Below are 103371 nucleotides of genomic sequence, written 5' to 3'. Positions count from 1 at the left end.
AGTACTCGTGCAGAAGTAAGCGTATGCCCCGGTCTGACCGCCCTAGGCGGTCTGACCGGTTGTCGTTGGACCGAAATCGTTGTTGCTTCAACCGGTCAGACCGCCTAGGGCGGTCAGACCGGCAGGCTCGACTCGAATACGGTTATTTTTGCATAAGCACTTAATGGTTAAGTGTCATGCTGAGCGAAGTCGAAGCATCTCTACCGCTGTAGTAAATGAATACTTACGCGGTAGAGATGCTTCGACTTCGCTCAGCATGACGTTCTTTTTTCTTCCTGCTGGCATGCCGGTGAAACGTGAAAGCACTTTATTACTCGGCCTGTATGGCCTGCTGGTGGTGGGCCTGCCGCTGGCGGGCCTGGGCTACGCGCTGCTGGGCAGCCTGGGGCTGGCCGGGCCGTTGGCGGCTGGTTTTACCGGGCGCTATTGGCGGGCGCTGGGCTCCGATTCGGGCCTGCCCTACGCGGCGCTGTACAGCGTCTGGTGCGCGGTGGCCTCGGTGAGTATTTCGGTCGCGCTGGCGCTGCTGCTGGTGCTACGGGCTCAGCCCACGCTGCGGCGGCCGGCCTTTTCCAGCCTGTTGTACGTGCCCTTGCTGATGCCGGCGCTGGTTGTCGGTTTCTACTTGTTTCAGCTACTGAGCCGGGCCGGCTGGCTCTCGCGCATCAGCTTTCAGCTGGGGCTGACGAGTAACCTGGCGGCTTTCCCCGAGCTGGTGCAGGACGGGGCCGGCGTGGGCATCATTTTGGCGCACGTGCTGCTGTCTTTTCCGTTCCTGACCTTGCTGTTCCAGGCCATCTACCAGGAAACCCGGCTTGATGAATACCGGCAGCTCACCCTCACGCTCGGGGCCAGCGTGGGGCAGTTTCGGCGGCGGGTGGCGGTGCCGCTCCTGTTGCGCCGGGCCGCACCCACGCTGCTGCTCAGCTTCATAGCCACGCTCGGTGCCTACGACATTCCGCTGCTGCTGGGCCGGCCCTACCCGCAAATGCTTAGCGTGTACATTACTACCCGCCTCCAGCGGTTCGACCTGGCCGACCTGCCGGCGGCCTACCTGGCCGGCTTCCTCGTGGCGGGCGGGCTGCTGGGACTGATAGCGCTTTTGCTGCGCCTCACCCGCCAGGTCCGGCTGCTGTAGGGCGCTCTTCATCATTCTTTTCCATGCGTTCGAAGCTCCTCACCTTTGCGCTAATAGTACTCTTCGCGCTGCCTTTCGGGTTGCTGGGGTTGCTGGCGGTGGGCCAGGATTGGCGCTTTCCGGCGGTGCTGCCCCCCGGCTACTCGCTGGATACGCTGCGCAGCCTGGTGGCCGCCGATAACGACCTGCTGGCCGGGCTGGGCCGCAGCCTGCTGCTGGCGGGCACGGTGGCGGTGGTGGCCACGGCCGGCGGCTTCGGGCTGGCGCGGGCCATCACGCGCAGCCGGTGGTCGGCACGCTGGGAAGCGGCCAGCTACCTGCCCTACGCCCTGCCGCCGGTGCTGCTGGCCGTTCTCATTCAGCCATTTATCATCCGGCTGCACTTGTCGGGGTCGGTGGGCGGGGTGCTGGTGGGACTGCTGCTGGTGGCGCTGCCGTTTGCCACGCTGCTGCTACGCAGCTTTTGGAGCCGGCAGGCCACTGAGTTTGAGCACCTGGCCCGCACGCTGGGCTGCACGCCGCGCCAGGCATTGCGCCAAGTGCTGCTGCCGCTGGCCTGGCCGCTGCTGCGCACCACCTTCTTTCAGACTTTTCTACTGGCCTGGTTCGATTTTGGGCTGACCAATGTGTTAAGTGTGGGCAAAGTCCGCACCCTCACGGTACAGGTATTCACGTATGTAGGCGAAGCCAACGCGCCGCTGGCGGCCATGGCGTCGCTACTGTTGCTGCTGCCCCCGGCCCTGCTGCTGCTGGTCAATAAATCTGCCCTGCTGCGAAAGCCGTAGCTATTTAGTGATTAATGGTGAATGGTTAGTGGTTAGTGGTTAGTGGTTAATACTTTGCTCTTCAATTCACAGCTAACCATTCACCATTTATCATTCATCATTTATCACTAACCATTTACCACTAACCGCTCACCATTAATCATTAATCCTCCGTGCTACACGCCCTGCTTATTTCCAACGGCCTCGTCGGGCTCGAGAAATACTACGTTTCGAATGAGCTGGTGCAGTATACCACCTGCCTCATCACCCGGGATTTCAACCCCGACCTGACGCCCTACGACCTGCTGGTGGTGCCCAACGGCTCCGACCACGTGGCGATGCTCAAAATCAAGGACAAGGTGCGCGACTTCCTGGCGGCGGGCAAAGCCCTGATGTGCTGCGACGGCTTTTTCACTGCCTGGGTGCCCGGCAACCACTGGGTGATGGACAACGCGCACCGCACCCAGGACGTGCGCTACACCGCCGGCCCCGACCGCCACGGCCTGCTCCAAAACCTCCACCTCGACGAGCTGAACTTCTCGCACGGCATGACCGGTTGGTGGGCCTGCGGCTATATTCAGGCCGCGCCCGGGGCGGAGGTGCTGCTGGCCGACACCTGGCAGCGCCCCATCGTGGTGCTCGACGAGGTGAGCACCAACGGCCGCATGCTGCTCACGGCCAGCGGCCCGCTGGCCGACGTGACTTACGCCGGCCGTTCCGAAAACGCCTTGGTAACCTTATACCGCAATTTCTTGCAACTGATTTCCACCTCAACCGTTCCCGCTCATGGCTAAGATTGGCTTGCTTTTCAACGGCGTGTGGTCGCACTACGCCATGGCCACGGCCCCCAAATACCGCGACTTATACCGCCTGCTCTACGTGCACGACCTGGATGCCGCCGCCGTGCGGGACCTGGAGGCCCTGGCCATTCCCTTTCAGTCGAACCAAGCCGTGCTGACCGAAAAGCGGGACATTATCTACGATTTTCTGCGGGCCGGTAAGAAGGTGTTTGTCGAGGGCGACTCATCCACGGCTTGGCTCGATGCGCGGTGGGAAGACCGGCCCGTGAACAACTACTGGTGGGTGACGGACCCCACCAAGCCGCCCGTGTCGGATACCAACTACGACCACCCGGTGTACCAGGGCCTCACGCCGCGCCAGGCCTGCTGGCACACCCACGGCGTGTATACCCGCGTGCCCGAATCGGCCGAAATCATCCAGACCAACGCCGAGGGCGACGTTATTACCTGGCAGACCCACCAGTACGGCGGCACCCTGCTGGCCACCACCCTCGACCCCATCGTGGAGCACGGCGTGCAGCAAATCACCCACCTCGATAATTACGTGGACCGCCTCACCGAATGGCTCGGCGGCGAACGGCCGGTGGCCGACCGCATGACCATCAATGCAGCCGCGTACGGCGAGGGGGCCCGCGTATGAGCCCGCTGCTGACCGTGGCCAACCTGACCAAGCAGTTCGGCACGCAGCCGGTGCTGCGCGACATCGCCTTTGAATTGGAGGAGGGCGAGGTGCTGGCCGTGCTGGGCCGCTCGGGCTGCGGCAAAACCACGCTACTCAAAATCCTGGCCGGCCTGGAAGCGCCCGACACCGGCACCCTGGCCCTGCATGGCCAGGACCTGCGCCCGGTGCCGCCCAACGAGCGCCAGATGGTGTACCTCTACCAGGAGCCGCTGCTGTTTCCGCACCTCACCGTGTTCGAGAACGTGGCTTTTGGCCTGCGCATCCGCAAGGCGGCCAGGGCCGAAATCGACCAGCAGGTAACGGAACTGCTCGATGAGCTGGACCTGCGCGGCCACGCCCAAAAGGCCCCGCACCAGCTCTCGGGCGGGCAGCGCCAGCGAGTGTCGTTTGGGCGGGCCCTCATTATTCGGCCCCGCGTGCTGCTGCTCGATGAGCCCTTCGGCAACCTCGACGCCCAAACCCGCGCCGACATGCAGCAGCTGTTTCTGCGCGTGAGCCGGCAGCACCACATCACCTCCCTTTTTGTTACCCACGACAGCCGCGAGGCCCTCACCGTAGGCACCCGCTTCGCTTATTTGGACCAGGGCCAGCTCACCAGCTTTGGCGCGGTGGCCGAGTTTATCGACGACCCGCGCACCAGCATCCGGTCGGAGCTGGCGTTTTGGGAGAATATTCAGCAAAATGCAGCTTCGGCCTGTTAGAACATCAAATAGAACGACCAAAAAGAACGTCATGCTGAGCTTGTCGAAGCATCTTTACCTCAATAGTAACCCAATCGCAAGGATTAGTTACGCGGTAGAGATGCTTCGACAAGCTCAGCATGACCGTCAGGTATATACCACATATGAAAACCGATTTCAACCACTGCGAGTCTGTCTACTGGGTGTTCACCCAGCTGTGCAACGACAAATGCGACCACTGCTACAATAGCTCCGGCCCGCAGGGCACCCGCATCAGTGCCCAGGACTGCCTGCGCATCGTGCGCAACCTGCCCGACCAAGTCGACCGGCTTATCCTCTCCGGCGGCGAGCCCGTGGCCGACCGCGCCAAGCTGTATCTGATTCTGGATGCCGTTCAGGAAAAATACCAGGGCCGCACCCAGGTCATGCTGCAAACCAACGGCGACCTGCTGACGGCCGAAATCCTGGATTTGCTCATCGCCAAGGGCGTGACGCGCTTCGACATTGCCAGCATCGACCGCTACCACAAAATGGCGGGCTCCCGCCTCATGACCCTGGCCGACCTGTTCGAAAGCCGGGGTGTGAACGGCGACGACCACGACCCACTCATCGAAAAAGACCATTATCTGGCCGAAAACCGGCTGAGCTGGGGCTACTGGGGTGCCACCGAGGATATGTGGCTGGGCGGCAACTGGGCCCGCGGCCGGGCCCTGGAAAAAGACATCTGGCTCAAAGACCCGAACCACAACTTTTGCGCCATCCTCTCCGGGGCCAGGGGCTTTTTGGGCGGCACCGAGCTGCCCCAGGAAATCAGCATCCAACTCTGGAAAATCAACCCCTGCTGTCCCGGCACCAAATTCCCCCTCGGCGATGCCCGCACCGAAAAAGTGGCCGATGTGCTGCTGCGGGCCTCAAAATCTGAAATCATGCAGCGCCTCAACCAGGGCGACCCGTGGAAAATGGGCGAGTCCATCGGCGTGACGGAAGCGCACGCCCGCGCCCGCACCGAGGACCTGCAAAATATCTGCCGCTGGTGCGATGAGTTCTTTGAGCAGCACCACGAAGCGAGTGGGCTGATTCCGCCCGCAATCCTGCCATTGCCAGTGCTCTAGAGCCGTTTCGCAGTCTTTGTAAAGAGTTAAAAGTTGAGAGTTAAAAGTTAAAAATCATGCTAAGTAGTTAAGGATGAATAATCGACACGAATTTGAACGTCATGCTGAGCGCAGCCGAAGCATCTCGCGTGTAGCAGTAAACCAATCGATTGAATTACTACCACACGCGAGATGCTTCGACTTCGCTCAGCATGACGTGCTTTTTTTAGTGACGATTATTTAGGCACTACTACTTACCTGCGTTTTAACTTTTAACTCCTTACACTAACCTGAAATTTGCTGCAATGGCTCGCGTCAGCTCAAAAACAAGCTGCTATCCCGTTCAGGCAGAGCATTCTGCCTGACGTCCTTAAATATCCCTAAACCAAATTCAAGCGCGACCTACAACTGCACGGCGGCCGCAAACGCCGGAATTTCCGCCAGCCGCTCATTGGTCCGGGTCGCAAAATCGACGCGCCAGCAGTAATGCACCAAGCCGTTCGTTATCAGCAGCAGCGGCGCGCCGATGGTTTGGTTGTAGGTGGTGGCCTGCCGGGCCACGGCCGCATCGATGGCTACGGAGGGCGCTTTGCACTCCACCAGCAGCAGGGGCTGGCCGTCGGGGTTGAGAGCCAGCAGGTCGGTGCGCTTCTGGCGCTGGTTGTAGCGCAGGCCGCGCTCCAGGGCCAGCAGGCCGCGCGGGTAGCCCAGGTTATTAATCAGGTAATGCACGACGTGCTGACGCACCCACTCTTCGGGCGTGAGCACGACGTGCTTACGCCGCAGCCCGTCCCAGATGAGGGGCTGATTCGTGGCCGATTGCGTAAGTTTGGCCTCGAAAGGCGGCAGGTCCAGAGCTTGCATCACCTCCAAAGGTACCTTTTTCAATGAGTGAGTGGGTGACTGAGCGAATGAGTGAATGATGATTGCATCGTTTGGCTCCAGAACTCATTCACCCATTCGCTCATTCACCCATTTACTCATTGCCAAATGAAGACCAAAGAAGAAATTGTAAATAACTGGCTGCCACGCTATACCGGTGTGCCGCTGGACGAGTTCGGGCAGTACATCCTGCTCACCAATTTCAGCAACTACGTGTACATGTTTGCCGAGCAGTTCGACTGCGAGGTGCGCGGCAAAGACAAGCCCATGCAGACGGCCACAGCCAACGGCATCACCATCATCAACTTCGGCATGGGCTCGCCGATGGCGGCCACGGTCATGGATTTGCTCTCGGCCGTCAAGCCCAAGGCGGCCCTGTTTCTGGGCAAGTGCGGCGGCCTGAAAAAGACCAAGCTCGGTGATTTGGTGCTGCCCATCGCGGCCATTCGCGGCGACGGTACCTCGGACGATTACCTGCCCAAGGAAATTCCGGCCCTGCCCTCCTTCCGGTTGCAGCGCGCCGTGAGCAGCATGATTAAGAAGCACGAGATGGACTACTACACCGGCACCGTGTACACCACCAACCGCCGCGTGTGGGAGCACGACCAGGAGTTCAAGGACTACCTGCGCCGGGTGCGCGCCCTGGCCGTCGACATGGAAACGGCCACCATCTTCGTGGTCGGCTTCATGAACGACATTCCCCACGGCGCCCTGCTGCTGGTGAGCGACAACCCGATGACGCCCGAAGGCGTGAAAACGTCGGAATCGGACTCGAAAGTAACCACCGATTTCGTGAAGCGCCACCTGCAAATCGGCATCGAGTCGCTGCAGGAGCTGCAAAATTCGGGCGAGTCGGTGAAGCACATGCGCTTCGAGTAAGGACCGCAGATTGACGCAGATTTGATAGATTTCGCAGATTTAATTGAACGTCATGCCCATCTGGCGTCCGCGAAGCCGAAGCATCTCGCGTGCCAGTTGTCATGCTGACGAAGGAAGCATCTTATCACCGCTGAACGAATCGTTGGGGCGTGACAAGGTCCTTCGCAAGCTCAGGATGACAGCTGGCGCGGTAGAGATGCTTCGACTTTGCGGACGCCAGATGGGCATGACGTTCTTTTTTACCATAAGCCTGTTTTCAGAACCCTCTTTTTTGATTCAATGGTGTATTTTACAAATGCTTTTGCCCGCCAGCTCACTGCGCCAATCCTGGCGCTTGGCTTGCTGGCCGGCTGCCAGGCCAAGCGCGAAGCCGTGGACCTGCTGGTAACCAACGCTACCGTTTACACCGTTGATTCGACCTTCGCCAAGGCGGAATCCTTTGCCGTGAAAGATGGCAAATTCGTGGCCGTGGGCTCCGCCACTGACCTCAAGGCCAAGTATGAGGCCAAGCAGGAGGTGGATGCCGGGGGCAAATTTATTTACCCGGGATTTTACGACGCGCACTGCCACTTCTACCGCTACGCCCTGGCCCTGCCCAGCGCCGATTTGGTGGGCACCACTTCCTGGAAAGAAGTCATTCAGCGGCTCCAGGAAAACCGCCGGAAGTACCCGCAGGCCGCCTGGCTCACCGGCCGCGGCTGGGACCAGAACGACTGGTCCAGCAAGCAGTTCCCCACCAAAGACACGCTCGACCAGCTGTTTCCCGACGTGCCGGTGTTCCTCATCCGCGTGGATGGCCACGCCGCGCTCGTGAATCAGAAGGCACTCGATTTGGCTTGCGTTACGGCGAGCACGCCCATCAGCGGCGGCACCATCACGCGCGACGCGCGGGGCCGCCTCACCGGCCTGCTCGTGGACAATGCCACCCGCCTGGTGAGCAGCAAAATCGCCGACCCCACGCCCGCCGAAGCTACTCCTCTGCTGATGCAGGCCCAGCAAAACTGCCTGGCCGTGGGCCTCACCAGCCTCGCCGATGCCGGCCTCGACCGCGCCGACATCGACTACATGGCCGCCTTGCAGCAGCAGGGCCAGCTTCGGCTGCGCCTCAATGTCATGATTAACCCAACGGCCGCCAACCGCGCCTTCTACCTGAAGAATGGCCCGATTCTGACCGACCAGCTCACCGTCAGCTCCTTCAAAGTGTATGCCGATGGCGCGCTGGGTTCGCGCGGGGCCTGCCTGGTGCAGCCGTATGCCGACCGCCCCAAAGAAACCGGCTTTCTGCTTTCGACCGAGAAGGAATACCGCGCCCTGGCTAAAGAGCTGGCCGCCTCGAAATTCCAGATGAACACCCACGCCATCGGCGACTCGGCCAATCGCATCATCCTCAACATCTACGGCGAGGCACTGCAGGGCCAGAAGGACCGCCGCTGGCGCATCGAGCACGCCCAGGTCGTTACGCCGGCCGATATGCCCAAGTTCGGGCAGTTCGGCATCGTGCCTTCGGTGCAGCCCACCCACGCCACGTCGGATATGTACTGGGCCGGCGAGCGGCTGGGCGCGGCCCGCGTCAAAACGGCCTACGCCTACGCCGAGCTGCTGAGGCAGTACGGCCAGCTGGCGCTGGGCTCCGACTTCCCGGTGGAGGACATCAACCCGCTATTCGGCTTCCATTCGGCCGTGGCCCGGCAGGATGCCAAGAATTACCCCGCTCCCGGCTTCCAGATGGAAAACGCCATCAGCCGCCCCGATGCCCTGCGCGGCATGACCACCTGGGCCGCCCACGCCGGCTTCGAGGAAAAGCGCAAGGGCCAGATTAAGCCCGGCATGCTGGCCGATTTCGTGGTGCTCGACACCGATTTGCTGACCGCGCCCAAAGAGCAGCTGCGCGGTGCCAAAGTGCTGCAAACCTGGATTGGCGGGCAGTCTGTATTCTCCCGGAAATAGCCAGACCATAACGCAGAACGCCCGGCTGAGGATTGCTCAGCCGGGCGTTCTGCGTTTAGAAAAACTCTGACAGTTAGGGCTGCGGGGCCTCGTCGGCCGAGCCACCGTAGATGGCGGGCACGGGAATATCGAGCAGACGCAGGTACACCGAAAGTTGGCCGCGGTGGTGAATCAGGTGGTTGAGCACCATCACGCGGGCTACCATGATGCGGGGCATGGCCATGATGGTTTGCTCGCCGCGGCGCATGCTCCACATTTCCCAGAAAGTGGCATCGTCGACGTCGGCCAGGGCCCGGCGCAGGTTTTCGCCATTGATATCGAAGCGGCGCAGCACTTCGTCGATGTGGGTGGGCGACGGGGGCATCGGCACGGTGGCCATGTCGGTTTCGGTGCCTTGCAGGCTGATTTGAAGGAAGCTTACCAAGTTGGCCATGTGCGAGGCCAGGGTGCCGAGCTTCATACTTTTGGGGTGAGGCTGCCAGTCGAACTTGTCGGTGGGCACGCGCTCGAGCAGGCGGCGGGTAAGGGCCAGCTCGCGCTGGGCTTCCTGGGCCAGCGCAGCCTGTGGGGTGAGGCGGGTGGGGGCAGCTGTAGTGGGTTCGCTCATGAGAAAGAGTAAAAGAATAGTAAAGTGGAGAGTAGCCGCAGGCCATCCACCGAACCGGACTGACGGATACCGGCCCGGTTTACTTTACCGTAGAAGGCGTGCTGGTGATGGCCGATGCGGCGGGCGGGCCGGGCAGCGCGGCCGGAACCACGTCCTCGCGCAGCTTGCGGCCGCGCAGTTTCAGCAGGAAATACAGCCCCAGAATGAAGAACACAATCAGCGACAGAATGCTGTTGCGCATCGAGCCTGTGACCTGGGCGATAACGCCGAACACGGCCGTCCCAATCACAATACTTAACTTTTCTGTCACATCGAAAAAGCTGAAGAACGCGGCCGAGTTGGGCGTGTTTTCGGGAATAATCTTGGAATAGGTGCTGCGCGAAAGGCTCTGTACCGCGCCCATGGTGAGGCCGATTACGGCCGCCAGCGCGTAAAAGCTCCAGCCGGCCTGCACGAAGTAGCCGGCGATGCAAATCAGCATCCAGATGAACACCGCCCAGCTCAGCGCCCGCGTGTTGCCGATGCGCTCCGAGAGCTTGGCGAACAGGTAAGCGCCCAGAATGCCCACAATTTGCAGCAGCAAAATGGTGATGATGAGGGCAGTGCTTTCCAGCTTCAACACCTTGTCGCCGAAGATGGTGGCCACGTACATCACCGTTTGCACACCCATGTTGTAGGTGAAATATGCCAGTAGAAAGCGCTTGAGGTTGGGCAGGCCCTCAAGCTGGTCCCACACCTTGCCCAGCTCGCGGAAACCGTTGAGTACCCAGCCATCGTTGTTGGTGGGGGCATCGGCGGGGCGTCCGGCATCGGCGGGCAGCGTGAAAAACGGAATCTGGGCAAAGCCCACCCACCAGATGCCCGTGAGCAGAAAACTGAACCGCGTGGCCTCCCCCGTCGTCATGCCGAACAGGGCCACGCCCTTCGGCCCACCCATGATTTCGGGGCCCTGAATAATGGCCAGGCAGATAACCAGCAACAGCACTGAGCCGATGTAGCCCATCGAGAAGCCCCGCGCCGAGAGCGAGTCAAACTTCTCCTCGCTGCTGATTTCGGGCAGGTAGGAATTGTAGAAAACGATGCTGCCGCTGAAGCCCACCGTGGCCGCGATGAAAATAAACGTGGACATGGTGAGCGTGTCCTTGGTGAAGAAATACAGCCCCGCGCAGCTGGCGGCCCCGATGTAGCAGAAGATTTGCAGAAACAGCTTCTTGCGGCCCGAATAGTCGGCCAGCGACGTCAGAAACGGGCTCACCAGCGCAATGATGAGGAAGGCGGCAGAAATAGCGTAGGTCAGCAGCGACGAGCCCGGCACCTGAAACCCGAGAAAATCCACCATATCGGTGGGGTTGATGTCCTTGGTGACGCTGCCCCAGTAAATCGGGAAGATGCTGCTCGTAATCACCAGCGGGTACACCGAGTTGGCCCAGTCGTAGAACGTCCAGCCGGTGGTGATGCGCTTGTTGTCTTTTTCCACGGCCCCGGCGGCGGGTGGAAGCGTCGAAGATGGGGTCATAAGGAGCGGTATGAGGGCTGAATGGTTGTGCCGGGCAAGGTAACGGGATTTTAGGGTTCAGGTTGGGTTAGCGGCAGGGGCAGCGCCTCGGTTAGGCAGTTCAGTCGAAATGCACCATCCCCTCAAGCTGCGTAATTCAAGTATTTTGGTTCTCTTAACGACCCTCCCGTACCTTAGCGGAGTGAAACTTTCTATTTCTTTCCGCCTATGACCCGATTATTGCTGGCCCTTACGGCCGCCACTCTTGCTACATTGCCCGCCGCTGCCCAAACGGGTATTGCCACCATCGACAGCCCCGCTGCTTACCGCCAGGCCGGCCTGCGCGGCCCCGAACACGCCCGCCTGGTGCGGGAACTGCTGCGCTACGAGCTGCGCAACATGCGCAGCCTGGTTATCCCCCAGATAGCGCTGCGCCCCGAAAACTACAGCTTCATTCTCACCAACCGCGCCACCGTGGCCGAAGTAATTGGTGGCGCTTACACCGTGACGTATTACAACGCGCAGGGTCAGGCGCTGGACACCACTACCAGCCGGTTTGGTGGCATGGCCCCGGGGGCCAGCCGCAACCAGACCGTCTCTTTTGCCCGCCCGGCCAATGCCGTACGCGCCGAGCTGACCGTGACGGAAGTGACGGCGGAATAACCGCGTTTGCGCAGGTAGTGGCCAATAAAAAAGCCCGTTTCCAGGCTGGAAACGGGCTTTTCGTTGAGGGGATGGGATTCGAACCCACGATAACCTTTTGGGCTATACACACTTTCCAGGCGTGCTCCTTCGACCACTCGGACACCCCTCAAGGATGGTGGTTGATGGGGCAAAGATAGAGCGAAAATGAGTTAAGAGTTAAGAGTTAGGAGTTAAAAGTTGTCGTTCTGTCAACTCTGAACTCTTAACTCCTAACTCCTAACTCATTTTCACGGTGTTATCTCGCCGCGCAGGTCCTGGCTCAGCAGCTCGCGGGTGCGGGCCTCCCCCAGCCCGAGGCCCAGCACAAACATGAGCTTGGTCACGGCCGCTTCGGTCGTGATGTCGTCGCCGCCCACAATGCCCAATTCAGTGAAGTGGGCGCTGGTTTCGTACTTGCCCTGCACCACGCGGCCTTCTTCGCACTGGCTCACGTTGAGGAGCCACACGCCGCGCTGGCGGGCCTCGGCCAGGCAGTCGAGGAACCAAGGGGCGGTGGGCGCGTTGCCCGAGCCGTAGGTTTCGAGCACGCAGCCCCTCAGGCCCGGAATACCCAGAATAGCGCTGACCACGGCCGGCGTGATGCCAGGAAACAGGCGCAGCACGGCCACGCCGGTTTCGAGGTGGGTGTGCACTTTCAGGTGGGCGCCGGGCAGCAGGCGGATACTTCTATCGGCATATTCCAGGCTGATGCCGGCGCGGGCCAGCGGCGGGTAGTTCTCACTTTTGAAGGCGGCGAACTGCTGGCTTTCCACCTTCTTGGCGCGGGTGCCCCGAATGAGGACGTCGTTGAAAAAAACGCACACTTCGGGTACCCGCACGGTGTGGGCGCGGGGGTGGCGCGCCGCCGCGATTTCGAGGGCCGTGACGAGGTTGCGCTGGGCATCGGAGCGGCTGGCCCCCACCGGCACCTGCGCCCCGGTGAACACCACCGGCTTGCCCAGGTGCTCCAACACGTAGCTCAGGGCCGCCGCCGAGTAGGCCATGGTATCGGTGCCGTGCAGCACCACAAACCCATCGAAATCAGCGTAGTGCTGCCCGATTAGCTGGGCCAGGTACAGCCAGTCGGCGGGGGTCACGTTGCTGCTGTCGATGGGGGCCGGCAGACTCAGCAGCTCCAGCCGGAAAGGCAGGCGGGCCAGCTCGGGCATCTTGCGGTCGAGGCGGCCAAACTGCATGGGCACCAGCCCGCCGCCGCGGCTCACGGCCATACCCACCGTGCCACCGGTGTAGATAATGAGCAGCCGCGGGGCCGCTGTATTGGTGGGGTCGGCGCGGGTGGGTAGGGGCAGCAAGGGCAGGTCGAGGTCGGGCATTGGGTGGGATTGCGGGGGAGTGGGGAGCGGGAGCGGGCGCAAGGTAGCCCGGCTTTTTTTCGCTGAACAAGCAGCCCCCGGCTCCGGCCCCCCGTATTGCCTGCTAGCATTTCATTCCTTCTATGACTCCGACTGACTCCTCCCCCGCCAAACCCGTTGCCGACGTCATTCTCATCGGGGCCGGCATCATGAGCGCCACGCTCGGCGTGCTGCTCAAGGCGCTGGACCCCAATCTCACCATTGCCGGCTACGAGCGCCTCGACGCCGTGGCCGCCGAAAGCTCCGACGCCTGGAACAACGCCGGCACCGGCCACTCGGCCTTCTGCGAGCTGAACTATACGCCCGAGCGGCCCGATGGCTCGATTGACATTTCCAAAGCCGACAAGATTGCCGAGCAGTTTGAGCTCAGCAAGCAATTCTGGGCTTCGCTGGTGCAGGAAGGCCAGCTGCCCGACCCTACGGCCTTCATCCACACCATTCCGCACATGAGCTTCGTGTGGGGCGCGGCCAACGTGGAGTACCTGCGCAAGCGCCACGCCGCGCTGCTGCATTCGCCGCTGTTTCAAGGCATGGAGCTCAGCACCGACCCGGCCCGGATTGCGCAGTGGATTCCGCTGGTGATGGCCGGACGCGACCCCGCCGAGCCCGTAGCCGCCACCTACATGCCCATTGGCACCGATGTGAACTTCGGCAACCTGACCCGCGCCCTGTTCGACCAGCTAAAGACGCAACCGGACGTTCAGTTTCAGCTGGGCCAGGAGGTGGAGGATTTCCGGCAGAAAGAGGACGGCATCTGGCGGCTGAAAGTGAAAGACCTGGCCTCGGACGAAACCCGCATTGTGCGCGGCCGCTTCGTGTTTATCGGGGCCGGCGGCGGGTCGCTGCCGCTGCTCGAGAAGTCCGGTATTCCGGAAGCTAATGGTTTTGGCGGTTTCCCGGTGAGCGGGCAGTGGCTTAAGTGCCAGAACCCGGCCGTGATTGCCCGGCACGAGGCCAAGGTGTACGGCAAGCCCGCCGTGGGCTCGCCGCCCATGTCGATGCCCCACCTCGACACCCGCCAGATAAACGGCCGCAAAGAGCTGCTGTTTGGCCCCTACGCGGGCTTCAGCACCAAGTTTCTGAAGCAGGGCTCGTACACCGACTTGTTCAAATCAATCGAGCTGGGCAACATCCGGCCACTGCTCTACGCCGGGGCCCGCAACCTGGGCCTGACGCGCTACCTCATCGGGCAGGTGCTACAATCGCCGCAGCAGCGCACCGCCGCCCTGCGCGAGTATTACCCCGAAGCCAACCCCGCCGACTGGCAGCTCGAAGTGGCCGGCCAGCGCGTGCAGGTCATCAAGAAGGACAAGAAGCAGGGCGGCGTACTGGAGTTTGGCACCGAGATGGTGACGGCCGCCGATGGCTCCATTACCGCGCTGCTGGGCGCCTCGCCGGGGGCCAGCACGGCCGTGGCCATCATGCTCGATTTGGTGCAGAAGTGCTTTCCCGCCCGCGCCGCCTCGCCCGAGTGGCAGGCCCGCCTGCGGGAGCTGGTACCCTCTTTCGGCCAGCGCCTGGCCGATAATCCGGCCCTGACAACGGCCGTGCGCGAGCGCAGCCGCCAAACCCTGAAGCTGGATGCCTGAGTGCATTTAGCCTTGCAGGTTGCTGTAGCCGCTATTTAACGAAAATTTTCGCACTGATAATCAGTTGATTCTTTGATTATACTGTAATTGATTGCACACAATTAAACATTGTGAAATTAATTACAGTTTGTGATTCCGATACCAGTCAACAACCTTTAATTTCAAACCCGATGAGCATTGAACGCTTGTACACGGCTAAGGCCAAAACTTCCGGTGGCCGCGACGGCCGCGCCGTTTCTTCCGATAACGTTATCGACCTGCCCCTGAGCACGCCCAAGGAAATGGGCGGCCCCGGCAAAGCCGAAAGCACCAACCCCGAGCAGCTCTTTGCCGCCGGCTATTCAGCCTGCTTCGATGGCGCGCTGAACCTGGTGGCCCGCTTGAGCAAAACCCCTATTACGGACAGCACGGTGGAAGCCGACGTGAGCTTTGGCAAAGACGGCGAGCACTACGGCATCGAAGTGGACCTGCGCGTGAACATTCCGAACCTCGACCAGCAGCAGGCCGAAGAGCTGGTGGCCAAAGCCCACCAGGTGTGCCCCTACTCGCGGGCTACGCGCGGCAATATTGAAGTGAACTTCAGCACGACGACCAACGCCTAAGCCCGGCCCTGGCTTGTCGTCAGGCGCAGTTTATCAGCCCAAAACGTCCGCTGGCTTCCGGTGGGGTTTTGGGCTGATTTATTTTGTGCATTGTTCCCAAAATAAGCCCGGCACTACGGCTGCTTACCTGTTAACTTGCGGGCTTATTCGCCATTATTCCTAACGCTAATTTCGCCGCGCTGATGATTACACTAGAACCCTTCACCGCCGCCGATTTTACGCAGCTCATGGAATGGGTTGACGATGAGCGGCTCATGAAAGAGTGGAGCGGCTCGATGTTTTCGTACCCGCTCACCGAGGCCGGGCTGACGTGGTACGTGGAAGGCTCCAACGACCTCAACGACCCGAACGTATTTATTTACAAGGCTGTCGATTCCAAAACCGGGGTTACCGTGGGCCATATTTCGCTGGGCGGCATCAGCCAGCGCGACCGGGCCGGGCGCATCACGCGGGTGCTGGTGGGCAACACCACCGAGCGTCGGCGCGGCATCTGCCAGGGCATGGTGAAGGCCCTGCTCCGCATTGGGTTCGAGGATTTGAAGCTGCACCGCATCAGCCTGGGCGTGTACGATTTCAACCATCCGGCCATCAACTGCTACCTCAAATGCGGGTTCCAGCAGGAGGGCGTGATGCGCGACGTGGTGCGGCACGGCGACGGCTACTGGACGCTCATCGAAATGGGTATTCTGGAGGACGAATGGCGGGCGCTGCACCCCGCCACGCCCGCCGCATAACGGTCTCCGCCGGTGTATATTGGCCTTCCATTCTACATCGTTGCTATGCGTTATCCCTCCTTCTTCCGTGCATTCCTCCTGCTGGCGCTACTCCTCATCGGAGCCTGGGCGCAGGCCCAGACCGCCGCCATTGGCCAGGAAGGCGCCGCCGGCGTCTCCAATCTGCGCGACCTGGCAATGGGAGCGCCCGCCGTTTTGCCCCACGGCAGCGGCGAAGGCACGGTGGGCTCGCCCTACGCCGATGCGCGCTGGCTGCCGGCCCAGCTTCGCCTGACCAACAACCTGCCCCTGGCCCCGATTCCCCTCAAATACGACGTGCTGGACCGCCGTCTGCTGATGCGCTCCTCGGCGCGGGCCACCGATTCGCTGCAGCTCGACGATGCGCGGGTGGCCAGCTTCGTGCTGATGGAGCCAGCCTCGGGCCTGGGCCCGGCCCGGCCGCGCCAGTTCCGCCGCTTCGCGGAAGCGCCCCTGGCCCGCGAGCGCCCCGACTACGTGGAGGTGCTGCACGCCGGCCGCTACACCCTGCTCAAGCACTACGCCAAAACCCTGAGGACGGCGAGCCAACCGGGGGCTTACAGCACCAGCCCAACCCCCGATGTGATTGAGGACCACCCGGCCTACTACCTGCGCACGCCCGAGGCCGCGCTGTTGCCGGTCAAGCTCACCCTCAAGGCGTTGCAGGCGGCAGCCCCGGCCCTGGCCGGGCCCCTGAAAACGGCTGCCCGCGCCCCCAAAACCGAGGCCGACTGGGTGGCCGTGCTACACGCAGTGGACCCCGAACCCGCGAAATAGGAACGGTCAAAAACCGGCTCGCTCCAGCAGTCCTAGCTCAGAAACCGGGTTGCCGTGAGCTGCTCGCTCATTTCCCACAGCTCCCGGGCATGCGGAAGCGTGTTAAAGTCGTGCTGCACCGGCTCAGGTTTTTTCTTGGCAAAATAGCCGCCGCTGGTGCTGGCCACTTCGGGCGCGGAAGCCAGGAAAATGCTGGTTTCGGCCCCTTTCTCCACCGAAATCAGGAAGGGGCGGGCCAGCTGAGTGAGCTTGCTGAGCCAGCCGCCGGCGCTGGCGCCGAAGTTGCTGGCCACCGCCCCGGGGTGCACGGCATTGGTCGTGACATTGGCAATGCCTTGGGCGCGCAGCCGGCGGGCCAGCTCCTGGGTAAACATAATGTTGTAGAGCTTGGTGTTGCCGTACACGCGCATGGCGCTGTAGTCACGCTTCGATTGAAAATCGGCCAGCCGGGGCCTGGCAAATAGGTACGCCGCCGAAGCCAGGTTGACGATGCGGGCTGCCGGACTGGCCCGCAGCTGCTCAAACAGCAGCGCCGTGAGCAGGAACGGGCCGAGGTGATTGGTGGCCACGCCCATTTCGTTGCCATCGACGGACATCTGGCGCTCAGACCCAAAAATGAGGCCGGCGTTGTTCACCAGCACATCGAGGCGGGCGTGACGGGTGGCAAACTCGGCGGCGGCCCGGCGTACCTGGCTCAAATCGGCGAGGTCGGCGAGCAGGATTTCGACCCGGTCGTGGCCGGCGGTGGCGCGGATTTCGCGCTGGGTAGCTTCCGCTTTTTCGGCGTTGCGGGCCAGCAGCACGACGTGCGCGCCCATTTTGGCCAGCTCGGTGGCCGTTACTTTGCCAATGCCGGACGTGGCACCGGTGACGAGGACAACTTGGTTCTGAAGGTCGGGCATGAGTGCGTAGCGAATAGTTTGTAGCTGCGTAAACGTAACCACCGGGCAAATGCTTGGTTTTGGCGGTTGTATTATGAGTTGGCAACCAAAACAGTCATGCTTCATCTGGCGTCCGCGTAGCCGAAGCATCTCTACCGCAGAAGTAATCAATGCTACCACAACGAAGCGGTAGAGATGCTTCGGCTGCGCTCAGCATGACGTGCTTTATACCGTTCGCCTCCTTCCTATTTCCTTCTGCTGCCTCCTCTTCTCCTTCTCCCCTGCCTATGAAAGCGCTTTTGCTCATCGATATTCAGAATGACTTTCTGCCCGGCGGCCGGCTGGCCGTGCCCGATGGCGACGCCATTATCCCGCTGGTGAATGCACTTCAGCCGCTGTTTGACCTGGTGGTAGCCACTCAGGACTGGCACCCCGTGGGCCACCAGAGCTTTGCCAGCAGCCACGCGGGCCGGACGTCGTTTGAGCAGATTGACCTGCATGGCTTGCCCCAGGTGCTGTGGCCCGACCACTGCACCCAGGCCAGCCCCGGGGCCGAGCTGGCCCCAGCCCTGCGCACCGCGCGCGTGGAAGCCATTTTCCGCAAAGGCACCAACCCCGAAATCGATAGCTACAGCGCGTTTTTCGATAATGGCCACCGCAAAAGCACCGGCCTGGCCGACTACCTGCGCGGCCGGCAGATAACCGAGGTGTACCTGGCGGGCCTGGCCGGCGACTACTGCGTGTACTACTCCGCGCTGGATGCGCTGGCGGCCGGCTTCACCACCTTCGTCATCACCGATGCCACCCGGGCCATCAGCGCCGGGGGGTTTGCGGCGGCCCTGTCCGACCTGGAAGCCAAAGGGGTTCACCTGCTGGCGAGCCCCTCGTTACTTGGCACCGAATTCAGCGCCTGATTAGAGCGCAGCGGCTACGGCTTTCACGCTCACGCGGCGGCGGTAATCAGTGTTGAAATAAGCATATTTGATTTTGCCGTTTTGGCCCACAATGTAGGTGGCGGGCACGGGCAGCACGGCGGCATCGGCCCCGTTAGCGGCCAGCAAATCCACCCCGAACCCCTTGTATTTGGTCACCACATCGGGCTGCACGGTGAAGGCCGTACGGTAGGCCTTCATAATGGCGAAGTCCTTGTCGTGCACAATGGGGAAGGTGGCCTTGGTCTTGGTCACGGTTTTGCCCACATTCTCCTGGGTTTCGGGCGATACCACTACTACCTGCGCGCCCTTGGCCGTGAGCAGCTGCAGCGAGTCCTGCAGCTGGCTGAGCTGCTTGTTGCAGAACGGGCACCACTGCCCCCGGTAGAAATACAGCACCACCGGCCCTTTTTTCAGCAGCTGCTTGAGGTCGACTTGGCGGCCTGCCGCATCCTTGGCCCGGAACATGGGCGCCGTTTCGCCAACGGCCAGGGCCGTGGCCGTGAGGGCCGTGGCCGTGAGGGCCGGCGGGGAGGTTTGGGCGTGCGATGATGGGGCAACGGCCACCAGCAGGTAGCCAAGGATGGCAGCACTTAATACGTTTTTCATAATTAGGGAAATGGGTTGTTGAACCGCCGGGGCTGACGCACCCACGGGCTGGCCCTTACAATCAGAATTGATAAAACTGGGCTAAACAATGCCGCAATCACCTTCGGCCTAGCTTTGAGCCATAAGAAAACTCGTTCTTCTTCTCCTCCCCTTCGCGTTGCTGGGGCTGGGGCTGGGGCTGGGCAGCTGCCAAAGCACGCCCCCCGCTGACAGGGAAGCACCGGCCGCCGCGCCCAAACCGGCTGAGCCGCAGCTGGCCATCCGCACCGACGCCGACGCCCGGGCCGCCGTCGCCCGCTTCATTTTAACGCAGCCCGACCCCACCCGTTACGTAGTGGACTCGGCCCGCGTGAACGATAACGGCGACACCTGGCAGGTGCTGGTTCCCCGCACCGACTGGGCCCGACGCAGGCCCAACCGCGCCCGCTTTGAGGTAAGCAAAGCCACCGGCTTCGTGCGAAATGGGCCCGTGAAATAGGTATTGCCTGGCTTACAGTCGCTTGGTGAGCAACAGGCCGGAGTACGCGTAACCGTTCACGTTCTGGCCCTGCATGGGCATCAGCGACACGCCCCGGCCGGCAGTTTTCTTGTGCAGCTGAGGCACCACAATGCCCATGGTAGCGCCGATGGCATACCCGACGATGTTATCGGAGAGGAAGTGCTTGCCGGCCTCCATGCGGTAGTAGCCCACGGCGGCGGGCAGCAAAGCCGCTGCTCCCCAGATGAATGGCTCGGCCGACGAGCCGGGGTTGAAGTCATGCAAGACCTTGGCCACGAAGAAAGTAGCCGTTGCGGTATGCGCCGTGTGGCCCGCAAAGAAGGAGTTGGTGGCAATCTTGCCGGAGCGCCCATTGCCGCCCTCGGTGCCGTAGAGGTAGGGCCGGTAGCGGTACACATTGCCCACCGTGGTGGTAAAAAGGGCATCGGTGGCCAGCATGGTTTCCAGATAGAGGGCCGCTACCTGGCCGTACCGGCTGCGAATGGCCGGATTCAGGGCCAGCAGGCCGGGGGCTATAACCAGGGTGGGGTAGCACAGCAGGTCGCTGACGGTCTGGGCCGTTTCGCTGTATTTACCCGCAGTGGAACGGTCGAATTTCGGTACGTCGTTTTTGTTGAGCGCCGCCAGCTCGGTGTCGCTGAGGCCGCTTTTTTGCTGCACCCGGTACAAGCCGAAGGCGCTCATCGCCCCCAGGCCCAGGGTGATGGGGCCGTCAACGGCGAAGCGGGTGTGATACGGCGAAGGAGCCTGCTGCGCGATTGCCGACGGGCCCGACGTCAGGAGCAATGACCCTGACAGCGCGAGAGAGAAAATTAATTTCATGAAGAGATAAAGGGTGCTATTTGCGGCTGAAACGGAGGCGATGGAACCAGGGTTTGGGCGGGACGGGCGGGGACGGGCAGCGGCGGCGGCGCGCCTACTTAGTTATTTAGAGCCGTTTCGTAGTCTTTGTAAAGAGTTAAAAGGTGAGAGTTAAATGTTAAAAATCATGCTGCCTGCGCTTTAACTCTTAACTCTCACCTTTTAACTCCTTACACCAACCTGAAATTTGCTGTAGTGTGGCCCGTGCCCGGCCACTGCGTAGCCCGGCCGCCTATACTACATTAGAATATTGACATTCAAAGCCTTGGCACCAGCTAGTAGCCCGGCCCTACGATTTCGGCACTAACACTGGGTGCCACGACCCGCGTATGCTCCGGTCTGACCGCCCAGGGCGGTCAGACCGGTTGTTGTTGGACCGAAATCGTTGTTGCTTCAACCGGTCAGACCGCCTAGGGCGGTCAGACCAGCAGGCCCGACTCGAATACGGTTATTTTTGCACAAGTACTTAACTGCTGTTACGCGCGCCAGCCCCGTTGGTGCATAACAGCAGTACTTAACCAGCGCTTTGTTGAAGTTTTCAAAGCTAGCGTCGAGTTTGCAATTAAATATTAAGTATATTTAATATTAAATATCTTTGACCGACTCATTATCGTCTACTGAAGCCAACTACCGGGTTTGTGCTGCCGCGCTCATAGTGGGATGTCGCGAGGTTTACCAGTTCACAACTTATTTATTTATAGTCATGGAAAGAATGACGGTTGCCATCATTGGGGCCGGGCCGGCCGGGCTGGCCGCGGCCAAGTCCCTGCTTGAGGACGGGCAAACTCCGGTTGTTATCGAGCAAAGTAGCGGCATTGGGGGGCAGTGGAACCAGGGCGCGGCGCACAGCGGCATCTGGCCCGAAATGCACGCCAACTCCTGTCACGTCGAGATGTCGTTTTCGGATTTTGACTATCCGGCCGGCACCCAAATGTTTCCGACCAACCAGGAGGTGCTGGCCTACCTCACGGCCTACGTGCAGCACTTTGGCCTGGAGCCCTACCTGCGCCTGAACACCCGCGTGGAGCAAATCAGCCGCGGGCCCGCGAAGGGCTACACCGTGGTGACCAGCGATGCGGCCGGGGAGCGGCACACGGAAGCGTTTTCGCACGTCATCGTGGCCTCGGGGCGCTACAACAAGCCTCGTTTCCCAAATACGCCGGGGCTCGACCAGTATGAGGGCAAGGTGATGCATTCATTTGCCTACCGGGGCCGCCAGGACTTTCGCGGCAAGCGGGTGCTGGTGGTGGGCAACAGCATCAGCGGCCTCGAAATTGCCAGCGACCTGGCCCGCAATGCCGACACGACCGTGATTTCATCGTGCCGCAAGCCGCGCTACATCATCCGCAAGATGCTCAAGGGCATGCCCGTGGAGCAGTCGGTGTTCACGCGCTTCGCGGCTTATATCAATCAGGCCCTGCCGCCCGCGCAGGCCGCGGCGGGCCTGAAGCAATTCATCCTGGAAAGTTTCGGCAACCCGGCCGACTTTGGCGGCCTGCGCCCGGCCGACGACCTGCTGGAAGCCGGCGTGGCCCAGTGCCAGGACTACCTCGACGACCTGGCCATTGGCCACATCCGGGCCGTGCCCGGCGTGCGCAACTTCACTACGGACGGGGCCGTGCTCACCGACGGCCAGCGGGTGCCCGCCGACTGCCTTATCCTGGCCACGGGCTACGACCTGAACCTACCCTTCCTGAGCGAGGACATTCGGCAGGCCGTGCACGCCGACCGCCAGCATCTTGATTTGCACCACTTCACCTTTAACCCGGCGCTCCCCAATTTTGCCTTCATGGGCCTGTTTGTCCAGGTGGGCTCCTATTTCCCCACTGTGGAGCTGCAGGCCCGCTGGATTGCGGACTGCTGGAGCGGCAACCACGCCCTGCCCTCGCTGGCCGAAATGCGCCGGGGGCTCGATGAGTACGAGGAATTCAAGCAGTGCCGGGAGGAAACCACGAGCCAGGAAACGCTGGAAATGTTCTCGCACGACCTCGACGTGTCGCCCAGCCTCGACAAGTACCCCGACCTGGCGCGGGAGCTGTTTTTTGGCCTGCTGGCCCCGGCGCAGTTCCGCATTGAGGGCCATGGCAGCCAGCCCGATGCGCTGGCCCGCTTCGTGGCCGCCAGCCGCTGCTACAACGGTGGGCAGCCCACCCCGCTCAACGAGCGGCAGCTGGGCGGCTTGCAGATGCTGGCCCGCGCCCTGCCCAGGAATAAGCAGCTGCAGGGCATCGTGCATAAGCTGCAATTGGAGATAATGGCTTAGCTATTACGCGACTGTGCTGGCCCGGCACCGGGCCCGGCCGTGGTGGTCCGCTACCGTAGCGCGTCCTGGCGCATCCAGCCGGTAGTCGTCACTTTTTCCCAGTTGGTGAAGGTGACGTACACGGCAGCCCCACGCGCTTCGAGGAGCCGCACCTTATCACCGCGCTGGCAGAAGGCCTTGCGGGGCGTTGCGAGGTCGGCGGAATTATAGAAGTATGACCGGGCTACCTGCACCACCGCCGTTTGGGGGCTGCTGCCCTCGGCTTTGGTCGGTTCGCGGGTGTTGGCCACTGCTTCACCCGTTTCATACGCAGAAGGCTCAGGCGAGGCCGCAGCACGAGTTGACTGGGGCGGCCGGGAACTGCGAGCGGGGTTGGCGGCGGGGCGGCCGGCCAGTTTGCCAAGGCCCTGCACCTTCAGCCAGCCCGTGCTGGCAACCCCGTTTGGTTGCCTGAACCCGGCTTTCACGAAGCCATTGGTTTCTCCTTCGCCGTAAAACGTGTCGCCCCGCCGCAGGTACCGGCCATTGGGCGTTGCGAACTCGGGTTTATCGAAAAAATACGCCGTTTCTACCACTACCCGGTACCGCTGGCCCTTTCCCGGCAGCACTTCGGCCGGTACTGCGTCAGCCTCAGCGCTCGCAGTGGAGGCAACCGTGGCCGGAGCCTCTTTGGTGGCGGATAGGTCCAGCCGTAGCTCGGCGTTTTCGCGCCGGGATTGGTCTTCGGAGCACGAGGCCAGCGCCGCCATCCCAAACACCAGCCCACCGGCGAGAACCCAAGACACCCGGCTGGCCGGGCCGCCTTTTCCCCAAATACGGCGGCCGTACCTGCCTGCCTTTGAAACCGCAGAAACAGGCCAGCATTGTTTCGCTTCATTTTGCTCACTCATCGCCTTTTTGGCCATTGGACCAGTTTACTTGTTGGATTCGCACTGCATACGCATTTCCAGCAACGACTGACAATCCTTTCCGGTCAGCTAAATCCGGCCATCCGAGTGAAAACAGACGGAACGTTCCGGGAAGCGCGCAATCATTGGCGGCGAATGTATCGCCACACCAAGGCTGGCCACGGGTTACGCTGCTTCAACAGCGGGAATGGCTGAAAAGCACCAACAGGGCGTTTCAGACGTTTCGCAACCTGGCAACTTCCTGTTTCAGCAGCGGCAGGTGGCGCAGCATATTACCCCAGACCATTTCATCAAAAAAGGAGCCGTAGCCGTGAATGATGCGGTTGCCGGTGGCAATACATCTGGCACGTAACGCAAGCTGCCCATGCCAAGGTCCGTGATACGGGCGCTCCCAGTAGCTACTTCCGTTTCTCAGGAAGCAGCTACTGGGAGCGGCCGACAGGCGGGCGGGGGGGGCACTCAGGGCAGCGGCGCGGCCTCGTGCGGATTGAGAACCGCCAGGCCGGTCAGGGACTGGAAGTCGCGCCCGTTGCGGGTCAGAAGCGGGATGCCGTGGGCGAGGGCTGTAGCGGCGATGATGGCATCGGGCAGCTTGATGCGGTGCTGTTGGCGCAGGCGGATGGTTTGCTGGATGACTGTTTCGTCGAGCGGTAATTCGGTACAGCTACTAATGATTTGGCGCAATGCGGCTTCTTCCGCCGGATTTCCGGGCCGAACAAGCAACTCGATGCGGTTAATGACCGATAGATAGCCGTGCCCATTGTCCACCTGCTGTATCAGCCATTGGGAGCTGAGAGCTGGCAGACGACCATTTTGAAAGTCGATAAAGACATTGGTGTCGATTAAAAATCCCGTTCCCATTCGTTGCGCATCTGAGTTGTTTCGGTTCGCATCCGCTGGGCCGTTTCATCTGACAACGAGCCAACAAGCCCCGCAATGGATGGCTTGCGCACCGGGGCAGGTGGGGTTAGGATACCTACAATCTGCACAGTGGGCTGCTGGCGAAGCACCTTTAAAGCTGCTTCATCGGGCACTTCTACTAGAACAAGCATCATGGCGTTTTTTTATTACCACCCTAAGATACGTGCGCAACAGCGGTGCACACCGAAATAGTCCATTCCGTTGCCGACGCGGCGCAAGCTACTTCCGTTTCTCAGGAAGCAGCTGCCGGGAGCGGCCGACAGGCGGGCAGGGGTAGCCAAATACCAAGGCTTGTAGCTGCCCGGCAGCGGCTGGGACTACCTCATTGAGCACAAAAAAACGCCATACCTTGCGTAGCCGGGGCATTTCGCGGGCTTCAGCTAGTCCAATCAAGTGGATTACCTGGGCCCACGAGATGCTTCGACGGCGCTCGGCATGACGTTTTGGTTAGCCGGTTATTCGGCAGCCGGCTACTTTAGCTTGATGCCTTGCGCGGCCATTGCCTGTTCCTGCTTGGCGTGGTTGGCCAGGTACTCGGCGTGCTGGGCCTCGGTGCGCGTGGTGCCGAGGCCGGCGAAGTGCTCGCGCAGCTTGTCGGCGGGCAGGTCGGCCCCGTACGAGGGGGTGCCGGGCTGCTGCCGCCACGACTCGTGCAGGCTGCCGTCGTCCACGGCGTCGAAGCCCAGCTCCTCAACCAGGGCCATTACTTTCTGCTTGGCGGCGGCATCGTTGCCGGCCACGGGCAGGGAGATGCGGCCGGGGGTGCCGGCGGGCTGCCCCTTGTTTTCGAGGTGGTCGGCGTAGATGTTGTTGAACACCTTCACCACCGGGCGGCCCAGGTGCTGCTGCACCCATTCGCTTTCGGTGAGGTCGCCGGTTTCCAGCTCCGGCATGTGGCCGTCGCGCAGCATCGGGTAGTAGTTGCTCGTATCGATGACGGGCACATCAGCGGCCACGTCCGCGAACAGGTCTTTGGGCAGGTCGGGGATGTTTTTCAGCGGGATGGTGACCACGATGATTTCGCCGTGGCGGGCCGCTTCCCGGGCCGTAACGGGCGTAGCGCCGGTTTTCCGGGCCACGTCCTTCAGCGTTTCGGGGCCGCGGGAGTTGGCGATGCGAACCGAGTGGCCGAGGCTGGTGAGCCGCACGGCGAGGGCACTGCCGATGTGGCCGGCCCCGATGATTCCAATGTTCATACTGCGTAGATTCAGGGTTTGCGCGGCGGCGATGCGCTGCCACAGCTAGTTAAACGGATGCGGCGGCGAGTTGCTTTATTCCGAAGGGAATTTGCCTGGGCCGGTGCTAATTGAAGCACCAAAAAAGGAACATCATTCCTCGGATGCGCTCGGCATAACGTTCCTTTTACTTACTCTACCCTACTCCAACCCCATACTGTTCGAAGCAAAGTCAGCCTGGAATTGCTGTCAATCTTGTGTTTTTTTACATCCTAGGGCGTTTATTTTCGCGCAAAAAGATATATCCCCATAAAAATTAGCGGAAACAACGACAAAAACATCACAGTATTCCATGGATGCGGAATATGTTCGGCAAAACTTATTACGCCAAACAGCCAACCGCAGACCATTAGCACGCTCCCTCCTACTCGTTCCCAATTCTTGTTACTCATGTGACAGCCCTGGAATCTTCGCCCCGCGCTCGCGGGCCACGTCCTGGGCCAGCTCATACCCCGCGTCGGCGTGGCGGAAGATGCCCAGGCCGGGGTCGGTAGTCAACACCCGCTTTAATCGTTCGGCTTTTTCGGGGGTGCCGGTGGCTACTATCACCATGCCCGAGTGGGTGGAGTTGCCAATGCCCACGCCGCCGCCGTTGTGCAGGCTCACCCAGTCGGCCCCGCTGGCGCAGTTGGCCAGGGCGTTGAGCAGGGGCCAGTCGGCCACGGCGTCGGAACCGTCCTTCATGCCTTCGGTTTCGCGGTTGGGCGAGGCCACCGAGCCGCAGTCGAGGTGGTCGCGGCCAATGACGATGGGGGCCGAGACTTCGCCCCGCGCCACGAGGTCGTTGATGACAAGACCGAACTTCTCGCGCTCGCCGTAGCCCAGCCAGCAAACCCGCGCCGGCAGGCCGATAAAGGGGACTTTGGCCTGGGCCTTTTCAATCCAGCGGGCCAGCAGCTTATTCTCGGGGAAGGTTTCGAGCAGGGCGCGGTCGATGCGCAGAATGTCCTGCGGGTCGCCGCTGAGGGCGGCCCAGCGGAAGGGCCCTTTGCCCTCGCAAAACAGCGGCCGGATATAAGCAGGCACAAAGCCGGGATAGAGAAAATGGCCAGCTTCGTCGCGCACGGTCAGGCCGCCTTTTTCGGCCTGGCCGCGCAGGTTGTTGCCGTAGTCTACGGCGATGGTGCCGCGCTGCTGCATCTCCAGAATGGCTTCCACATGCCTCACGATGGAAGCCAGGGCCTGCCGTTTGAATTCCTCAGGGTTGGCTTCGCGCAGGGCCAGCACTTCGGTGATATCGCCTTCGGGCAGGTAGTCCATCAGGTCGTGGGCCGAGGTTTGGTCGGTCACGATGTCGGCCTGAAAGCCGCGCTCCAACAGCTGGGGCAGCACGGTGGCGGCGTTGCCAGTGAGGCCCACGGCCCAGGGCTTGCCCTCGGCTTTGGCTTGCTCGCAGAGTTCCAGGGCGTGGGCGAGGTCGCGGGCCTGCTCGTCGATGTAGCCTTCGCGCATCTTCTGCTTCACCCGCTCGTCAATCGGCTCGATGACGAGGCACACGCCGTCGTTCATGGTCACGGCCAGGGGCTGGGCCCCGCTCATGCCGCCCAGGCCAGCCGTGACGGTGATGGTACCGCACAAAGTACCGCCAAAATGCTGGTCGGCCATGGCGGCAAACGTCTCATACGTGCCCTGCAAAATCCCCTGGGTGGCGATGTAAATCCAGGAGCCGGCCGTCATCTGGCCGTACATCATCAGGCCCATTCGGTCGAGCTCGTCGAAGTATTCCTGGGTGCTCCAGGCGGGCACGAGGTTCGAGTTGGCGATGAGCACGCGGGGCGCGTGGGCCCAGGTTTTGAGCACGCCCACGGCCTTGCCGCTCTGCACGAGCATGGTTTCATCGGGCTCCAGCTCCTTGAGCGTACGCACGATAACCTGGTATTCCTTCCAGTTGCGGGCGGCGCGGCCGGCCCCGCCGTACACGATTAGCTCGTCGTACACCAGGCTCACGGCGGGGTCGAGGTTGTTTTCCAGCATCCGCAGGGCGGCTTCGGCTTCCCAGGTTTTGCAGCGCAGGGTGCTACCGTGGGCGGCCTTCACAGTTTCCTCGGGCTTGAACTCGTAGAACATCGGGCGCTTGCCATCGTGCCGGGGCGCGGCGGGCTGCGCAATGGAATTGGCTTCGAGGTTGAGTTCCGGCGTGGCGGTTTCGGTGGGTACTGGCGAGGGCATAGCAATTGGGTGGGTTTGGGTGGACGGGCAAGTTAGGAAAAGGCCGGAGAAAGGCCACGGCAAAACCGCGAGATACTACCCGCCTGGTAGTGCCCGCCCCCGGTCCGACAGTTGGCAATTTCTTCACGCGGCTACTGCGGCGGCGGCACTCGCAACCGCACTGCAGGCCAGCACACTGGCCCAACAAGCCCGGCCTTTTGTGAATCACTCCATCCCGTCAGTTCTCCCGCTGGCGGTCAGCGGCCTGGTGCTGTTTCTCACCGCCGTGAACCAGCTGTCGTGGGCGCTTCGGCACGTAGCCGGCTAGCGAATGAAGGGCATCCTGGACCGCTTCACTGAGGCCATTCCCCTGGCTATTCTCACCGGTACGGTGGTCACCACGCTGCTCGATTCCTCGTCGTCGATGGTCAGCAGACAGAAAGAGCGGGGTTAAATCAGCGGTAGTAGCGTCTATTTCGATTGGAACAACCCATCTCGCCACTGTTGCTCCGCGCCGAAGGTTACGCCACGCAGGCAGCTGGTCCTACCGGACGTATTTATCTCCGCTTTTTCACCAGCGGCAGGTTGTAGTTCACATTCAGCCGGAAGCCGTGGTTGAATTCGAACACCGGCAGGCCCGTAAGTGGCTCGGGGTCGGCGTGCTGCGTGATTTGGTTGAGGTAGAGCACGGATACCTGAAAGTCGTTGGTGAACTGATAGCCCACGCCGCCCGCCACCCGGTTCTGGTTGAACACGTTGCTGCCCACCCGGCGGCCGAAGCTCAGAAACACCTCGTCGAAGCCCGTCAGGTACCACTCCCGGTTGTCGAGCCGCTGGCCCTGCAACGGCAGCGTGGCGCTGAGCTGGTAGCGGATGCGGTTTTGGTATGCCCAGGCCCGCACCGCCCGGCCCTGACCTTCGGCCAGCTGGCCCTGCCAGCGCTGCTCCAGCCGCACGCGGTGCTCCAGGGTCAGGCAGCGGCCCAGCGTGTCGCTCAGCTGCACGTCCTGATAGAGGCGGTGTTCGGGAAAGGGCACGCCCGTGTCGGCCGTGGGGTAGTCGCCGTAGGGGTGCGTAATCAGCGAAGTGTAGCCGCCGCCCACGCGCACCCTCGGAGCCAGCTGAAACGCGCCGCCCAGCCGGGCCAGGGACTGCTGCGCCTCGCGAATGAAGTACACCCGGCGCCACTGGTACTCGGTGTGCAGCGTCCAGCGGCGGCCCAGGCGGTGGTCGCCTTCGTACACGTACCAGCCTATTTGGTTGGTATCGCGCACCCGCGCCGCCTGGCCGGCAGCGGCCCGCACGCTTCCCCAAACCAAACCAGCCGTAAGCAAAAACGTAGACTGCCGCATGCCCGGTAAGACGGCCGCTGTCAGCCAGGGGTTGTAACTTTCTACGCTGTGCACCGCCTATGCGGCTACGGGCGGCTTCATTTTCAGCAACATACCTCAACCCCGAGTCGCCCTCTTTCCTCTCCAAGCTCATGACTACCGACTATCAACCCATCGACTGCCATTTCTACGACGAGCTGGAAGCCGCCGCTACCCAGCGCCGCCGGGTAGACCTGCAATATTTCAACGACCTGCGCCAGCTCTGCCTGGGCTCGGGCGTGATTAAGACGTTCTTCATCCGCGACAAGGTGGAGTTTATGCAGCTGAAGTCGGGCGAGGAAATCCGGCTCGACCACATCATCCGGCTCGATGACAAGGCCGCTCCGGCCTACGCCGATTACCCGGATTTCAGCTCCGGCTGCTGAGCCGCTACCGGCCCGGTGCTGGCTGAGAAGCACCGCGCGGCGGGCTGATACTTCAGGAAGGCGAACCAAAAAATTGCGGGTTGACCTACGGGTCAGAAGTATGACTAAAATCACCAAACCGGCTGATACTCATCACTACGCCCGATTGGGTAGCATGCTAATTTTACAGTATCAGCTTTTTTAGGGCCGAAGCGGCTTCGTCACCCAGCCCTCCCGATGCCCATGAGCACGCCGACCTTTTGGTCTTTGCGGCTGGTGCTGGCCCTGGCGGCCCTTTCCCGGCACTGGTTGCGGTCGTCGTCAGCGCCGTCTACGGCTGCCGCCCCGCCGGCTTGCCCCTGGCGCTTCGGCCTGTCAACTCCGCATTTGTTACCGCGCTATGCTAGTTCGTGCCCTTTCTCTACTCGAAACCCCGGCGCAGCGCCGGCAGTTCGCCAGCCTCTTCACCGCCCAGATTGCCGCCGATGACGTGCTCGGGCCCGCATTTGCGGTCAGCCGGATAGCCTCCCGCCACGCCACGGCCACCGAGCAGGCCTGGTGGGAACAGGCCCTGACCGGCACCTGCTACTTCGGCCAGCCGCCCCACCGGAAACGCCTGCCAACTACCGTCGCCTCCCATTTTGAGCGCTGGTGTGCGCTCCTGAGGCACACCTTCAGCGAATACTTCAAGGGCTCGGGGGCGGCCGAGGCCCAGGGCCATGTGCTGAACCGCGCCGCCATGCTGGCGCACTGGCAGCTGGCCCGGCCCCGCCGGCCCGCCCGCCCGCACCGCGACGGGGCGGAGCTGCTGATGGCGGCCTAACGGGCCGCAAGCGGGCGCGGTGCCTGCCTCGCCCTTGGTTCTCACCAATCTCTATTTCTATGAAACAGCAAACCAGGCCGCGCGCGGAATCCACGCTTTTACGGGTCACGCCAGGTACCGACGGCGACGACTTTCGCTTCAGTCCGCTATATCCGCTGCGGCCGTTGCAGGCCCCGGCGTTTCTACTGCCCAAAGAATATTACCCGCTCGATGATACGGTGACGGAAGCAGCCGGACTGGCCCGCAACAGCGAAGCGACCGACCTGTACGCCGGCTCCTATTAAGGCTATTCACTGCGCTTGTAAGTAGGTCGTGGAAATTAGTTTGACTTATCAGCACGTCATGCTGAGCCCGTCGAAGCATCTCTACCGCTTCGCTGAACGGCCCTGATGAAGCGGTAGAGATGCTTCGACTACGCGGACGCCAGATAGGCATGACGTTCTTTTTTATTGCAAAGTAATTTACCCGACCTACTTATCGCTCACTAGCTGTTTTATCGCCATGACTGCTGCCATCGTTGTGCTCACCGATTTCTTCTCCGTTTCCAACCGGGCGCTGTCGTATGCGGCAGCGCTGGCGGTGCCGCTGGAGGCCCACTTAGTGCTGCTGCACGTGCGCCACGATGGCCTGCTGGCCCCCCACGAGTACGGCCACCGGCACGCCGGCCGCAACCTGCGCGCCACCCAGCAGGCCCTGCAATCGCTGGCCGAAAGCCAGCCCGTGCCCACCCAAATCGAAATTTCCGAGTCGTTTCTGCCCGATGCCGTGGCCGAGGCCGTGCGCCACCACCAGCCTATGCTGCTGGTGCTGGGCCGGCCCGGCACGGCCACCGCACCCGCCGAGGTGGTGAGCAGCGCGGCCATGGACCTGCTGCGCCAGGCCCCCTACCCCCTGCTGATAGTGCCCACCGTGGGCTGGGATGCCGTTGCACCGCGCCGGCTGGTGCTGGCTGTCGACGGCGAGCCATTTGCCCTGTGCGACAACCATTTGATTGTACTGCGAATGCTCGAAAAACTGAACGGCCAGCTGGAAGTGGTGCACGTAACCGACAAGCGTAGCGCCAAGCACGGGGCCGCGCACATCCTCTACACGGTGCAGGCCGGAGGGCTGGCCGACCATCTTTCGCCCGACCAGGTCAGCATTGTGCATGGCTTGCAGCCCGTGGCGGGTATTCTGCAGGCAGCCACCGATTTCGATGCCGACCTGATAGTGCTGGTGGCCCGGCGGCACAACCTGCTCAGCAGCCTGTTTCACCGGAGCGTGACGGCCCAGCTGCTGAGCGACAGCCCGGTACCGGTGCTGCTGCTGCCGTCGCTGGATTAGGCCTACCGGCCTTCGCGCCAGCCTTTTCATCCCACTTGCCCGCTCCCAATGTCTGCCGCCCAACTCTCCCTCGCCATGGATACTCCGGTAACTTCCTTCCAACCCGCCACTGCCCCGCACAATGAGCAGGCCGGGCTGGTTCTCATCGTGCTCACGAGCTTCTTCCCGGAAACCCGCCGGGCCCTGCAATTTGTGGGAGAGCTGGCCGAGCGGCTTAAGGCGCGCCTGGTGCTGCTGCACATCGACCAGCTAGCCCTGGTTGATGACAATCTGCACCTGGCCAAGCCCGCGGCCGCCACCCGGGAAATGCGCCAGGCCCTGCAGGTACTGGCCGCTAACCTGCCCGTGCCCGCCGCCATCGAGCTAACGGATGACCTGCTGCCCCGCGTGATTGATAACCTGACCAAGCGCTACGGACCCGCGCTGTTTGTGCTGGGCCGGCCAGCCGCCGAGCGGGCCGACTTTGCCATGGGCGCGGCCGTGCTCGATGTGCTGCGCCACGCCCGCCTGCCCCTGCTGCTGGTGCCCGAAACCTACGACGGCCCCACCGTGCCCGGGCACCTGGCTGTGGCCGCCGACGACGAGCCCTTTGCCCTGGCCCCGGGGGCGGCCCCGGCCCGACGGCTGCTGCACCAGCTGGCTCCGGCCCGGCTCACGGTCGTCACCGTGTCGCCGATGCAGGACGACGCGGCCTGCGCCGCCGCCCTGCACCAGGTGCGGGCCAGCGGCCTGCTCCACACCAAGGCCACCCACCTGGGCGTGGAAGGCTTTTATGACACCCAGGCCGATGAAGGCACGCTGCAAGCCATCGACACCCTGCAAGCCGACTGGCTGGTGGTGCTGGCCCGGCAGCATAGCGTACTGGGCTCGATGTTTCATCGCAGCATCACCCACCGCCTGCTGCTGCGCAGCCCCGTGCCCGTGCTGGCCGTGCCCGCTACCGACGGGGAACAGGATTACTGAGCACCGCGGCCGCTCCGTTCAAGGGCGGCACGGGCTTCTTTTTTCTGCTGCCGCCGGAAGTGCCCGCGCAGCAGAAAATTGTGCTTCAGCGCTTCCATGTTTTGGCTGAAGCCGCGGGTGCCCTCGTTCACGTTTTGCATGCTCTGGCGCATATCCCGGCTGAAGGCCGTGTCGGCCAGCAAGGTATTGAGGGGGCCTTTTTCGGTTCGCAGCTTCTGCTTGAGGGTGCTGATAGTGGCCGCCAACGTATCGGAAGTGCCCGCCAGCTGGCGGGCGGCGTGGCCCAGCCGGCCGCCAAACGCGGTATCGGTGAAGAGGTAGCCGGCCGGGCCCCGGCCGCGCCGCACCCCATGCGTGAGGGCCAGCACATCGGTGGAGGCGGCATCGAGCTTGGCGGTGGCCTCCTCCACGTTGCGCAGGCTGTGGCGCACGTTGATGGGCAGCTGCTCGTCATTCAGCAGCTTCCAGACCGAGGCGCTGTGGTTGAGCTTGCCCGTGATTTCGCGCAGGTTGAGGGTGATGCCCACCAGGTTTTTGTTGGATACATCGAGCGTGCCCAGAATGGCATCGATGCCCACCGGCACCTTCGTGCGCAGCACATCGCCGGCCACCACGGCCGGAGCCGGGCCGGGGGCGGCCACCAGGTTGATGATGGTGTTGCCGACCAGGCCATCGGTGCCAATGGTGGCCACGGCATTTTTGCGCACGAAGGGCTGCACGTCGCGGTTCAGGTTCATGGCCACGCGCACGGTGGTGTCGTTCAGAATCTGGATTTTGCGCACCGTGCCCACCGGAATGCCGCCCAGGCGCACGTTGTTGCCGGTGAGCAGGCCCGATACATTCCGAAAATCAGCCTGCACCACCAGGCTGTGGCTGAACAGGTTTTGCTGCCGGCCCAGCAAAAACAGCGTGACAAGCAAAAAAGCCACGCCCACCAACACAAACAGGCCCAGGCGAACGTGGTTACTGGCAGGGCGTTGCGGCATGGCTTTTAGGGTTAAGTAGTTAGTAATGAGAAGAGTAGCGGGGCTCAGGCAAAAAATTCGTGAATCCGGGGGTCGTCGCGGCTTTGCAGCTCGGCATACGTGCCCGATGCGTAGCAGCGCCCGTCCACGAGCAGGGCCACGCGGTTGGCGGTGAGGCGCACGCAGTTCATATCGTGCGAAATGATGAGGGCCGTAGTGCCGTATTTCCGCTGCACTTCCCGGATGAGGTGGTCGATTTCGCGGGCCGTCACGGGGTCGAGGCCCGTGGTGGGCTCGTCGTAAAGAATGATATCGGGCCGCAGAATGAGCGTGCGGGCCAGCGCGATGCGCTTGCGCATGCCGCCCGAAAGCTCGGCCGGCATCATGGCGGCGGTGTGGCCCAGGCCCACGTCTTCCAGGGCCTGGCGCACCAGTTCGTCTTCCTGGCTGCGGGGGTGGTCGAGCCAGTGGCGGCGCAGCGGAAACAGCAGGTTCTCGCGCACCGTCATCGAATCGTAGAGCGCGTTGCTCTGGAACAGGAAGCCCACCCGGGCCCGCAGCCGGTCCATGGCTTCGTGGTCGAGGGTGGCCACATCCTGGCCCAGCACCGTGATGGTGCCGGCATCGGGCTGCAACAAGCCGATGATGCACTTGACCAGCACCGATTTACCCGAGCCCGACTTGCCCAGCACCACCACGTTTTCGCCCTTGCGCAGGGCCAGTGAGAAATCCTGCAGCACGCGGTTTTCGCCAAACGACTTGCTCACGTGCGCCATCTCCAGCACTACTTCGGCGGTGGGCGCGGCGGCCGGCGGCGGGGCGGGCTGGGGGGCACTGATGGGGGCGGCGGGGCTCATGAGCAGGCAGGTTAGTTGAGGCCCAGCAGGCCGGTAACTTGCACGGCCAGCAGGTCGAGCACGAAAATCAGAAGCGACGACACCACCACGGCCGAGTTGGCGGCCTGCCCCACGCCCTCGGTGCCTTTGTTGGAGTAATACCCTTTGTAGCAGCCGATTATTCCCACGGCAAAGCCAAAAAAGAAGGTCTTGATAACCGCCGGCAGCACGTCGCCAAAAGTCAGGTTAGAAAAAATATTATTGAGAAACAGCGCCAGCGTGGTCACGCCTTTCAGGTTGATGCCGACGTAGGAGGCGTACAGGCCAATGACATCGGCCAGGATGGTGAGCACCGGCAGCATGAGCGTGGTGGCCAGCACCCGCGTCACCACCAGGTACTTAAACGGGTTGGTGCCCGATACTTCCATGGCGTCAATCTGCTCGGTCACGCGCATCGAGCCCAGCTCGGCCCCGATGCTGGAACCTATTTTGCCCGCGAAAATCAGCCCCGTGATAATGGGCCCCATCTCCCGGATGATGGTGAGCCCCACCATGGTCGGAATCCAGGACTCGGCCCCAAACTGGGCCATGGTGGGCCGGCTTTGCAGCGTGAGCACCATGCCCATGATGAACCCCGTGATGCCCACCATCGGCAGCGACTGGTAACCCACCACGTAGCACTGGTGCAACAGTTCGGCCACCTCGTAGCGCGGCCGGAACCCCTCGCGGAAAAACCGCCCGGCAAAGTGAGCCATGGCCCCGGTTTCGTCAAGGAGCGAGTTTTCGAGCATGGCTGGCGCGGTGAGTGAAGTGGGCAAGGGCGGCCCGGCGGGGCCCCGGATTCGGGGGCTAGTCCTGCGGGCCGTAGCGCACGCGCAGCTGGTTATCCACGGCGTGGGCCCCGCCTTCGAAAGCAAACAGGGCGGCGTGCTGGCGGTCCTGGGGCGTGTGCACGGTGCCGGTGAGCGTGGCGCGGCCATTGGCAACCTGCACCTCGATATCCTGCCCACTCAGGGCCGGCGACCAGTACAGCAGCTGCTGAATAGTGCGGGTGAGGGCGTCGCTGCCGGGCATTTTGCCGGCGGCCGGCTCGGCGTGGCTCACGTAGCAGGCAAAGTAGTCGCCGCCCGTGGTGGCGTACCAGGTGGGCACCACCAGGCGGTTCTCCACGGCAATAACCCCGTTCACGCCCGCGGCCACATCCTCGGCCTGCAGCTTATCAAACTGCGAATCGACGGTGCCGTACAGGCTGGCTTTGCCGTTGTGCACCACCACCTCCATCGCGTAGCGCTGCAGGTAGGGGTCGCGCAGCAGGGCGGCCAGCATGTGGCGCTGAATGTCGTGGTCGGCCACGTTGTGGCGGGGGCGCACGCGCAGGTAGTTGTCTACCAGCCACACGCCTACCACCCCCAGGGCATCCTGCTCGGCGGTGCGCTGGGCCTTGAGGTTGCTCACGGTGCCGCGCAGCAGCACGCGGCCGTCCCGCACTTCCACCTCGGGGGTGCCGGCCCGCACCCGCGGGTCGTAGCGGAAGCAGTCCCGGATGGCTTTCAGAATGTCCTCGTCGGAACGGGGCCGGTATTTATCGCCGCGCAGCTCGTGGCTGAGTGCGCCGGGCACCACCAGCAGCTCATCGGCCAGCACCCGGCCGGCTCCCGCCCGCCAGGCGGCGGCAATGGTCTGGCCGCGGGCGGCGGCGCTGCCCACCACCCCGCTCAGCACCGCGCCTCCGTTGGGCTGGGCCGTCACCTGCACCTGGGCCCCGTCGATGCGGATGTCCCAGTCAATCATTTCCTGGATGGCGGCTACCAGCTCGGCTTCCGACTTGCTGCCGGGCGGCTCGCGCTCTACGTGGCACACTACCAAGTGGTCGGCCACGCCGCGCACGCCGCGCACGCTCTTCGCCACGCGCAGAATCAGTTGTTTTTCAGACCACGACGGCACCTCGCCCAGCAGCAGCACTTCCCCATCGCGGGCGGTGCAGCCAATGGTGTACTCGCAGGCCACGGCATCCTGCAACAGGGCTTCTTCCACGTCGCGGCGCAGGGTGGCATCGGGCAGGTCGATGGCCCGCACCCCGATTTGGTTGATGACCCCACGTACCCCGCGCACGGCCTTGGCTATTTCCTCGGCCCGCTCGCGGGCCAGCAGGTTATCGGAGTAGCCGCTGAGCATGACGATGCCCTGGGTGGCCGCCACGTCGATGAGGTGGGCGGTCACGCCTTTTTTGGTGGCAAAAAGCCGCTCCACCGCCGTCATGATGTCGTGGTCAGCCAGCTCTTCTTCTTCCGTACTCGAAGTTATTTCCAGCGTTTTCATAGCAATAAGCATCAGCAACCGGACCTTGGCGGCCACCCAGCGGGCATCCCCGTCAGGGTAGTAAAATTGGCCAATTACCCTGCTTTCAGGAATGACTATTGACAAGAATCAGGATGATTTTTATCAGCCCCCCGCGGCATTACTTCCCTCAACATCACACCACAACAAAAGCCTCTGCTGAGGCAGCAGAGGCTTTTTGTGATTTCAGTGACCGTGCAACCCAAAGCAGTTTCTTATTTGTCGAATAAAATTAAAAACCTGACTGTCAAATTTTTGATTATTCATTTTTAATTCTGCAAAAAAACGCTGCACTGACCCTGAAACCGCGCTAGTTGCGGCCCTGGGTCACGCTGATACCGCCGTTGGTGGTCACGGCCCGCACCGGGGCACCGCCCTGGCCCAGGCTGGTTTCTACTTCGCGGTGCAGCATGCCCGTTTTGGTCACGGGCAGGTCGGTATGGATGCTGCCAATGTCGGTGCTGGTGAAAAACCGGGCCGAATAGTCCTGGGGCAGCTTCCAGCGAATGCCGCCGTTAGTGGTTTTCACATCGAGGCCCTTGCCGCTCCACTGCCGGCCCGCGAGGTCGATGGTCAGCCCGCCGTTCACCGTCTGGCCACTCACCTGCCCGCCCAGGTTGGCCAGCGTCACGCCGCCATTCACGGCCTGGAAGCGAATATCCGACTGCACGTTATCGAGGCTGATTCCGCCGTTCACGGTGTTCAGGACCAGGGCCGTTTGGCGGGGCACGAAGATTTCATAGCTCACGCTCCAGTCGCGCTCGTTGGCCGGGTCGGTGGCCCGCAGGGTATTGTCGGCGGTGCCGATAACCAGCCGGCGCACAGTGGCCTGCGCCGTGGCTTCGGAGGCGCCCCAGCTTTGCACCTTGGCCCGCACCCGCACGTTAGGGCCGTCCCAGCCGTGCACGGTGATGCCGCCGTTGGGCCCGCCCTCCACGGTGAGGGCCTGGCCGGTGGGGGCATCGAAGGCGAGGTCGCGGGTTTCGCAGAAATTCTTGAGCTGCTTGTAGCTGCTCCAGGAGCCGTCCTGGCAGTTGAGCGTGAACGTGGGCGCGGTTTGGGCGGCGGCCCCGAGGGTGCTGGCCAGCAGCAGTATTGCAGAAATAAGGGTTTTCATGGTGATGAAGAAAAAGGGTTGAGGAGTGGATTAGAGCAGTTTCGCTTTTTGTGTATTGAGTTAAAAGTTGAGAGTTAAAAGTTAAAAATCAGGTACAACGAGTTTCAACTCTCAACTTTTAACTTTCTGCAAAAGTGTACACTAACCTGAAAACCGCTGTAAAAGCCAGATGCCGGACAGCCGCGAAGGGTTGCCCCGACGGGGCCGATGACGAGAGTACCGGCCTTTGGGCGATTCGTTACCGGCCACTAAAAAAAAATCAGTACCCGCGAACCAGTTTCTCGTATCTCCAACTTCCACTTCCTTCACCCTCTTAATTTTTCCTGGTCCATGGATACTCTAGCCGCTGGCGTCACCCAGCTTCGCATTCAGCGCTTCGTCAATGTGTATTTCGTCGAGACCGGCACGCCCGGCGAATGGGTGCTGATTGACACCGGCCTGCCCGGCAGCGCCAAAACCATCATCGCCGCCGCCGACAAGCTCTTCTACCCCGGCACCCGCCCCGAGGCCATCCTGCTCACCCACGGCCACCTCGACCACCTGGGCTCGGCCCGGGAGCTGGCCGACCACTGGCAGGTGTCCGTCATCGCGCACCCGCTGGAAGTGCCCTACCTCACCGGGCAGGCCCTGTACCCGCCGAGCGACCCCACCGTGGGCGGCTCACTGGCCTTCATGAGCCGGTTTTTCCCCGCCCAAATGCCCAACCTGGGCGACCGGGTGCAGGCCCTGAACACCGATGAGCCCGCCGCGCCCTACCTCATGAGCTGGCGCTGGCTGCACGTACCGGGCCACGCACCGGGCCAGCTGGCCTTCTTCCGCGAAGCCGACCGCGTGCTGATTGGGGCCGATGCCTTCGCCACCTGCCACCACGACTCGGTGCCCGCCATTCTGCTGGACCGGCCCAAAATCAGCCGCGCCGGCACGCCGTTCAACTACGACTGGGCGGCCTCGCGCCAGTCGGTGCAAACCTTGGCGGCCCTGGAGCCCCAGGCCATTGGCTGCGGCCACGGCCCGGTTATCACCGGTCTGGCAGCCGCTGCCGGCCTGCGCCAGCTGGCCGACAATTACCCCGTGCCCACCCACGGCCGCTACGTAGATGAGCCCGCCCGCACCGACGCTAACGGCGTGGAGCACCTGCCACCGGCTCCCAAAGACAAGCTGCCCGTGCAGGCGGCCGTGCTGGGCGCGAGCATCCTGGCAGCCGGAGCCGCGTGGCTGCTGATTGGCGGCCGGCGGCGGGGCCGCAAGCCCGTGGCTGCGCCGCCGGAGCGGTTGCCCTCCCGGGCTAAGTTCAGCAGCTAAGCAACGCCGGGCACCAGCGCGATGGAGTAGAACGTGTACCCCGAATTTCCAATTCGGCCGCGTGAACAAGATGCGAAAGCTCGTTCCGGCGGCCGAATTAGAAATTCGGGGTACACGTTCTTACCAGCCGAATTGGAAATTCGGGGTACACGTCCTGCTTTGCTACTTGGTTTGGGGTAGCGAAGCCGCTACGCCGGTTATAAACGCGGTGATGACGGTGGCCGCCAGCCGCGCCGTCTGGTTGTCGCGGTCGTAGAGCGGGTTGAGCTCCACTACTTCGAATAAGCGCACCGGATTCTCCAGTATGCTGGTGAATTTTCCGGCCGCGAAAGCGGCCAGTATAGCATCCTGAGGGGTTATCCCTGCCGAGCTCGGCGCGCTCACTCCCGGCGCATACGCCGAGGCTACACTATCAATGTCGAAGCTGACAAAGGCTGGGCTTTCCTGGGCGACTTCCTTAAGCAATTGGTGAATCCAGTAGGCCCCACTTTGGCCCCGATGAATTTCCCCTCGACGAACAACTTTGACCTGTTGCTCACGCAGAAACTCCCGGTCCTCACCAGTTGTCAGGTTGGAATGCAGGCCCACTTCGGCAAATTTTTCACCTGCTAAAAAACCTTCCCGCAGCAGCTTACCAAACGGGGTTCCGCTGCCAATATCCGGCCGGTCCTTCACATCGGGATGGGCATCAATATTGATTCCGCCCACCGGCTGCCCGCCGCAGGCATCGTACAAACCGCGCACGGTAGAATAGGTGCCGTCGTGCGAGCCCCCCAGCACCACCACACGCGGGTACTGCTGACAGAGCTGCGCCAGTTTTTCACGAATGCGCCGATGGTTCTCGACGTGGTCGGGCTGGCGCAGGTTCACGTTGCCAGCATCAGCTATCCGCAGGTGTTCGAGGGAAATATTCCAGTCAATGTTATAGGTTTTGTGGTAGCGGCGCAGCTCGCGCCGGATGGCATCGGGGGCGTGCGCGGCCCCGGCGCGGCCGCCTTCGAGCACGGTACCAAAGTCGAGGGGCAGGCCTACGAGGCACACATCAGCTTCGGGCAGCTCGGCGGCGGGGCGAATGAGTTGGCGAAGGAAAGCTACATTTACACCGTTCATTGTGCGGACTTTAAGCAAGTGAAACTGATAGGGCAAATGTCAGCATGTGCGCACAAATGCCCGCGGGCCTTGCCCCACCCGTTCCCGCTGCCCTTCCACTTCACTCTACCCAACCGCGCTTTGAGAACAATTCTTTTGCTGGCCGTGCTCTGGCTAACCGGCACCCAGGTTGGTTTTGCCCAGCGGCAATACGATGCCTGGTACTTCGGCACAGCCAGCGCCCTGCAGTTTCAACCGGGGCAGTACTGGCCCCAGGTGCTGACCAACAGCGTCATAAATTCCTTTGAAGCCAGCACCAGCCTGGCAGACTCCACCACGGGCGCGCTGTTGCTGTACTCCAATGGTGAGCGGGTGTGGGACCGAACCCACCAGGTCATGCCAGGCAGCTTTCCATTGGGAGGCAGCGCCTCGGCCAGCGAGGGTGCCGTGGCTCTTTTTGCCCCGGGGCGTCCGGGAATGGTCTACCTTTTCACCACCGATGCCAAGGAGAGCAGCACCCGCAACAGCCTGCGTTATTCGGTAATCGACTTGCGCCTGCGCAATGGCCTGGGCGATGTGGTGCAACGCAGCCAGCCCGTGGCGCTGCCCGGCGGCGTGCTGGCCACCGAGCACCTGGGTGCCATCCGCCAGCCCAACGGCCGCGACTATTGGCTTCTGGTGCACGGCCTCGACAACGACCGTTTTTATGCCTACGCCCTTACCCCGGCGGGGCTGGCCACCCAGCCGGTTATCAGCACCGTTGGGCCCATTTCCAGGGGGGGAGGCATTGCCGAAACGGGAGTGCTGCACTTTTCGCCCTCGGGCCGACAGCTCGCCGCCACCCGCCTGCTTGGCGGCCTCGACGTGTTCGACTTTGACCCCTCGACCGGACGTGTAAGCAACGCGCTCAACCTGTTCACCCATCCTCCAGTACCCATCGGCTTCTTTCCCGGGCGAGTCTTCGGGGCTGAATTCTCCGGCGATGGGACCTTGCTGTACGCCGATGAGCGGGGTGCGGTGGTGCGCTACGATTTGTTGGGCTGTGCCCCGGCCCCCATCCGTGCCTCGAAGCGTGAGGTAACCGCCGCCGCCAGCCTGCGAGGCCTCAGCGGCTCTTTCCGGCGCGGGCCCAATGGCCGGCTCTACATTGCAGTGCTGGCCGCGTCGGGCCTGGCCGTCATCGATTCCATGAATAGCCTCAGCGGAGCCTACCTGCGCCCCGGTGGGCAGCCCCTGGCCGGCACCATACTGCCCGGCAACAATATCCCCGGTTCTCAGTATGGCCTGCCCAACGCCCCAGCCCAGGCCAGCCGATTGGCCCCGTCCAACTGCGCGGGTGGCAGCGGTGGCATCGAGGAGGGGTTTCGGGTGGTGATAACACCGGGCTGCACCGGGCGCCCTACCCTGTTCGAAGCTCAGCTGCGCGACCCTGCCCGGCAGGGCTTGCAGCAGGTGCAATGGACCATCGGCGCGGCCACACCCGTGGCCCTGTCGGGCGCCCGCGTAACTACCGTGTTCCGCCTGGCGGGCACACAGCCGGTAGTGGTGGTGGTCACTTTTGCGGATGGCACCCGGCAGGCGCAACGCCTGCAGCTCACCATCCCGCCGTCGGCCACGGTGCAGCTTCGAGCCAGCGCTACGCAATTGGTCTGCGGCGAGCCCCAGGTAGAGCTCACGGCCATAGCCAGCGGCCCCGGCCGTTTCAGCTGGGCCGATGATACCACCCGCCAAAGCCGGCGGCTAGTAACCCGAGGAGGCACGTACCGGGTGCGCTTCGTAGCCAGCGGCGGCTGCCTGGTTTCCGATTCCGTCACCATTCAGCCGCTCGATTCTACCCGCTGCATCATTCCCAACATCATAACCCCCAATGGCGACGACCAAAACCAGCACTTCGTGCTGGCCGGCTACGAGCCCGGCCGCTGGCACCTGACCGTGTTCAACCGTTGGGGCCGGGAAGTATACGCCAACCCACAGTACCGCAACGAGTGGGACGCCGCCGGGCAGGCGGCCGGCCTGTACTACTACCTGCTTCAGCACCTGCAAACCGGCACCCGGCTGCGCGGCTGGGTGGAGGTAGTGCGCTGAGCACACGGCACTGTGTTTGCTCCTGGTAGCCACCCGCCACTATTTTCAGGACTGGTTTATCTGGCAGTTTCCCCTTATGCACTCCTCGTTGCTCATGCGCAGTTTTCTCGTTTTCGGCTTCTTGCTGAGTATTTCCCTGCCGCAAGTTGCCGCGGCGCAAACCACGCCCACTTTCTACACCACCTACCAGTACACGGCCTACACAGTATTCGATACCACCAGCCCCGACTCAACAGTGGTGCGGGGCGTGGGCGGCTCCCTCCTGCTCCGAGCCGACGGCACCTACGAAAAGCACCTGAGCATAGTGGCCCCCAGCGGCCCGTACTACTTCAACCAGGCCGGCACCTTTACGCTGACGGGCGACAGCATCCGCTTCGCCTTCACCGACCTGAAGGGCTCGGATGTGCAGCGTGGTACGTTTCGGTTCGACCCGGCCAGCCAGCGCCTCACCCTCACCATTCTCGGCTATCCTACGGGTAACAAAGGCGTGTATGAGCTGGTAGCGGCCGACACGGTCGTCCCGGCCCCGACCGCCCCAGCTACCGCGCCCAAAGCCTTTCGCCAAAAACAAAAAAGCAAGCGCAGACAGCCCCATTAACCCAACTTGGCGGCTGCATTTGGCTGCCCCCGCCCCTTCTGGCTAACTTGCGGCCCGTTTCGCCGAAACGGTTTACCTCCGAAGCCCGCGCCGCCCCACCCCGGCGCGCCTTCGCTCATTCACTCAATCACTCAGTCACAGCAAATGGGACGCGCATTCGAATTTCGCAAAGGCCGCAAAATGAAGCGGTGGGATAAAATGTCGAAAGACTTTACCCGCATCGGCAAAGAAATCGTGATGGCCGTGAAGGAAAACGGCCCCAACCCCGACTCGAACGCCCGCCTGCGCGCCGCCATGCAAAACGCCAAAGGCGTGAATATGCCCAAAGACCGGGTGGAAGCCGCCATCAAGCGCGCCAGCAGCAAGGAAGAAAAAGACTACCAGGAAGTGGTATACGAAGGCTACCTGCCCCACGGCGTGGCCATCGTCATCGAAACTGCCACCGATAACCCCACCCGCACGGTGAGCAACGTGCGCCTCATCTTCAACCGCAACGACGGCACCCTGGGCACCGCCGGCAGCAGCGACTACACCTTCACCCGCAAGGGCGTATTCAAGCTGGCCGCCGCTGGCCTCGACCGCGACGAAATGGAGCTGGAACTCATCGACTTCGGAGCCGAAGACGTGTACGAAACCACCGAGGAGGACGAGCACGGGGCCGAGCACCAGTACATCGTGGTCGAAACCGCTTTCACCGACTTCGGCCAGATGCAGAAGGCCCTCGAAGCCCAGGGCCGCCACGTCGTAAGCGTGAACCTGCAGCGCGTGCCCAACACCACCGTCGCCCTGAACGACGAGCAGTTGGAGGAAGTGATGACCATCATCGAGAAGTTCGAGGACGACGAGGACGTACAGGCCGTGTACCACACCCTCGGCTAGCACTTAGTGCAGCTGCTTGAAATAAAAGAACGTCATGCTGAGCTTGCCGAAGCATCACTACCGCGCCACTAATCAGATTTAGTAATGCAGTAGCGATGCTTCGGCAAGCGCAGCATGACGTTCTTTTTCATCGCCTTACCCTCCGGTCCTACCATGCCGTCTGCCGCTCCTCCCCTGGCTTATCGTCCCGGCCTCGATGCTGTTCGCTCGGTAGCCATCCTGCTGGTCGTTGTCGGACACTGGGCGCTGCCGCGCTTCCCCATCAGTCTCATGGGCAGCATGACATTTTTCGTGCTGAGCGGCTATTTCATCTCTGGCATCGTCTGGAAACAGGAGGTGTATGTGGGCGCGCCCGGCCGCTGGCAGCGGCGGCTGGGCGTGTTCTACCTGCGGCGGATGGTGCGCACGCTACCGCCCTACTACCTGTCGCTGGCCCTGGGGTTTGCGCTGCCGCTCGTCACCCTGCACGAATACCCCGGCTGGTTCCTGGTGCCGGTTTCCAACCTGCTCTTTTTCCGGATGCAGCACTGGGCTGAAGGCGTGGGCCACTACTGGACGCTGTCCGTCGATGAGCAGTTCTACGTGCTGTGGCCGGTGCTGCTGGCCGTGCTTCCCAAGCGGGTGCGCTGGTTGGGGCTGGTGGCGGGCTGCGGCCTTGTGTTTCGCCTGGTAGTAGGCCTGTGGCTGAAAAAGGGCCTGACCTTCGCCCTGCTGCCCGGCTGCCTCGATTTGCTCGCCGTCGGGGCCATCCTGCGCCACGTCGAGCAGCAACCGGTGGTGCGGCAGTTGGCCCGCCTGCACTGGGTAGCGCTGGGCTGGGCTGTCTGGGCCGCCCTCTGGGCCGTGCTTAATGCCATGGGTGAGTACCAGGCCTGGGAACTCATCTACGCCACCGTGGGCAGCATCCCCGCCGCCCTCACCATGAACTGGGCCATCCACCAGCCCACCCGTCCACCGGCCGAGAACCGCCTGCTGGCGGCCATGCGCTGGGTGGGCCAGCGCAGCTACGGCTGCTACCTCTACCACCTGCTGCTGCCGGTGGTCTACCAACGGTTTATATTTCGAATCTTCCCCGCCGCCGAAACCCGCCAGTTCTGGCTCAGCCCGCTACCCACGGTACTGCTGCTGCTGCCGGTGCTGCTGCTGCTGGCCGCCGCCTCCTGGCGCTGGCTGGAGGCCCCGCTTAATCGGTGGAAAAACCGGCTGGCGTATGAGTAGCTTAGATGCTCCAGACAATTTCTTTTTGGCCAAGTCTCCCCAAATGTTTTGGGGTCCACTACACGCTTCTTTACGTTCTAGTAGCGCACTACGGACGAATTGATGCTAATTGCAATACCCTTACGGCAAGCCAATTATGTACAACTCTAAAAGCCGAATAAACCTAAAGTGACAGAAATAAAGCGGTACGAAGTTTTAAACTCATTGCCGACTTACGGGCCGATATATATACCCGTGTCCGAAAATGACGAACCTTTTTATTCGGAAGGATTTCCTGTTCGTTTTTATAAACCTGATGGGACAGACTGGGTTGCAAATTTTAGACTTGGTTGGACAGGTTTAAACAAAGTCTTTGAATTCAATGGACACGACAAGATAATTGTAGTCGCAGGTGGACTTGGCTACATAATGACACCTGAAAAGGAAAAACCTCTCTCTACATTTGGACTAACAATTAATGAGATTTTTCAAACTGACAACGGCAGCTTAGTTTGTGCAGACGGAATTTCCATTCTTATCCTTGATAATTTAACTGGAGAGCTTTGGAGCAGTGAACGAATTTCTTGGGATGGTTTTCAAAACCTTGAACTTAACGACAATATCATTTCTGGACAAGCATTTGACCCGACGAATTCAATAAATGAATGGTCGGCATTTTTTCTAAACATTAAGACAAAAGAACTTATTGGTGGCAGTTATAGAGAATTCACAAAATTCAATCCTGAAATTCCAAAAGTTATTTTAGAGGATGAAAATAAAATAAGACCTTGGTGGAAAATATTTTAATAAAAAAAAGAACAAGGCATCATATCGGTTTAGCAAAAGGCGGACTGACGTGTTTCGTAGAAACATTTTCAAAGGTCAAAATTTGTGCCTCACATGAACTTTAGGGCTAAAAGTCCCGCCCTTCGCCAAGCCCAAACGTCACTCACAAAAAAGGGCTGCTGCTGAGAATCTCAGCAGCAGCCCTTTTTTCGTTATAAATCCGAAATATATCTAGTCTACATTATCGTGCAGAAACCGGTTATCCCCCAGCAACTCATTGTCATCCGATAAGTTAAAGCGGGAAATATTCTGCGCCGAGCTGGGCTCTACATTCTCCAGTTTTACCTGGCGGCGCAGATAAGCGGGCGTGTCATACTGGCTCACGGCCTCAGGTGGCAGGCCGTTGCTGAGCTCCTGCAGGCGGCGGCGACGCTCCTGCGCCTGGGCATCGAGGGCCGGGCGCGGGCGCGTAGCTTCCGGGGCGGGTGCCGGGGCGTTGGAAGTCAGCACGGGCTCGGTGGGAGCGGCGGCGGGCACACCGCTCAGCGGAGGGGCCGTGTGCGCCGTAGGGCCATTCAGGTCGAACGTGACCCGGGCGGGCTCCGGCGCGGCATTGCTGAAGCTGGGCACGAATGGCGCGGCCACAATGCCGGAAGCACCAGCGGGAGTTGTCTCAGTCCGCTCGGCTGCCGGGGTGGCAGCTGGCGTGGCGGCCACGATAGGCTCAGCAGCGCCGCTCATGCCGGGCGTGGTGATGGAATGCGCGTCGCGGGCGAAACCCGTGGCAATCACCGTCACGCGGATGTTCTGACCCAGCGTTTCGTCGATACCGTGGCCGAAAATCATCTCCGCATCCTGACCAGCTTTCTCCTGAATGTATTCGGTGATTTCCGTCAGCTCGTCCATTTCCAGCTCGTGCTCAGCGCCCGACATAATGGAAAGCAGAATTTTCTGCGCGCCGTGAATATCGGTGTTGTTGAGCAGCGGCGAGTTCAGGGCTTCCTCGGCGGCGCGGCGGGCGCGGTTTTCGCCCTCGGTGATGCTGCTGCCCATTACGGCCGCCCCCGACTCCTTCATCGTCGTTTTCACGTCTTCAAAGTCGACGTTCACATCACTGGTTACCGTGATGATTTCGGCAATGGACTTGGCCGCCGTGGTCAGCACCGTGTCAGCCTTGGCGAAGGCAGCACTCATGGTCAGGTTGCCGTAAATCTGCGGCAGCTTATCGTTGAGAATTACCAGAATGGTGTCGCAGTGCTCGCTCAGCTCCTTGATACCCAACTCAGCCTGCAGGCGCTTTTTCTTGCCCTCAAACATGAACGGAGCCGTCACAATGCCCACCGTGAGGATTCCCAGCTCCTGCGCAACCTGCGCAATCACCGGGGCCGCCCCCGTGCCCGTGCCACCGCCCATCCCCGCCGTGATGAACAGCATCTTGGTGCCGTGGTTCAGCAGCTCGCGGATTTGCTCCTTGCTCTCGAGAGCCGCCTGCCGGCCGCGCTCGGGCTTGGCACCCGCCCCGAGTCCCTCGGTCAGGTCCACGCCAATTTGCAGCTTATTAGGTACCGTGGAGCTTTGCAGCGCCTGATGGTCGGTGTTGCAGATGATAAACTCCACGTCCTTGATGCCCTGCTTGTACATGTGCTTCACGGCATTGGAGCCACCGCCACCAACCCCAATCACCTTGATGATGGACTTGCTCTGTGCGGGAATATCGAATTTGTAATTCATAAGTTTCATTTAACATTTATCATTTAACATTTAACATTTTCAGTCAAGACAAATACGCCTAAAACCAAGAACGTCAACTGTTAAATGATAAATGATAATTGTTAAATGATTTAGTAAGATTTATCGTCGTAATCGTCAATCAGCAGCCCTTTGGTGCGGCTGATAATGTCCTTGAAGAAGCGGCTGGCGGCACCGGGCTCCTTGGGCTTGGCGGGCACGGCGGCCGGCGCGGCAGCCGCTGCAACGGGCACCACGGCACGCGCTTCCACATGCGCCGGGGCCACGGGAGCCGCCTGAGGCGCGTAGTACGCGAGGGCCATTACCTGTTCTTCGTGCTCGTAGGGAGCACGCGACTGGTTGCGCTCGTCGAGCGAGTGGTAGCCCGATAGCACGAGGCCTACCGTGGTAGCGTACATCGGCGACTTCACGGCTTCGATGCGGCTTTTGCCGAGGTGCTGATTGGGGTAGCCAATTCGGGTATCTAGGCCGGTGATGTACTCAGTTAGCTGCTCCAGGTTCTGAAGCTGCGAGCCACCGCCGGTGAGCACGATGCCCGCCGACAGCTTGTCGTGCAGGCCCATGCGGTAGATTTCAGCATACACCAGCTCCATGATTTCCGACATGCGGGCCTCGATGATGTAGGCCAGATTTTTCAGCGAAACCTCCTTGGGCGGGCGGTTCGGCAAACCGGGAATGCTCACGATTTCATAATCGGAAGCCTCCTCGGCAATGGCTTTGCCGAACTTCACTTTCAGCTGCTCGGCCTGGCCGGGGGCCACATTGCAGCCGGCCTTGATGTCCTGCGTGATGATGTTGCCGCCAAAGGGCAGCACCGCCGCGTGGCGGATAATGCCGTCCTTGAATACCGCGAGGTCGGTGGTGCCGCCCCCGATGTCAATCAGGGCCACGCCGGCCTCCTTCTCCTCCTCCGAGAGGATGGACATGGAGCTGGCGAGGGGTTCGAGAATCAGGTCGGCGATTTCGAGGCCGGCCTTGGTCACGCACTTGTTGATGTTGTTGATGGCCGTGCTCTGGGCCGTGATGATGTGGAAGTTGCCTTCCAGGCGCACGCCTTCGTAGCCCACGGGGTCGGCAATGCCTTCCTCGTAGTCCACTTTGTAGTCCTGCGGCATCACATGAATGATTTGCGAGCCGGGCTGGGTCACGAGGCGGTACATGTCCTGCGTGAGGCGGTTCACGTCGTCGGGCCCGATGGTATCGTGCGAGTTGCGCGTGATGCTGCCGTTGTGCTGCAGGCTCTTGATGTGCTGCCCGGCAATGCCCACGTTTACCACTCCAATGCTAATTCCGGATTGTTCTTCCGCCTGCCGAATGGCCCGTTTAATGGCGTCAACGGTCTTGTCAATATTAAGGACGATACCCCGGGAAACGCCTTCCGACACGGCTTTGCCCATGCCCAGAATTTCGAGTTTGCCGAATTCGTTTTTGCGGCCCACCAGGGCGCAGATTTTAGTGGTACCAATGTCGAGCCCGACGACGATTTTGTCTTGTTGCATAGAGGCGGTGCTGGCGAGCGGTGAAGAAAGCGTGGATTGGGAATTGAGAGTTTTTGGCTTAAAAGCCTATGATTCAGCGAATTTCTATTCGCAAATAATTTGATTTTGGTATTCCACGTTTACACGATGGTAGGTATCCCACCCCAAAACTGACGGAATTTGACGGTAAAATACCATAAGCTTGGCGAATTTCTCGGAAATATTTTCGGGCAGCCCGAATTCAATACGTTGGTCGCCCACTTGCTGGGTGAACGAGAGCTTGCCGCCGGGCTCGATAAACACCTCCGAGACCTGCGCTTTCCAGAACTCGTGCTCGTCAACGTACCGCAAAAACTCGAGGTAGCGCCGGCCGGTGCTATCCTGGAAAAATGCACTTGGCAGGTTGGCTCCGCCGGGCCGCGCCACCGTGGCCACGCGGGCCGTAAACAGGGGTGAGAGTGGCAGGACGCTGCCTTCGGCGTCCACGTAGGTATCGAGGCGGGTGTCGGGGTGCGTGAGGCGGGCAATGGGCCGATTCTGACGGACGTCGGCGTGCAGGTTGCCGCCCAGGTCGCGATAAACCTGCGCATCGCGCACGAAAGCGTGGGCTTTGAGGCGGGCTTCCAACTCGCGCAGGCGTGGGCCTTCGGGCTGGGTGCCCAGCACGGGCTCTTTGCCACCTTTGGTGAGCAGGGCCGTGACGCCGCGCTCGCTGATGAAGTAGTTGTCGAACTCGTTGGCAATGTTGACCACGACGGTATCGACGGGCCGCGCCGCCTGGCGCAGGGCGGCAAATACACCCAGTCCGCCCAGCACCAGCAGGCAAACGGCGGCAACGATGAAGTTTCTAACAGTGCGTTCCAAGTGGGGAATTGGTGAGATGTGTTCTTTTTTTATTAGGCCGTCATGCCGAGCGCGGCCGAGGCATCTCGCTCGCTTCATTAAACGATTAGAGTACTACTCGACGCGAGATGCCTCGGCTGCGCTCGGCACGATGTTCTCAATCATTTTGTTGATTACAAATCTCATTTCCAGCGCTCCGTCAGAATAAGTTTTAGTTGCGGTACCAGCGTGTCGATGTCGCCCGCTCCTACCGTGGCCAGAATGTCGAATGAGTCATCGGTTTGGGCGGCGCTTAGAATCTCCGCTTTGGTTCGGATGCCCTTGATGGGCGCGGTGATGTCAGCCAGTAGAATTTCGGAGGTGATGCCCGGCAGCGGCTGCTCGCGGGCGGGGTAAATATCCAATAAAAATACCTCATCTGCAATACTTAAGCTTTTGGAAAAGCCCTCGGCGAAGTCACGGGTACGGGTGAACAGATGGGGCTGGAAAACCACCCGCAGCCGCTTGCCCGGATACAGCGCCCGTACCGAACGCAGAAAGGCCTCGATTTCGCGCGGGTGATGGGCGTAATCGTCGAGATAAACGTGCTCAGTCGTGGTTACCACAAACTCAAACCGGCGTTTCACCCCACGGTAGGCTGCGACGGCAGCGCGCAATTTCTCTTCCTTCACACCTTGTAGTTGAGCGACCTCGGCGGCGGCCAGCATATTTTCTACGTTGTGATAGCCCGGCACGGCTAACTCCAGGTTGCTGATTACCCCTTGCAGGCTGTGCAGATTGAAGTGAAACTGGTGACCTTCAGCGGAAATATTGGTAGCAAATAATTCCGGTCCCTGCGCGGCCGTGAGGCCGTAGCGCACCACGCGGGTGCCAGCGGGCGCGGCAGCGGCCACGCTCGGGTCGGCGGTGTGGTTGATGAGCAGCGTGCCGCCGGGCTTGATTTGGCCCACGAACTGGCGGAACGAATCAATCAGGGCCGCCTGGTCGCCGTAGATATCGAGGTGGTCGGCATCTGTACTGGTCACGATGGCTACGTCGGGGTGCAGCGTCAGGAAGCTGCGGTCGTACTCGTCGGCTTCTACCACAATGGGCGCATCGGGCGTAGCCGGCAGCAGCAGGTTACTACCCAGGTTCACGGCAATGCCGCCCAGAAATGCGCCCACGTCGAGGCCGGCGTGGTGCAGCAGGTGCGCCACCATGCTGCTGGTGGTGGTTTTGCCGTGGGTGCCGGCTACGGCAATGGTGTAGTGGCCGTGGGTGAGCACGCCCAGCACCTGGCTGCGCTTGCGAATGTCGTAGTTCTGCTCGCGCAGCCAGGCCCACTCCCGGCTGTCGGCCGGGATGGCAGGCGTGAGCACCACCAGCGTCTGCTGGCGGTGAGCGCGGATTTCGGCCGGAATATTCTCCACCGCGTCCGTGTAATGAATAGCAATGCCTTCAGCAGCCAGCGCCTGAGTGAGTGGAGTCTCCGTTTTGTCGTAGCCGCTCACCTGGTGGCCGTTGGCCCGAAACCAGCGCGCCAGGGCCGACATGCCGATGCCGCCAATGCCAAGAAAGAATACGTAGGGGAATTGCTTCAAAACTTTGAATTAAAAATTATGAATTAAAAATTAAAAATGAGTCAATGCGGTGCCGGAGAGACTCTTTTGTGCGCCGCATTTTTAATTCTTCATTTTTAATTCTTAATTGAAATTAACCCCAGCAGTTCGTCCACAATCGCGGCGGTAGCATCGGGCCGGGCCAACTCCCGCACGCGGGTGCTGAGGTGCTGCTGGCGCACGGGGTCGGCCAGGAGGCGCAGGGCTTCGTCGTAGAGGCGCTCGGGAGCGTGCTCGTCGGTGATAAGCACGGCGGCCCCTTTGTTGACCAGAGCCATGGCGTTTTTGGTTTGGTGGTCTTCGGCCACGTTGGGCGAGGGCACCAGAATGGCGGCTTTGCCGGTGAGGCAGAGCTCTGACACGGACAGTGCGCCGGCGCGGCTCACCACCACGTCGGCGGCGGCGTAGGCCAAATCCATGCGCTTGATGAACTCCAGCGCGTGTAGGTTATCAGCCGGGTAGGCCTCGGCCTGCCGCTGGGCTTCAGGGAAGTATAGCTTGCCGGTTTGCCAGAGCAATTGAATGCCGGCCTCGCGCAGGCGCGCCAGGGCGGCGGCCGTGGCCAGGTTGAGGGTACGGGCGCCGAGGCTGCCGCCCACCACCAGCAGCGTCTTTTTATCGGGGTTCAGGCCAAAGAACTGCAGAGCTTCGGCGCGGTCGCCACTGGCAATTTCGGTGCGCACGGGGTTGCCGGTGAGCACCATTTTACTGGCTGGAAAAAACTTCTCCATGCCGTCGTAGGCCACGCAAATTTTATTAACGCGCTTGGCCAGCAGCTTATTTACCAAGCCGGCGTACGAGTTCTGCTCCTGGATGAGCGAAGGAATGGCCCGGGAAGTGGCGGCCAGCAGCACCGGAGCCGAGGCGTAGCCCCCCACTCCCACCACGGCATCGGGCCGAAACTCCTCAATCAGCCGCCCGGCCTTGCGTACCGAACGAATGACGCGCAGCGGAAACAGCAGGTTTTGCGGAGTGAGGCGGCGCTGCAAGCCGGTGATGTCGAGGCCCACGATTTTGTAACCCGCCTCGGGTACGCGGGTCATTTCCATGCGCCCGTTGGCCCCGACAAACAGGATTTCGGTATCGGGCAGGCGGCGGCGCAGCTCGTTGGCAATGGCCACGGCCGGGAAAATATGGCCGCCGGTGCCACCGCCGGAAATGATAATCTTCATCTGCGAGTTGTCAGTTGGTCGTTGTCAGTTGTTAGATTGTAATGGTATCAAATTGCCAGCAAGTCCTGACAACTAAAAACGAACAACTGACAACCATCTATTAGTAGCTAACCGATACTTTAGGAATGCGGGCCGTATCATCGGGCTCGCCGGTCATGGGACGGACTTCGCGCTCGCCCCGGCTCACGGCCAGGATAATGCCGATACTGATACCGGTGAAGATAAGCGAGGTGCCGCCCATGCTCAGCAACGGCAGCGGCAGGCCCGTGATGGGCCCCAGCCCCACGGCCACGCCCATGTTCACCAGCGCCTGCAGCACCAGACTGAAGCTCAGGCCCGCCGAGAGCAGGCCGCCAAAAGCCCCGTAGCTGTTCATCACCGTTTTCAGCCCCCGATAAAGGAAGGCGAGGTAGAGAAACAGTACCACGGCCCCGCCCAGCAGGCCGTATTCTTCGATAATGATGGCGTAGATGAAGTCGGAATACGGATGGGGCAGAATGTTGCGCTCGGTACTTTTGCCCGGTCCTTTGCCCGCGATGCCGCCCGTGGCAATGGCGATGTAGCTGTGCTCCAGCTGGAAGGGAGTTTTCTTGGTTTTGTCGGTGAAGCTGGTGACCCGCGACATTACGGTGCCCAGGCGCTGGCCCGCCGCCAGGCCCGCGCCGCCCAACACGATGCCGATACCCACCATCACGGCCATGTGCTTGAGTGGCACGCGGCCGATGAACATGAGCAGCATGCAGGTAGCAAACAGCAGCAGCGCCGTCGAGGCATTACTCAGGATAATCAATCCGCAGATTACCCCCACCCAAAGCATTACCGGCAGCAAGGTTGATTTAAAATCATGCAGGTGCTGCTGGCGGCGGCTGAGCATGCTGGCCAGGTGCGAAATCAGGGCCAGCTTGGCCAGGTCGGAAGGCTGGAACGTCTGATTAATGACCGGAATGGTGAGCCAGCGCGAGGCCTCATTCAGCGTAGTGCCGCCCATGAAAAACGTGAACAGCAACAGCGGCACCGACAGCAGCAGCGCGTAGAGCGACAGCCGCGAGTAGTGGCGGTAATCGACGCGGTGGGCGGCCCACATGAAGAACAGCCCGAGCAGAATCAGGCTGGTGTGCTTTATCAGAAAAGCCTCGGTGTTGCCGTTCATCTTTTTATAAGCCAGCGTGCCGGTGGCCGAATACACCACGGCAATGCTGATGAAGGAGAACAGCAGCACGATGGCCCAGAGAATGGGGTCGCCCTTGAGGTTGCGCTGCAGCCAGTTTTTAACGAGTTCCATGGGCTGCCAGAGCTAGATGAGCGGATGAATGGGGTTGTGCCGAAGGCATAATTTCTAGTTGAATTACTCCAAAATTGGTCCGGCTACCACGGCCTGCACGGCCGCTGCGAATTGCCGGCCCCGGTCTTCGTAGTTTTTGAATAAATCGAAACTGGCGCAGCAGGGCGAGAGCAGCACCACATCGCCGGGGGCGGCGAGGGCGGCGGCGCGGGCCACGGCATCGGTCATGCTTTGGGTTTCCACCACATAGGGCACCACGGCGTCGAAGGCGGCGCGGAGCTTGGTATTGTCGACGCCGAGGCAGATGAGGGCCTTCACGCGGTGGCCGGCCAGGTTGAGCAGGCTGGCGTAGTCGTTGCCCTTATCGGTGCCGCCGGCAATCCAGATTATCGGCTGGTGCAGGCCATCGAGGGCGTACCAGGCCGCTTCCACGTTAGTAGCCTTGCTGTCGTTGATGAAGCGCACGCCGGCCCGCTCGCCCACCACCTGCAGGCGGTGCTCGGCGTTTTCGAACGTCGCCAGGCCGGCTTCAATTTCCTCGGTTTCCAGGCCGGCCATGCGGGCGGCGAGCACGGCGGCCAGGGTATTCTGCCGGTTGTGCTGGCCGATGAGCGGCGAGTTGGCGGTGCTCACTTCCTGGCCGCTGTCTTCGTCGATACCGGGGCTGAGGTTAGTGCATAGCACATGCTCGGCGGTGTAGTAGGCGGCCAGGTGCACGTCGTGCCGATGGTGCAGACTGAACGGCATTAGCCGCGTTTCCAGAAAAACCGACTGGAAATAGCGGTTCGTCACCTCGTCGTCGGCATTGTAGATGAAAGCGCCGTCGCCGTCCAGGTTGCGGGTAATGCGCAGCTTGGCGCGGGCGTAGCTTTCCAGCGAGTACTCGTAGCGGTCGAGGTGGTCGGGCGTGATATTGAGCAGAATGGAAATCCAGGGCTGGAAGTCGTGGGTGTCATCCAGTTGGAAGCTGCTCAGCTCCACCACGTAATATTTGTGCTTGTCGGCAATTACCTGCTCGGCGAGGCTGAAGCCCACGTTGCCGGCCAGGCCCACTTTGAGGCCCGCGCTTTTCAGCAGGTGGTGGATGAGCAGCGTGGTGGTGGTTTTGCCGTTGGTCCCCGTGATGCAGATGCACTTAGCCTTGGTGTAGCGGCCGGCAAACTCAATCTCGGAGATAATGGGAATATTCTTTTCGCGCAGCGCCTGAATCACCGGTGCTTTCTCCGGAATGCCGGGGCTTTTGATAACTTCCCCGGCTTGCAGAATGCGCTCCAGCGTGTGCTGGCTTTCTTCGAATTCGATGCCGGCCTGAGTGAGTTGGGCCTTGTAGGCGGGCTGGATGACGCCGCGGTCGGATACGAACACGGCGTGGCCTTTCGCCTGCGCTAACAGGGCCGCGCCCACGCCACTTTCAGCTGCTCCGAGAATTACAATGTTCATTATTAGCGCAGCTTCAAGGTAACCAAGGTAATGACGGCCAGCATGATGCCGACAATCCAGAAGCGCGACACGATTTTGGATTCGTGGTAGCCCAGCTTCTGATAGTGGTGGTGCAGCGGCGACATGCGCAGCAGGCGGCGGCCCTCGCCGTACTTGCGTTTGGTGTACTTAAACCAACTGACCTGCAGGATAACCGACAGGTTTTCAATGATAAAAACGCCGCACAAAATCGGAATCAGGAGCTCCTTGCGCACCACCAGGGCCAGTACCGTAATGATGCCGCCGAGCGTTAGCGAGCCGGTGTCGCCCATGAAAACCTGCGCCGGGTAGCTATTGTACCACAAAAACCCGATGCACGCCCCCACAAACGCGGTGCAGAAAATAACCAGCTCGCCGGAATCCGGAATAAACATGACGTCCAGGTAATCAGCCAATAAGGCATTACCACTCACGAAAGCGAAGATGGCCAGCGTGATGCCAATAATGGCCGAAGTGCCCGCCGCCAGCCCATCAAGGCCGTCGGTCAGGTTGGCCCCGTTGCTGATGGCCGTAATCAGGAAGATGACGATGGGAATGTAGAGGAAGCCGTACAGGCCGTTGAAAAACGTGCCGGCCGTGGCAAACAAGTCGCCGTAATTCAACTCGTTATTCTTCATGAAGGGCACCGTGGTAATCATCAGGTGTACATCCTTAAAGACCTTGCTGGCTTCAATGGCTGAATACTGGCCATTGGGCAGCAGGTACTGGCGCACGGTGATTTCGTTGCTGTAGAACAGCACCCAGCCCACCGTGATGCCCAGGCCCACCTGGCCCAGCACCTTAAAGCGCCCGCTCAGCCCTTCCTTATTCTTGCGAAACACCTTGATATAATCATCCAGAAAGCCAATCAGGCCCAGCCACACCGTGCTCAGAATCATGAGGATGATGTAAATATTGCGGAGCCGGCACAGCAGAATAACCGGCACCAAAATGGCCATAATAATGATGAGGCCGCCCATGGTTGGCGTGCCTTTCTTCTCATTCTGGCCCTGCAGGCCCAGGTCGCGGATGGTTTCACCCGCCTGCTTCTTTTGCAGCACCCGAATGAGGCGGCCGCCAAACAGCAGGGCGATAAGCAAGGAAATAACCACCGCCAGCCCGGCCCGGAAGGTGGTGTACTGGAACACCCCAGCCCCGGGCAGGTGGTAGTGTTCGTTCAGGTAGCGGAAGAGGTAATACAGCATTCGGGGTCGTTTTGGCAGGTATCGGGCCGGTCTGACCGCCCTAGGCGGTCTGACCGGTTGTTGGGCGAACGATGGACAATTGGAGCGGGGTCGTTCGGGCCTTGGTGGTGCTTCAACCGGTCAGACCGCCTAGGGCGGTCAGACCAGCGGACGGCGCTTTATTTATTCAGCTCGGCAAAAATTTCGGTTAGAATCAGCTTGTCGTCAAAAGGCGCTTTCACGCCGCGAATTTCCTGATAATTTTCATGGCCTTTGCCCACCACCAGCACAATATCGTCGGGGCCGGCCAGGGCCACGGCGGTGCGGATGGCTTCGCGGCGGTCGGCCACCGTCTGAACTTTGGCCGCGTCGGGCGCTGTCACGCCGGCCTGCATCTGGGCCAGAATTTCGAGAGGGTCCTCGAAACGGGGATTATCGGCGGTGAGAATGACTTTGTTGGATAGTCGGGCGGCCAGGTTGGCCATAATGGGCCGCTTGGCCGCGTCGCGGTTGCCGCCGCAGCCCACCACCGTAATAATCTGCTGGCTGGGCTGGCGGATTTCGTGCAGGGTCTGGAGCACGTTTTCCAGGGCATCAGGCGTGTGGGCGTAATCGATAATGCCCGTTACGCGCTGTTTTTCAGACACAACGGGCTCGAATCGGCCGGGCGCGGTGGTCAGGCCCGAGAGGATGGTGAGCACCTCCATGGGGTCCTCGCCCAGCAGCACGGCCGCGCCGTACACGGCCAGCAGGTTGTAGGCGTTGAACACGCCGATGAGGCGGAAGAGGATTTCGCGGCCGTCGATTTCAAGGTGCAGCCCGTGCACTTCGTTGGCAATGAGGCGGGCCCGGAAGGTAGCCGCCCCGCGCAGCGAGTAGGTTTCGCGACGGGCGGCGGTGTTTTGCAGCATCACCGGGCCGCGCTTGTCGTCGGCGTTGGTGATAGCGAAGGCGGTTTTGGGCAGCGCGTCGAAAAAGCCTTTCTTGGCTTTCAGGTAGTTATCGAATGTACCGTGGTAGTCGAGGTGGTCATGGGTGAGGTTGGTGAACACGCCCCCCACAAAGCGCAGACCCGTGACGCGGTGCTGGGCCACGGCGTGGCTGCTCACCTCCATGCAGGCATGGGTGCAGCCGGCGGCCACCATGCGCGCCAGCAGCGCATTCAGCCGGATGGCGTCGGGCGTGGTGTGGGTGGCGGGAATTACCTCCTCGTCAATCTGATTCTGCACCGTGCTCAGCAGGCCGGCGTGGTAGCCCAGCTCGCGCAAGAGCTTGTGCAGCAGGGTTACACAGGTCGTTTTCCCGTTGGTGCCCGTGATGCCGACGAGCTGCAACTGGCGCGACGGATGCCCGTGAAACGCCGACGCCATGTGGGCCAGCGCCTCGGCGCTGTCTTTCACCAGCACGTAGGCCGTGGCGGGGTTCATTGTGGCGGGAAATTCCTCGCAAATCACGGCCGCCAGCCCCTGCCCTACTGCTATTTCGATAAATTTATGGCCATCGGTAGCCGTGCCGCGCAGGGCACAAAAGGCAATACCCGGCCCCGCCTCGCGCGAGTCGAGCGTGAGGCCGGTGATGAGTACATCGGACGGTCCGTGCTGGGCCAGCACGGCAACATCGGTGAGCAGGGAAAAGAGTGGCAGGGAAATCATGGGAGGAGCTAGGAGTTAAAAGCCAGGAGTTACAAGTTGAGGCGTTTTGCTTTTTCAACTTTTACCCGATGCTTTTAGCTATTTCAGGCGCGGCGAATGGTAGGCTTGGCCGGGGCGGGCTTCCTGGGGTTCTTGCCGGAAACGGGTCGGCGGGAGTCTTTCGCTTTATCAGCAGCTTTGGTTTTGGTGGCGCTAGTCGCCGCGGGCTTGGTCGTAGGCTTGCTGGCTTTGGCATTTGGTTTCACGCCGGCCGAGCGTTCGGCTACCGCAGGTTGCACATGAGCTTTCTCGCCGGCAGCAAACGACTTGCGGGGTTTGGCGGGCTCCATATCCACCGGTACCAGCAGCTTGTTCTCGGCCAGGTCGGTGTGCTCGGGCTCGGGCAAGGCGGTGGGTGCGGCCAGGCGCGGGCCGGTTTCTTCCAGCGTCAGGGTAATGAGCTCACCGCGCTTGATGGGCAGGCCCACGGGCAGCGACTGCTCGCGCACGCGGCCCGTGCCGATGGCGCGCACGTGCAGGCCCCGGTTTTCAAGCAGAAACAAGGCATCGCGCAACGAGAGCCCGCGCACCTGCGGCACCCGGCCCGGCCGCACGGGATTAACTACCAGCGCCACCGTGCGGGCATGGAACGCGGTATCGGAAGCAGCGCGTACCCATTCTTCACCACCGGTGGCCTGGGTGTTGCCGGCCAGGCCCAGCTTCTGGCAGACCAATGCCAGCTCATCTTGCATGCCAGCGCGCACCAAGGGCACGTGGCTCTTGTTGAGGCGGGCCTTGGCCAGCAGCGGGCGCTGGCTTAGCAGGTCGCGGGCCATGCACTTATCGGCCACTTCCCGGAACACCGGCGCGGCCACGTCGGCCCCATAAATGCGGCCGTTGCGGGGTGAGTCCACCACCACGATGCAGCTGTACTTGGGCTTGTCCGCCGGGAAATACCCCACGAAGCTGGTCGAATACGTCTTGGTATACTGGCCGTTCTTGAACTTCCAGGCCGTGCCGGTTTTGCCGGCAATGGTGTAGTCCTTGGGACGAATACCGCGGGCCGTGCCTTCCAGCACCACGCCTTCCATCATCGATTTTACCTTGGCCAGCGTGGCATCGGAACAGATTTTGGGGTTCAGCACCTTGGTTTCGTTGCGCTGCAGCACCTGGTCGGCCTGCTTAATTTCCTTCACAATGAGCGGCTGCACCTTCACGCCACCGTTGGCAATGGCATTGTACAAGGCCAGCGTTTGCAGCGGGGCCAGCTTCAGCTCGTAGCCAATACTCATGGTGGTGAGCGAAGTGCGGCTCCAGCTGCGGTCGCGCGGGTCTTTCACGTAAGGCCGCGCTTCGCCGGCCATCTGGAAACCCAGGGGCTTGTCGAGGCCGAATTTCTTGAGCTGGTCGGTGTATTCGGTCGGGTTGCCCGCGAAGTATTTGTCCACCAGCTTGGCTACGCCGATGTTACTCGACTTCTCAAACACCTGCTGCACCGTGATGCGGCCGTAGCCGTGCGAGTCCGACTTCACGGCCCCGCCCACGTACATGCGGCCGTTGCCAGTGTCCACCACATCGTCCAGCGTAAGCTCCGGCCGGGCTTCAAACAGGGCCATCATCGAGGCTAGCTTGAAAGTCGAGCCGGGCTCAGTGCGGCCCTGGTCGGCAAAGGCGTAGTTGTAGTCTTCCTTATAGGTGTTGTCCGAAGCCTTGCCCAGGTTGGCCACGGCCTTGATTTCGCCGGTGGATACTTCCATCAGAATCACGCAGCCGTACTGGGCGTTGTTATCAACCAGCGACTTGTAGAGCGCGTTTTCGGCCACATCCTGCAGGTTGATGTCGAGGGTCGTCTTTATGTCATAGCCCGGCAGGGGCTTGGTTTCGGTGCCGTCGTACACGGGCTTTACGCCGCCGGGCACGCGCTCAAACAGGGCCTCCCCGGCCTTACCCGCCAGGCTTTGCTCAAACGTGTATTCCAGGCCCGCGCCGTGCTTATCCTCGTTCACAAAGCCAATGGTGCGCTGCGCCAGGCCCCCGAAGGGCCGGAACCGCTTGTCAACCTTTTCAAAAATGGCCCCGCCACGGTTGCGCTTGGCCCGGAACACCGGCCAGGTGGCCATCAGCTTCTTTTCCTGGAAGTTGATTTGACGGGAGTTGAGGCGGATGTAGCGGATGGCGGGCTCCTTGGCCCGCCGGGCGTTCACCAGCCGGCGGCGGTATTCCTGCACGCTCCGGTCGCCAAAAAAGTGCGAGAGGTGCCAGGCCAGCGAGTCCACCCCGCTGTCGAACACCGCTTCCTCCACCACGCCCGGGTCCCAAGCCACGCGGTAGAACGGCAGCGACGTGGCCATAATACTCTCGTTATCAGAGTATATATTGCCTCGCGTGGCGGGTACCGGCTGGTAGCTGATACGGCGCTCCTGCTCCAGAGCGCGCCACTTACTGCCTTCCTGAAACTGAATCTTGGAAGCCTTCCAAAATATAGCGCACGAAAACACGGCCACCCCCAAAAAGGCCAGCCGCACCCGCGTTACTATCGACTTTTTTACGCTGCCTTTCATCAAATTTTTTCCTAACTGCCTACCTCACTGACGTATGTTCTTTGTGCGCACTTGTGCTTTTTTGTACCTAATTTTTATTGTTGACCTTATTCGACTTCGCCTTCACACGCGGTGCAGCGCGCTTCGCCGGAGCCGCTTTTCTGCGAATAGGAGAAGATGCGGCGCGCCGAACGGGTGCACTACGAACTGGTTCCACGGCCGAGTCCCCGTTCAGGGCCTGCGGCGGAGCGATAATTTCGGGGCCCGCATCGGCTGCGTCGTCGCTCATTGGCACCCGGCGACGGCCCGCCAATATGTCGTTGCGTAGCGCGGCGGCCGAGTCACGGTCGGCCCGGGCAGCCAGCGTGTCGGCGGTGAGCACGGGCATCAATTCCAGTTCGGCCGCGTCGAGGTGGCCGGCGGGGACCGTGATGCGGAAGGGCGGCGAAGAGCTTTCTACCAGCCCAAAAGCCGCCACTTTCCGGGCCACTTCGCTCTGCTTGCTGGCCTCCATGTAGTCCGATTTCAGCGTTGTATAATCCGCTCGCAAGTCCTCGGTTTCCTGCTTGAGCCGCTGAATGCTGCGGTTCATGCGGTTGCCGTAGTGCGTATTGCCGATGTAGAGCAAGGTCAGCGCCATCACGAACAGCAGGTGCGGCAGGAAGCGCACGGGCAGGCCCTCACGAAACAAGCCATCCACGCTCGTCACCCGGTCGAGCAGCGAAAACAGGCTCCAGGTGGTTCGGGGTGCGGCCTCCACCACGGGCTTGCGTGCCCGCTTTTCCACCACCGGGGCAGGCTCCGGCTCCGGGCGGATATCCACCGCGGGTTCGGGCTGCGGCTCGGGAGCCGGTGCCGGCGCATCGCGGGGCACGTTGGCCCGGCGCGGGCTATCGGTGGGTCGGAGCGTATTGGTGGCCACGTTGCTTACAAATTGAGAATGTTACGTTTTAGATTTTAAGGCAAACTACGCTACTTGCTTGAGCTTCAACGCCATTTTAAGGGCATCGCGAATATTCGAGTGAATTCTTCAACGGCAGAGTCAGTCGCTAAAGACGTTTCCGAAAGCCTTGTTTTTGATTTCGTATAGCAGCTTAACACGCAAATTTCGGCATTCTTAATTTCTCACTGCAACTCGCAATTTAGCACTTCGGGCGCGGCTATTCGAGGCTACTTCATCGGCAGTGGCCTCCTCGGGCTTGCGGTTCACGGCCTCAAATGGCTTGTTCTCATTACCAAAGAAGTCTTTTTCGACTGCGCCAAAAAACTTGCCTTTGGCGATAAAATTCTTCACCAGCCGGTCTTCCAGCGAATGGTAGCTCATCACCACCAGCCGGCCGCCGGGGCGTAGCACCTCGGCGGTTTGCAGCAGCATTTCCTGTAGCGCCTGCATCTCCTGATTCACCTCAATACGCAGGGCCTGAAACACTTGGGCCAGATACTTATTTTCCTTGCCACGCGGGGTGCAGGGCCGAATAGCCTCCTTAAGCTCAGCGATGGTGGCCAGCGTGCGGCCCCGGCGGGCCGCGACCACGGTGTGGGCCAGGGTGCGGGCGTTGGTCACCTCGCCGTACATGCCGAAGATGCGGTGCAGGTCGGCCTCTTTGTAATCGTTGAGGATATCGGCGGCCGTCAGGGGGCCGTCGGGGTCCATGCGCATGTCCAGCGGCCCGTCGAAGCGGGTCGAGAATCCCCGCTCCGGCGTGTCGAACTGGTGCGAGCTCACCCCCAAATCGGCGAGCAGTCCATCTACCGGTACAGCCCCAATCTGTTGAAGCTCAGCGGTTAAATCACGGAAATTAGCCTTTACAAATGTAAACTGCGGGCACTCCAGCTTGTGCGCTTCGGCCTCAGCATCAGCATCTTGGTCGAAGCTGAAGAGGTGGCCGGTGGTCAGCTTTTCCAGAATGCGGGCCGAGTGTCCGCCGCCGCCGAAGGTGACGTCGACGTAGCGGCCGTCGGGTTGCAGGTCGAGGGCGGCCAGGCATTGGGCCAGCATCACCGGGCGGTGATAGGCTGTATCGTTAGAGTAGTCGCTCACGCCACGGGGCCGCCCAGCGGCGGAGTATCGACGGATAAAAATTTCTGTGCCAGCTTGCTAAAGCTCTGCTGGTCTTTGATGAGGAACTCATCGTAGCGAGCCGGGTCCCAGACTTCACACCGGTTGCCCAGACCCACAATGATGGCTTCCTTCTCAATGCCCGCGTAGCGTAACATGCTACGAGGCAGCATGAAACGATTGATGGTATCAAGCTCCACTTCGGTCATGCCCCGGAAAAAGTTTCGCTGAAACTGGCGGTACTCTTCGTTGAATTCGTCGAGGGCCATCACCTTTTCGTGAATGACGCGCCACGCGGCTCGGGGGTAGAGTACCAGGCAGGGCTCGAAGCCGCGCACGAGCACCAGCTGATTGCCGGATTGCTCGGGCAGATTGCCTTTCACTTTGGCCGGCAATACCAGCCGCCCCTTCGGGTCGAGCTTGCATTCGTATTCGCCGGACAGCAGGTTCATGGGCAGGCCGCCAGGGCTTGAAAAGGACGGTATGAACAAATGTACGGGAAGCCAATGGGAAATCAACCACGATTTACCATTTCTTACCACAAATACAAAATAGCCGCCACGCTGCTTAAAAGCAGCTTTTGATTGGTTTTGGAGGTATGGCAGCTAGCAGCAGGTGGGCATGAATTTGCTGTGAGCGCCAAAACGACAGCATCAGCAATGTCAGTAGTGCTTCCGGAAACGCACGGTTGCTGGCCGGAAATTGCACGCTCCCGGCCCGGGTTTCACACCCCATTGCCTACCGCTGGGGCTTACCTTTGTAGCCGCTATGCGTCCCCATTCTCTGTTCCGTCGTTCCGTCAGTTTGCTGCTGGCCGTGCTGGTGCTCATCACCTCAGTGGGCTTCACGGTGCAGCGGCTGACCTGCCGTATGAGCGGCCTCAGTAGGATGGCCGTATCGGTAACGGGTCAGGCCGACCTGCGCGGCTGCATCGGCGGCCGGACTCCGGCCACTCCTGCGGCTAAGGACGATTGCTGCGATTTCAGCAAGCAGCTGCACAAGCTGTCGGTGCCCGCCCCCGAGTTGGCCGCCAAAATTCTACTGCCCGCCCCACTGCAGGCGATAATGGGGCCCTCAGCCCTGGCCTGGCCGGTATCGCCAACGGTCACGCTGCTGACCAATGACAGCCCGCGCTGGTTCGCGGCCGACTCATCCCCGCCCCCGCGCGGCGGCAGGTTGCTGCTGGCATTTGCCTGCACACTAGTAGTTTAGGTTTTCTGAAAAAGCCCGTTGTCAGCAGATGACACGGGGCCAAAAAGATGCTGCCTGCCAGCGACTTTATTTTCAGAAATACTTAATTTACAGACGATATGAAATCCACATGCGGAAGCCTTCCGCTATTGCCATTGGTAATGGTGGCGTTGGTGAGCCTGCGCCCGGGTGCGGCAGCGGCCCAGTCATCGGCCATTGCGCCGGTGCGGGGCGAGGTTACAGAAGCGGGCAAAGGCACTCCCCTACCCGGCGCGGTGCTGCGCTGGCTCAATGATGCACCCGATGCAAACGCGCCGGTGATTACCACTAATTCTGACGAAGCGGGCCGTTTTACGCTGGTTCGACCGGCGCGGGCGGCTTCGCGGCTGGTGGTGCAGGCGCTGGGCTATCGCCCCGATACGCTGGTGGTGGCCGCCACCGGCGCACCGTATTTGCGGGTGGCCCTGCGTGCTGGCCAGGAGCTGGGCGAAGTAGTCGTGACGGCCCGGGGCCCCGCTTATTCGGCACTCACCCCGGCCAACGTGCAGGTGATTTCGAGCCGGGACCTGACTAAATCGGCCTGCTGCAACCTGGCCGAGAGCTTCGAAACCAACGCCTCGGTGGAAGTGACGACTTCGGATGCGGTGTCGGGGGCTAAGCAAATTCAGCTGCTTGGCCTGGATGGCAGCTACTCGCTGCTGACGGTGGACAACCAGCCGGCCCTACGCGGACTGGCGGCCCCCTACCGCCTGGGCTACCTGGCCGGGCCGTGGATTGAAAGCATTGAAATTATCAAGGGCACGGGCTCGGTGGTAAATGGGTACGAAGCCATTTCGGGGCAGGTGAACGTGAAGCTGAAAGAGCCGGATAAGACGGACCAGCTGCTGTTCAATATGTACGGCAACGACCTCGGCAAATTCGATGTCAACCTGAATGCCTCGGCGCGCATCAACCCGAAGTGGAGCACGGTGCTGCTGCTGCACACCGACTACCTGGGCAACCGCGTGGACCGCAACAACGACCAGTTTCTGGACCTGCCGCTGGCCACCCAGTTCAACGCTTTTAATAAGTGGAAGTACCTGTCGGGGCGCGGCCTGGTGAGTGAAGTGGGCCTGGGCGCGCTGCGCGAAACCCGGCAGGGCGGCCAACTGGGCTTCCGCGACACCGGCGACGCGGCGTTCCGGCAGCATTACGGTACCACGCAGGCCACCACCCGCTACACCGGCTACGCCAAAACCTCCTACACCTGGCCCTCGCGCCCGTTCCAGAGCCTGGGCCTGCTGCTGAGTGGTACCGACCACGACTTCACCTCACGGTATTCGTACGGCTACCAGACTTACCACGTCGACCCCGACCCCACCCGCCCGCCCTACCTCGTTAGCAATCGCACCTCGCGCCGCTACGACGGCAGCCAGCGCACCGGCCTGGCCACGCTGCTGTTTCAGAGTGCGCTTGGCAACACGGCGCACGTGTACCGCACGGGCCTTAGTTTTCTCTATGATGACTATAAGGAGCTGTTGAGCGACGGCCGGACCTACCTCACCGAAACGCCCGCCGAGGCGTATGCCCGCGAGCACCGCGCCCGCCGCGAGCTGGTGCCCGGTGCCTTTGCCGAGTATACCTACCAGAATAGCCGCAACCTGACCGTGGTAGCCGGCCTGCGCACCGACCGCCACAACCTCTACGGCTGGCAGGTAACGCCCCGCCTGAACCTGAAGTACGACGTGGCCAAAAACACCGTGCTGCGCCTGGCCGCCGGCCGGGGTTTCCGCGTGGCCAACCCCATTGCCGACAATGCGGCCATGCTGGCCAGTGCCCGCGAATTTGTTATCGGCCCCAACCTACGCCCCGAGAAAGCCTGGAACGTGGGCGGTAGCGCCACGCAGTATTTCACGGCGCTGGGCCGCCCGGCTACGTTCATTACCGACTACTATCACACTGATTTTCAGAACCAGGTGGTGGCCGATATGTACACTTCGCCGAGCCTTATTGAGATTAATAACCTGGTGCCCGGCGGCCGCTCCTTTTCCCGCAGCCTCCAGGCCGAGCTGCAAATTGAGCCGCTGAAAGGGCTGCAAGTGAAAGGGGCCTATAAGTACCTCGCCGTGCGCACTACCTACGACAATATTTTATTACCCAAGCCCCTCACCCCCGCTCATCGCGCTTTTCTAAACCTGGGCTACGCCAGTGCATTTGATAAGTGGCGCGGCGATTTCACGGTGCAATGGTTTGGGCAACGGCCACTGGCGCACGTTTCCAGCGCGCATGCGCACGGCTCGGGGCAGGAATACACGCCCGAAATGGCCCCGCGCTACGCCGCCCTGAATGCCCAGGTTACGCGGGCCTTCAAGCGGCTGGAGCTGTATGCTGGGGTCGAGAACCTGACCAACTACCGCCAACCCAACCCCATCGAAGGTGCGGCGACCCCGTTTGGGCCGACTTTCGACGCGGCCATGGTGTGGGGACCGGTGTTTGGCCGTCTCACCTACGGAGGGCTGCGCTACCGCATTGAGTAGCGAGTACTAATCGCATTTAACCTTTTTCGGCAGCAATTTTGTTACAGCTGCCATACCTACTACCTAACCCAATTTCATGAAATTCCTCCTCGCCCTGCCCTTATTCGCTTTGTTGCACCTCTCCCCCAGCATCCAGGCCCAGACTGCGCCGGCTGCGGCCAAAGCATCGGGCACCACTACGGCCCAGTTCAAAACTTCGGCGGTGTGCGACATGTGCAAATCGCGCATTGAGAAAAGCCTGGCTTATGAGAAAGGCGTGCAAAGCGCGGTTCTTGATGTCCCTACTCAAATTGTCACGGTGACGTACAAAGCCGATAAAACGTCGCCCGAAGCGCTACGCACCGCCGTGCAGAAAACCGGTTACGACGCCGATGAGCTAACTGCCGACGCCCGTGCCTACAACCGCCTGCCGGACTGCTGCAAGAAGACCAACGCCGTTCACTAAGCATTGGTAACCAAACGAAGAAGGCCCCGTTCGATGACGAACGGGGCCTTCTTCGTTTGGTTTACTTGGTCTGCCACAGCCGCCACCACGGTAGATACGGCTGGTCGTGGTGCTCGTAGTGATAGCCGAAGAAGTAGCAGCTCACAAATGCCCACAGGTGGTGCCGGAACTGGCTGCGCGACCGGTGCAGGTTATCGGCCGCGTGTTCGCCGCGGTGCGGCAGATAGGTTCCGAAGAAGAACAGCTGGAAAGTAGCCAACACGGCCGGCACCATCCAGAAGGCGATGACACTGGCTTGCGGAAAGAACAGCTTCAGCACGTTATAGGTCGCGGCCATCAGCAGTACCTGCCACCAAGTCACGTAGTTCCAGGCGAAGCGCAGGAACCAGGGCAGGAAGCCGGGGTGGTTACCGTCGTGATAGTCAGGGTCGTCTGAGGTGCCAACGTGGCGGTGGTGGGCGTGGTGCTTGGCCAGCATGCCGGGAAACCAGTTGTAGGCAAACAGGCCGGCGGCCAAAGTCCCCAGGGCGTTATTCAGCCGCTTGTGCGGGCTTACTACGCCGTGCATGGCATCGTGGGCGGTGATAAAAAGTCCGGTGTAAAGGTGGGTTTGCAGCAGGACCAGCAGGTAGGGCGCGGGCGAGTGCCAGTTGGGCTGGTAGCTACTGAGCAAAAACGTCAACAGGCTCGCCCACGCCAGCAGCACCAGCAGCGCCACGGCCACGCCTTTGCCACCTATCGGGGCGGGAGCAACCCGGCGCGGCGCAACAAAGGCAACAGTTGATTCGGTGGCTGTTAGCATCAATCGACAATAAATAGTGTGGCCCCGGCGGTGGTGTGGCTGCGGTGCGCCTCGGCCCAGCTGGTAACGCCAAACGGTAGGTCGGTTATTTGCATGGGTCCGCGCTCGGGTCGGTTCTACAAGCTCAGCAGCCGGTCGCGCACCTGCTCCATCAGCCACATGGGCGTGCTGGTGGCTCCGCAGATGCCCACCGACTGGCCCGGCTGGAACCAGGTGGCGTTGATTTCGGCCACGTTGGAGATAAAGTGGGTCTGCGGATTAGTTTCGAGACACACCTGATAGAGCACCTTACCATTCGAGCTTTTGGTGCCCGATACGAACACAATCTGGTCGTACTGGGCGGCAAAGCGACGCAGGTCCTTGTCGCGGTTGCTCACCTGCCGACAAATCGTGTCGTTGGCATTCACCTGATAACCCCGCGTTTCCAGCTGGTTCTTGATGTTATAAAAGCTGTTGGTGCTCTTGGTGGTCTGACTGTATAGGGTGATGTTTTCGGGCAGCTCGTGGCTAAGTAGCTCGTCAAGATTCTCAAATACCACGGCATTGCCGCTGGTCTGGCCCAGCAGGCCGAGCACTTCGGCGTGGCCGTGCTTGCCGTAGATGAAGATTTGCTCCTTTTTATCGTAGCTGGTTTTGATGCGGTTTTGCAGCTTGAGCACCACCGGGCAGCTGGCATCAATCAGCGTCAGGTTGTTCTCCAGGGCCATTTGATAGGTGGCCGGAGGCTCGCCGTGGGCACGTATCAGCACGGCTTCGTCGCGCAGCTCGGCCAGCTGCTCGTGGCAGATGATGCGCAGCCCCCGCGCCTCCAGGCGCTGTACTTCTTCATCATTATGCACGATATCGCCCAGGCAATACAGGTACCCTTGCTCATCGAGCAGGTCTTCGGCCATCTGGATGGCGTATATCACCCCAAAGCAAAAGCCAGAGTTGGGGTCGATTCGGACGCTGAGCGATAGTTGAGGCATAGGCCTGAGTAACCAGTAACCTGCCCGCAAGGTTGCGAGCTACAGGCCGGGCCGCCTAAAATACGGTGATAGAACTTAATCCAGCTTGTCCTCCCCCACCTAAGCACCCATTCCCGGAGGCAGCACTGCTACTCTTTCACCTTGCTAAGGCGTTGGGCGTCATCGTCGCTGACGTGGCCGCGCTCCACCAAAAAGTCGCGCACCGTGCGGAAAGCGTCCGCATCCAAACCCGACCCAGGGTGGCTCAGGGCAGCGCTCAAGAGCATTCCCTTATCTTCATCTACGTGCTTGCTCAGACCCAGGAAGGCGGGCAGGTTGCTTTCCACCGAGAAGCGCAGGAACCGGATTTCGGGGTTCTGCGGGTCGAGGCCCACGGCTTGCTCGAAGGTTTTGGCGGCGTCCTGCACGTAGGTGAGCTTGTTGAACATCGACGCGTCGCGGGCCCGGATGGCCTCGGCCGCCGCTTTGTAGGCCAGCACCAGCGCGTCGCGGTCTTTGTAGTCGGCCAGCAGCTTGTAGAATTTTTCGCCGGCAGACTTGTCAGCAGCGGCCAGCTCATAGTGACGGCGCAGGATGGCGGGATGAAAAGGGGACGATGACACAGGCGTTGAAACAGAAATGAATGAAGAGGGGAAAACGGCCCCAACGGCCGGCGCGCAGGCAGTGGAAACGGGCTGAACAATTCCGCCCGTCACTTGCCCGATTCCTGGTGAGCCAGTTACCGGCGCAGCCGTAAAACCGCACCCAATGGCCGACAAAAACACTAAACTGAGAATCCTCATAGCGACAAAATTACAGCGCAACTACGCATCGCCTACGTCCCTGGCAAAAGCCGTGCGCAAAATTCGGCTTAGATGCGCGAGAGTCGGTAGCGGAAATACGACCCCAGCAGCAGCAGCAGCTTGGTATTGTCGGGCACGCGCACCCGCTCACCCAGAATGCGGGCGGCCGTCAGCTTCTTAATCTTGTAAAAGAGCTTCAGGTAATACACATAAGCCAGGTATACGCCCAGCTTGGCCGAGGGCGGCAGCTGCTGAATGCCCGCGTAGGCCGCCTCAAAATCAGCTTTGATGTCGGCTTCAATCTCGCTCTTGGTCGCGTCGCTGAAGTGCTGGTATACCACGCCGGGAAAGTATACGCGGCCCCGCTCCTCGTAATCGGACCGGATATCACGCAGGAAATTCACCTTCTGAAACGCCGAGCCCAGCCGGCGGGCCGGCTCACGCAGCCGCTCAAACATGGCCGTGTCGCCGTCGCAGAAGATGCGCAGACACATCAGCCCCACCACTTCGGCCGAGCCGTAGATGTACTCCTGATACAAGCCGGGGTGGTAGTTCTGGTCCTCCAAATCGAGGGCCATGCTGTGCAAAAAGGCCTCGATAAACTCACGGTCAATCCCATAGCGCCGCACCACGTGCTGAAACGAATGCAGCACCGGGTTGAAGCTCAGGCCCGTATCCAATGCCTCGTAGGTCTGGCGGCGGAAGTCCGCGAGTAGCACGGCTTTGTCGTGGTCATGAAAAGTGTCCACGATTTCATCGGCCCAGCGCACGAAGCCATACACGGCGTACACCGGCAAGTGCAGCTGCTCATCAAGCGTGCGAATGCCGAGCGTGAACGAAGTGCTGTAGCGCCCCGTGATGAGCTTGCTGCACGCCAGGCTGGTGTCGGTGAAGAGTTTAACGTGGTCCATATATGAATCTCCAAGAACGTCATGCTTATCTGGTGTCCGCGTAGCCGAAGCATCTCGCTCGTAGAAGTAATCAACTCCGTAGAACGATTAATTTACTGCTGCACGCGAGATGCTTCGGCTGCGCGGACACCAGATAAGCATGACGTTCTACTTAATTTCCTTTAAAACTTCCCCCGCCACTACCTGCCCCGAAATGAGTGACGGCGGCACGCCCGGGCCGGGCACGGTAAGCTGGCCGGTGAAATACAAATTACTGACTTTTTTACTCTTCAGCGTGGGCTTCAGAATGGCCGTTTGCTTGAGCGTATTGGCCAAGCCGTAGGCGTTGCCTTTGTAGCTGTGGTAGTCGGCGATGAAGTCGCGGTGGGCGTAGCTGCGCTTATACACCACCGCGTCGCGGATGGGGTGACCGCAGTGGCGTTCGAGGCGGTCCATTATCAGGTCGTAGTAGCGCTCGCGGGTGGCCTCGTCATCGGTCAGGTCGGGGGCCACGGGAACGAGCAGGAACAGGTTTTCCTGGCCTTCGGGGGCTACCGTGGGGTCGGTTTTGCTGGGCACCGAGGCGTAGTAGAGCGGCTTGGTGGGCCACTGCGGCTGCTCATAAATCTCGCGGGCGTGCTGGGTCAGGTCCTCGTCGAAAAACAGGTTATGGTGGCGCAGCTTGTCGAGCTTGCGGTTCACGCCGAGGTAGAACAGCAGGCTCGACGGGGCCATGGTGCGCGAGTCCCAGTACTTTTCATCGTAATGCCGAAACTCGGGTTTCAGCACCTGCTGCTCGATGTGATGGTAGTCGGCCCCGGCCACCACGGCATCGGCCGCGAAGAAGCCATTGGCCGTGCGGACGCCGGTGCTGCGGCCGTTTTCGACCACAATTTCGGTCACTTCCTCATTATACGCAAGCTCTACGCCCTGTTCCTCGGCCAGGCGCACCATGCCTTCCACAATCTTGTGCATGCCGCCCTTGGGGTACCAGGTGCCCAGCGCGAGGTCGGCATAGTTCATCAGCGAATAGAGCGCGGGCGTATTTTCCGAAGTCGCGCCGAGAAACAGGATGGGGAATTCCACCAGCTCCAGCAGGCGCGGGTCTTTGAAGAACTTGCGAACGTGCTTATACATGCTTTGCAGCACGTCCATGCGCACCACATCGACCAGCAGTTTGGGGTCGGCAAACTCGAAAATTGAGCGGCTGGGCGCGTACACCAGCCGGTTGACGCCCACTTCGTACTTATAAGCCGCCTGTTTCAGAAACTCGTCGAGGCGGGCGGCGCTGCCGGGCTCGTAGCGCTCGAACAGGGCCCGCAGCTCGCTCATTTTGGCCGGAATATCTACCGCCTCCGGCCCTTTAAAAATCACCTGATACGACGGGTCGAGCCGTTCCAGCTCGTAATAATCGGAAACTTTCTTACCGAACCGGGCAAAGTATTTCTCGAAAACATCAGGCATCCAGTACCAGCTCGGGCCCATGTCGAAGGTGAAGCCCTGGGCGCGGAACACGCGGGCCCGGCCGCCGGGGCCTTCGTTTTTTTCGAGGATGGTGACGCGCCAGCCGGCCTGCGCCAACGTGGTAGCGGCCGCCAGCCCGGCAAATCCGGCTCCGATAACCACGGCGTGTTTGGGTGAGCCCACCGGCAGCGTCGTGGCAGCACTAATGGCGGCGTTGACAGCAGTGGTAACAGCGGTGGCGGCGATGGTGGCGGCGGACGAAGACAAAGGCAGGAGCAGATATAGTGAATGAAACGGCGAAGTACGCCTAAAAAAAGGGCCGCCGGCCCCGCGCCGCAAGTGCAGCAGCAAGGGCCGGCGGCCACCGCGCGGGCGCGGGCAAACTAGTCATCAAGGGTTTCGGCAGCCTCGCTACCGGCCGAAGCGCCCACCGGCGCATACACCTGCAAAGCCGCTTTCAAATCCTTACGGGCAATGTGAATGCGGTTTTTGACGGTACCGATGGGAATTTGCAGCTTCTCGGCAATCTCCATGTACTTGTAGCCGATGTAGTACATCATAAACGGCGTGCGGTAGTCGGTGCCCAGGCCGGCAATGGCCTCGTTGATGTCGCGCACCACAAAATCGGACGTCGCCCCATTGTGGGTGATGTAGTTCTGGTCGGTATTAAAATACTGAAAATACTCCGTACTGTCAATGTTGGAGCTGCGCTTGGTAATCTTGTTGTAGTTGTTGATGAAGGTGTTGCGCATAATGGTATACAACCACGCCTTCAGGTTGGTACCGGCTTTAAACTTGTCCTTATTAAGAAGGGCCTTCAGGAGGGTTTCCTGCACTAGGTCCTTTGCGTCATCAGCGTCTCGCGTCAAATTCATGGCGGCGGGCCGGAGGGTGAGCGAAATCTTCTGCACTTGCGAGGTGAATTCGAGCGAAGTCATGCTGTTTAGCTTTTCGTGGCCGATAGTTAAACAAATATACGAGCCAACCGCGAAATGGGACGGCTTCGGCCGAAAGAATTTTACTCGGCACGCCTACTTCTTCTCCATAATCGCGTTAATCTACACCCAGCAAAGGTTTTGTTTGGCTGGCGGAGGGTGACCTGCACGTTATCATTTTGTGAAGCTGGCACACCAGTTAGCAGGTGGAGCACCCCGAATTTTTAATTCGGCCCGTTTGCCCGATTCGGAACCGCGTTTTTTACCGCCCAGACGAGCCGAATTAAAAATCCGGGGTACTCGGCCAACGGCCTCCAGCCAACTCAAATAGCTTCTTATGCCGCTACGGGCTCCTTTTCCAGCGTGGACACCAACGCCAAAAAGTCAGTCATCAGCACCGGGGCCACGCAGTTGGGCGGTAGCACCAGCCCTTCCTGCCGCGCCAGCGGGCCATATAGCACCACCAGCTTGCCGGGGCACTGCGCCGAAACTTCCTGCGCGAACTCGGCTACCCGGCCCCGCTCGGGTTGCAGGGTGAGCACGGCTACTACGGCATCGGGCTGGTAGGTTTCGCACACGACTCCCAGCTCCTCAGTGGGCATGTTCTGGCCAAGGTAGAGGGTGTGCTGGCCGCGCAGCCGCAGGGCGTAGTTCATAAAGAGTAGTGCCAGCTCGTGCAGCTCATCGATGGGTAAAAACAGCAGCCAGCGGCGCGCACTGGTGGGCACGCCGGGCAGGGCATCGGTAGCGGCCAGCATTTTCTGGCGCAGCAAGTGCGACATCATGTGCTCCTGGGCCGGGTTCACGGCGCCAGCCAGCCACATCAGCCCAATGCGCTGGAGCAGCGGATAGGCGATGTAGAGCATCATTTTTTCGAAGCCCATGCGAGCCGTGGCCTCGCTGAACAGGTGGTTGATGAGAATTTCATCGAACCCGAGCATGGCGGCCAGCAGGGCATTCACCTGGAGGTGATAGTCGTGGCCGTCGTCGCAGCAGGCCAGCACCGCGGCATTTATTTCTTCGTCGCTGAGGCGGGCCACCTGCGAAATGCGCTGGCCCCGGCCGCACAGCGTAGCCACGTTGAGCAGGCGTCGCAGGTCTTCCTCGCTGTACAGGCGAATGTTGGTGGGCGTACGCACGGGTTTCAACAGGTCGTAGCGCTGCTCCCACACCCGAATAGTGTGCGCCTTGATGCCCGATAGCTGCTCTAGGTCGCTGATGGAAAAGTGGCCCATTGAAGTAATTAAAAATTATGAATGAAGAATTAAAAATTAGCGAGCGGCCTCTTTTTTACTGAGTTCCGCATCGGAATCATTTTTAATTTTCTCTTTTTTAATTTTTAATTGCTTCCTAGCCAGCGTAAGGTATCTGGGCGACACCCACAGCAAGCCAAACTCGGCCGAACCGTCGCGGCCCTTGGTTTTGTGGTGCGTTTTGTGGGCCATGTTGAGCGCCCGCAGATAGGTATTCTGCGACTTTTTCCAGAACCGCAACCGGCCGTGAATCAGCACGTCGTGCACAAAAAAATACACGGTGCCGTAGGCCGCAATGCCCACGCCTACCCAAAACCACCAGCGCCCCCCACTGTCACCGATGACGAACAGCCCGGCCGAAATGGCTCCGTAAATCAGGAAGAATAAGTCGTTGCGCTCCACCGGGTGCGGGTGCCGCACGTGGTGCGAGCGGTGCAACACCCACAGCGGCCCGTGCTGCACGAACTTGTGCATGAACCACGCCCAGAACTCCATGAAGCCGAACGTGGCGAGAACAATACCAATGGCGGCCAGTGCAGTCATGCGGAAGTAACCGAAGCGGGAAAAGGTTGTTTGGAATGGACGCGAAAACGCCGTTTCGTCCCTGGAAATTCCGGGAACGGAACGGCGTTTCGGTTTTTATTTGGCTACAAAGAAACGGGTTTTCGCGCTACCAACCAATTTTCTCCTTGCTCAGGAACGCGGCAATGCCTTTGCGGCAATCCTCGGAGCCGCGGGCTTCGGCGTTGCGCTGGGCGGCGTAGCGCAGGCCTTCTTCGAGGGCGAGCTCGGGCAGGCGGGCCAGCATTTCCTTGGTCACTTCCATGCTCTGGCCGGAGTTTTCGCGGCACAGGCGCTGGGCGTAGGTGCGCACGTTGGCCGCCAGCTCTTCTTTCGGGGCCAGGAAGGTGATGAGGCCCATGTCGAGGGCCGTTTGGGCCGAAACAACGTCGCCGGTAAGCAGCAGCTGCTTGGTGCGGGCTTCGCCGATTTTGCGCAGCAGAAACACGCTCACGATGGCCGGCAGAAACCCGATTTTGACTTCGGTGTAGCCGAATTTGGCCTCGGGCACGGCAAAGGTGAGGTCGCAGATGGCGGCCAGGCCGCAGCCGCCGGCCAGGGCGTGGCCCTGCACCTGCCCGATAACCACCTTTTTAAGGGTATAAATCTGGTGAAAAAGCTGCATGAGGTGCGTGCTGTCTTCCAGGTTGTCGGTGTAGCCAAAGCCTTGCAGCTCCTGGATGTAGGCCAGGTCGGCCCCGGCGCAGAACACGTCGCCGGCCGCCCGCAGCACGATGACCTTGGCAGCATTGTCGTTTTCGGCAAACTCAAAGGCTTGCTTCAACTCCGTAACCACGTCGGCGTTGAGGGCGTTGCGCTTGTCGGGGCGGTTGAGGGTGATATAACCGATGCGGTCCTGGGCTTCGTACTGAATGTAGCGAAGAGCTTCGAGTTCGGAGGTGAGCAGGTTTTCCATAAGGAGCGGGTGAGGGCGCGGACGGATGGGTACAGCAAGGATGCCCCGAGAGGTGAAATGGTGGCATCCGTTGCGGCAATTAACGTAAAAAATGCCCGGACGGTCTGCTGAACTCGACCAAACCCCGGCCGCGCCAGCCGAAACCGGCTGGCAACCGGACCGTTGGCCATTTTGGGCTAACTCGCAAGAAGCCTGCTGGTGGTTGCCCGACCGGCCCCGCTCAGCGCCGGGCAGCCAATGGCGGGGTGCAGCGAAAGGCTCCTTGCGCCGTGACGTCCCAGGTGCGGAAGCCCCGGGCCCGCAGCAAAGAATCCTGCCGGGCTACGTACCAGATTTTGCAGGACGAGTCGAACACGACCCGCACCCGGGGGCCAAATACGGCCGCCACGGTTTCGGGAGCGATGCGGGCATTGCGGCGCAGTACCAGCACATCGATAGGCGCGGGCTGCGTAGCCGACGAAATGCGGCTGGCCACGAAGCCGATGCGCAGGCCGCGCCAGCGGGCCAGCACCACGGGGCCGGGCCTGAAATAAAGCGTTGGGTTGGCGCTGTCGCGGTCAGCGAGGCGCTGCACGGGCACGGTGCTGCCGCGCCAGCCCACGCGGTAGGCCGTGCGCCGCGCCGCCCGCCGGATGATGCCGGGCAGCAGGCGGTAGGTGCGCTCGGTTTCGGTGAGGGGCAGCGAGTCGGGCGTGACGAACTCGGCCGCCGCGCCCTGCCAGAAGCCCACCGCCGAGCGGCGCGGAATGCTGTACACGATAAATTCCTCCGTCGGGGCCACGGCGCGGGCCTCGGCCACCCGGCTGCCAGCATAGCCCAGCAGCACCAGGGCCATGCCGCGCAGCCAGCCCAGGTGCCGGGTATTGAGCCAGGCCAGGCCGGTGCCAATCAGGCCAAAGAGCAAGACCGTTTGCAGGGCCGAAACGTGAATATCCCGGATAACCCAATTCGCCATCAGGCGGCTAATCAGGAAGATGTATTCGTTGAAGGCCCACACCATTTTTTCAAATACAAAGGCCACGAGCCGGGGTAGCAAATCGAGCCACCACGCCGCCCCGGCCGGGAGCAGCGCCCCGATGCCGGCCGCCAGCCCTTTCAGCCCCAATAGCGCCAGGCCCACGTACACGGCCCCGCTCGAAATGGGCACGGCCACGAGGTTGGAAAACAAAAAACTGAGCGGGAATTGATGGAAATAATACAGGCCCAGCCCGAACGTGGCCACCTGCGCCGCCAGCGACAGCGCCACGGCCTGCCACACTTTATCCAGAAACCAGCCGCTGCCCCGCCAGGCCCACTGCACCGGCCGGGCCTGCCAGGGCCGCCGCCGGGCGTAGAAAAAAGCTTCCACATCGACCCAGCGCGCAATGCGCGGCTGCACGTACACGATGCTGAGCACCGCCAGAAACGAGAGCTGAAAGCCCACATCGGCCACCAAAAACGGGTTCCAGACCAGCAAGCCGAAGGCGGCCACGCCCAGCGTATTGAAGATGGAATCCTGCCGGTTCAGGGCCCGGCCAATGATGATGACGGTGAACATGACCGTGGCCCGCAGCACCGAGGCCGACAAACCCGTCAGAAACGCATAGCTCCAAATCACGGCCAGGCCCACCAGCGCCGACCACAGCCGGAACCCCTTCACCCGCCCAAAAAGCACCCGCAGCAGCCACGACATGGCCGCAAATAGCAAGCCCACCTGCAAGCCGCTCACGGCCATAATATGGGTGGTGCCGGTGGCGGTGTAGGCCTGCTTGGTGGCCAAATCCACGTCGTCCTTAATGCCCAGTACCAGCGCGGAGGCAATGGCATACTCCCGCCGGGCGGTGATGTAGTGCCGAAAAACGCCATCGAGCTGCGCGGCCGCCCGCATGCTCAGGGCCACCAGGTAGTTGGGCGGGGCCAGCCGTAGTATCCGGTACTGGTCGGGGTGAATGTATTGCTGGTGATAGACTTGCCGGTACTCCAGGTAGCGGGCATAGTCGAACTCGCCGGGGTTCAGCGGGGGCTTGCTGAGGTCGGGCCGCCCCCGGATGAGCCACACCTCGCCGTAGCCCGGCTGCGCGATGCCGGCCACCCGCGGCAGCGACACCCGCACCCCGCCGGTGGCCGCCCGCCAGCGGCCGGCCACGCGCACGGCCTGCACCCGCAGGGTGGTGGCAAAAGTGGCGGCCCGCACCACGGTAGCCTCGTCCACCACGGCCTGGTAGCACTCCACTTTGTCGGCGAACCGGGAGAGGTGGTCGGCGCGGCGGCTTTCGGTGGCCCGCTGGGTGAGGGTGGCCCCGAGGGCCACGATGGTGAGCAGCGACAACACCCCGGCCGCGTCCGTGAGGGCGGGCTGGCGCTGGCGCACGCTCCAGAAAATAAGGCCCATGCTTAGCCCGGCCAGGCCCACGGTAGCCGGCCATAGCTCCGGCCACGCCGCGCCGAAATACAGGTAGGCCACGATGCCAATAATCAGCGCCGGCGTGTAGCGCACAAAGGGAAAGGTGGCCCAGGTAGTCATGAAATGGCAGAAGCAGGAAAGCGTAGCGGACTGGCAATGTAGCGGTTTGGCCACATACTCTGATGGCCGAAGTGCGGGGCGCTGGGCCGCGATAGTATCTTGGAGGCTCCAAACCCTGCTTTGCCCCATGTTTTCCTTTCTGCGCCGCCTCAAGCTTAGCTACGCCGCCTACAACGTGTTTCAGCGCCGGCGGCTGGCCCACAACCTGCCCATCTACCAAAAGCTGGGGCTGAAAAAGCAGTACTTCTCCCCCATCAGTAGCCGCGACTTTGCCCACTTACCGGCCAGAGCGGGGCTGCCACCGGTAGCGTCTTTGGCCGGGCGGTTGGCAGTAGTGCCGGCTTTTCGGGCGCTGCCGGCTGCCAGCCAGGCCAGCCTGCTGGCATTTGAGGAGAATGGCTTTGCCATTCTGCCGGGCTTTTTGAGGGTTGAAGCCGTCGACGGAATCAATAAGGAGCTCGCCGGACTCATTGCCAGCCAGCAAATCAGCCTGCGCTACCGCAACAAGTTCATGTTTGCTTTCCGTAAGTCGGCGCGCATTCGGGCGGCGGGCGAGGGAGCTTTGCGGGAACTAGTAGCCGCCCTGCTGGGCCATGAAACCAGGCTCTTTCAAAGCATCAACTTCCTGACCGGCAGCCAGCAGCGCACCCATTCCGACAGCATTCACATGAGTACCTTCCCGCTGGGCGGTATGGCCGCGGCCTGGGTGGCGCTGGAAGATATCACGCCCGGCAACGGCCCGCTGCACTACTACCCCGGCAGCCACCAGCTGCCCTACTATCTCAATGCCGACTACCAGAACGAAGGCACCGAGTGGCTCATCGGCGACAAGGAATACGAAGCCAACATCGCCCGCAAAATCACCGAAGCCGGCATCGAAAAGCAGGTTTTCCTGGCCCGCAAAGGCGACGTCTTCATCTGGCACGCCAACCTGATGCACGGCGGCGAACCCCACCTCGACCCGGCCCAGACCCGCAAAAGCATGGTGTTTCACTACTTCAGCCAGGCCCACATCTGCTACCACGAAATAACCCAGCGGCCGGCGCTAATGTAGCGGTGTGCCTGTGACAGCGCTACCCCAGCACCATTTTAAAGTGCTGAATATTCGCCTCCTCAAACATCTCCCCCTCCTTACGGAATCCGTGCCGCTCATAAAACGGCACGGCCCGCAGCTGCGCGTTCAAATACACCTCGGCATCGGGCAGCTCGGCCCGCACATCGACCAGCACGGCGTGGAGCAGCGCGGCCCCGATTTCCTGGTTGCGAAAGTCTTCGAGCACGGCGAAGCGCTCCAGCTTCACGCCGTTTTCGGTTTCACGCCAGCGGGCGGCCCCGGCGGGCGTGCCGTCGTCGGTGCGGGCCAGGTAGTGGCGGGCATCGGTGCGGTCGTGGAAGTCGTTTTCCAGGGTAGCGGGTACGCCCTGGCCTTCCACAAAGACTTTTTCACGGATGGTGAAGGCGGCGTCGAGGTCGCGCAGGTCGGTGACGCGGTAAGCGGTGGCAGACATAGGTCAGGGCAAAAAATTGTCATCCTGAGCACTGCGAAGGACCTTATCCCGAATTAAACGGATTAGTAGTAACTAAATCGTCTAATCGGGACAAGGTCCTTCGCGGCGCTCAGGATGACAGATGGTTAATAGTTACAGTGGCTGCTCGTGGTTTACCGGCAGGTCCATTTCGGGGTTGGGCAGGCCGGCGTCCTGCTGCTCGCGCAGGCGGCGCTCGTGCCGCTCGTCGCGGCGCGGAATGCCGTTGGCCTGCGCCTGACGCATGGTTTCTTCGGTATCAAACTGGTCGTACGCCTCCACGATTTCCTTCACCAAACGGTGGCGCACCACGTCCTCGGACGTCATCTCGACGTAGCCGATTCCCTGCACGTTTTTCAGGATATCCATGGCCTGCATCAGGCCCGATTTCTGGCGGGTGGGCAGGTCAATCTGGCTGCGGTCGCCGTTCACCATCACCTTGGCGGTGGGGCCCATGCGGGTCAGAAACATCTTAATCTGGCTCGGCGTGGTGTTTTGGGCTTCGTCGAGCAGCACAAAAGCGTTGTTGAGCGTCCGGCCGCGCATGTAGGCCAGCGGGGCAATTTCGATGATTTTATTTTCCTGGTAAAACTTCAGCTTTTCGGCCGGAATCATGTCTTCCAGGGCATCGTAAATGGGCCGCAGGTAGGGGTCCACCTTGTCCTTCATGTCGCCGGGCAGGAAACCCAGGCTTTCGCCGGCCTCCACCACGGGGCGCGAGATGATGATTTTCTTCACCTCCTTGTTCTTGAGCGCGCGCACGGCCAGGGCCACCGAAATATAGGTTTTGCCCGTGCCGGCCGGCCCCAGCGTGAAGGTGAGGTCGTGGGCCATCACGGTATCCACCAGCTTTTGCTGGTTGGGGGTTTTGGCTTTGATAACGCCGCCTTTGGCCCCGAAGAGAATTACGTCGGGCGAGGCGGCCAGCACCCGGCCCTCGGCCTCTTCGGAAGTGGCGGATAGGTACTGGTTCACGGTTTTTTCGGTAATCTGGCCGTATTGGTGGTAGTGCTCGATGAGCGAGGATAGCAGGTCGTTGATGCGGGCAATGACTTCCGTCTGGCCCTGGATTTTGATTTCGTTGCCGCGGCTGATGATTTTGGAGCCGGGAAAAGCGGCGGCCAGCTGGCGGATATTCTGATTGTCGGGGCCGAGGAAATCGACCAGAGACATGTTTTCGAGGGTGATGATTTTTTCGACCAAGTTGGGAGAGAGGGGGGAAAAAAGTAGGTGGACAAGAAACAGCCCGTTTTCACCTTAAACCGGCTATTTTTGTCCCGGTTCGAGCGAATGAACAATACTACGAAAAACTACGGAACACAGGCATGGGATTGATTACGCTGCTGACAGATTTTGGCTACCGCGACCATTACGTGGCGGCACTCAAGGCGCGGCTGCTGCACCTGGCCCCCACCACGCTGGTGGTCGATATCAGCCACGGCATCGAACCCTTTAACATCCCGCACGCCGTTCACGTTCTCCAGGCTGTGTTCCGGGATTTTCCAACGGGCACGGTCCACCTCATCGGCGTGGCCGACCACGGGGCGGGCCCCGAGCCGGGCTGGCAAATAGCGTTGTTTGAGGGCCATTATTTCGTGGCCGGCGACAACGGCATTCTGGCGCTGCTCTGCGCCGGGGCACCCGAGCAGCTGGTGGCCCTGCCCGCCGCCGTCAGCTCCTCCCCCACCCGCGACGTGCTGCTGCCGGCCGCCGTGGCCCTGGCCCAGGGCACGGAAATGGCCAGCCTCGGCCCCGAGGTCATCGATTTTCATCGCCTCAACAATCGTCAGCTGCGCCTCCAGGACCACCGCATCACTGGTCACGTGGCCCACGTCGACCACTACGGCAACCTGATTACCAATATCTCGCGCACGGCCGTAGAGGCCGTGGGGCACGGCCGGAGTCTGGCCGTGCATTTTGGGCGCGATGTGGTGCGGGAGCTGCACCTACACTTTTCGGCCGTGGCACCCGGCGAGGCCGTAGTCATCTTCAACAGCCAGGACTACCTGTGTTTGGGCATCTGCCAGGGCAATGCTTCCGAGCTGCTGGGCCTGCACTTCGACTCGCAGGTAGACGTGCGGTTTGCGGCGGAGTAGTTTGAAGCCGCTTGTCATTGCGAGTGGAGCGTAGCACGGCAATCCGTCCTCTCGATGCGCTAAGCTTTGGGTTGTGGCAAGTCCTTTATTTCGACACAAAAAAGCCTCGACACTACGCAGTGCCGAGGCTTTTCACATTATCAGGTGTCTGGTATTGCGAGGACGGGTTGCCGCGTTCCGCTCCGCTCCACTCGCAATGACAGTTCCTACTTCAACGCCCCTTTCAGGTCACTTACCGCTACGCCCTGGGCTTCTTTCGCTTCGGGCACTACGGCGGCCATGCCGAAAAATTCGTGGGTTGTGCCGTTGTAGAGCTGGTAATTAGTTTTCACGCCCGCGGCGCTAAGCTTGTCGGCCAGGGTTTTGCCTTCACTCATCAACGGGTCATATTCGGCCGCAATAATGGTAGTGGGCGGCAGGCCTTTCAGATTAGCCGCCACGAGGTTGATGCGGGGGTCTTTGCCGTCGGCGGGCGTACGCAGGTAGTTCTTGAAGAACCAGCCCATGCCGGCCTTATTGAGGGGCGCGGTTTCGGTATTGGCCTGGTACGAAGGCGTGTTCATGTCGTAGCCGGCGATGGGGTACACCAGCACCTGGTATTTTGGCAGGGCCACTTTGCGGTCGCGGGCCATCATGCTCACGGCGCAGGCCAGGCCGCCACCGGCACTTTCGCCCACCACAGCCACCTTATTCACGTCTCCCTTAATGCTGACGGCGTTTTTCAACACCCACTGGTAGGCGGCAAACGAGTCGTCGTGGGCTGTCGGAAACTTATGCTCCGGGCCCTGGCGATAAGCCACCGATACCACGACGGCACCGGTTTTTTCGCACAGCGCCTGGGTCGAGGCCCCGTAGGTATCGAGGTTGGCAATTACCCAGCCGCCGCCGTGGTAATACACGATAACCGGGTACGGGGCCGTGCCGCCCTTGGGCGTGTAGATACGGGCCTGCACGCCGGGCATGAGGGTTTTGCTCATCGTATCGCAGTTCATGGGCGGCATGGGCATGTTGTTAGCCTGCATCAGCTTGGCCACGGCATCGGCCGGGCTGGGCTGCTGGCGGGCCTGCACGGCCGTGAGCTCGGGCAGGGGCTTATTTTTGAAACTCATCAGCTGCTCGATAACGGCCTGCATTTCGGGCTTGATGTTGGGGCCCCAGGCGGGCTTGGCCCCGGTGGGCTTCACGGCGCTCATGCCATCGGCCGAGGCCGTTACGGCCGAGCTATCAGAGGCTGCATTGGTTTCGCCGGAAACGACGGTGGCTGTTTTATCAGCTTCGGTGGCGGTGGGCTGGCTGTTGCAGCTGCTGAGTAGCAGGCCACCGGCCAGGACGGGAACGGTGAGCCACGCAAAGGCTGCCGAATGGGAGAAAAACTTCATTTTAAAGAACTGGTAAAGTATGAAAGTAAAAGGAACAAATGTTTTGCCGTAGGTTTACGGTGAATACTTAGCAGGGTTGGCAGAAGCTGTTCATTCATAACCAAATACCTCATTGCTGAAGCAGGAAAATCCGTTGCATGCGCAAACCTTAGCACACTCATCAGTAGGATTTTAACTTGTTTATCAGATTGAGATGCTGTAAATTCGCTGTTCCTGTTCCAACCTAACTATTTTTGCTTCCGCAACCCGATGAGAAAACGCTACGCGCTGCTGGCATTGCTGGTGCTGGCCCAACTGGGCAGCTATGCGGCCCACGCCCAAACCACGGTTAAAAAGGTGGTGCTTCAGGCTTTCTGGTGGGACTATTACAACGGTACCTACCCGCTGAAATGGGCCGACTACCTCACCGAGCTGGCCCCCCGCCTCAAGGGCATGGGCATTGACGCGGTCTGGATTCCGCCCACGCCCAAAAACGGCGGCACGAACGGGGTCGGGTACTCGCCCTTCGACCATTACGACCTCGGCGACAAGTTTCAGAAGAACGACACGCGGACCCGCTTCGGGACCAAGGACGAGTTTCTGCGCATGGTGGCCGTGATGCACGCCAACGGCATCGAGGTGATTCAGGACATCGTGCTGAACCACATCGACAACGCCGGGGCCGGCAACGGGGCCGGGGGGATAGACCCCAACTCGTATTCGGTGCAGAGTGGCAGTGGGTACAAGAATTTTCGCTATTCGTGCTTCGCCACGCCCGTGCCCCAGACCGGGGGTGAAAACGCCCCGGAGTACCTGGAACGCCGGGGTCGCTGGTCAAAAAACTACACCAACTTTCACCCCCATCTCGGACACAACTCGATAAGCGGCGCGATGGCCGAACCCATGTTCGGGGCCGACTTCTGCTTTGGCGACGACGGGGGCGGGGACGGCTACGGCCCCAGCACCAACGCCACCTACAACCCGACTCAGAATGCGGGCTACTCCCGCGATGAGGCCCGTAAGTGGATAGTGTGGTTGAAAAAGCAGACCGGGGTCGACGGCTTCCGCTGGGACGCGGTGAAGCACTTCAGCTACCCCATTCAGCAGGATTTGAGCTTCAACCTGAAATACAGCGCCGGCTGGGCCAACGGCGGCGAAGCCATGTTCAACGTGGGCGAGTACGTGGGTGGCAAGAGTGACCTCGATGGCTATACCACCACGGTAAACGCCCAGAACAGCGGCAATGACTTCCTGTTTGGCACCTTCGATTTCGGCCTGCGGGAAGGCATCTACAGCATGACCCAGGGCAACGGCTTCTTCAATGTCGGCTCTCTGCCTGGCATCCAGCAAGACCAGCGTGTGGCCTACTACGCCGGCTCCAACACCTACGTGCATCGCACGGTGCCTTTCGTGAATAACCACGACACCTTCCGGCCCCAGCTCAACGGCTCCGGCAATTACATCGGCTGGAACACCAGCTCGGAGCTGGCCCCGCACATCGACCCGTTCAACACCCGCCTGTCCATTGCCTACGCCGTGGCCCTGGCGATGGACGGGGCGCCGCAAATCTTCTTCGAAGACCTGTTCAACGTGAGCAACGGCCAGCGCTACGCCCACGAGGCCACCAGCACGACCAGCCTGCCGGTTCGCTCCGACCTGGAAAACCTCATCTGGTGCCACCAGAACCTGGACTTCAAAAACGGGGCCTACAAGGTCCGTTTTCAGGCCCCGGACCACCTCATCATTGAGCGCAGCGCCCGCGCCATCATTGGCATCAATGACTCCGAGAACGACTGGAAACTGGATTTCGTGGACTCGGATTTCGCGCCCGGCACGGTGCTCAAGGATTATTCCGGGGCCAATGGCAACGATACGTACACCGTACCCAACGACCGGCGTGTGCGCATCAACACGCCACCCTGCAATGGCAGCGCGGCGGCCGGCCGCCGCGGCTACTCGGTGTGGGCCCCGGTGGGGCAGGACAACGACGGCTACCAGCCCGCCCTCCCCACGCTCACCACCCAGGAGTGGGAAATGGCCGACGACCTCGGTGACCTGAACTGCAACAGCCTGGGCCAGGGCGGGGCGTTGCCCAGCAACTCGACCAACACCCGGCTGGTGGGCAAAATCTACGTTCAGGCTGGCCAGCCGGTCAGCTACAACCTCTTTCCCGAGGCCGGCGGCAACACCCGCAGCCTCACCATCGGGGTGTATGACCTGCGCGGCCAGCTGCTGAGCAGCGCCAGCGGGACCACCGCCGCCACGGGCAGCTACACGCCCGGCACCACCGGCTGGCTGGCCCTGAAAGTCCGCAACACCACCGCCACCGTGGCCGGCCAGCGCTGCTTCGTGAAGGCGAGCTACACCGCCCCCACCGCCGTGAACACCCGCACGGTCCCGGCCCCCACCAACGAGGTGGCCATCTGGACCAGCAACGACGCCTCGGCCGACCCCGCCGACTGCCGCAACTGGGAAAACGGCGTGACGCCCACCGCCAGCACCGACGTGCTGATTCCGGCCGGTACCAGCTTCGCCCCCAGCCTGGCGGCCGGCACCCTGGCCGCCCGCAACCTCACCGTGGAAAGCGGGGCCAGCGTGACCCTGGCCGTCGGCACCACCCTGCGCGTGAGCGGCAACGTAGCTGCCGCCGGCACCCTAGCCGGCCCAGGCACCCTGGAGCTGAACGGCAGCACCGAGCAAACCATCAGCACGGGCAGCAGCGCGGCGCTGGCCCTGAATAACCTGACCATCAACAACGCGGCCAATGTCCGCCTGCTCAGCCCCGTGAGCGTGAGCGGGGCGCTGGCTTTCACGGCCGGCCGGTTGGCCCTTGATAATCAGAACCTGACCCTGGGCACTGCCGCCACCGTGACCGGGGCCGATGCCAGCCGCTACGTGATAACGCCCGACGTGGCGGCCACGGGTGGCTTCGTGGTGCGGCCCGTGCCGGGCGATGGCTCGGCCGTGGCCTTCCCGGTGGGTACGGCGGCCTCCTTCACCCCCCTCACGCTGGCCAACAGTGGCACCGGCACCACGTTCCAGGTCCGCACCTTTAGTGGCCTGTTCACCAACGGCACCAGCGGCGCCCCCTACAGCCGCACCGCCGAGTTCGTGAACCGTACCTGGGAAGTGACGCCCGCCCTGGCCACCGGCCCGGTCGTGGCCCTGAGCCTCCAGTATGGTGCCGCCGAGCGGAATGCCAGCTTCGTGCCCAGCCAGGCCAAGGTTTACCGCAACCGGGGCGGCGCGGGTGAAATCTGGACCGAGCTGGGCCGCGCCACCGTCACCGGCAGCGGGCCGTTCGTCGCCACTTACGCGGGCATCAGCTCCTTCTCAAAATTTGCCCTCGGCAATAGCAGTACGCCGCTCCCGGTCACGCTCACCCGCTTCGAGGGCCGCCGCGCCAGCGTCGGCACCGTGCGCCTGGACTGGGCCACAGCGCTGGAAAAAGACAATGCCGGCTTTGACATCGAGAAGTCGGCCAATGGTAAAGAATTCCGCCGCCTGGCCACCGTGCCGGCGCGGGGCGGCAGCCAGCCCACCGCCTACACTTACCACGACCTCGACGCGCCCACCGCCGCCTACTACCGCCTGCGCCAGCGCGACTTCGATGGCAGCATCAGTTACAGCCCGGTGGTATTCGTATCGGCCACCGCCAGCCCCTACGTGGTACTGCCCAACCCCAGCCAGGGCGATGCCGTGCAGCTAGTGGGCGGCCCCGCCCTGGCCGATGACGCACCGTTGCGCCTCACCCTCAGCTCCGTATTGGGCCGCACGCTGCTGGCCCCCGCGCCGGCCCCGCGCGCGGCGCTGGCCGAACAGCTCAGCACCTTCCTGCGCCAGGCCGCGCCGGGCGTGTACGTAGTCACGCTCACCGGCCCCGGTGGCCTGCCCCAGCGCCTGCGCGTGGTGCGGGAGTAGTTTTGGTTTACTGCCGTTACGCAGTTGCTGTTGAAGCAGGAGATTTTGTTCCTGCTTGCTCGTTCCTGGTTGCTCGTTCCTGGTTTCTGGTTGGCAGTCGATAATCAACCAGAAAGTAGCAACCGGAAACAACCCACTACTCCAGCGGCACGAAGGACCTCGCGTTACAACAGCTACTGCAATTTCCTCTTTCCCCTCAGGCCCTGGCTTCGCTTTGCGGAGCCGGGGCTTTTTACTTTTACCGCTTCAACTTCCCCTTCCCGAATGCTGATTCGTATTGTTCGCATGAGTTTCGAGCCAGCGCAGGTGCCGGCCTTTCTCGCCCTTTTCCGCGCCACCGAGCACCGCATCCGGCAGCAGCCCGGCTGCCGCCACCTGGCGCTGTGGCAGGATGCCGACCACCCGGCCATCTACTGCACCCACAGCCATTGGCACGACGCGGCCGCCCTCAACGCCTACCGCAAGTCGGCGCTGTTCGGGGAGGTGTGGCCGGCCACCAAGCGGCTATTTGCCGCGCCGCCCGTGGCCTTTTCGGTGAATCCGGTGTTGTAGCCGTATTCCCTCCTGATAAATCCCTGTTTTTTATGTCCCCCGATTACTTTGCCTTCTACGGCCTCCCCGAAACCTTCCGGCCCGATGAGTCCGCCCTCAAGCGCCTCTACTACGCCAAGAGCCGCGAAACGCACCCCGATTTCCACGCCACTTCCTCACCAGAGAATCAGGCCGAGATGCTGCGCCAGGCTACCCTCAACACCGATGCCTACCGCACCCTCGCCGACTCCGACCAGCGCATGGCCTACCTGCTGCGCCAGCACGGCCTCCTGGATGAAGGCAAGCAGGAACAGCTGCCACCCGATTTTTTGATGGATATGATGGACCTCAACGAGCAGCTGATGGACCTGGAAACGGAGCCCGACGCCGCGGCGCAAACCAAAGTAGCCACTGAAGTAACCGCCTTAGCCGATACGCTCGATGCCGGAATTCAACCCGTACTAGTTGGCTATGAAGGCTTGCCGACTGACCACCGCCCGGCGGCGCTCCAGCAAATCTGCACCTACTACCTAAAAAAGCGGTATCTGTTGCGCATCCAGCAGCAGGTAGCTACCTTTGCAGCCCGCTCCTGATACCGGCAGAGCGGAATTGTTCTGAATCAGCATCCTGCCCGGATGGCGGAACCGGTAGACGCGTTGGTCTCAAACACCAATATCGCAAGATGTGCCGGTTCGACTCCGGCTCCGGGTACATTTACTAGCTACGGGAACCCCCGAATAGTCGCCTACTACGTAGTACAGGCACTTTTCGGGGGTTTTTGCGTTTGGCTCACTACGGGGTATAAACCGACTTACTACGAAGTTTACGCCCCCAATCACGCCCCCACAAACGCCCACACTCGCCCCCAACATTTTCTCATTATGACAATTCAATTTGAGCGGCGCGCTAACCGGCCGGACGCGGCCGGCCGGTGCGTTATTCATCTGAGAGCCTACTTTGATGGGCAGCGGCCGCGAATGGGTCAATCTCAACGCGGCCCTCAACGCCCACGAGCCGACACAAATCCTGCTCGATGAAACCCCGTGCGTCGACGCGCAGAGCACCCGGCGACTGTACGATGCTAGCCGTTCACCCCGCCAAAGCCCGCATCTACCTCATCTGCGACAACGCGCGCTACCGCAAAAACAAGGAATTACGGGCCTGACTGGCCCATAAGCCGATTTGCCAGGTGTTTTTGCCGCCCTATTCGCCCAACCTTGACCTGATTGAGGGTTTCTGGAAATACCTGCGCCAGAAAATTGTCAACACGACTTTCTACCACACCAAAGGCCACCTTAGCACGGCCGTACTCGGCTTCTTCGACCGACTCCCCGAGGTTGGCCAAGACCTCAGGTCCTCACTAACCCGAAAATTTCATATTATCAGTTCGCTACTTCCTTCGTAACGAGTGTAACATCCTGTTATTGAACCACCTGGTGATATCGGCGCCGGCTTCGCTACGCCCCTTAATGCTGCCGCCGGCTTTATCCAGCGGGCGCTTGGCTGGGTAGCGGCCACTACCGGTGACTTCGCGCGCAATGCGGTTCATTGAGAAGGGGCCTGCCGGTGCCCGCAAACATCCCATTCTTCCCTATTATTCGTATTCTTTTCTGTGGCTACAGAGCGACCCGCTCACGGCTTGCCGTCGGCGAAAGAAGTGCTTGCCGTTGCGGCTGGCCACATACTTGTGCGCACACAGCATTGTTAAGTATTATTGTCGTTTTACCTCAGCAAATTATCTATGCAGCTCCAGGAAGTGGTTACGGCTGACCAAGCCCGTGAATTTCTTAATTTCCCGGTGCGCCTCTACCAGGGAGACCCGAACTACGTGCGGCCCCTGGACCGCGACATTGAAACTGTTTTTAACCGGGAGAAAAACAAATACTTTCGCCACGGCCAGCTTATCCGCTGGCTGCTGCGTGATGCGGCCGGGCAGACGCTGGGCCGGGTGGCGGCCTTCATCAACGAGCGCACCGCCCACACCTTTTCGCAGCCCACGGGCGGCATGGGCTTTTTTGAGTGCGTGGATAGCCAGGCGGCCGCCAATGTATTGCTCGAGGGCTGCCGCAGCTGGCTGGCCGGCCAGGGCATGGCGGCCATGGACGGCCCCATCAACTTCGGCGACCGCGACCAGTGGTGGGGCCTGCTGATTGATAATTTCGGCTCGCCCCTCTACACCCAGAACTACAACCCGCCCTACTACCGCCGCTTGCTGGAAACGTACGGTTTTCAGCTCTACTTTAACCAGTTCACCTACTTCCGCAAGGTGGCGGCCCCGCTCACGCCCGAGTACCAGGAAAAGGCATCGGTGCTCTTTCGCGACCCCAATTTCAGCTTTGAGCACCTGCGGGTGAAAAACCTGCCTAAATACGCCGAGGACTTCCGCCAGATTTACAACAAGGCCTGGGTGAAGCACGACGGCGTGAAGGAGATGACCACCGAGCAGGCGGCCAACATCATGCGCAAGCTGCGGCCCATCATCGACGAGAAAATCTGCTGGTTTGCCTACCACCACGGCGAGCCGGTGGGATTTTTCATCGCGCTGCCTGAGCTCAACGAGCTGTTTCGCTACGTGGACGGCAACCTGAACTGGTGGGGCAAGGCCAGGTTTGCCTGGTATCGCTGGCGCGGGGCCGTGCGCACCATGACCGGCATTGCCTTCGGCATTGTGCCTGAGCACCAGCGCAAGGGCCTGGAAATGGCGTTCATCCTGGCCGCTTCCAAAACCGTGCAGGACACCAGCAAGGTGCAGTACGAAGACTTCGTAATGAACTGGATTGGCGACTTCAACCCCAAGATGATGCGCGTGGCCGAAACCATTGGCGGCGAAATCTGGCGTACCCACGGCACCTTCCGCTACCTGTTCGACCGCAGCCAGCCGTTTGAGCGGGCCCCGGTGATTGACTGAGGTGTAGCGCGCAAACAAAAAATCCCCGGCCAACTGGTGGTCGGGGATTTTTTGTCTGGGGCTGGCAGGCTGGAAAGTAGCAAAGTGACGATTCACCCTGAAAGCATCCCGGCGCTCATGCCCGGCGCTCCGGCGCATGAGCATTCTTACGCAGCGGGCTGGCTTTTCGGACAGCCTTTCAACAATGCTCCTTAAAACGAATAGCCAACGCTTAGGGTGATGTTGCGCGGCAAAATGGGGCGAATCAGGTTGTTGGCGGCCTGGGCCGGTGTGCGGCCGGAGGCGGGGTTCACGGTCTTGTTCTCCACAAAAGCCTGGCTGGTGGCGGCGCTGTTTTCGCCATTGCGGGCGGCCGCGTCGCCATAGCCCAGGGCGTTCAGTATGTTGGAGCCCTGCGCCGAGAGGCGCACGCCTTTGAGGGTACCGGCAAAGTTGTAGCCAATGCCGCCGAATAGCACGCCGTAGCTGGGCAGCAGAATGGTATTGCGGCGGTTGGCGTACCGCTCGCCAAACCAGCGGTAATTGCTGAAAACGTCAAACCCCCGGTACGTGTAATCGAATCCACCTTCGAGCAGGAAATCCGGCGTGTCTTCGAGCCGGTTGCCGGCGATGGACACCAGCTGCCCGGTTTCGTTCAGCTGCTTGAACTCGACGATGCGGGCCGTCTGCACTGTGCCAATGCCGCGCAGGGTGAGGCCCGCAACGGGCTGGAAGGTGATTTCAGCTTCTACCCCGCTGCTTTGCACACTGCCACGCTGGCGGTTGAGCGTGAAGCCGCCGGCCGGGTTCACCTGCTGAATGGTGAAGGGAATGTCGTCGTTGCGGCTATAGAACGTGGTCAAACCCAGGCCGAGGCGGTCGGTGCTGGCTTTCACCCCGATTTCGGCCTGCTGCACCCGCTGAATGGCCCCGCGAATGGTGGTATTGCCGGTGGGGTCGCTGGGGTCGCTGCCAAACGCCCACTGGTCGTTGGTGGGGGCCACGCCGGAATTGGAGTAGCGGGCGTACACGGCTGTGCGCGGGTCGAGCTTGTAGTTGGCACCCACCGAGGCATTCACGGTTTGAAACAGGAAGTCCCAGCTACGAAATGCGCCGGTGTTCTGCAGGTAGGTGTTGTCGTAGCGCGTGGTGTAATCGCCGTCGAGGCCACCGTTGGCACCCGTGGGGTTAGCGGCGGAGTTGAGAAAAGGAAAGCGCGGGTCGAGGTTCACAATCTGGGCCGATTTGCCGGCACGGCCGAAGTTGTGGCTAGCTTCGTAGCGCAGGCCCAGGTCCAGGTTCAGCTTGTCCGACACTTTCCATTCGTCGCCGAAAAACAGGCTGTTGATTTGGGTGGTGCCGTCGGTGTTGGCCAGCAGGCCGCCGGCCGTGCCGAAGCTGTAGGACAGGAAGCCATTTTGCGTAACCTGCAACGGCGCTCCATTCAGGGCAGTGGCTGGTGCCGAGGTGAGTGTGAGGTTGAGCAGGCGCGGGCGGTTGGCCACTTCCTGCACCACCTGGTTGTAGCTCAGCCGCTCCTTGATGGTGTAGCGCGAGGCATACCAGCCGGCGCTGAGGCGGTGGCCGCCCAGGGTTTTGCCTAGCTGCAGCTTGTTGATGGCGTTGGTAGCGGGCTTGTCGTCGGGGAAGATACCGGCGATGTTCACCAGGCCGTTGCCGTTGAAGTTAAAGTTGCCGCCGGTCTGCGTTATGGCGCGGGTGGTGCGGTCGTAGCTGCCGCTGGCCACCAGGGTGCCGTTGTCGGCGTAGCGCAGCTCGAAGCCGTTGGCCCCCAAGGGCCTGAAGCCTTCCAGCAACGAGCGTACCAGGCCGTTTTCCACGCCCGGAATGGGCGGCGTGAGGTCGTACACGCCATCGGTACTCAGGTTGGCATCGAGCAGGCGCGAGTTGTTTTGCAGGGTGAAGCCGTTGCCCAGCTCAAAGAATACTTCCGAGCTGATGGACTTGTAGCGCGAGTGCTGGCCGTCGGCCAAGTCGCGCTGCAGGCGGCCCTGGCCGTTGTTGAAGGGGTTGGGAATGTTCTGGTAGCGCTGGTGCTCCGAGTACATGGTGCCGCGGCGCAGGTCGGGCCCGCCCGGAATCTGCTCGGGGTTGTTGAGGTTGCGGTAGGGAATACTGGTGAGGTAGGCCACCCGGTCGTTGAGGCACTTACCGTAGAGGCGCACGTAGCCATTTTTCAGGTTGTAGGTCACGTTGGCCTTTACCTGGCCGCCCTGGTTCATGGGGAAGCCCATGTAGCGCGTGCCGTCGTCTTTGCGGTAGAAGCCGCCGATGTTGAAGCGCAGCGGCGTGCCCTTGATGGGGCCGCCCACGTTGGCGTCGATGCGCTGCAGGCCCAGCAGCTGGTCGAAACCGGTGCGGTCGGAGTAAAAGCCCTGGTCGCCGCCGGTCAGCTTCACGGTACCGCCAATCTGGGCGGTGGTGCCGGTTTTGCTCAGGAAATTGATGATGCCGCCCGGCGCGTTGTTGGCCTGAATGCCGGCCGAGCCGCCGCGCAGCACTTCGAGGCGGTCGAGGGTTTCGTCCACGCGCATGTGGATGTCGCTTTTGGCAAACGTGAGGCCGCCCACTTCCAGCAGCGGCAAGCCGTCTTCCATCAATTGCAGAAAGCCAAAGCCGGATTCGGCATTGGCTGGCAGGCCGCGGGCCGATACCGAGTTGGCCGCTTCGCCGCCGTCGGAGTTCACCCGGAAGCCCGGCACAGCCATGAGCAGGTCGGCGGTGCCGCGCGACACCCGCGTCTGAATCTGGCGGGCGTTGAGCGTGGTCACGGCCGTGGCGCTTTCCAGCTTGCTCTGGGGGTTGAAATTGCCGGTAACCACCACGCCATCCATCAGCAGCGGGTCCTGGGCCAACGAGGCGTTCAGGGTGGCCGTGCCGCCGTTGGCGACGGTGATGGCTTGGGAAGCCATCTTGTAGCCCAGGTACGAAACCGTGGCCGTGTAGCTGCCGGCCGGGGCCGCGAGCGAAAACGCCCCGTTGCGGTCGGTGGCGGTGCCAATGTTGCCGGGGTTGAGCACCACCGTAGCCCCGACCAGCGGCTGGCCCTGGGCATCGGTGATGGTGCCCGTGACCGGGCCCGAAGCCGCAGTTTGGGCATAAGCCGCCGGAGCCAGGGCACAGACGATGACTGCGGCAGGAAGTAGGTGCCTCAAGAAAGTAGGATTTGAAGTCATAAACGAAAAAACAAGGTTGTAACCCGGACCTCAATGGCTGAATTGCCGCGAAAATACGGGGTTTTCTACCTGCCGGATTGGTGGCACGCCAGAATGCTGAGCCATTTTCCGCAGCATGGCCGGGCTAACCGGGGCGGCATCCAAAACAAAAGCCTGTGCGTAGGTTTGTGGCCGGGCTGATTTCGGCGCTCTTAATAGTTGTTTTTGCTAGCTCTCTGTAATGTTGAAAACCCTCTCGCACTCATCCTCCCGCTTGCTGGTCCTGGCCTTTATGCTGCTGACCTGGCCCTTGGTTGGCAGCTGCCAGTACCTGCGCTATTTAAAAGAGCTGAACCCTACCATGGCCGGCACCAAGCCCATTGACCACGCGCCCTACGATGCCCTGCTGAAAAAGTATGTGGACGAGCAGGGCATGGTCAACTACCGCGGCTTCCGGGCCGATTCCAGCCAGCTCAGCGCCTATCTCACTACGGTGAGCAACACGCTGCCCAACAAGCAGTGGAGCAAAAATGACCAGCTCGCGTACTGGCTCAATGCGTACAACGCCTTCACCATTCAGCGGGTGCTGCGCGGCTACCCCGTGAAAAGTATCCGCCAGCTGGGCGGCGACAAAACCCTGGTGAATACCGTGTGGGACCAGCGCTTTATTCGCCTGGGCAACGACAAGGACAAGGTTTGCCTCAACGACCTGGAGCAGCGCCTCATCCGGCGCAGGTTCAAGGGGGAATACCGGGTGCATTTCGCCCTGGTGTGCGCGGCCGTGTCGTGCCCCAAGCTGCGCCGCGAGGCCTACGTAGGCAGCCGCCTCAACCAGCAGCTGGAGGAGCAAGCCCGGGACTTTATCAACGACCCGGCCAAGAACAAGCTCACCCCTGCCACGGCCCCGCAGGTTTCCGAAATCTTCAATTTCTACCCCGGCGATTTCAAAGCAGATGACAATACGCTGGCCAAAACGCTCAATAAATATTTGACCGGCCCCAAAGTCGACGCCGATATCAAGCCGACTTTCATGACCTACAACTGGGCCCTAAACGAACAGAAGTAGCACGGCGCTTGGCGTAAGCGCCGGTCTGAGCGCGCTGGGCGGTCAGACTAGGGCACACGCTTATTTCTGCACAACTACTTCAGCAAAACGTGCCGGAACGTGCTCCTGGCAACCGGTCGGACCGCCTGGAGCAGTCGGACCGGAGCATATGCTTACTTACGAAGCTGATGTTACGCAGGGCACCATGGGTAGCTTCGGTTTTGGGGTGCCTGGTGCGTAGTGCTTGGTGCTTGGTTGGGAGTCTGGCGCCTGGAAAAGCCCCGCACGAGGGTTTCCACCTCACCAGGCACTACGCACCAAGCACCAGGCACTATAACACGGGAGTACCCTCAGACGCCTTGCGTAACATCAGTTACGAAGGACTACCTAGCTTTTCGCGGCCGGGTGCCACTTCAGCGGCAACAGCTGCGGCACGCGGGCCTGGTAGCGGACATACGCGGCCCCAAACCGCTGCAGCAGCTTGCGTTCTTCGAGGCGAGTTCCGACCACCAGGTACGCCAGGTTGCAGGCCACGAATACGCTGCGGGCATCGGTGGGCGCCAGCAGCCAGAAGCCCAGCAGCCCTACCAGCAGGCCCAGGTAGAGCGGGTGGCGCACCAGCCGGTTGAGGCCGCCGGTGTGCAGGGGGCCATCGGCCGCCACCGCGCCGCGCCGCACGTAGGCCCAGCCCGCAAACTCGGCCAGGTCGTAGCCGCGCAGCGCCGCCACGGCCAGCAGCAGGCCCACCCCCATCAGTCCGTAGCCCAGGAAAACCACCGGCTGGGGCGGCGCGAAAAGCCGATTTGCGGGCAGCTGATTCTGGTAGTGCACAATGAGCAGAAACCCCCACACCGATAGCTGATTATATCCCAGCCGGTAAAAACGGGCCACTTTTGGATAATGCCGGGCCACGGCGCTTTTGAGCCCCGTGGTAGCCAGCAGGCTGTGCAGGGAGAAATAAAGAGTCCAGAAGAAGGCGAGCAGGAACATCCGAACCAGCGTTAAAAAGCTTCGCCGATGCTGAAGTACACCCCGCTGGACTGCCTGCGCCCCACGCCGTAGTCGAGGCGCACGTTGAGGCGGTCGCGGCGGTTGAAACGGAAGCGCAGGCCCGCCCCACCGGCCAGTTTCAGGCCGCCCTGGTCGAAATCATCCAGGGTGTTGCCCACCTGGCCCACGCCGCCAAACAGCACACCGTTGAACCGCCCGAATAGCACGCGACGCACCTCGGCTTGCGCGGCCACCAGCTGCCGGTCGCGGTAGCGGCCTTCGTAGTAGCCGCGCAGCAGGTTGGCCCCGCCCAGGTTAGCCAGCTCCCGAAACGGCACATTACCGCCCTGAAACTGCCCGACCAGCTGCAGGGCCAGAATGGTTTTGTTATCGGTGGTGAGGGGCCGGAAGTGGCGGGCATCGAGCAGGTAGCGGCCAAAGCGGTAGTCGCTGCCCAGGGCCCCACCGTTCAGCAGGGCCGATACTTCGAGGTAATTGCCCCGGAAGGTGCTCAGCACGTTGTCGCGGCCGTCGTAGAGCAGGGCCGGGCCGAGGCCGGACACGAGGGTGCTCTGCTGGTATTCGCGGGCGGGCCGGTCGAAAAGGCGGCTGTTGAGCGGGTTGTTGTCGATGCCTTCGTTCACGCCGACGTCGCGCAGGTCGGTGAGCCGGTACTGCAAGCCGGCAAACAGGCCGGGGGCGAGTCGCTTCAATACGCGCTGATTGAAAATGAAGACTTTGTACTGAATAACCGACTTTTCTTCGAGCCGGGTTTCGGGGCCGAAACCGTAGTAGTTAATCGGAAACTGGTTGTAGAAGCTAGCCTCCCCGGAAATCAAGAACTGCTCGCCCGGCGTGAAAATGCTGTGCGTGAGCTGCACCAGGCTTTGGTTTTTTTGGGTGCGCCAGCCGATAAGCCGGGCATTGGACTTGCGCGTGGTGGTGTCGGTGCCCAGCCGAAACACCGGCAACACGGCCAACCCGTAGCCCAACCCCGTTTCGGGTTGCGCAAACACAATGGGAAAGGGAATAAAGCTGGGCTTGTCGACCTTAGCCTTTGGGGCGGGCGGCACGGGCAGCAGGGTTTGGGCCAGCACGGCCGAACCGGAAACCGATAACAACAATAACAGGAAATAACGGCGGATGAGCATCAACTAGCAGGCAGGTGCAAAACAATGGAACCAGGCCAAGCTACGGCAACGGTTTGGAAACTGGATTGCGTAGCGGCCCGCCGTCGAGCTAATTTGAGTTGGAAGTGCGGTGGTCGAGGGAAAAAGGAGAGGATTGGGCGGCGCTCACCAGTGCCTGGCAGCGGGCGCTATTGCCCTACCGGGTACAACGCAGGCCGAAAGCCTGGAGCCGCGCCTCAAAACCGAAGCTTCCGAAGCCCGTGACCTTAATAAGCAGGCAATCGTCAGTAATTAGCAGACGCGCGAAGATTCAGCCTTTTGATAATCGAAATTTTACACCCTTACTACTTAGTGTTTAATTCTGCCCTGCTTACTTAAAACAACCGCGCAGGGCTTTTCGAGCGGTCTTTTAAAGACCTTTTTTGGAACACCTAGGGCACCCACGGCTCGACTCTAAGACGGGTCTGTTTCTTGAAAAATCTAATCGACTCCCCCCTATTATCGTTTCTCCCACCTCACGGCGAACTCTTGCTTGCTGCAATGCATCCACAAGCGGGAAACGGGGTTGATGATGACGATTTCGGCCGGGCGCTCATCGTCGGCGGCAGTCAGGCCCAGTTCGAGCTCGTATTCCTGGCCGTTGCGAAAACCGGCGTAGCCATCCATGCCGCGAAAGGTGTACTTCTTTTTCTGAAACTCCATGCGGCAAAGGTAGGGACCCGGCGGAAGGCGGTACCAGCAGTTAGTGGCCCGGGCCGGTAGTCGTTCAGCGGCGGCTGCCCGGTAGGCGGGCCGGCTGCCGCAGCCACTCCCACCGGCGCGAAATACCACGGTTTTGAGCCGCTGGTAATAAGGCCACCTTATTCCTTACTGACGTTATGCGCCGGGTTGTAGTTGGCGCGGGGTGTTTGGGGTACACCGAGTTCACGTCGTGAGTGGGGTAGCCGGAGCGGGCTGCCTGCGCGCTTGCTTTAGGCCAGGTGTTTGGGCTGGAGCAGCCGTCGCAGCTACACCAGCGGCTGCCGCCGGTGTACCCGTAGCTGCTTCAGCCCAAATACCACCACGCCCACCATCAGCACGAATAGCCAGTCGAGCCCGAAGCGGGCCAGGCCCGCGGCAGCCAGTGCGGGGCGGCCGGCGGCCAGGCCCGGCCTGGAAGCTGCGCCGAAAGGCCGCCAGCGTCAGCACGCCGGCCACGGCCCCCGCGCCCGACAGCAGCAGCTCCATCAGACCGGGGTGTTGCAGGTGGCTCACTTCGGGGTTGGCGGCCAGCTGGGCGGCGATGGTTTCGCCGGCCGCCAGCAGGGCGTAGAAGGTGGCTCCGGCGGCCAGTATCAGCACCGCGTAGCCGGCCAGGGCCGAGCGCAGCCCATGCCAAAACAGGGGGCCGCGCCGCAGCACCAGCGCCAGCGGCAGCTTGGCCAGGGGGTCGAAGCCGGGGGCAATAATGGCCGAGGCGATGAACGCCACCGCCTGCGGCATGGGCTCCGAGACCAGGCCCACGGCGCATATGAGGCCGCCCAGCGCCATCAGGGCCATATAATTGACGCCGATGCGGCCCTGGTGGCGCAGGCCGCTTTCCATCTCCTCCCAAATGGCCTCGTCGCGGTCGTCGTCGATGGCCTCCTTATGGGCCGGGGCGATGATGCTGGCCGTTTCGCTGGTCACGATGCTCAGGGCCCGGCCGGTCGGGCACGGCGGCGCGCACGCGGCGCAGCACCTCGTCGGCCCCGCGGTTGAGGACGTGCACGGTGAGCACATCGCCGGGCGGCTTTTGCGAAGCTGCGCGGGCCAGGGTGAGGCCGATTACCTCATCAAGGACGGTGAGCTGCTGGCAGAGAGCATCGGTAGCGGCTGGAGGCACGGTGATTTCGAGGGTGCGGTGCATGGAGCAGGGTTAGAGCAGTTTCAGGGTCAGTAAGTAGGTTGTGGGAATTAGTTTGATTTATCAGCACGTCATGCTGAGCCCGTCGAAGCATCTCTACCGCTTCGCTGAACGGCCCTGCTGAAGCGGTAGAGATGCTTCGACTGCGCGGACGCCAGATAGGCATGACGTTCCTTTTTGTTGGAAAGTAATTTACCCGACCTACTTATTCAGAGGAAAACTACTTCTGGCGTGAGCAGCGCGCCGGCCGGGGCGACGGGGTCGTGTACGCGGGGCGTTGTTTTTAGTCGGCAACCAACGCGGCTGGCACCGTTCGCCGGGCGCGGGCGTTGGCCGTGGTGCAGCGTAGCGGTTCGCTGCCCTCGGCACGGCCGTCTCTCGAAGCGGGGCGCACCACCCGGCCCACTATGTTCAATGTTCCGGCTTGGCAGGGTGCCGGGCCGGCTGCCTCGGCTACTCCCACCGGCTCGAAACGCTATGGCCTCAGGCTACTGGGTAGGCCGCCGTGTTGCATTTTTGCAGCTTACCGGTCTGTCCCAATCCCATGCCCATGTGCTCGTTTACGCTTCGTCGTGTTTCAATTCGTAGCGGCGGGGCACTGCTGGCCCTGGCCTTGGCGGCGGGTTGCGGGCGGCCGGTGGGCGACCGGGCGGGGCGTGATTACCTGCTCTACGTGGGCACCAATGTGACCTCCGAAAAGGAAAACACCCTTTTTATCTACCGGGTATCGGCCGCCACGGGGGCTTTTAGCCGGGTGAGTGCCCAATGGGCCGGGTCGAAGCCGACCTACCTGGCCATGGGGGCTAAGCGGAATTTTCTGTACGCGGTGAGCGAAACCCAGGCTTTTCGCGGAGCGGCCAGCGGCGGGGTTAGCTCCTTTGCCGTCGACCAGCACACGGGCGCGCTGACCTTGCTCAATCAGCAGCCTTCCGGCGGTAGCTATCCCTGCTACATCAGCCTCGACCGCGCGGGCAAAGCGGCCTTGGTGGCCAACTACGGCAGCGGCACCGTGAGCCTGCTGCCCGTGGCCGCCGATGGCCAGCTCGGCCCACCGGTTTCGGACCAGCACACCGGCAGCGGCCCCCACCCCAACCAGGCGGGCCCCCACGCCCATTGCCTCCTGCCCGACCCGGCCAATGCGTTTGCCTTCGGCGTGAACCTGGGCACCGACCAGGTGGTGGGCTACCGCCTCGGCGCGGCAGCCGGCCAGCTCACGCGCCAGCCTCAGCCGGCCTTCGTGGCCCGGCCCGGCGCGGGGCCGCGCCACCTGGTTTTCCACCCCGATGGCCGCCGGGCCTACCTGGTCAACGAACTGAATTCAACCGTGACGGCGCTGCTTTATGACGCGGCGGGCGGCCAGTTTCGCGAAGCCCAAACCGTATCGACCCTGCCGGCGGGCTACGCGGGGCCCAACTCCTGCGCCGATGTGCACGTAGCCCCCGATGGCCGGTTTCTGTACGTTTCCAACCGGGGCCGCAACAGCATCGCGGTGTTTGGTATTGAGGACCATACGGGCCGGCTCAGCCCCGTGCAGGACGTGGATACGCAGGGCCAGACACCCCGTAATTTCACGCTCGCCCCCAGCGGCCGCCTGCTGCTGGTGGCCAATCAAAACTCCAACAACGTGGTGAGCTACCGCGTCGACCCGCAATCGGGCCTGCTCACGCCCACCGGCCAAAGCACGACGGTTCCTTCGCCCATGTTCCTGGGCCTGGTCGAGGATTTCCGGCGGTAAGCGCGCCGCACCATCCGGGCGGCCCACCGCGGCGGCGGCCTACACCACGCTGGCGGCGTGCTCGGATGGCACGTGCCCGAACTGCTCGCGGAAACACTTACTGAAGTACGACAGGTTATTGAAGCCCACCTGGTAGGCCACGTCGGCCACGTTGCCGGCGTGGGCGGCCAGCAGCTGGGCGGCGCGGCGCAGGCGCAGCGTGCGCACGAAGTCGGTGGGGGCCTGGTCGGTGAGGGCCTTCAGCTTGCGGTAGAGCTGGATGCGGCTCAGGTGCAGGGCGGCGGCGAAGTGCTCCACGTCGAAGGCGGGGTTGGCCAGTTCCTGCTCCACCACGGCCAGGGCCCGGGTGAGGAAGGCCTCATCGGCTGAGGTGATGGCGATATCGCGGGGCTGCAGGGTGATTTCGCGGGCGAAGCGCTGCCGCAGCAGGGCCCGCTGGCGCAGCAGGTTGCGCACCCGCACGCGCAGCTCCTCCGGATGAAAAGGCTTGGTGAGGTAGTCGTCGGCCCCCAGCCCAAGGCCGGCGAGGCGGCTGTCGTCGCTGGTGCGGGCCGTGAGCAGCACCACCGGAATGTGGCTGGTGCGCTCGTCGGTTTTCAGGCGCTGGCACAGGGCCAGGCCGTCGAGGCCGGGCATCATCAGGTCGCTTACCACCAGGTCGGGCAGGGTTGCGGCGATGGCGGCCAGGCCGGCCTCCCCCTCTTCGGCGGTCACTACCCGGAAGTCGGTGCTCAGGCAGCTCGTCAGGTAACCGCGCATGTCGGCGTGGTCATCCACCACCAGCACCAGGGGCCGGGCATCCTCGGCCGCATCATCAGCCGCAGTCTCGCTGCTAATGACGGTTTGGGCGGACTGAGGCAGGTATTCGGCGGCCGGCGCGGCCAGCTCGCGGCCCCAGACCGGAACCGGCGCGGGCAGGTCGACCCCGGCCCCGGCCCGGCTGGCGGCTTCGCAAGGCAGGTCGGCGGGGGGCGCGGCTTCGGGGGGCATGTGCAGTGCTTCGATGCCCGTGGGCAGGTGCACGACGAACGTAGTGCCCATGCCCTCGGTACTGTGCACCGCCACGGTGCCGCCGTGCAGGGCCACCAGCTCCTTCACCAGGGCCAGCCCGATGCCCGAGCCGGCGTGCCGCCGCCCCGGCGAGTCATCAACCTGATAAAACCGCTCGAAAATCAGGGGCAGGTGGGCCGCCGGAATCCCGGGGCCGGTGTCGGCCACGGTCAGCACGGCCTGGTCATCGTCGGCCGCCAGGCTTACCTGCACCTTGCCGCCGGCCGGCGTAAATTTCAGGGCATTGCCCAGCAGGTTGGTCAGCACTTTTTCGAGCTGGTCGTGGTCGACGGACGCCATTAAAGGTGCCTCGGGCACCACGGCCCACAGGCGCACGCCCCGGCTGGCGGCCAGCGAGTCGAAGGCGGCCACGCTGTTGCGCACGAAGACGCTGAGATTGGTGGGGCGGGCGTGCAGGCGCAGCTGGCCGGCTTCGAGGCGGGCAATGTCGAGCAGCTGATTAATCAGGATGAGCAGGCGGCTGGCGTGCCGGTGCATGAGGGCCACCTGCTCGCCCAGCATTACGGGGGCCGGGGCCACCGGGCTGCCCATGAGCTCAGTAAGAGGCCCCAGAATGAGGGTGAGCGGCGTGCGCAGCTCGTGGCTGATGTTGGTGAAGAAGCGGGTTTTCAGCTCGTCGAGCTCCTGGAGGCGGCCGGTGGTGCGCAGGCTGGCTTCCAGCTCCGAATAGGCCTGCTGCAGCTCCTGGGCGCGCTGTCGCATGGCTTGGTTGGCGCGCTGCTGCACTTCGTCGCGCTGCTGCCAGGCGGCCAGGGCCTGCTGCTGGGCCTGCTGCCGCTCCTGCCGCGCCAGGTTGATGCGGTCGGCCAGGCCCAGCGAGAGCAGGATAACCTCCAGCGCCGAGGCAATGCGCACGCCGTGCTCGGTAAGGAAGCTCACCGGCAGCACGTTGAGGGTGCGCAGATAATACGCGGCCACGGCCGCCGTCAGCAGGGCCCAGCCGGCCAGGAAGTAGCGGGCCGGGCGGTAGCCGGCCCGCAGCTGCCACAGCCCAACCCCCACCAACAGCCCCGACACCAGCAGCGGCACCAGCACCGGGGCCACTTGCAGGAGCCCAACGTTCAAAACCACGCTTAGCAGGGGCAGCGGCGTGAGCAGCAGCGCGGCCCGCAGCACGCGGTCGGCCCGGGGCAGCAGGCGGGCCGTGTCGAGGAAGGCCCGCACCATCAGAATACCCGCCGCCAGGTTGATGCCCAGCAGCGCCTGCTGCAACAGGTCATGGGCCGGGTTGCTGAGCTCGCGCAGCCAGAGTAGCTGCAGGTAGCCCATCATGTGGGCTTGCAGCAGGCCGAAGGTGAGAGTGAACAGCACGTAGTAGCCGTAGCCCCGGTCGCGCACCGAGAAAAACAGCAGCAGGTTGTAGGCCACCAGCGCCAGCAGGATGCCGAAATACAGGGCCGCGCCCACGTCGCCGCTGCGGCTGAGGGCCAGGAAGTGGGTGCGCTCGACGAGGCCGAAGGAGAATAAATCGCCCCCGCTGTGCACGTACAGCGTGTAGGTGTGCCCCGGCCGCAGGGGCAGGCCAAAGTTGACCACCCGGCTGGGCACGATGTGGTCGCGCGGGGCGTAGCCATCTTCGGCTACGGCGTGGTGCAGCACCTGGCCGTCGTCGCCCACCAGGTACACGTCGAAGGCCCGGGAGTTGGACACGCCCAGGGCAAACAGCCAGGCCGTGCCGGCGCGGGCGTCGGAGCGCACCCGGCAGCGCAGCCAGTAGTCGGCCGGGGCGCTGCCGCGGTTGGGCACGGCCTCGGTGCTGGGCCGGA

The 103371-nt window shown here is 61.6% G+C and carries 93 protein-coding genes and 2 tRNA genes (1 of these 95 cut by a window edge); 42 read left to right on the top strand and 53 right to left on the bottom strand.

Features of this window, described 5'->3' with window-relative positions; translation table 11 throughout:
- Positions 1–283 precede the first annotated feature (283 nt).
- From ABD819_RS08250 to ABD819_RS08225, 6 genes are all read left to right on the top strand, one after another.
- A complete protein-coding gene (locus tag ABD819_RS08250) occupies positions 284–1138 on the top strand; it encodes an ABC transporter permease subunit (RefSeq protein ID WP_345122961.1) in 855 nt (284 codons plus the stop codon).
- Between the two features lie 23 nt (positions 1139–1161).
- The gene (locus tag ABD819_RS08245) at positions 1162–1923 is read left to right on the top strand and encodes an ABC transporter permease (RefSeq protein ID WP_345122959.1); all 762 of its coding nucleotides are present in this window, start codon (positions 1162–1164) and stop codon (positions 1921–1923) included.
- Between the two features lie 152 nt (positions 1924–2075).
- On the top strand, positions 2076–2696 hold the full coding sequence (locus tag ABD819_RS08240) for a hypothetical protein (protein ID WP_345122957.1): 621 nt from the start codon (positions 2076–2078) through the stop codon (positions 2694–2696).
- Complete coding sequence (locus ABD819_RS08235) at positions 2689–3342, top strand: hypothetical protein (protein ID WP_345122955.1); 654 nt, start codon at positions 2689–2691, stop codon at positions 3340–3342. Before ABD819_RS08240 ends, ABD819_RS08235 begins: the two co-directional genes overlap by 8 nt.
- The gene (locus ABD819_RS08230; RefSeq protein WP_345122953.1) at positions 3339–4085 is read left to right on the top strand and encodes an ABC transporter ATP-binding protein; all 747 of its coding nucleotides are present in this window, start codon (positions 3339–3341) and stop codon (positions 4083–4085) included. Before ABD819_RS08235 ends, ABD819_RS08230 begins: the two co-directional genes overlap by 4 nt.
- 143 nt (positions 4086–4228) lie before the next feature.
- The gene (locus ABD819_RS08225; RefSeq protein ID WP_345122950.1) at positions 4229–5176 is read left to right on the top strand and encodes a radical SAM protein; all 948 of its coding nucleotides are present in this window, start codon (positions 4229–4231) and stop codon (positions 5174–5176) included.
- Positions 5177–5557: 381 nt separating this feature from the next.
- On the opposite strand, the gene ABD819_RS08220 is transcribed toward ABD819_RS08225, so the two are convergent.
- Positions 5558–6043, bottom strand: coding sequence for a type I restriction enzyme HsdR N-terminal domain-containing protein (locus tag ABD819_RS08220; protein ID WP_345122948.1), 486 nt, complete (start codon positions 6041–6043; stop codon positions 5558–5560).
- Positions 6044–6145: 102 nt separating this feature from the next.
- On the opposite strand from ABD819_RS08220, the gene ABD819_RS08215 reads away from it, so the two are divergent.
- A complete protein-coding gene (locus ABD819_RS08215; RefSeq protein WP_345122946.1) occupies positions 6146–6916 on the top strand; it encodes an AMP nucleosidase in 771 nt (256 codons plus the stop codon).
- A 279-nt stretch (positions 6917–7195) separates the two neighbouring features.
- A complete protein-coding gene (locus tag ABD819_RS08210; protein WP_345122944.1) occupies positions 7196–8863 on the top strand; it encodes an amidohydrolase in 1668 nt (555 codons plus the stop codon).
- Between the two features lie 73 nt (positions 8864–8936).
- Here ABD819_RS08210 and ABD819_RS08205 read toward each other — a convergent pair whose 3' ends face one another.
- Positions 8937–9470, bottom strand: coding sequence for a DinB family protein (locus ABD819_RS08205; RefSeq protein ID WP_345122941.1), 534 nt, complete (start codon positions 9468–9470; stop codon positions 8937–8939).
- Between the two features lie 79 nt (positions 9471–9549).
- Positions 9550–10986: an MFS transporter gene (locus tag ABD819_RS08200; protein ID WP_345122939.1), complete on the bottom strand. Its 1437-nt coding sequence runs from the start codon at positions 10984–10986 to the stop codon at positions 9550–9552.
- A 207-nt stretch (positions 10987–11193) separates the two neighbouring features.
- On the opposite strand from ABD819_RS08200, the gene ABD819_RS08195 reads away from it, so the two are divergent.
- Positions 11194–11628: a hypothetical protein gene (locus ABD819_RS08195; protein ID WP_345122937.1), complete on the top strand. Its 435-nt coding sequence runs from the start codon at positions 11194–11196 to the stop codon at positions 11626–11628.
- Between the two features lie 63 nt (positions 11629–11691).
- On the opposite strand, the gene ABD819_RS08190 is transcribed toward ABD819_RS08195, so the two are convergent.
- Positions 11692–11779: transfer RNA gene (locus tag ABD819_RS08190), tRNA-Ser, on the bottom strand.
- A gap of 118 nt (positions 11780–11897) precedes the next feature.
- Complete coding sequence (locus ABD819_RS08185; RefSeq protein WP_345122935.1) at positions 11898–12983, bottom strand: asparaginase; 1086 nt, start codon at positions 12981–12983, stop codon at positions 11898–11900.
- Positions 12984–13105: 122 nt separating this feature from the next.
- On the opposite strand from ABD819_RS08185, the gene mqo reads away from it, so the two are divergent.
- The 4 genes from mqo to ABD819_RS08165 all read left to right on the top strand — a co-directional run bounded on the left by mqo (position 13106) and on the right by ABD819_RS08165 (position 16742).
- The gene (gene mqo, locus ABD819_RS08180) at positions 13106–14611 is read left to right on the top strand and encodes a malate dehydrogenase (quinone) (RefSeq protein WP_345122933.1); all 1506 of its coding nucleotides are present in this window, start codon (positions 13106–13108) and stop codon (positions 14609–14611) included.
- A 170-nt stretch (positions 14612–14781) separates the two neighbouring features.
- Positions 14782–15213, top strand: coding sequence for an organic hydroperoxide resistance protein (locus ABD819_RS08175; RefSeq protein WP_345122931.1), 432 nt, complete (start codon positions 14782–14784; stop codon positions 15211–15213).
- A 182-nt stretch (positions 15214–15395) separates the two neighbouring features.
- Positions 15396–15947 carry a GNAT family N-acetyltransferase gene (locus tag ABD819_RS08170; RefSeq protein ID WP_345122929.1) on the top strand — a complete coding sequence of 184 codons (552 nt, stop codon included), beginning with the start codon at positions 15396–15398 and terminating at the stop codon, positions 15945–15947.
- Positions 15948–15992: 45 nt separating this feature from the next.
- Complete coding sequence (locus ABD819_RS08165) at positions 15993–16742, top strand: hypothetical protein (protein WP_345122927.1); 750 nt, start codon at positions 15993–15995, stop codon at positions 16740–16742.
- 32 nt (positions 16743–16774) lie between these two features.
- Here ABD819_RS08165 and ABD819_RS08160 read toward each other — a convergent pair whose 3' ends face one another.
- Positions 16775–17644, bottom strand: a complete 870-nt coding sequence (locus ABD819_RS08160) for an SDR family oxidoreductase (RefSeq protein ID WP_345122925.1) — start codon at positions 17642–17644, stop codon at positions 16775–16777.
- A 266-nt stretch (positions 17645–17910) separates the two neighbouring features.
- Here ABD819_RS08160 and pncA point away from each other — a divergent pair, with 266 nt between their 5' ends.
- The gene (gene pncA, locus ABD819_RS08155) at positions 17911–18537 is read left to right on the top strand and encodes a bifunctional nicotinamidase/pyrazinamidase (protein ID WP_345122923.1); all 627 of its coding nucleotides are present in this window, start codon (positions 17911–17913) and stop codon (positions 18535–18537) included.
- Here pncA and ABD819_RS08150 read toward each other — a convergent pair whose 3' ends face one another.
- Positions 18538–19164, bottom strand: coding sequence for a peroxiredoxin-like family protein (locus tag ABD819_RS08150; RefSeq protein ID WP_345122921.1), 627 nt, complete (start codon positions 19162–19164; stop codon positions 18538–18540).
- Between the two features lie 157 nt (positions 19165–19321).
- Between ABD819_RS08150 and ABD819_RS08145 the strand changes: the two genes are divergently transcribed.
- Positions 19322–19642, top strand: a complete 321-nt coding sequence (locus tag ABD819_RS08145) for a hypothetical protein (RefSeq protein WP_345122919.1) — start codon at positions 19322–19324, stop codon at positions 19640–19642.
- Positions 19643–19654: 12 nt separating this feature from the next.
- On the opposite strand, the gene ABD819_RS08140 is transcribed toward ABD819_RS08145, so the two are convergent.
- Positions 19655–20485, bottom strand: coding sequence for a phosphatase PAP2 family protein (locus tag ABD819_RS08140; RefSeq protein ID WP_345122917.1), 831 nt, complete (start codon positions 20483–20485; stop codon positions 19655–19657).
- 751 nt (positions 20486–21236) lie between these two features.
- On the opposite strand from ABD819_RS08140, the gene ABD819_RS08135 reads away from it, so the two are divergent.
- Entirely contained in the window at positions 21237–22787 is a 1551-nt protein-coding gene (locus ABD819_RS08135) for a flavin-containing monooxygenase (protein ID WP_345122915.1), read from the top strand.
- Positions 22788–22837: 50 nt separating this feature from the next.
- On the opposite strand, the gene ABD819_RS08130 is transcribed toward ABD819_RS08135, so the two are convergent.
- Positions 22838–23572 (bottom strand): hypothetical protein, encoded by a 735-nt coding sequence (locus ABD819_RS08130; RefSeq protein ID WP_345122913.1) that lies wholly within the window; start codon positions 23570–23572, stop codon positions 22838–22840.
- A gap of 310 nt (positions 23573–23882) precedes the next feature.
- Here ABD819_RS08130 and ABD819_RS08125 point away from each other — a divergent pair, with 310 nt between their 5' ends.
- Positions 23883–24047, top strand: coding sequence for a hypothetical protein (locus ABD819_RS08125; protein ID WP_345122911.1), 165 nt, complete (start codon positions 23883–23885; stop codon positions 24045–24047).
- A gap of 107 nt (positions 24048–24154) precedes the next feature.
- On the opposite strand, the gene ABD819_RS08120 is transcribed toward ABD819_RS08125, so the two are convergent.
- The 4 genes from ABD819_RS08120 to hutU form a co-directional block, all read right to left on the bottom strand.
- Positions 24155–24556 carry a type II toxin-antitoxin system VapC family toxin gene (locus ABD819_RS08120; RefSeq protein WP_345122909.1) on the bottom strand — a complete coding sequence of 134 codons (402 nt, stop codon included), beginning with the start codon at positions 24554–24556 and terminating at the stop codon, positions 24155–24157.
- Complete coding sequence (locus ABD819_RS08115) at positions 24538–24750, bottom strand: hypothetical protein (RefSeq protein ID WP_345122907.1); 213 nt, start codon at positions 24748–24750, stop codon at positions 24538–24540. The genes ABD819_RS08120 and ABD819_RS08115 overlap by 19 nt, the downstream gene beginning before the upstream one ends.
- A 336-nt stretch (positions 24751–25086) precedes the next feature.
- Positions 25087–25845 (bottom strand): NADPH-dependent F420 reductase, encoded by a 759-nt coding sequence (locus ABD819_RS08110; protein ID WP_345122968.1) that lies wholly within the window; start codon positions 25843–25845, stop codon positions 25087–25089.
- A 390-nt stretch (positions 25846–26235) separates the two neighbouring features.
- A complete protein-coding gene (gene hutU / locus ABD819_RS08105; protein WP_345122905.1) occupies positions 26236–28020 on the bottom strand; it encodes a urocanate hydratase in 1785 nt (594 codons plus the stop codon).
- A gap of 310 nt (positions 28021–28330) precedes the next feature.
- Here hutU and ABD819_RS08100 point away from each other — a divergent pair, with 310 nt between their 5' ends.
- Positions 28331–28453, top strand: coding sequence for a hypothetical protein (locus ABD819_RS08100; RefSeq protein ID WP_345122903.1), 123 nt, complete (start codon positions 28331–28333; stop codon positions 28451–28453).
- A 103-nt stretch (positions 28454–28556) separates the two neighbouring features.
- Here the strand turns inward: ABD819_RS08100 and ABD819_RS08095 are convergent, their stop codons facing one another.
- Complete coding sequence (locus tag ABD819_RS08095) at positions 28557–29318, bottom strand: DUF2490 domain-containing protein (protein ID WP_345122901.1); 762 nt, start codon at positions 29316–29318, stop codon at positions 28557–28559.
- Between the two features lie 164 nt (positions 29319–29482).
- Between ABD819_RS08095 and ABD819_RS08090 the strand changes: the two genes are divergently transcribed.
- From ABD819_RS08090 to ABD819_RS08070, 5 genes are all read left to right on the top strand, one after another.
- Positions 29483–29755, top strand: coding sequence for a hypothetical protein (locus tag ABD819_RS08090; RefSeq protein ID WP_345122899.1), 273 nt, complete (start codon positions 29483–29485; stop codon positions 29753–29755).
- A gap of 379 nt (positions 29756–30134) precedes the next feature.
- Positions 30135–30557 (top strand): globin family protein, encoded by a 423-nt coding sequence (locus ABD819_RS08085; RefSeq protein ID WP_345122897.1) that lies wholly within the window; start codon positions 30135–30137, stop codon positions 30555–30557.
- Between the two features lie 59 nt (positions 30558–30616).
- Entirely contained in the window at positions 30617–30841 is a 225-nt protein-coding gene (locus ABD819_RS08080) for a hypothetical protein (RefSeq protein WP_345122895.1), read from the top strand.
- Positions 30842–31058: 217 nt separating this feature from the next.
- Positions 31059–31880, top strand: a complete 822-nt coding sequence (locus ABD819_RS08075) for a universal stress protein (RefSeq protein ID WP_345122893.1) — start codon at positions 31059–31061, stop codon at positions 31878–31880.
- Positions 31881–31955: 75 nt separating this feature from the next.
- Positions 31956–32843, top strand: a complete 888-nt coding sequence (locus ABD819_RS08070) for a universal stress protein (protein WP_345122891.1) — start codon at positions 31956–31958, stop codon at positions 32841–32843.
- On the opposite strand, the gene ABD819_RS08065 is transcribed toward ABD819_RS08070, so the two are convergent.
- From ABD819_RS08065 to ABD819_RS08045, 5 genes are all read right to left on the bottom strand, one after another.
- Positions 32837–33829, bottom strand: coding sequence for an MlaD family protein (locus ABD819_RS08065; RefSeq protein WP_345122888.1), 993 nt, complete (start codon positions 33827–33829; stop codon positions 32837–32839). The genes ABD819_RS08070 and ABD819_RS08065 overlap by 7 nt on opposite strands.
- Before the next feature lie 44 nt (positions 33830–33873).
- The gene (locus tag ABD819_RS08060; protein ID WP_345122966.1) at positions 33874–34584 is read right to left on the bottom strand and encodes an ABC transporter ATP-binding protein; all 711 of its coding nucleotides are present in this window, start codon (positions 34582–34584) and stop codon (positions 33874–33876) included.
- Between the two features lie 92 nt (positions 34585–34676).
- Positions 34677–35462 (bottom strand): MlaE family ABC transporter permease, encoded by a 786-nt coding sequence (locus tag ABD819_RS08055; RefSeq protein WP_345122886.1) that lies wholly within the window; start codon positions 35460–35462, stop codon positions 34677–34679.
- A gap of 31 nt (positions 35463–35493) precedes the next feature.
- Complete coding sequence (locus ABD819_RS08050) at positions 35494–36963, bottom strand: BON domain-containing protein (protein WP_345122884.1); 1470 nt, start codon at positions 36961–36963, stop codon at positions 35494–35496.
- Between the two features lie 328 nt (positions 36964–37291).
- Positions 37292–38098, bottom strand: a complete 807-nt coding sequence (locus ABD819_RS08045; RefSeq protein ID WP_345122883.1) for a DUF4097 family beta strand repeat-containing protein — start codon at positions 38096–38098, stop codon at positions 37292–37294.
- 330 nt (positions 38099–38428) lie between these two features.
- Between ABD819_RS08045 and ABD819_RS08040 the strand changes: the two genes are divergently transcribed.
- Positions 38429–39400, top strand: coding sequence for an MBL fold metallo-hydrolase (locus ABD819_RS08040; protein WP_345122881.1), 972 nt, complete (start codon positions 38429–38431; stop codon positions 39398–39400).
- 162 nt (positions 39401–39562) lie between these two features.
- Here ABD819_RS08040 and ABD819_RS08035 read toward each other — a convergent pair whose 3' ends face one another.
- Positions 39563–40510: an arginase family protein gene (locus ABD819_RS08035; protein WP_345122879.1), complete on the bottom strand. Its 948-nt coding sequence runs from the start codon at positions 40508–40510 to the stop codon at positions 39563–39565.
- Positions 40511–40630: 120 nt separating this feature from the next.
- Between ABD819_RS08035 and ABD819_RS08030 the strand changes: the two genes are divergently transcribed.
- The 5 genes from ABD819_RS08030 to ABD819_RS08010 all read left to right on the top strand — a co-directional run bounded on the left by ABD819_RS08030 (position 40631) and on the right by ABD819_RS08010 (position 46055).
- The gene (locus tag ABD819_RS08030; RefSeq protein WP_345122877.1) at positions 40631–42574 is read left to right on the top strand and encodes a T9SS type B sorting domain-containing protein; all 1944 of its coding nucleotides are present in this window, start codon (positions 40631–40633) and stop codon (positions 42572–42574) included.
- 94 nt (positions 42575–42668) lie between these two features.
- The gene (locus ABD819_RS08025; RefSeq protein ID WP_345122875.1) at positions 42669–43172 is read left to right on the top strand and encodes a hypothetical protein; all 504 of its coding nucleotides are present in this window, start codon (positions 42669–42671) and stop codon (positions 43170–43172) included.
- Positions 43173–43316: 144 nt separating this feature from the next.
- Positions 43317–44051, top strand: a complete 735-nt coding sequence (locus ABD819_RS08020; RefSeq protein WP_345122873.1) for a YebC/PmpR family DNA-binding transcriptional regulator — start codon at positions 43317–43319, stop codon at positions 44049–44051.
- Positions 44052–44204: 153 nt separating this feature from the next.
- A complete protein-coding gene (locus ABD819_RS08015) occupies positions 44205–45269 on the top strand; it encodes an acyltransferase family protein (RefSeq protein WP_345122871.1) in 1065 nt (354 codons plus the stop codon).
- Positions 45270–45503: 234 nt separating this feature from the next.
- On the top strand, positions 45504–46055 hold the full coding sequence (locus ABD819_RS08010) for a hypothetical protein (RefSeq protein ID WP_345122869.1): 552 nt from the start codon (positions 45504–45506) through the stop codon (positions 46053–46055).
- Positions 46056–46265: 210 nt separating this feature from the next.
- On the opposite strand, the gene ftsZ is transcribed toward ABD819_RS08010, so the two are convergent.
- The 13 genes from ftsZ to mraZ all read right to left on the bottom strand — a co-directional run bounded on the left by ftsZ (position 46266) and on the right by mraZ (position 63480).
- Entirely contained in the window at positions 46266–47765 is a 1500-nt protein-coding gene (gene ftsZ, locus ABD819_RS08005) for a cell division protein FtsZ (protein ID WP_345122868.1), read from the bottom strand.
- Positions 47766–47875: 110 nt separating this feature from the next.
- Positions 47876–49282, bottom strand: coding sequence for a cell division protein FtsA (gene ftsA / locus ABD819_RS08000; protein WP_345122866.1), 1407 nt, complete (start codon positions 49280–49282; stop codon positions 47876–47878).
- Between the two features lie 84 nt (positions 49283–49366).
- Positions 49367–50125 (bottom strand): cell division protein FtsQ/DivIB, encoded by a 759-nt coding sequence (locus ABD819_RS07995; protein WP_345122864.1) that lies wholly within the window; start codon positions 50123–50125, stop codon positions 49367–49369.
- Between the two features lie 161 nt (positions 50126–50286).
- Positions 50287–51684 carry a UDP-N-acetylmuramate--L-alanine ligase gene (gene murC / locus ABD819_RS07990; RefSeq protein ID WP_345122862.1) on the bottom strand — a complete coding sequence of 466 codons (1398 nt, stop codon included), beginning with the start codon at positions 51682–51684 and terminating at the stop codon, positions 50287–50289.
- A gap of 95 nt (positions 51685–51779) precedes the next feature.
- Positions 51780–52874 carry an undecaprenyldiphospho-muramoylpentapeptide beta-N-acetylglucosaminyltransferase gene (gene murG / locus ABD819_RS07985; protein WP_345122860.1) on the bottom strand — a complete coding sequence of 365 codons (1095 nt, stop codon included), beginning with the start codon at positions 52872–52874 and terminating at the stop codon, positions 51780–51782.
- A gap of 100 nt (positions 52875–52974) precedes the next feature.
- Positions 52975–54156: an FtsW/RodA/SpoVE family cell cycle protein gene (locus ABD819_RS07980; RefSeq protein ID WP_345122858.1), complete on the bottom strand. Its 1182-nt coding sequence runs from the start codon at positions 54154–54156 to the stop codon at positions 52975–52977.
- A gap of 63 nt (positions 54157–54219) precedes the next feature.
- Positions 54220–55596 (bottom strand): UDP-N-acetylmuramoyl-L-alanine--D-glutamate ligase, encoded by a 1377-nt coding sequence (murD, locus tag ABD819_RS07975; RefSeq protein ID WP_345122856.1) that lies wholly within the window; start codon positions 55594–55596, stop codon positions 54220–54222.
- Positions 55597–55598: 2 nt separating this feature from the next.
- Complete coding sequence (gene mraY, locus ABD819_RS07970) at positions 55599–56819, bottom strand: phospho-N-acetylmuramoyl-pentapeptide-transferase (RefSeq protein ID WP_345122854.1); 1221 nt, start codon at positions 56817–56819, stop codon at positions 55599–55601.
- 158 nt (positions 56820–56977) lie between these two features.
- A complete protein-coding gene (locus ABD819_RS07965) occupies positions 56978–58450 on the bottom strand; it encodes a UDP-N-acetylmuramoyl-L-alanyl-D-glutamate--2,6-diaminopimelate ligase (protein ID WP_345122852.1) in 1473 nt (490 codons plus the stop codon).
- Positions 58451–58533: 83 nt separating this feature from the next.
- Positions 58534–60990: a penicillin-binding transpeptidase domain-containing protein gene (locus tag ABD819_RS07960; RefSeq protein WP_345122850.1), complete on the bottom strand. Its 2457-nt coding sequence runs from the start codon at positions 60988–60990 to the stop codon at positions 58534–58536.
- A gap of 67 nt (positions 60991–61057) precedes the next feature.
- The gene (locus ABD819_RS07955) at positions 61058–61891 is read right to left on the bottom strand and encodes an FtsL-like putative cell division protein (protein ID WP_345122848.1); all 834 of its coding nucleotides are present in this window, start codon (positions 61889–61891) and stop codon (positions 61058–61060) included.
- 195 nt (positions 61892–62086) lie between these two features.
- Positions 62087–63010 carry a 16S rRNA (cytosine(1402)-N(4))-methyltransferase RsmH gene (gene rsmH / locus ABD819_RS07950; RefSeq protein WP_345122846.1) on the bottom strand — a complete coding sequence of 308 codons (924 nt, stop codon included), beginning with the start codon at positions 63008–63010 and terminating at the stop codon, positions 62087–62089.
- Positions 63007–63480 carry a division/cell wall cluster transcriptional repressor MraZ gene (gene mraZ, locus ABD819_RS07945; RefSeq protein WP_345122844.1) on the bottom strand — a complete coding sequence of 158 codons (474 nt, stop codon included), beginning with the start codon at positions 63478–63480 and terminating at the stop codon, positions 63007–63009. The genes rsmH and mraZ overlap by 4 nt, the downstream gene beginning before the upstream one ends.
- A gap of 316 nt (positions 63481–63796) precedes the next feature.
- Here mraZ and ABD819_RS07940 point away from each other — a divergent pair, with 316 nt between their 5' ends.
- The 3 genes from ABD819_RS07940 (at position 63797) to ABD819_RS07930 (ending at position 67180) form a co-directional block, all read left to right on the top strand.
- Positions 63797–64240, top strand: coding sequence for an HYC_CC_PP family protein (locus ABD819_RS07940; RefSeq protein ID WP_345122842.1), 444 nt, complete (start codon positions 63797–63799; stop codon positions 64238–64240).
- A gap of 98 nt (positions 64241–64338) precedes the next feature.
- A complete protein-coding gene (locus tag ABD819_RS07935; protein WP_345122840.1) occupies positions 64339–66735 on the top strand; it encodes a TonB-dependent receptor in 2397 nt (798 codons plus the stop codon).
- A 76-nt stretch (positions 66736–66811) separates the two neighbouring features.
- A complete protein-coding gene (locus ABD819_RS07930; protein WP_345122838.1) occupies positions 66812–67180 on the top strand; it encodes a heavy-metal-associated domain-containing protein in 369 nt (122 codons plus the stop codon).
- A gap of 61 nt (positions 67181–67241) precedes the next feature.
- On the opposite strand, the gene ABD819_RS07925 is transcribed toward ABD819_RS07930, so the two are convergent.
- The 10 genes from ABD819_RS07925 to ABD819_RS07880 form a co-directional block, all read right to left on the bottom strand.
- Complete coding sequence (locus ABD819_RS07925; protein WP_345122835.1) at positions 67242–67982, bottom strand: fatty acid desaturase; 741 nt, start codon at positions 67980–67982, stop codon at positions 67242–67244.
- A 116-nt stretch (positions 67983–68098) separates the two neighbouring features.
- Positions 68099–68950 carry a 4-hydroxy-3-methylbut-2-enyl diphosphate reductase gene (locus ABD819_RS07920; RefSeq protein WP_345122833.1) on the bottom strand — a complete coding sequence of 284 codons (852 nt, stop codon included), beginning with the start codon at positions 68948–68950 and terminating at the stop codon, positions 68099–68101.
- A 128-nt stretch (positions 68951–69078) separates the two neighbouring features.
- Positions 69079–69552 (bottom strand): hypothetical protein, encoded by a 474-nt coding sequence (locus ABD819_RS07915; RefSeq protein ID WP_345122831.1) that lies wholly within the window; start codon positions 69550–69552, stop codon positions 69079–69081.
- Between the two features lie 248 nt (positions 69553–69800).
- Complete coding sequence (locus ABD819_RS07910) at positions 69801–70643, bottom strand: phytoene/squalene synthase family protein (RefSeq protein ID WP_345122829.1); 843 nt, start codon at positions 70641–70643, stop codon at positions 69801–69803.
- A gap of 147 nt (positions 70644–70790) precedes the next feature.
- On the bottom strand, positions 70791–72248 hold the full coding sequence (locus ABD819_RS07905; protein WP_345122964.1) for a phytoene desaturase family protein: 1458 nt from the start codon (positions 72246–72248) through the stop codon (positions 70791–70793).
- A gap of 221 nt (positions 72249–72469) precedes the next feature.
- On the bottom strand, positions 72470–73024 hold the full coding sequence (locus tag ABD819_RS07900; RefSeq protein ID WP_345122827.1) for a sigma-70 family RNA polymerase sigma factor: 555 nt from the start codon (positions 73022–73024) through the stop codon (positions 72470–72472).
- Between the two features lie 332 nt (positions 73025–73356).
- Positions 73357–74256: a MerR family transcriptional regulator gene (locus tag ABD819_RS07895; protein WP_345122826.1), complete on the bottom strand. Its 900-nt coding sequence runs from the start codon at positions 74254–74256 to the stop codon at positions 73357–73359.
- A gap of 36 nt (positions 74257–74292) precedes the next feature.
- Complete coding sequence (locus ABD819_RS07890) at positions 74293–74817, bottom strand: sterol desaturase family protein (RefSeq protein ID WP_345122824.1); 525 nt, start codon at positions 74815–74817, stop codon at positions 74293–74295.
- Positions 74818–74944: 127 nt separating this feature from the next.
- Positions 74945–75751, bottom strand: a complete 807-nt coding sequence (locus tag ABD819_RS07885) for an enoyl-CoA hydratase/isomerase family protein (protein WP_345122822.1) — start codon at positions 75749–75751, stop codon at positions 74945–74947.
- 220 nt (positions 75752–75971) lie between these two features.
- Positions 75972–78254: a ComEC/Rec2 family competence protein gene (locus ABD819_RS07880; RefSeq protein ID WP_345122820.1), complete on the bottom strand. Its 2283-nt coding sequence runs from the start codon at positions 78252–78254 to the stop codon at positions 75972–75974.
- Positions 78255–78381: 127 nt separating this feature from the next.
- On the opposite strand from ABD819_RS07880, the gene ABD819_RS07875 reads away from it, so the two are divergent.
- Positions 78382–79308: a phytanoyl-CoA dioxygenase family protein gene (locus tag ABD819_RS07875; RefSeq protein ID WP_345122818.1), complete on the top strand. Its 927-nt coding sequence runs from the start codon at positions 78382–78384 to the stop codon at positions 79306–79308.
- A 19-nt stretch (positions 79309–79327) separates the two neighbouring features.
- Here ABD819_RS07875 and ABD819_RS07870 read toward each other — a convergent pair whose 3' ends face one another.
- Positions 79328–79762: a GNAT family N-acetyltransferase gene (locus ABD819_RS07870; RefSeq protein ID WP_345122816.1), complete on the bottom strand. Its 435-nt coding sequence runs from the start codon at positions 79760–79762 to the stop codon at positions 79328–79330.
- A gap of 132 nt (positions 79763–79894) precedes the next feature.
- Entirely contained in the window at positions 79895–80983 is a 1089-nt protein-coding gene (locus tag ABD819_RS07865) for a PhoH family protein (protein ID WP_345122813.1), read from the bottom strand.
- A 122-nt stretch (positions 80984–81105) separates the two neighbouring features.
- Between ABD819_RS07865 and ABD819_RS07860 the strand changes: the two genes are divergently transcribed.
- Positions 81106–81876, top strand: coding sequence for an SAM hydrolase/SAM-dependent halogenase family protein (locus tag ABD819_RS07860; RefSeq protein WP_345122811.1), 771 nt, complete (start codon positions 81106–81108; stop codon positions 81874–81876).
- A gap of 206 nt (positions 81877–82082) precedes the next feature.
- Here ABD819_RS07860 and ABD819_RS07855 read toward each other — a convergent pair whose 3' ends face one another.
- Entirely contained in the window at positions 82083–83255 is a 1173-nt protein-coding gene (locus tag ABD819_RS07855) for an alpha/beta hydrolase (RefSeq protein ID WP_345122809.1), read from the bottom strand.
- Positions 83256–83504: 249 nt separating this feature from the next.
- Between ABD819_RS07855 and ABD819_RS07850 the strand changes: the two genes are divergently transcribed.
- The 6 genes from ABD819_RS07850 to ABD819_RS07825 all read left to right on the top strand — a co-directional run bounded on the left by ABD819_RS07850 (position 83505) and on the right by ABD819_RS07825 (position 90594).
- A complete protein-coding gene (locus tag ABD819_RS07850; protein ID WP_345122807.1) occupies positions 83505–87155 on the top strand; it encodes an alpha-amylase domain-containing protein in 3651 nt (1216 codons plus the stop codon).
- A gap of 264 nt (positions 87156–87419) precedes the next feature.
- The gene (locus ABD819_RS07845) at positions 87420–87707 is read left to right on the top strand and encodes a putative quinol monooxygenase (RefSeq protein ID WP_345122805.1); all 288 of its coding nucleotides are present in this window, start codon (positions 87420–87422) and stop codon (positions 87705–87707) included.
- A 32-nt stretch (positions 87708–87739) separates the two neighbouring features.
- Entirely contained in the window at positions 87740–88279 is a 540-nt protein-coding gene (locus tag ABD819_RS07840) for an iron-sulfur cluster co-chaperone HscB C-terminal domain-containing protein (protein WP_345122803.1), read from the top strand.
- A gap of 36 nt (positions 88280–88315) precedes the next feature.
- Positions 88316–88397, top strand: a tRNA-Leu gene (locus ABD819_RS07835).
- Between the two features lie 322 nt (positions 88398–88719).
- Positions 88720–88851, top strand: coding sequence for a hypothetical protein (locus ABD819_RS07830; RefSeq protein ID WP_345122801.1), 132 nt, complete (start codon positions 88720–88722; stop codon positions 88849–88851).
- Positions 88852–89427: 576 nt separating this feature from the next.
- Positions 89428–90594 carry a hypothetical protein gene (locus ABD819_RS07825; RefSeq protein WP_345122799.1) on the top strand — a complete coding sequence of 389 codons (1167 nt, stop codon included), beginning with the start codon at positions 89428–89430 and terminating at the stop codon, positions 90592–90594.
- 191 nt (positions 90595–90785) lie between these two features.
- On the opposite strand, the gene ABD819_RS07820 is transcribed toward ABD819_RS07825, so the two are convergent.
- Positions 90786–93749, bottom strand: a complete 2964-nt coding sequence (locus ABD819_RS07820) for a TonB-dependent receptor (protein ID WP_345122797.1) — start codon at positions 93747–93749, stop codon at positions 90786–90788.
- 241 nt (positions 93750–93990) lie between these two features.
- On the opposite strand from ABD819_RS07820, the gene ABD819_RS07815 reads away from it, so the two are divergent.
- The gene (locus ABD819_RS07815) at positions 93991–94815 is read left to right on the top strand and encodes a DUF547 domain-containing protein (protein ID WP_345122795.1); all 825 of its coding nucleotides are present in this window, start codon (positions 93991–93993) and stop codon (positions 94813–94815) included.
- A gap of 366 nt (positions 94816–95181) precedes the next feature.
- On the opposite strand, the gene ABD819_RS07810 is transcribed toward ABD819_RS07815, so the two are convergent.
- From ABD819_RS07810 to ABD819_RS07790, 5 genes are all read right to left on the bottom strand, one after another.
- Positions 95182–95784, bottom strand: coding sequence for a methyltransferase family protein (locus ABD819_RS07810; RefSeq protein ID WP_345122793.1), 603 nt, complete (start codon positions 95782–95784; stop codon positions 95182–95184).
- An 11-nt stretch (positions 95785–95795) separates the two neighbouring features.
- Complete coding sequence (locus tag ABD819_RS07805) at positions 95796–96935, bottom strand: BamA/TamA family outer membrane protein (protein WP_345122791.1); 1140 nt, start codon at positions 96933–96935, stop codon at positions 95796–95798.
- A 477-nt stretch (positions 96936–97412) separates the two neighbouring features.
- Entirely contained in the window at positions 97413–97616 is a 204-nt protein-coding gene (locus tag ABD819_RS07800; protein WP_345122789.1) for a hypothetical protein, read from the bottom strand.
- A gap of 222 nt (positions 97617–97838) precedes the next feature.
- Positions 97839–98582 (bottom strand): DUF389 domain-containing protein, encoded by a 744-nt coding sequence (locus tag ABD819_RS07795; RefSeq protein WP_345122787.1) that lies wholly within the window; start codon positions 98580–98582, stop codon positions 97839–97841.
- Positions 98542–98802, bottom strand: a complete 261-nt coding sequence (locus ABD819_RS07790; RefSeq protein WP_345122785.1) for a hypothetical protein — start codon at positions 98800–98802, stop codon at positions 98542–98544. Before ABD819_RS07790 ends, ABD819_RS07795 begins: the two co-directional genes overlap by 41 nt.
- Before the next feature lie 541 nt (positions 98803–99343).
- Here ABD819_RS07790 and ABD819_RS07785 point away from each other — a divergent pair.
- The gene (locus ABD819_RS07785) at positions 99344–100534 is read left to right on the top strand and encodes a lactonase family protein (protein WP_345122783.1); all 1191 of its coding nucleotides are present in this window, start codon (positions 99344–99346) and stop codon (positions 100532–100534) included.
- A 39-nt stretch (positions 100535–100573) separates the two neighbouring features.
- Here ABD819_RS07785 and ABD819_RS07780 read toward each other — a convergent pair whose 3' ends face one another.
- Positions 100574–103371, bottom strand: partial view of a 7TM diverse intracellular signaling domain-containing protein gene (locus ABD819_RS07780; RefSeq protein ID WP_345122781.1) — the 3' portion only. Its footprint extends 217 nt past the window's final position; 2798 of the gene's 3015 nt are visible here — the last part of the coding sequence; the start codon falls outside the window, past its right edge; it ends in the stop codon at positions 100574–100576.

Origin of the sequence: Hymenobacter antarcticus (assembly GCF_039539545.1) — a bacterium.
Classification (GTDB): Bacteria; Bacteroidota; Bacteroidia; order Cytophagales; family Hymenobacteraceae; genus Hymenobacter; species Hymenobacter antarcticus.
Note: the sequence above shows the minus strand (reverse complement) of the source record. Positions and strands in the feature narration are given on the sequence as shown.

Excerpts from the sequence above, each read along its gene's own strand:
- ABD819_RS08250 (WP_345122961.1), top strand. The coding sequence starts at position 284 with ATGCCGGTGAAACGTGAAAGCACTTTATTACTCGGCCTGTATGGCCTG.
- ABD819_RS08245 (WP_345122959.1), top strand. The coding sequence starts at position 1,162 with ATGCGTTCGAAGCTCCTCACCTTTGCGCTAATAGTACTCTTCGCGCTG.
- ABD819_RS08235 (WP_345122955.1), top strand. The coding sequence starts at position 2,689 with ATGGCTAAGATTGGCTTGCTTTTCAACGGCGTGTGGTCGCACTACGCC.
- ABD819_RS08230 (WP_345122953.1), top strand. The coding sequence starts at position 3,339 with ATGAGCCCGCTGCTGACCGTGGCCAACCTGACCAAGCAGTTCGGCACG.
- ABD819_RS08225 (WP_345122950.1), top strand. The coding sequence starts at position 4,229 with ATGAAAACCGATTTCAACCACTGCGAGTCTGTCTACTGGGTGTTCACC.
- ABD819_RS08215 (WP_345122946.1), top strand. The coding sequence starts at position 6,146 with ATGAAGACCAAAGAAGAAATTGTAAATAACTGGCTGCCACGCTATACC.
- ABD819_RS08210 (WP_345122944.1), top strand. The coding sequence starts at position 7,196 with ATGGTGTATTTTACAAATGCTTTTGCCCGCCAGCTCACTGCGCCAATC.
- ABD819_RS08205 (WP_345122941.1), bottom strand. The coding sequence starts at position 9,470 with ATGAGCGAACCCACTACAGCTGCCCCCACCCGCCTCACCCCACAGGCT.
- ABD819_RS08200 (WP_345122939.1), bottom strand. The coding sequence starts at position 10,986 with ATGACCCCATCTTCGACGCTTCCACCCGCCGCCGGGGCCGTGGAAAAA.
- ABD819_RS08195 (WP_345122937.1), top strand. The coding sequence starts at position 11,194 with ATGACCCGATTATTGCTGGCCCTTACGGCCGCCACTCTTGCTACATTG.
- ABD819_RS08185 (WP_345122935.1), bottom strand. The coding sequence starts at position 12,983 with ATGCCCGACCTCGACCTGCCCTTGCTGCCCCTACCCACCCGCGCCGAC.
- mqo (WP_345122933.1), top strand. The coding sequence starts at position 13,106 with ATGACTCCGACTGACTCCTCCCCCGCCAAACCCGTTGCCGACGTCATT.
- ABD819_RS08175 (WP_345122931.1), top strand. The coding sequence starts at position 14,782 with ATGAGCATTGAACGCTTGTACACGGCTAAGGCCAAAACTTCCGGTGGC.
- ABD819_RS08170 (WP_345122929.1), top strand. The coding sequence starts at position 15,396 with ATGATTACACTAGAACCCTTCACCGCCGCCGATTTTACGCAGCTCATG.
- ABD819_RS08165 (WP_345122927.1), top strand. The coding sequence starts at position 15,993 with ATGCGTTATCCCTCCTTCTTCCGTGCATTCCTCCTGCTGGCGCTACTC.
- ABD819_RS08160 (WP_345122925.1), bottom strand. The coding sequence starts at position 17,644 with ATGCCCGACCTTCAGAACCAAGTTGTCCTCGTCACCGGTGCCACGTCC.
- pncA (WP_345122923.1), top strand. The coding sequence starts at position 17,911 with ATGAAAGCGCTTTTGCTCATCGATATTCAGAATGACTTTCTGCCCGGC.
- ABD819_RS08150 (WP_345122921.1), bottom strand. The coding sequence starts at position 19,164 with ATGAAAAACGTATTAAGTGCTGCCATCCTTGGCTACCTGCTGGTGGCC.
- ABD819_RS08140 (WP_345122917.1), bottom strand. The coding sequence starts at position 20,485 with ATGAAATTAATTTTCTCTCTCGCGCTGTCAGGGTCATTGCTCCTGACG.
- ABD819_RS08135 (WP_345122915.1), top strand. The coding sequence starts at position 21,237 with ATGACGGTTGCCATCATTGGGGCCGGGCCGGCCGGGCTGGCCGCGGCC.
- ABD819_RS08125 (WP_345122911.1), top strand. The coding sequence starts at position 23,883 with ATGGCTGAAAAGCACCAACAGGGCGTTTCAGACGTTTCGCAACCTGGC.
- ABD819_RS08120 (WP_345122909.1), bottom strand. The coding sequence starts at position 24,556 with ATGGGAACGGGATTTTTAATCGACACCAATGTCTTTATCGACTTTCAA.
- ABD819_RS08115 (WP_345122907.1), bottom strand. The coding sequence starts at position 24,750 with ATGATGCTTGTTCTAGTAGAAGTGCCCGATGAAGCAGCTTTAAAGGTG.
- hutU (WP_345122905.1), bottom strand. The coding sequence starts at position 28,020 with ATGCCCTCGCCAGTACCCACCGAAACCGCCACGCCGGAACTCAACCTC.
- ABD819_RS08100 (WP_345122903.1), top strand. The coding sequence starts at position 28,331 with ATGAAGGGCATCCTGGACCGCTTCACTGAGGCCATTCCCCTGGCTATT.
- ABD819_RS08090 (WP_345122899.1), top strand. The coding sequence starts at position 29,483 with ATGACTACCGACTATCAACCCATCGACTGCCATTTCTACGACGAGCTG.
- ABD819_RS08085 (WP_345122897.1), top strand. The coding sequence starts at position 30,135 with ATGCTAGTTCGTGCCCTTTCTCTACTCGAAACCCCGGCGCAGCGCCGG.
- ABD819_RS08080 (WP_345122895.1), top strand. The coding sequence starts at position 30,617 with ATGAAACAGCAAACCAGGCCGCGCGCGGAATCCACGCTTTTACGGGTC.
- ABD819_RS08075 (WP_345122893.1), top strand. The coding sequence starts at position 31,059 with ATGACTGCTGCCATCGTTGTGCTCACCGATTTCTTCTCCGTTTCCAAC.
- ABD819_RS08070 (WP_345122891.1), top strand. The coding sequence starts at position 31,956 with ATGGATACTCCGGTAACTTCCTTCCAACCCGCCACTGCCCCGCACAAT.
- ABD819_RS08065 (WP_345122888.1), bottom strand. The coding sequence starts at position 33,829 with ATGCCGCAACGCCCTGCCAGTAACCACGTTCGCCTGGGCCTGTTTGTG.
- ABD819_RS08060 (WP_345122966.1), bottom strand. The coding sequence starts at position 34,584 with ATGGCGCACGTGAGCAAGTCGTTTGGCGAAAACCGCGTGCTGCAGGAT.
- ABD819_RS08050 (WP_345122884.1), bottom strand. The coding sequence starts at position 36,963 with ATGAAAACGCTGGAAATAACTTCGAGTACGGAAGAAGAAGAGCTGGCT.
- ABD819_RS08045 (WP_345122883.1), bottom strand. The coding sequence starts at position 38,098 with ATGAAAACCCTTATTTCTGCAATACTGCTGCTGGCCAGCACCCTCGGG.
- ABD819_RS08040 (WP_345122881.1), top strand. The coding sequence starts at position 38,429 with ATGGATACTCTAGCCGCTGGCGTCACCCAGCTTCGCATTCAGCGCTTC.
- ABD819_RS08035 (WP_345122879.1), bottom strand. The coding sequence starts at position 40,510 with ATGAACGGTGTAAATGTAGCTTTCCTTCGCCAACTCATTCGCCCCGCC.
- ABD819_RS08025 (WP_345122875.1), top strand. The coding sequence starts at position 42,669 with ATGCGCAGTTTTCTCGTTTTCGGCTTCTTGCTGAGTATTTCCCTGCCG.
- ABD819_RS08020 (WP_345122873.1), top strand. The coding sequence starts at position 43,317 with ATGGGACGCGCATTCGAATTTCGCAAAGGCCGCAAAATGAAGCGGTGG.
- ABD819_RS08015 (WP_345122871.1), top strand. The coding sequence starts at position 44,205 with ATGCCGTCTGCCGCTCCTCCCCTGGCTTATCGTCCCGGCCTCGATGCT.
- ftsZ (WP_345122868.1), bottom strand. The coding sequence starts at position 47,765 with ATGAATTACAAATTCGATATTCCCGCACAGAGCAAGTCCATCATCAAG.
- ftsA (WP_345122866.1), bottom strand. The coding sequence starts at position 49,282 with ATGCAACAAGACAAAATCGTCGTCGGGCTCGACATTGGTACCACTAAA.
- murG (WP_345122860.1), bottom strand. The coding sequence starts at position 52,874 with ATGAAGATTATCATTTCCGGCGGTGGCACCGGCGGCCATATTTTCCCG.
- ABD819_RS07980 (WP_345122858.1), bottom strand. The coding sequence starts at position 54,156 with ATGGAACTCGTTAAAAACTGGCTGCAGCGCAACCTCAAGGGCGACCCC.
- murD (WP_345122856.1), bottom strand. The coding sequence starts at position 55,596 with ATGAACATTGTAATTCTCGGAGCAGCTGAAAGTGGCGTGGGCGCGGCC.
- mraY (WP_345122854.1), bottom strand. The coding sequence starts at position 56,819 with ATGCTGTATTACCTCTTCCGCTACCTGAACGAACACTACCACCTGCCC.
- ABD819_RS07965 (WP_345122852.1), bottom strand. The coding sequence starts at position 58,450 with ATGATTTCCCTGCCACTCTTTTCCCTGCTCACCGATGTTGCCGTGCTG.
- ABD819_RS07960 (WP_345122850.1), bottom strand. The coding sequence starts at position 60,990 with ATGAAAGGCAGCGTAAAAAAGTCGATAGTAACGCGGGTGCGGCTGGCC.
- mraZ (WP_345122844.1), bottom strand. The coding sequence starts at position 63,480 with ATGAACCTGCTGTCCGGCGAATACGAATGCAAGCTCGACCCGAAGGGG.
- ABD819_RS07940 (WP_345122842.1), top strand. The coding sequence starts at position 63,797 with ATGCGTCCCCATTCTCTGTTCCGTCGTTCCGTCAGTTTGCTGCTGGCC.
- ABD819_RS07935 (WP_345122840.1), top strand. The coding sequence starts at position 64,339 with ATGAAATCCACATGCGGAAGCCTTCCGCTATTGCCATTGGTAATGGTG.
- ABD819_RS07930 (WP_345122838.1), top strand. The coding sequence starts at position 66,812 with ATGAAATTCCTCCTCGCCCTGCCCTTATTCGCTTTGTTGCACCTCTCC.
- ABD819_RS07925 (WP_345122835.1), bottom strand. The coding sequence starts at position 67,982 with ATGCTAACAGCCACCGAATCAACTGTTGCCTTTGTTGCGCCGCGCCGG.
- ABD819_RS07920 (WP_345122833.1), bottom strand. The coding sequence starts at position 68,950 with ATGCCTCAACTATCGCTCAGCGTCCGAATCGACCCCAACTCTGGCTTT.
- ABD819_RS07910 (WP_345122829.1), bottom strand. The coding sequence starts at position 70,643 with ATGGACCACGTTAAACTCTTCACCGACACCAGCCTGGCGTGCAGCAAG.
- ABD819_RS07900 (WP_345122827.1), bottom strand. The coding sequence starts at position 73,024 with ATGACTTCGCTCGAATTCACCTCGCAAGTGCAGAAGATTTCGCTCACC.
- ABD819_RS07895 (WP_345122826.1), bottom strand. The coding sequence starts at position 74,256 with ATGGGCCACTTTTCCATCAGCGACCTAGAGCAGCTATCGGGCATCAAG.
- ABD819_RS07890 (WP_345122824.1), bottom strand. The coding sequence starts at position 74,817 with ATGACTGCACTGGCCGCCATTGGTATTGTTCTCGCCACGTTCGGCTTC.
- ABD819_RS07885 (WP_345122822.1), bottom strand. The coding sequence starts at position 75,751 with ATGGAAAACCTGCTCACCTCCGAACTCGAAGCTCTTCGCTACATTCAG.
- ABD819_RS07880 (WP_345122820.1), bottom strand. The coding sequence starts at position 78,254 with ATGACTACCTGGGCCACCTTTCCCTTTGTGCGCTACACGCCGGCGCTG.
- ABD819_RS07875 (WP_345122818.1), top strand. The coding sequence starts at position 78,382 with ATGTTTTCCTTTCTGCGCCGCCTCAAGCTTAGCTACGCCGCCTACAAC.
- ABD819_RS07870 (WP_345122816.1), bottom strand. The coding sequence starts at position 79,762 with ATGTCTGCCACCGCTTACCGCGTCACCGACCTGCGCGACCTCGACGCC.
- ABD819_RS07860 (WP_345122811.1), top strand. The coding sequence starts at position 81,106 with ATGGGATTGATTACGCTGCTGACAGATTTTGGCTACCGCGACCATTAC.
- ABD819_RS07855 (WP_345122809.1), bottom strand. The coding sequence starts at position 83,255 with ATGAAGTTTTTCTCCCATTCGGCAGCCTTTGCGTGGCTCACCGTTCCC.
- ABD819_RS07850 (WP_345122807.1), top strand. The coding sequence starts at position 83,505 with ATGAGAAAACGCTACGCGCTGCTGGCATTGCTGGTGCTGGCCCAACTG.
- ABD819_RS07845 (WP_345122805.1), top strand. The coding sequence starts at position 87,420 with ATGCTGATTCGTATTGTTCGCATGAGTTTCGAGCCAGCGCAGGTGCCG.
- ABD819_RS07840 (WP_345122803.1), top strand. The coding sequence starts at position 87,740 with ATGTCCCCCGATTACTTTGCCTTCTACGGCCTCCCCGAAACCTTCCGG.
- ABD819_RS07830 (WP_345122801.1), top strand. The coding sequence starts at position 88,720 with ATGAAACCCCGTGCGTCGACGCGCAGAGCACCCGGCGACTGTACGATG.
- ABD819_RS07825 (WP_345122799.1), top strand. The coding sequence starts at position 89,428 with ATGCAGCTCCAGGAAGTGGTTACGGCTGACCAAGCCCGTGAATTTCTT.
- ABD819_RS07815 (WP_345122795.1), top strand. The coding sequence starts at position 93,991 with ATGTTGAAAACCCTCTCGCACTCATCCTCCCGCTTGCTGGTCCTGGCC.
- ABD819_RS07810 (WP_345122793.1), bottom strand. The coding sequence starts at position 95,784 with ATGTTCCTGCTCGCCTTCTTCTGGACTCTTTATTTCTCCCTGCACAGC.
- ABD819_RS07805 (WP_345122791.1), bottom strand. The coding sequence starts at position 96,935 with ATGCTCATCCGCCGTTATTTCCTGTTATTGTTGTTATCGGTTTCCGGT.
- ABD819_RS07800 (WP_345122789.1), bottom strand. The coding sequence starts at position 97,616 with ATGGAGTTTCAGAAAAAGAAGTACACCTTTCGCGGCATGGATGGCTAC.
- ABD819_RS07790 (WP_345122785.1), bottom strand. The coding sequence starts at position 98,802 with ATGCACCGCACCCTCGAAATCACCGTGCCTCCAGCCGCTACCGATGCT.
- ABD819_RS07785 (WP_345122783.1), top strand. The coding sequence starts at position 99,344 with ATGCCCATGTGCTCGTTTACGCTTCGTCGTGTTTCAATTCGTAGCGGC.